Origin of the sequence: Vibrio sp. YT-15, from assembly GCF_033337445.1 — a bacterium.
GTDB classification, from domain to species: domain Bacteria; phylum Pseudomonadota; class Gammaproteobacteria; order Enterobacterales; family Vibrionaceae; genus Vibrio; species Vibrio alginolyticus.
Map to the genome: position 1 here is coordinate 346,029 of NZ_JAWOQR010000003.1, position 115,343 is coordinate 461,371.

The following is a 115,343-nucleotide window of genomic DNA, read 5'->3' on the forward strand; positions in this document are numbered from 1 at the left end:
TCATACTTGAAATGTTTGTTTTTTGATCTATTATGACGAAGTGTCATTTGTGACGGTTCGTCAACTTTAGTTGCGTTCCTGTATTAAAGAATCGTGTTACAATTATTGGGAGTGTGTTGGTATACGGATCAAAGGATTATGTTTAACTTTCGCTGTAAAAAATATAGCAAGCAAGACGGATGTCGTGTGTCTTCAGGGCTAACAAAAAAGCAACAGGCGATTGCTGATCGTGAGATAGAGCTTATTCAATTGGCTAAGTCTTTAGTTCAAGAGCAAGGCTTTGCCAACTTAACGATGGACAAGCTTACAGCGTCAAGCCCTTATTCTAAAGGGACGATCTACAATCATTTTTGCAGCAAAGAAGATGTGATTCTTGCGCTTTGTATTCATTCGCTGAAAAGCGAAGCAATATTTTTCGAACGTACCGCCAAATTTAATGGCAATACCAGAGAAAAAATCATTGCTATGCATGTAGGTTATCGTATTTACGCTCGTATGGAGCCAGTACTATCAACTTGTGCGATTGTTGCAAAGACGCCTTGGGTTCTAGAGAAGGCTTCGCCTAAACGTGTGAATGAACTGAATAACTTGGAAGAACAAGTAATAGATGGTGCTGATGCGCTGGTGAACAATGCGGTAGAATGTGGTGATCTTAAGTTTTCTCCCGCAATTGGTTCTGATGCTATTGTATTCGCCAACTGGTCTATTGCATTCGGTTCAAACGCTTTGGCGCAAAATGCATCGAACAGTCGATGTATTCAGCGAATTCAAGACCCATTCTCAGTACTGCACAACGCGAATATGTTACTTGATGGTTTAGGTTGGTCGCCTTTATCTACAGAATGGGACTACCGTAAAACCTGGCGTCGAGTGGAGCAGGAGTTATTTAGTGAAGAGCTTGCTTATTTAGAGTCAGTGAATCGCTAATAAACTGGAAAGGCCAATCTGACGTTATGGTTGGCTTTTTTATCGCACTATTGTGACGAATCGTCATTAAATCTCGAGGGTTGGCGTTCAGCCAATGATCACGAGAAGCATAGGAAGTTACTAAAAACTGACTTATGTAGCCAAATTCATTCGATCTAAAGTTTGCATGTCGAGTTTGTCTGGTTATTTACAGCATTTGCTGTTTTTTTAGTTTTTAAATTTGACGAAACGTCACAAAAGGAGAGTGTGATGCCACATCACAACGTTCAACAATACGCCCGTTCAGGGTGGGGTAAGCTACCAACGAATTACAGTGTATTGGTGATGCTTGCTACCGTTTTATTGATTGTCATAGCAACTATTGGAGGAAAAAATCTTTACTTTAGAGGAGATTACGACATCTTCTTTGATGGAACAAATGAGCAGTTACTTGCGTTTGATGAAATTCAAACCACCTTTGCAAAATCTGACAGTCTTGCTTTGGTTATAGCGCCAAAGAGCGGCACTGTTTTTACTCCTAGCACATTATCTCTTATTCAGCAGATCACTGACGAGGCGTGGCAAGTTCCATACTCCACCCGCGTTGATTCCCTCGCCAACTACCAGCATACCGAAGCGTTTGAAGATGATCTTCTTGTCGAAGACTTACTGTATAGCGAATATGAATTGACACCTCAACGAATAGAGAAAGTCAAAAGTATTGCGTTGAGTGAGCCGGTTTTGAAAAGTTCACTGATTTCTGAAAAAGGAGATGTCACGGTCGTAAACATTACGGTGCAACTCCCTGAAATAGATAAAACTGCTGAAGTACAAGAGGTGGTTGCTTACATAAACGGAATGATTGAACGTTATCAGCAAGTGTACCCAGACACGGAATTCCACAAGGCTGGTATTATTGCAATGAACTACGCGTTTATGACCGCAGCCCAAGATGATAGCGCAACATTAGTGCCTACTATGTTACTAGTGATATTGGTGTTTCTGACCATCATGTTGCGCTCATTGCTTAGCGTCATCGCGACGCTCATCGTTATTATCGGCTCGGTTATGGTTACAATGGGCTTGTCAGGATGGGCTGGTATGTTCTTAAGCACGGCGACCGTTAATGTGCCTACCTTGGTGATGACGCTTGCCGTCGCAGACTGTGTACACATCATCGCGACAATGCGTCAGTCTATGCAAAACGGCTTTAGTAAAGCCCACTCTATTGAGCGAAGTATTGCGCTCAATTTCATGCCTATCTTGATTACCTCCATTACCACCGCGATCGGCTTTTTAATGATGAATATGTCGGATTCTCCAATCCTGAGAGATTTCGGCAACCTATCAGCCCTTGGCGTCATGGTTGCTTGTTTCCTTTCCATCACGTTACTTCCCGCCTTGCTTAATATCCTTCCGGTTACGGTGAAGTCGGATACTTCTGATGAAAGAAAGCACTTTATGGATCATTTAGGAGATTTCGTGGTGTCAAAGCGACATGCGTTATTGCCGTTGTCGGTGCTTGTTATTGTCGCGAGTGCGAGCTTGATTCCGCTGAACAAAGTCAATGATGAATCCGTCGAGTACTTTGGCCATAGCAATGAATTTCGCCGAGCGGCTGATTTTATGGAAGAGCGAATCAGTGGCATGGCGAACATCAGTATCGCGATAAAAACTAACGAATCGCAGGGCATTGCCGATCCTAATTTTCTCAATTCCGTGGGTAAATTTACTGACTGGCTAAGGTTGCAGCCAGAAACGGACCATGTTGCGACCTTGAGCGATGTTTATAAGCGCCTAAACAAGAACATGCATGGAGATGATCAGGCTTATTACTCGCTCCCTCAAGACAGAGAATTAGCGGCTCAATATCTGCTGCTTTATGAAATGTCACTACCGTATGGTTTAGATTTGAACAACCAAATCAATGTAGATAAGTCGTCGATCAAGATGGTTCTCACCGTGGAGAACTTGGGCAGCGTCGAGCTTGTTGATTTGGAAAATCGCATTTACCAATGGTTTAACGAAAACGCGCCTCAATATGATGTTGTTGCGTCTAGTCCTTCATTGATGTTTGCGCATATTGGTGAAACGAATATGGCCAGCATGCTGTCAACCTTGCCCATTACTCTTGTCTTAATCTCTGCATTACTGATCTTTGCCTTGCGTTCGTTCAAGCTTGGCTTAATTAGTCTTGTCCCGAATATTGCTCCTGCGCTTATTGGTTTTGGTATTTGGGCGCTGGTTTCTGGCGAGATTAACTTGGGATTGTCTGTCGTTGTGACATTAACGCTTGGTGTTGTTGTCGATGACGCCGTTCACTTTCTTTCTAAATATCAACACGCTCGTAAAGATGGCCACAGTGCGGAGCAAGCGGTTCGCTACGCCTTTCGTACCGTGGGGCGCGCTCTCTGGATTACGACGGTCGTGCTTGTTGCTGGTTTCTCTGTTCTGGCGATGTCGAGCTTCCGTTTAAATGCCGATATGGGACAGTTGAGTGCCATTGTCATCTTTATTGCCCTTGTTGTGGATTTCATCTTTCTACCGACTCTACTGATGTTGTTTGACAAAGGCGTCTACGACGAGGTGGACCGCCGAAACAAGCTTAAATCAACTGACTCTCAAACCACGGCTGTTACTCAGTCATAACGAATCAAAGGATTGAACATGAATTTACTAAAAAATGCCTTAAAAGTATCTGCACTTTCTGTCTCGCTTTTTATGAGTCATGCGGTGTTAGCGGATGAAGCGAAAGGATTAGAGATTGCTCAAGAGCGCAAAGCCCGTGATAAAGGGTGGGGGGATTCTGTTGCTACGATGCAAATGATTCTGCGAAACGCGCAAGGAGAAAGCAGCACACGTTTAATGCGCTTACAATCACTCGAAGTTGATGGTGATGGTGACAAAGGGCTCACGATATTTGATGAACCGAGAGATGTAAAAGGCACGGCGTTTCTTAACCATTCTCATACGGTGGGTGCCGATGACCAATGGCTTTACCTTCCTGCACTGAAACGTGTGAAACGTATTTCCTCGCGTAACAAATCAGGTCCTTTTATGGGCAGTGAATTCGCGTATGAGGATCTCAGTTCCTTTGAGATTGAAAAATACCGTTTCAACTACCTAAAAGATGACAGCATAAACGGGCAAGATGTTTTCGTCGTAGAGCAAATTCCGACCGATAAGAACTCAGGTTATACCAAGCAAACGGTATGGTTAGATAAAGCGCATTATCGTCCACTTAAAGTTGAGTTTTACGACCGCAAAGGCTCTTTGTTAAAAACGCTTTCTTTTTCCGATTACAAGCAATATCTCAACCAATATTGGCGAGCGCACACTATGGCGATGACAAACCATCAAACAGGAAAAAGTACTGAGCTAACGACTAGCGAAATGCGTTTTAACACTGGATTACAAGACAATGACTTTCATAAGAATGTGTTGAAGCGAGTGAGGTAGTGGAGGAAAAATGAAGCGATTAAATGCTGGGTTGTTGCTTAGTGCAGCAGCCTTTTTTTACTCGATGCCTCTGACTGCCGTCGAGCTCGCAGGACAAGTCAATATTGAGCATCGTCAGTTTTTTAAAACGGGCTCTCAGGGTCAGAGCAAAGCGCAAACGTCATTGGTTTTGCAGCCAGAATTTTACTGGGAGATGCAAAATGGTGATGCAAACTTTACTTTCACACCTTTCTATCGTCTGGATGGTCTAGACGATGAGCGAAGTCATGGTGACATACGAGAGGCACTTTATCTGACTTATTGGGATGATTATGAGCTTCGAGTTGGGATTAGTAAGGTCTTTTGGGGAGTGACTGAATCAGCCCATTTAGTTGATGTAGTAAACCAAACAGATGCCATTGAAGCTGTCGATGGTGAAGATAAACTCGGTCAGCCGATGTTACATTTTACCTCTTTCAAAGACTGGGGCACCGTCCACGCAATGTTGTTACCTTACTTTAGGGAACGAACGTTTGCGGGTACAGATGGCCGCTTGCGAACCGAACCCGTTGTCTCTGATGATGCTATCTATGAATCAAGCAGAGAAGAGAAGCACGTAGATGTGGCTTTTCGATATTCGAAAATGCTTGGCGATTGGGACGTAGGCCTAAGCTATTTATATGGAACAAACCGGGATCCTTACTTTCGTTTTGAGTACGGAGAATTAAAGCCTTACTACGCTCTGATGAGTCATGTCGGTCTGGATGTGCAAGGAATCGTTGGCGATTGGTTATGGAAACTGGAAAGTATTTATCGAGATAGTGCTGATAATCATGTCGGTCTTGTGACGGGCTTTGAGTATACCTTCGTCGGTGCATTTGACACGGTTTGGGATGTGGGGGTTATTGGTGAGTACCTCTATGACAGTCGTGGGAACAACGCACAAACTATCGGTCAAAATGATGTGTTTGCAGGTATTCGTTGGGCGCTCAATGATGAGGACGGAACGGAAGTATTGACGGGAATTACGAAGGATTTAGATAACGATGATGTTTACAATGCTAAGTTAGAAGCATCGAGCCGAATATCGAATCACGTTAAGTGGCAAATTGATGCTTGGTTGTTTAAAAATGAAACACCAAATGATTTGCTCTACTTCGCTAGAGATGACGATTTTATCGAGCTATCTATTCAATACTATTTCTAAAACAAAAGGGCACAACTAAACGGCAGATTAACTAAAGATGACATTTTTGACGTTTTTGTGCTCTTTTTATTCAATAACCTCTTCTTTTCGTAATTCAATTTGGCATTGGTGCCCGGTTTGGCTACTATGTACAGCTATCAAAAAACCAATCACTCCCTTATGGACACTACCTACAGGTAGATGAGGAAACGATGCAACATCTAGAAGAGATCATTGCTAGCGCGAGCACTGCAATTGAAGCTGCCGAATCGCTAGTCGCACTTGATGAAGTGCGTGTTCAGTATCTGGGTAAAAAAGGTGAGCTAACTGCTCAACTTCAAAGCCTAGGCAAACTACCACCAGAAGAACGCCGTGAAGCTGGTCAAGAGATCAACAAAGCGAAAGGCGTCGTTCAGCAAGCTATCGCAGCTCGTAAAGATGCACTACAACGTGCTGAGCTTGAAGCGAAACTAGCAGCAGAAACAATCGACGTAACACTACCAGGTCGTCGTATTGAAAACGGTGGTTTACACCCAGTAACTCGTACTGTAGAGCGTATTGAGAAGTTCTTTGGCGAACTTGGTTTTAACACCGAGGCTGGCCCAGAGATCGAAGATGCATTCCACAACTTCGATGCGCTAAACATCGCAGCTGATCACCCAGCGCGTACTGACCACGATACTTTCTTCTTCAACCCAGACTTGATGCTTCGTACTCATACGTCAGGCGTACAGATCCGTACGATGGAAAATGGTAAACCACCATTCCGTTTCATCGCACCAGGCCGTGTATACCGTAACGACTACGACCAAACGCACACGCCAATGTTCCACCAAGTGGAAGGCATGCTGGTTGATGAGAACGTAAACTTTGCTCAGCTGAAAGGCATCCTGCACGATTTCCTATGTAACTTCTTCGAAGAAGAAGTAGAAGTACGTTTCCGTCCATCTTACTTCCCATTCACTGAGCCTTCAGCTGAAGTAGACGTGAAAGGCAAAAACGGTAAATGGTTAGAAGTACTAGGCTGCGGTATGGTTCACCCGAACGTGCTACGTAGCGTAGGTATCGATCCTGAAAAATACTCTGGTTTCGCATTCGGTATGGGTGTTGAGCGTCTAACAATGCTTCGTTACGGCGTGAACGACCTACGTGCGTTCTTCGAGAACGATCTTCGTTTCCTAAAACAGTTCAAGTAATCCAGAGGGTTCATCAACATGAAATTCAGCGAATCATGGCTTCGTGAGTGGGTAAACCCTGCGGTTACTACTGACGAGCTAACTCACCAAATTACAATGGCCGGTCTAGAGGTAGACGACGTTCTTCCTGTTGCAGGTTCTTTTACTGGCGTTAAAGTCGGTCACGTTGTTGAATGTGGTCAACACCCAGATGCAGACAAACTGCGCGTAACTAAAGTTGACGTGGGTGAAGAAGAGCTTCTAGACATTGTTTGTGGCGCACCTAACTGTCGCCAAGGTCTGAAAGTAGCAGTAGCAACAGTTGGTGCTGTTCTTCCTGGTGATTTTAAAATCAAAAAAGCGAAACTACGTGGCCAGCCATCTCACGGCATGCTTTGTTCGTTCACTGAACTAGGTATCGACGTTGAGTCAGACGGCATCATGGAACTAGCAGAAGACGCAGTAATCGGTACTGATTTCCGTGAATTCCTAGGTCTAGACGACGTAACAGTAGACGTAGATCTAACAGCAAACCGCGCTGACTGTTTCAGCATTCGTGGTCTAGCTCGTGAAGTTGGCGTACTAAACCGTGCTGACGTGACTGAGCCATCAGTAGAAGCAGTTGCCCCTTCAATCGACGATAAAGTGTCTATCGAAGTGAAAGCGCCAGCTGCGTGTCCTCGTTACCTAGGTCGTGTTATTAAGAACGTAAATGTTCAAGCTGAAACGCCACTATGGATGCAAGAGAAACTGCGTCGTTGTGGTATTCGCTCTATCGACCCTGTAGTAGACATCACTAACTACGTTCTTCTAGAGCAAGGCCAACCAATGCACGCATTCGATCTAGCGAAGATCGAAGGTGGCATCGTAGTTCGTATGGCAGAGCAAGGTGAGAAGCTAACGCTTCTTGACGGCAACGAAGCAGAACTAAACGCAGATACACTAGTAGTTGCTGACCACAACAAAGCACTTGCAATCGCAGGTATCTTTGGTGGTGAAGAGTCTGGTGTAACAACTGAGACTAAAGACGTTCTACTAGAGTGTGCATTCTTTGCACCTGATCACATCCGTGGTCGCGCTCGTAGCTACGGTCTGCACACTGATTCTTCAATGCGTTTCGAGCGTGGTGTGGATTACGCACTACAAGTGAGCGCAATGGAGCGTGCAACTCAGCTTCTTGTTGAGATCTGTGGCGGTGAAGTAGCACCTGTTGTTGCAGTAGAGTCTGAAGCAGACCTACCTAAGCCAAACAAAGTTGCTCTACGTCGTACTAAGCTAGACAACCTGCTAGGTCACCACATTGCAGATAGCGACGTAGTAGAAATCCTAGAGCGTCTAGGTTTGACGGTTGAAGCTTCAGAAGAAGGTTGGATGGCAGTAGCGCCAACATGGCGTTTCGATATCGCTATCGAGCAAGACCTGATTGAAGAAGTTGGCCGTATCTACGGTTATGACAACATTCCTAACCAACACCCAGCAGCAGCACTTAAGATGCACAACCACGTTGAAGCGGATCTTCCACTGAAACGCGTTCGTGATCTTCTTGTTGACCGTGGTTACCACGAAGCAATTACATACAGCTTCGTTGAGCCTGAGCAACAAAAGCTAGTTGTACCTGGTGTTGAGCCTCTAGTGCTTCCAAACCCAATTTCTGCAGACATGTCAGCAATGCGTCTTGGTCTTATCCAAGGTCTGCTGAACACGGTTGTTCACAACCAGAAGCGTCAACAGCCACGCGTTCGTCTATTCGAATACGGCCTACGTTTCATCCCATGTGAAACTGCAGAAAACGGCATGCGCCAAGAGCCGATGCTTGCAGGTGTTATTGCTGGTACTCGCGGTGAAGAGCACTGGGATATTGAAACTAACACCGTTGATTTCTTCGATCTTAAAGGCGATCTAGAAGCGATTCTAGAGCTATCTGCAAACGAAAAAGCGTACTCTTTCGCTGCACTGTCACCTGAAAGCAAAAAAGCTAACCCAGCACTTCACCCAGGTCAATCTGCGGCAATCATCGTAGATGGCAAAGAAGTGGGCGTGATCGGTACCGTTCACCCTGAGCTTGAGCGTAAGTTCGGTCTAAATGGTCGTACTATCGTATTCGAAATCGAATGGTCTGCAATTAACAGCAAAGTGATCCCAGAAGCGGTAGCACTTTCTAAATTCCCTTCAAACCGTCGTGATATCGCGGTAGTAGTGGATGAAGCTGTTGCATCTGGTGACATTGTTAACGCTTGTCTAGAGCAAGGTGGCGAGTTCCTTAAAGATGCAAAACTGTTCGACGTTTACGTAGGTAAAGGCGTTGAAGAAGGTAAGAAGAGCCTAGCAATCGCTCTGACTCTACAGTCACTTGAGCGTACGCTTGAAGATGCAGATATCGCTGGTGCGGTTGACGCTATCGTTGCTCACGTTTCTGAGAAGTTTGGTGCGTCTCTACGTGACTAATCTCGCGTAACGTATCTTCTTAAGAAATGAAAACCCTGCCAGTTTGGCAGGGTTTTTTTATTTTTAGGATTACCTTATCGTTGTTCAAGTTCCTTACTGCTCGCTCCACCCCTCATTATTTTAAAATACTAGACCAAACTAGGGATGGCCCTTACCCGAGATTAGGAACGTATTGTTTTTAAGCTAATACACGCTAACGATAGCTTATTGGCGGTTAGGCAGCGAGTGAGAGGGTATAGCTAAGCAGAAGAGGCAGCGTAAGAATGCTGAAAAAGTTGCCAAATAGTACCATTGACGCCACCTTCATGGGTTCTATATTCAGTCTTTCCGCAAATAGGTAATTCATGACGGCTGGCGGCAGCATTGTGAAGAGCACCATCATTTGCAATTGCATCGTTGGAAGGGGAATTAACCAATAAATAAGTGCAAAAGCGACAGCACCAGTTGCCAGTGACTGCACGGTACACAACACACCAATCTTTAAACCGTCCAACCGTAAATGACACATTTGTGCCCCCAGAGATAAAAGCATCACGGGTACGGCCGCTTGCCCAAGTAGAGCAGTGGCTTCGTATAAAGGCGCCCATGCACCCACATTTGACACGTTGAGAAACAGAGCCAACGACGCTGCTAAAAAGATTGGCATCTTGACTATTTGCTTAAAAGGGTTGCCATGACTAAGCAGCATTACGCCTAAGCTGATATGCAAGCATGCTGACACGACAAATAAAAGCACTGCTGACGACAGCGCAATTTCTCCAAACGTATAGGTAAACAAAGGAATAGCTAGATTTCCGCTATTCCGAAACATATGTGGTGGCGTCCAGGTTTTAAACGAGAGTGACGTCCATCGACATACCGGGATCATGAGTAGTGCGGGAATTAAAACCGCAACAATTGCCGCCAAAAGAAGCGGCCCCTGATTTGAATCGAGCGGCATGCTAACGAGTGACGAAAATACCAGTGCTGGCGTAAACACCTCAATATTAATGCGGTTTATTGGGCGAAAGTCAGGCTTGATGTAACGACCGACCAAATAGCCAACTCCGACAAGAGCAAAAACAGGGAAAAGAATATTTATGATTTGATTAATCATGGTCGCCTAGAAGCAGTGTAAGAAGCTAATGAGGAAATACACGAACTTCCACATTATCAATCTTTATATATGGCGTCATCGTTAAACAGCGAGAAGCGTGGGTTTAATCAAGCTTTCAAAGCACAGTTGCAAAGTACAGGTGGTCATACCTTTTAATCTAATTGTTACGTATCGAGTTACATACAAATCACTGAATTTACGACAAGTTCTATGTCAAGTGTCTGTTAAATAACCAATATCTGATATTTTTATTAAATAGTGTTTAATGTTGATATTTAAACTACTTTTAGTTTTATAATCTGGATGTTTTTCCTGATAAAGATGAAACAAAAACAAAAATATCAAATTTCTGGCGTTTAACAATAATTTACGTAGTGCTATTCCTTTTGTTCGCCAAGAAAAAAGTTGGCGAAAATCATAAGCTTGTCATACACTTCCTGATGTAACCCCGATATGTTGTTGAATTGGTAGGGTAAAACTGCTCTGGCGCTACACTAACGTAGCATTGTTTAACATAGCTTTGAGGAAAGTTTTATGGCGCTCACAAAAGCCGAACTGGCAGAAAACCTGTTTGATAAATTAGGATTTAGTAAGCGGGACGCCAAGGAAACGGTGGAAGTGTTCTTTGAAGAGATTCGTAAGGCACTGGAAAGTGGCGAACAGGTAAAACTGTCAGGTTTTGGTAACTTTGATCTTCGTGACAAGAATGAACGACCTGGTCGTAACCCGAAAACTGGTGAAGATATTCCAATTACTGCTCGACGTGTAGTGACTTTTCGCCCGGGTCAGAAGTTAAAAGCTCGTGTAGAAAACCTGAAGAAAGTACAGTAAGCCGAATAAATGGATCACGCTAAGGCGTGGTCTTTTTTTGCGTAAAATTCGTGTGCATACAAATGAAAACCACCGCAATGCGGTGGTTTTTCTGTTTATGAGAGACGCTTAATGATATCGGTTACGCCGCTTCTAGATGCGTTGTTAAGTATGGTTGCCATGCTTGTTGGTACAAGTTCTTAGACTGTGTACGCATGTTGCGAATAGAGGCAAGCTCTATTTCGCTTAGCTCACGTTTTTCCAACATCGCTTGACGTTCTAGTTTCTGGATTTTTTCGTATAGGTCGTGTTCGGGACCGCTTTTTACATCTGCGATTGCTTTCAAGTGCAGTTGAACTTCGGCTACTAGGTTTGTTTTTGGTAAACGAACGAGCAAGTTCAAGTCTCTATATCCTGAAGGGCCAGGTTTTTTGAATCGATTTTTTACTTTCACAATCGTTGTTTCACGCTCTAACGTTTCATAAATGGAGACTAAACTCGCGACGTCTTCAGCTACAATCGTTGCACGTGCTAGGTCAGTAATACGTTCAACTTTCCCATCTAACTCTAAAGCTATCTTTTCTTCTGCTCGTTGTTTGGATTTCACGCCTGCGAAGTATGGCTGAGCGTCATTAAGAAGTGCGGTACTTTTACAGATAGTTTCAAGTTCAAATTGCGCTTGGTGAGCTTTGCTGTAAAGAATGTCGAAGTCAGAATATGGCTGAGTTGGTGTGGTGTCGATTGACTGAATGCCATATAAACCGCTAAGGCTGTGTTTAAAAAGTTTCGAACAAACTTCGTTTTGGCTGGTTGAACGATTTTGTTCGCCATTAGGCGCAGGGGTAATTGGAAGTGCGGCAAATGCCGGTGCACGGCTAAGTACTAAAAGCATCAATGCTGTAGTACGAAGAAATAAGCTCATTCACTCTCCTTAACTTGCTTGTACTTAGAAAATAGGGAACATAAAGGTCGCTAAGTTCGGCAAATCAGGTACTAACTTATAAATGGGGCCATTACGAAAGATTCCAAGGTTTCAGTTTTATCTTGAAGTAGAATCGTGCGTTAGATCACCATTTCTCTTTTCTTTATTCTGATTATCAGATAAAGGCGCGTCTCCTATGAGACCGATTACATCCTATCACCGCAGTATTAACCAAAGATGAACGGCATAGACAAATTGAAAAAAAACGTTAGTCTTACCTCTCAAAATGAAAACAGCCGACAAGTAGAAAGTAAAATGAGAGACCAAGAATTTTGGCATAACAAATGGGCCAGCAATCAGATCGGATTTCACTTGGAAGATGTAAACCCGCTATTACCAGTATATTGGAAACATACTAATCCAAAGCGTGAAGATAAAGTGTTAGTTCCTTTATGTGGAAAGTCAGAAGACTTGATTTGGCTAGCGATGAAGCATGATTCGGTTGAAGGCGTTGAGCTAAGCCATATTGCTGTGCGTGCCTTTTTTGCTGAACATTTTTACACGCCAACGGTAACGCCTCTTAATGGCATGCACGAGCTTTATCAATTTGATGAGCTCTCTATTTATACTGGGGACTTTTTCACTGCACCAGTATCTCAAGCCGATATCATTTATGATCGCGCCGCGTTGGTTGCTTTACCGCAAGATATGCGAGAGGAGTATGTAGAGCGTCTCAAGCAACTTTTGAACCCAGGCGGTCGTATTTTGCTTGTTACACTCAACTATCCTCAAGAAGAGATGGCGGGGCCTCCATTTAGCGTGCCGGTCGAAGAGATTGAGCAGTTATTTTCAGGTTACAAAGTTACTTGTTTGAACGTAGATGAAGCTGACGAGAATCATCCTAAAATTGCGAAAAAAGGCTTAAGTCGCTTCTCTGAAGAAGTGTACTTAATCGAGAGTGAATAGGCTCTCTTCGGTTTGGAACACGAAATAGCGCAGCAATTTGAGCTGCGCTGTTTTTGTATGAGTGGTTCGTATTTAATAAATGATATTCACTTTTGAAGCACTTTCAACAGCATCTTGAACGGCTTCTTCGGTGGTTTTTCGTCGCGTAAGGACAACACCTAAACGGCGGCGACCATCGATTTCTGGCTTACCGAATAGACGAACTTGTGTTTGAGGTTGAGCTAAAGCTTTGCTTAGGTTTTCAAAGCGAATGTTTGTGGAAGTCCCTTGTCCAAGAATAACAGCAGACGCAGATGGGCCATATTGCACAATATTATTAATTGGCATTCCGGTAAACGCGCGCACGTGGAGAGCAAACTCAGACATTTCCTGTGAAATCATTGTAACCATACCCGTATCGTGAGGGCGAGGAGAGACCTCATTGAAAATGACTTTATCGCCTTTAACAAATAGCTCTACACCAAAGATGCCGTAGCCACCGAGCGCGTTTACCACTTTCTCAGCCGTGTATTCAGCTGCTTTTACTGCGTTTTCTGACATAGTTTGCGGTTGCCATGATTCGCGGTAGTCGCCATCTTCCTGACGATGACCAATTGGAGCACAGAAATGCACACCGTCAACGGCTCTGATGGTCAATAAAGTGATTTCGTAATCGAAGTCGATAAAACCTTCCACGATAACGCGACCTGCACCCGTACGCCCGCCTTCCTGAGCGTAATCCCATGCTTTTGTAACGTCGTCTTCGGTCTTGATAACACTTTGCCCTTTACCTGAAGAGCTCATCACAGGCTTCACCACGCACGGAATACCCACATGCTCAACCGCGGCTTTGAAGTCTTCAAAGTTATCTGCAAAACGATAAGGTGAAGTCGTCAATTCCAGTTCTTCTGCTGCCAAACGTCGGATACCTTCACGATTCATTGTTAGCCTGGTTGCCTTAGCGGTTGGAACAACATTCAGTCCTTTCTCTTCAAGCTCTACCAGTTTGCCGGTTGCGATGGCTTCAATTTCTGGTACGACGTAAGTAGGTTGTTCCTTCGTAATAACTTCTTCTAAGGCGTTCCCATCTAACATGTCGATAACATAACTACGGTGAGCGACTTGCATCGCTGGAGCATTGGCATAGCGATCACAAGCAATCACTTCTAAACCAAGTCTCTGGCATTCAATGGCGACTTCTTTACCGAGTTCGCCAGAGCCTAAAAGTAATACACGGGTAGCATTTGCGCTAGTTGCAGTGCCAAACATAGTGTTCCCTTACAAAATAGAGTGATGAGACAGAAATTGCAGGAGATCATACTGAAGTTTTATGACAAAGCAAACGTTTGCTTTTGGTTTTTAGGTAATAAAAAAGCTCTACATGTTGTAGAGCTTTTTGTTGAATTTGTCGTTTATACGTTGACAAAACTAAGCGGAATATCTGGATTCAACGCTTCCAACGTTGATTGCGTATCGGCTAAGTGACTGATCTTACCTTCAGAGTTTTCTACCAATGCAGCGGCTTTGATGCTGTCAAAGGTTTCACCCGCAAGTAAAACTTGGATTAGCGCAACTTGTAGCGGTGGCAAGCTAGGATTAAACGCTGCATTTTCTGCATAAGCACCTTGGAATACACGGCCGCTAGTCATCTCTAATGCTAAACCACTCAAGTTGTTGGTGTATGGAGAGTGGCTCATGTTCATCGCTTCAACTGCACTTTGGATGAGTGCGTCTTCATCATCACATGAGAATTGGTGTTTAACTTCTGCCATTAAGCCGGACTCGATACCGAGATCGTTTGGCCCAAAGGCTTCAGGCAGGTATTCATGAAGTGACTTTTCTTCACGTTCTGGGAGCTGGATTTTAAGCTCGTTTGCGGTAGATAACTCATTCATGAACTGGCGGCAGTGACCACATGGGCTGAAGTTGATAGTGATATCCTTAACACCACGTTCGCCTTTCATCCAAGCATGGCTAATCGCAGACTGCTCTGCGTGAACCGTTTGACCCAACTGTACACCAAAGAATTCCATGTTGGCACCGAAGTAAAGGCGACCTGAAAGACCACGAACGATAGCGCCGACATAAAAGTCAGAAAGGGGAGCATAGGAGTACGCTGCGGCAAAAGGAAGTAGCGCAACACGAAGCTCTTTGTCTGATAGACCGGTAGCTGAAAGCAACTGCTCAAATTGTTGAACTGAAAGCGTAGCATCAAAATCATCAGCTTGGATGATAGGAGCAAGTTGTTTGGAAAGTGCTTCTGGAGCGCCTGCTAGCGCCTGTTCAATGCGACTTTTCATGTTGAATCCTTGTTATTGCATGGACAGTTATTCTATGTGAAAGATAGAAATGTTCCGTGCGTCAGATCACGATAAATAATGCAATTGATAATTCTGTTACATAATTAGAGTGAGCTCACACATGTATTCGATTGCACAGGTGTGAAGCGTTATCTCCGTCTCACAATTAACCATATCAGTATATATTCATATGACCAAGGAGCAGGAGTATGTTACTAACGCGACTTTTACCGCTATGCTACTTTATACCCACGTAATCTAGAGCGAGTGGTAGCACCTAGAATGCTAATGCTATGAATGTATATCTCGATCAAGTCCCTTCACGGTATTACTGGGTGAGGTTGCTAGATAAGATAGGATTTTGAAAGGGATAAGTAAGAAATGGAAAGGCTACGGCCTGCCGGAAGGAGGGCAGACCGAGAGCGCTTAACTATTGATATAGCCAGACCGCCAAAGCAAAAAAACTTGGAGCCAAAATAGAAGTTATGATCCCACATAAAACCAATGCGAGTGATGAGAACGCGGCATCTATGGGCTGTTTCTCTGCACAAGTAGCGGTGCCTAAGGCATGAGAGACTGTACCCATTGTCAGACCACGTGCAATCGGGTGTTTAATTCCAATCAAATTGTAAATTGGGTATGCCAAAATTGCGCCCAATAAACCGACAATCAGAACCAAGATCGCTGCAACGGCGGCTTCACCACCAAGGTGACTCGATATTTCCATCGCTATTGGTGTCGTGACGGATTTACCCACTAGACTCGCGATTAAACTGATATCCGCTTTGAAAGCGACTGCGATCAAGGTGGTTGTCATCATCGACATCACACTGCCTACTGTGCAAGCGAAAGTGATGATTCGCCAGTTTGCTTTAATTTGTGGTAGTTGTTCATATAGTGGATAAGCCAGAGCAACTACAGCAGGTTGAAGCAAAAAGCTAATTCCTTCGTTATCCGCATAATACTTTTCAAATGGCACATTTAAGTAAGTAAGCAAAGGAATGAGCACTGCGATACTGATCAGCAAAGGGTTTGCTAGAGGATTGTTCACTTTGATTGCGATTTGGCGAGCGATAAGAAAAACCGCAATGGTAACAACTAACCACATATCAGTGTTTCTCCTGTAGCAAGTAATCCAGCAGCCAAGCGAGGCTGACCAATACAATGAGTGAACCGCCAACCGCGCTAGCGATGATAGGGAGCGCATTGGCGAGTAGTAGATCGAAATGCTGCATTAATCCGACGCTGATAGGAACGAACAATAAGATCATATAGCGTATAAATAGCGTGGCGCCCGGTTTGACCCAGTCGACTTTTACAAGCCCAAGAGTCATGGAGAAAAACAGTACGAGCATACCGATGACACTTCCTGGAACGGAAACGCCAGTGAACTTTTGAATGGTAATTCCGATGCCAAGTGCTCCCATGATGAGGAAGATTGAAATGAGCAGTTGGATCAGTTGTAAGAATCGTTCTTTAATCATTTTGACAGTATATAAACAACAAGCACACCATAAGGTGCGCTTGTATTAGGAGGAGTTAGGAAGCTAAGCTCTCTACATAACGGTACACGGATTTTAATATCGCAATCTTCTTTTCGTCACTTTCATGTTCGTGAACTAAGTTTTCTAAATTCAGCATGTACTCTTCAATTTGGCTTTCAAACACTTCTCGACAGTGTAGTGCCCAGCGTCTTTGTTCTTGCTCGTCTAATGTGCCTGGGAAGTTACGCGCACGATAGCGGAACAATAGAGGTTTAATGCGCTTGTCATCAAATTCAATGTCTAATGCAGCAAGATTATTCGGATCGGTTTCGCGAATGATATCCATAGCTGCGCGATCGGCTGGAGAAAAGAACCCGTCGTAAAGTTGTGTATCGACGTCATCACTTTTATCGAATTTGCGCTCGACTGAAAAGAGGCTAATCAGCTTTTCTCTAATTTCAGGATGTTGGCGCAACAAAGCGAGATTGGCGAGACATTGTTGGCGATCAATGCCAATAGACTCTGCATTTTCAGCCGTTAACGTTTTTGCAGGGGCGAGAATAGGGCATTTGTTCAAATGAACTAGTTTAACTGGCACTGGTAGCAATTCACCAAGATCTTCGCGCTTCGTGTAGAGTCTTTCGTGCAGCTCTTCTGCGGATAGCTCAAGAATAGGTTGAGGGTCTTTCGCTAAATCGATGGTGATAACGGCGTTATTATTGGTTGGATGCCAAGCAACAGGCACAATCCAGCTAGTGTACTGGCATTCGCGCCCTAGCATGCCTGAAACGTGCATCAACGGTGTCATGTTGACGATGTCGACTAAATCATTGAGCTTGCGCTTTTGGCGCATAGAAAAAAAGTAATCAAACAATTTTGGTTGCGCTGCTTTTACTTTCTTTGCCATTTCGATAGTCGCAACCACATCTGCCATGGCATCGTGCGCGTTACTATGTTCTATGCCGTTAGCCACGGACAAATGTTCTAATTTAAAGCTAGTGAAGCCATCTTCGTTTTCTGGCCATTCTACGCCTTCTGGGCGAAGGGCATGGCACGCGCGTAGTACATCGAGTAAATCCCAACGTGAGTTACCGTTTTGCCAACTCCATGCGTATGGATCGATAAAGTTGCGATAACAAGTATAACGGGTCACTTCGTCATCAAAGCGAATGCTGTTGTAGCCTAAACTGGTGGTATTTGGTCTCGCGAGTTCAGCGTGAATCTTAGCGATAAACTCTGGCTCAGAAAGGCCTTCTTGAACCGTTTTTTGCGGAGTAATACCAGTAATAAGTGCAGCTTCAGGAGACGGAAGATAATCAGCCGGTGGTTGACAGTACATGACTAAAGGCTCGCCGATGATATTAAAGTTTTCATCTGTACGAACACCAGCAAACTGGCTTGGGCGATCTTTCGCGGGGTTGGTTCCCCATGTCTCATAATCAAAGAAGAAAAAAGTGGGCTGATTATCTTGGTGCATTCTGCTTACCGTTTACAAAACCGATGACAGTATTAGACCATTCAACGCCTTGACTAGCAACGAAAGATGCAAGTTGAATTTTTGAAAATGAAAAAAGCCGATGGCGAACCATCGGCTTGATATTTTACGTTTTATCGCTTTGGAAGGAATTTGAGTTCTATGCTCGTGTTTCTTCCAATGTTGCTTCACTTTCTGGTGACTTAAGCACTCGGCTAGCAATTGTACCCGCAGTCATTGAACCTGAAACGTTTAGTGCGGTACGTGCCATGTCAATCAGTGGTTCAATAGAGATAAGTAGTGCCGCGATGGTCACAGGTAAGCCCATTGCAGGAAGAACAATCAAGGCTGCAAACGTCGCACCGCCGCCGACACCTGCAATACCAAATGAGCTGATGGTGATAATCGCAATCAATGACAGGATAAAGTGTAGATCAAGTGGGTTGATGCCCATTGTCGGAGCTACCATCACTGCAAGCATTGCAGGATAGATACCCGCACAGCCGTTTTGGCCGATAGTGGCACCAAACGATGCTGATAGGTTTGCAATCGCTGGTGGTACGTTAAGCTTGGTGATTTGCGCTTCTACGTTTAGTGGAATTGTTGCTGCTGAGCTACGAGATGTAAACGCGAAGGTCAGTACAGGCCAGATTTTCTTAAAGTATTCCGCAGGGCTAACGCCAACAAAAGAGACCAATACGCCATGAACAACAAACATCAGTGCGATAGCAACATAAGACGCCACAATAAAGCCAAGTAGGTTTAGGATGTCGCCTGCGCTTGATGTCGCTACCACTTTCGCCATTAGTGCTGCGATGCCGTATGGCGTTAGGGCCATGATCATCTTCACTAATCGCATAACGATAGATTGAGCAGCTTCTACGAAAGTACGAATCGGTGATTCCAACTCTGCTTTTTCCATCATCACTTTACGAGCGGCGATACCGGTTAACACGCCGAAAATCACTACAGCGATAATCGATGTCGAGCGAGCACCTGTTAGATCAGCAAATGGGTTGGTTGGAATGAAACTAACCAGCATTTGAGGAATAGTTAGGTCACTTACTGTACCGGCACGGCTTTCTAAAACGGCGATACGAGCGGTTTCACGCGCACCTTCAGTTAACCCTTCTGCTGAAAGGCCAAATGTCGTTGTCACCAAGATACCGATAAGTGCAGCAATTGCAGTCGTTACTAAAAGAACAGAGATGGTCAGGCCAGAAATTTTACCTAAAGATCCACCTTTCTCCAATTTAACAACTGCAGAGATCATCGATACCAATACTAGTGGCATGATGACCATTTTCAGTAGACCAACGTAGCCACTGCCTACAATGCCTACCCATTCAAGTGTTTGAGCAATTGCGCTGTTGCCTTCACCGTGAATGAGTTGCAAAGCAAGACCAAAAAGAGAACCGGTAACAAGACCGATCAAAACGAGACGTGAAAGAGTGTGTTTCTTTTGTTGCTGATTAAATAGAAAGAACAATATTCCAACAAAGACGGCTAGAGAGGCTATCACTGCAAAATTCATAATTTGACCTTATCAACCAGCCGAAGTGGCGGTTGTTTTTTATACGGGGTTTTATACGGATTTATTTATGGAGCGTAAGATAACGCTCGTGATATAACTTTAAAAATGACAAACGGGTATTAGCTAGATCTAAAATGAATATAAAAACGAGATCTAAGTCGCGTGAGAGCATGAATTAGCACGTTAATTGTACAAAATGGTTATTCGTAGTGATGCAGTAAGTCACGCATTTCTTTCCTTTGTAAGTAAACCACCGAGTCTTCTTGATAACTGAAAAGTTGATAAATCATCGCTTTGGCGACATCTTCTGCTCGAATAGGTAAAAAGTTGGACAGTTTGCCAAGCATAAGTGGGCGAATTACCTTAAACAGAGTTTGTACTAACTTCTCGTCCATTCTTGGGTTTTGACGTTGACCAACAAGCGGGCCTGGGCGAACAAATACGATTTCCTCAAAATCCATAGCTTCGATTCGTTGTTCCATTTGTCCTTTACAAGCTAAGTAATGGGATGGCGATTTACTATTTGCACCGAGGCTAGAAACAACCGCAAGGCGTTTGACTCCGATTGTTTTCATTTGTTGGGCGACTTTGCACACCAGATCAACATCTACTCTACGCAAATTATCCTTACTGCCTGCTTGCTTAAGGGTCGTGCCTAAACAGATAAAGCCGATGGTTGGTGTTGGTTGGTTCTCATCCCATTGGTGGATAGAAAGGTCTGCATCAATGAGAGGAATAAGCTTGTTGTCCACATCTAGGACGCCATCGAGTGGGCGGCGAGAAAGATAATATAATGTTCCAACACCTGATTGATTTATGAGGTTTGCAATGACTTTTGAGCCTACTAAGCCAGTTGCACCGGCGATGATTGCGCAGGTGTTGTTATCCATATCTTTTCTCCTATATGGGAACATAGTCTAAGCTATTGTAGCGGATTTCAACGAGTTACTTATAATCTCGTGCAAGAAAGGTGAGACGCTCTGCGAACTCGGCAGACTATCCTGAGATAAACTTGATTAGCGCTGCCCCAATTGGATGCAAGTGTATACAATAGTGGGCGCGCAAAAACTGTCGCTGAACAAGACCTCTTGAACAACAGAACACCTCTCACCCAGACAACATCAAAGGAACGTAAAAAATGGATGACTCTTTTGCTGCGGAGATACAAGCACGCATAGATAACAAAACCAAACCCGTCGGTTCTTTAGGCTTATTGGAAAAGGTGGCACTGCAGTTAGCTCTTATTCAAAGTCAGAATAAACCTCAGCCAGTTGATTCCATCGCTATCTGCAAACCAAGCATGCTGGTATTTGCTGGAGATCACGGCGTTGCAGAGGAGGGGGTGAGCATTGCGCCAAGCGAAGTCACTCAGCAAATGGTGGCTAACTTTCTCGCTGGCGGCGCAGCCATCAACTGTTTTTGCGACATCAATGGCATTCAACTCAAAGTAATAGATTGCGGCATGTTGGCTCCTATTGATGTGCTTGTTCCAGAATTTAAATCCCATCCCAACTTGGTTGAACAACGGTTGGGTAACGGTACGGCTAATTTTTCTAAACAATCCGCGATGTCCCCAGAACAAGTGGCGTTAGGTTTAGAATATGGTGCGAAGATTGCTGAGCAAACCATTTTGCATGGTTCAAACCTCTTGATGTTCGGTGAGATGGGCATCGGTAATACCAGTTCGGCCTCAGCACTGTTATCGGCACTGAGCTCATTAGATATTGATTATTGTGTTGGCGTTGGCACCGGAATCAATCAACAGCAGTTGAGCCGCAAATATAAACTGGTAGCACAGGGGGTAAACCGATGTCGAGGTCTTGATACCAAAGCGATTCTCGCACAGGTTGGGGGCTTTGAAATCGTACAGATAGTGGGCGCTTTTTTAGAAGCCAAGCGGCTTAAAACTCCAGTTTTAGTGGATGGGTTTATCGTATCGGTAGCGGCTTATATTGCGACGTTGTTAGACGAAGAAACGCGTGAATACATGTTGTTTGCCCATCGCTCTGAAGAAAATGGACATAAATTTGTATTGGAACATCTAAAAGCAGAACCTCTGCTCGACCTTGGTTTACGGCTAGGGGAGGGAACAGGAGCCGCTCTTGCCTTGCCTCTGTTAAAAGCTGCTGCCCAGTTTTACAACAAAATGGCGAGCTTCGAGAGTGCAGGAGTTACAGTTTAGTGTCAGTCCCTGATAATTCTGAGAAAGTCATGCCGTCATCGTTAAGATACCAGTGGGAGTTATTTCTATTAGCTACCAGTTTTTTTAGCCGCTTACCCGTGCCCCAAGCGTTGCATTACAGTGAAGAACGCATGAATCAGGCAGGCCGTTACTTTGCGTTAGTTGGTCTCGTGCTTGGAGCACTTTGCGCTTTGGTATTCTCGCTCACCTCAATTTTTTTCCCAGAGTCGGTTGCCATAGTATTAACGATGGTGTTTAGCTTATTGTTAACTGGGGCTTTTCACGAAGACGGCTTGACCGATATGGCGGATGGCATTGGCGGTGGCATGACCGTAGAGCGACGCCTCTCTATTATGAAAGACAGTCGTATTGGCACTTATGGTGCCGCCACTCTCATTATGGCGTTATTGGCTAAGTATGTTTTTTGGAGTGAACTGGCTAACTTGCCGCACTTTTGGTTGGTCATTGTCGTCGCTTACACCGCAAGCCGAGCACTAGCAGCGACGCTTATTTATGACATGCCTTATGTCAGTGACAGTGATACGTCGAAAAGTAAACCGCTAGCAAGTCGCCAGTCTTCTCTAGAAGTCTCCATTTTGTTGTTTACTGGTGGCATAACATTGCTTGTGCTTGGTATCGCGGATGCGATCTTGATATCGCTTGTTCTCGTGGTATTTCGTTTGATGTTCAAACGTTGGTTAACCAAGAGAATTGGCGGCTTTACGGGGGATTGCCTTGGCGCAGCGCAACAGTTGTCGGAACTGCTTATTTATCTCACTATGATTGGGTTGTATCACTCCTCATGAAGCAATTGATACTCGGTGGCGCGCGCTCTGGGAAGTCGCATTTGGCAGAAAAAACAGCTAAGCAATTATCGGTCGCTTCTCATCGATCATTACACTATGTTGCAACCGCGCTGCCATTTGACCAAGAAATGCGAGAGCGAATAGCGCATCATCAAAAGCAACGCGGGGGCGAGTGGCAAGAGCATGAATGCCCCCTTCATTTATCTGAGTTACTGACAAATTTCGCTACCACCGATGTTGTATTGGTCGATTGTTTAACCTTGTGGCTCAACAATTGGATATTTGAGTTAGGTGATGAATGTTCCAATGAGAAGCTAGAAGCAGAAATTGAAAAGCTTATACAGGTGGTGCGTGGCTCAGATGCGACGTTAATATTCGTCTCTAACGAGGTTGGAATGGGCATTGTACCTTTGGGGGCGGTTAGTCGTTATTTTGTGGATAATGCAGGACGGATGAATCAAAAACTAGCCAGTGTTTGCCATCGCGTTACCTTTGTTGCTGCTGGTTTGCCGTTGGTTCTTAAAGAGTAGGATGGAACAAAATGAAAACACTCAATATCTATCTTGTGCGTCATGGAAAAGTAGACGCTCCACCAGGACTCCATGGCCAAACAGATGTAAAAGTTACGCCTGCTGATCAAGAGAGTATTGCTCGGGCTTGGGCTGAGAGTGGACGAGGTGTGGGTGGAATAATTTCTTCTCCGCTTTCACGCTGTCAAGAACTGGCAAACATCATTGCTGAACAGCAATTATTACCAGTAATGACGGATGAGTCTTTACAAGAGATGGCATTTGGTGATTTTGATGGTATGCCTTTTGATATGCTCACTGAGCAGTGGAAAAAGCTAGATGCTTTTTGGCAATCGCCAGCACAACATACGTTGCCGAATGCTGAGAGCTTAAGCACATTTTCTGAGCGCATATGTCGCGTTTGGTCTCAAATCATCAACGATATCAATGACAATCTACTTATCGTCACGCATGGTGGCGTCATTCGTATGATTCTTGCTCATGTATTGGAGTTAGATTGGCGTAACCCAAAGTGGTATTCGACGTTGTCGATAGGAAACGCTTCTGTCACGCATGTAACAATTACCATAGATGAGCAAATTTACGCCTCGGTGCGTTCGATTGGCGTACCTCTTTTAACTCGTTAATTTATAAATATTAAAATGCCCAGAACGATATTGCTTACGGGCATAGTCACGGAAGATGTCAGTGGAAGCCCATCTGCTAGGTGCAGGAAGCGAAAATTGACTCAGTTACATAAAAAGGAAATATAGAAATGACAACGCCGAGTTGGGATTTGTCCATCGTTTATAACGACCTTTCTGACCCACGAATTCAAGACGATATTGCTCTTGTGGAACAATGTATTGATCTTTTGAATAAACAATCAGCAGATTGTGGCAACGTAGAGATCATGCAAAATGCGATTTTAACCAATGAAGCCGCGAGTCGTTTAGCGGGTACAGTTGCAAATTTTGCGAGTTGTTATGCTTCTGTTGATGCAACAAACGCCGAAGCGAAATCGTTACTTGGTAAAATGACCCGCATCTTTTCGGAGCTTTCCCAAGCGTTCAGTCCCTTTGATTTGACATTAACTCATGCCGACGAAGAGTTTATCTTGCGCGTGTTAGACCATGAGAATCCTGATATCAGTGGGCAAGCTTTTTCTATCTTGAATTCTAGAAAGTTGGCGGATACTCGTCTTAGCAACGCAGAAGAACAGTTACTGGCTGCGATGAGTGTGGATGGCAAATCGGCTTGGGGTAACCTATACGATAACCTGACTGGCTCATTGAAAGTGAAGCTTAAGTATGTAGATGGTAAGAGTGAAGAGCTTGGGTTTTCTCAAGCGGCAAGCATTCTTTATGGTTCTGAATTCAAGCGTCAAGAAGCCGCGTGGCGAGGCGTACAAGATGCAATGCAAACGCATCAAGAATCATTCGCTGCGATTTTGAATGCGTTAGCAGGATGGCGCTTAACTGAAAACAAAAAGCGTTCTACGAAGCGTGAAGTTCACTTCCTAGAGCCGAGTTTGCATGGTAGCCGAATCCAAGCTGAAACTTTAAATGCGATGATGACCGTAGCCAAAGACAGTCGAGCTATTGGTCAGAAAGCAGGTTTATTGATGGCGCAAGTACATGGTCTGGATGAGATGAAACCTTGGAATCATCTGGCGGCTATGCCTGCTTTGAGCGGTGAAGCGAAGGTTTACGATTTTGATGAAGCGATTGATGTTATTTGTGAAGCATTTGAAACAGTAAACCCTGAGATGTCGGAGTTTGTCCGTTTGATGGTACAAAATGGTTGGATTGATGCCGCGCCAAATGCTAACAAGCGTCTTGGCGCATACTGCACCAAACTGCCAGCAACGCGAACACCACTTGTGTTTATGACTTGGAGTGGCAGCCGTTCAGACCTTATGACTCTGGCACATGAACTTGGCCATGCGTTCCATAACTGGGTTATTCGTGATTTGCCACTTTGCCAAACTTACTACCCAATGACGTTAGCAGAAACCGCCTCTATCTTTGCAGAAAACATCGTTCGTGATCATTTGATTTCGAAAGCGGAGAGCGTTGATGAAAAGCTCGAAATGTTGTGGGAAGAGTTGTCATCTGCGCTAGCTTTAATGATCAACATTCCGGTTCGCTACGAGTTTGAAAAATCGTTCTATGAACGCCGCCAGGATGGAGAGTTAACCGCAGATGAATTCTGTGAGTTGATGTCAGAAACTTGGAAAGAATGGTATGGCGACGTAATGAGCGAACCGGATCCGTACTTCTGGGCAAGCAAGCTGCACTTTTCTATTGATAGCGTGAGCTTTTATAACTACCCATACCTATTTGGTTTCTTGTTTAGCAAGGGTATCTATGCACAGCGAGAAACCAAAGGCGAAGCGTTTTACACCGATTACATCAATTTGCTGCGCGATACAGGCTGCATGATGGCGGAAGATGTCGTCGAAAAGCACCTGTCGATGGATTTAACCCAGCCAACGTTTTGGCAGCAGAGTGTTGAGCTAGTGCGTGAAAAAGTCGATGAGTTTGAGCGTTTGCTCGCACAGCGCGGCTAAGTTTTTCGCAGTGTTGATGCATAATCTGCTTTATAGCTACAAAAATTTGATCAAATCATAATGATCTTAATCAGGGCTGTGGTAAAGTTCACAGCCCTAACACTTTGTAATTGTTTGAAAATTAAACGCCTCAATGCTTGATTTGAGTGCCTGGCGCGAAAAGGCATCGGATTTTCGAGGGAAATAGTGATTTCTACTCATAAGTGAGATCGCAGCAACAAAAATCCTTTGTACAATTTATTAACATATCCGCCGTGCTATTAAGGAGTAACGCATGACGAAGTCTCTCTTTCGCCAATCGTTTTTAACTGACACGTTAGATGTTCATATTGATGTTGCACCAGCGGAGCAGGTGCTTTCTAGCGGTGTAAAACTTAAACTCTATCAGCGTGGTGTATTAGAAGTAATCCCTGCGAATTATACTCAGGATACGAAGAACATCATCATCTCTTGTGGGGTTCACGGAGATGAAACCGCACCGATGGAGCTGGTGGATTCCATTATTCAAGACATAGAATCTGGGTTCCAGACGGTCGATACCCGTTGTCTGTTCATTATCGCTCACCCAGAATCCACTCTGGCGCACACGCGATTCCTCGAAGAAAACCTCAACCGTCTGTTTGACGAAAAAGAACACAAACAGACAAAAGAGCTTGTTATCGCCGATACACTTAAGCTGCTTGTTCGAGATTTTTATCAGGATACCGACCCGACAACACGCTGGCACCTTGATTTACACTGCGCGATTAGAGGCTCCAAGCACTATACGTTTGCAGTAAGTCCTAAGACTCGCCATCCTGTGCGCAGCAAAGCATTGATCGATTTCTTGGACAGTGCACACATTGAAGCTGTGCTCCTGTCAAACTCCCCATCGAGTACGTTTAGCTGGTACAGTGCCGAGAACTTTGGTGCGCAGGCTCTGACGATGGAGCTTGGGCGTGTGGCTCGTATCGGTGAAAATGACCTCGATAAACTGACCGCGTTTGATTTGTCTTTACGTAATTTGATTGCGGAAACGAAGCCAGAACACCTACCAAAACCATGCATTAAGTATCGCGTAAGTCGCACAATCGTTCGTTTGAACGAAGACTTTGACTTTATGTTCGACGACAATGTTGAAAACTTCACCTCATTTGTTCACGGCGAAGTGTTTGGTCATGATGGCGACAAACCATTAATGGCGAAGAATGAAAACGAAGCGATTGTCTTCCCGAACCGCCACGTCGCAATAGGTCAACGTGCAGCTCTGATGGTTTGTGAAGTGAAAACCCGTTTTGAAAAGGGTGAGTTGGTTTACGATTAATCCAACATTGCTTTGAGAAGTTAATTGCAATTTACCGAGGCTTAACTGTAAGGTTAAGCCTCGTTTGTTTTTATCGGCCGCTATGGATTTTCAACAACTTATCTTGAACAAGGAACGACGCTGGCAACGTAACCTGATGGTTATGTCGATCGTGCTCGCTGTACTCTCTGCCATTCACTTGATGGTCGGAGAAATTTTCCTTTCTCCTTTTCAATCCTTATCTGCATTTGAACAGAAGTTATTGGTGGACTTGCGTTTACCGAGGTTAGTGTCTGCGGCAATTATTGGTGCTGCGTTAGCGGTATCTGGCGCGACGTTACAAGTGTTGCTTGGGAACGTGTTGGCTGAACCTGGCGTGCTTGGTATCTCTGGTGGCGCAAGCTTAGCAATGGTCTTAATCATGTTCGCGTCACCTGTTCTTCCTACCCCGATTGTTTTTATGTTGGCAGCGATTGCAGGCTCGATGGTATTCACGTTTGTTTTGGTGGCGATAGCAAGGGCAATGCACCTGACGACGGCTCGATTGCTTTTGGTTGGGGTCGCATTGGGTATTTTATCGAGCGCGATTGTGACGTGGGCATTTTACTTTAGTGATGATCTCAGTTTACGCCAACTGATGTATTGGTTAATGGGCAGTATTGGCGGTGCAAGTTGGTATCAACATACCGTTACTTTGGTGATGTTACCGGTGCTTATCTGGTTATGTTGTAAAGGCAAATCGCTTGATAAATTGATGCTGGGTGAGATTCATGCAACCCAATTGGGTGTCGATGTGCATCAAATGCGTTGGAAATTGATCCTCGCCATTTCTGTTTTGGTGGGTAGTTCAGTCGCTTTGGGTGGCATCATCAGTTTTGTTGGTTTGGTGGTGCCGCACTTGTTGCGTTTGGCTTTTGGTACGGAAAACCGTTATTTATTGCCACTTTCTGCAATATCTGGTGCTGCGTTGCTTGTATTTGCTGACATCGGCGCAAGACTGTTATTGGACTCCGCAGAGTTACCTTTAGGTGTCATGACAACATCGATTGGCGCACCTATTTTCATCTGGATGCTGGTGAAGAGTCATGATGCACGTTAAACATATGTCGGTTGGTAGTCGATTATTGCCTCTTTCTTTTGAATGCAAAGCTGGCGAAATCGTACATATCGTTGGGCCTAATGGTTCCGGTAAGAGTACTTTATTGGCTGCGATTTCTGGTACGTTAAGTCACCGAGACGGTATGAGTGGTGAAGTGTACGTTGGCAACAAAAACTTGCTTACTTTACCGTTGTCAGAGCAAGCTCATGTGCGAGGTTATTTGTGTCAGCAATCACGCCCTGCATTTAATGTCGATGTTTTTCAGTATCTAGCACTATCTCTGCCGAGTGGCGCTGAGATTGCGGATATCAAAGTGCGTGATGCCGTCAATATGGTGGTGGAGCTGGTACAACTGCAAGATAAGCTTCATCGCAGTATTCAAACATTATCCGGTGGTGAGTGGCAGCGTGTCCGATTAGCAGGTGTATGTTTGCAGGTGTGGCGTACCATTAATCCTTTTTCGCAGTTTTTAATTTTGGATGAGCCAGCAGCACCGTTAGATATTGCGCAAGAGGGTCTGCTCTATCAATTGATTAACGCTATGGCGGCGCAGGGGATTGGAGTATTGGTTGCTAATCACGATCTCAATCGCACATTAAAGCACGCAGATAAAGTATTGCTGCTTAACAACGGTGTGCTGCACTCATCAGGAAGTGCCGATACTGTGCTAACGGAAGAAGCGCTCGGGGAAGTGTTCAATACTCAAGTCAAAAAGGTCATCGTAGATGAGCAACCTTATTTAATCTTTGATTAGTATTTAGGGACAATAAAAAAACGACCTACTTGAGGTCGTTTTTTTAATCGAGAAAGCCAAACTCAACGCTTACTGAGTTAGCGGTTTTAGATCTGCTGGGCGGTAGTAAACAGATTTGAGTACTTTGCCTTTACGAATGGTTTTACCTTCCGATACGAAATCTTCGGCGCATTTCGCGATGATGTATTCACCTTTCTGCACCGCCATCAACTTGATGCCTTGTTCTGCGTAGAATGCTTCTGTTTCTGAGTACTCTTGCTCGTTACGGCATACTTTGCTCATGTTGCTTGAATGTACTTCATCCCAGCAAGGAATAAACTCGATACCACGGTTTACCGCAACGTTTAATAGAAGATCAATTAAGTAGCTGATCGCCAGATTGTCTTCTACTTTGCTGTGGCCAAGATGAACGAGACGGCCCATTAATACATACACGCTGTCTACGATGGCATCTGCTTGCTCAGTTTTACAATCTGCTTCTGCTAGCTCTGTTAGCTCTTCGATCGCCAAAGAGGTGTGTAGTGTGTCTGCTTGCGTATCAAGGCTTGCAGCGTCTGCGACTGGTAAGTCGAACGTACTACGGAACTCGGTGATATCACGGTATAAGTGATCAAAAATCTCTTGGGTTAGCTTTGACAGTTGCATTCTAATTTCCATTGAATCGATTGAAGCGGCAATGATACCAAACCGCACTTTGAACCCCAAGGGCATTGCATCTAACTGGTGATAAATCTGCCTTTGGGGAATAGTGGTGCTTAACGAAATAGGTAAGGGAACAGCTTTTTACGTTCTTCCTCTGAAAGGGAGGAAACACGAGCGATGTTCGTATCGGGAATGGATTCAGGATCAGGATAGTGTTTTAGTACCTTTTCCATACTCTCTTCGCGAATCAAATGGAAGATCGGGTAAGGAGAACGATTGGTCAGGTTTTCGTCGTCTTCAGGCCTTGCGCCACCAAAACAGTAATCAGGATGGAAAGTCGCTACTTGGAAAATACCTTCCCAGTTTTGCTGCTTAATTAATCCTTCAACCCAATCTATGCAAAAGTTGTAGTCCCAGAAATCTTGTAGCATGTTGGGAACCACAACCAACGTGGTCTCAAGCTGTTCGGGCTCTGTGTTACTCAGCTCAATCAGTTGCAATAAAATATCTTCAAGAAGCGTTTCTTCTTGAGTCGCTTCACTAACAAAGATTTTGATTTGTTTATTACGTTGCGGCTTGGCAGCAAACGGACAAAGGTTGAGCCCGATTACCACATCGTTGAGCCATTGGTTGACCTGTTGAGTGATCGCTTCGATATCTGTGTTTTGTGTTGAACGCGTTGACATACGACTTTCTGGTTTTATTAAAGTAGCGCAAGCATAGCAGAGTTGGTTATCCAAGTAACCAGAGAGGTATTACGTAAATGAGCGTACCTTAGCTACTCTTTAAACTCGCAGTGTCAGGTGTTTGGTCAGTATGCTTTCTTTCGGCAATGTGTTTCAAATACGCAATTGCAGCAAACATTGCTAGGTAGACGGCGCTTCCCCCCATAAGAACACTCGACCAACCTCCATGCTGCCAACAATAAAGAAGTAAGAATCCTCCTAAGCTACCGCCTACGTAGTAGTGTACTAAGTAGAGCGCTGTCGCGGTGGCTTTGGCACGAGTGGCATTCTGACCGACCCATCCGTAGGCGAGGGTATGAGTAAAGAAGGCACCAAAACTTATTAGCAACAATCCAACTAGCATTGCAGTCAAGCTTTCAACCGCCGCAATCCACATCCCCGTCATGCTCACTATCGCGCCTAAGAACATACCGAGGATTGATGAATAACGTTTACTCCAGTGGCCTGCGCAACGAGAGGAGAAAGTCCCTCCCAAGTAACAAATAAAGATCAGTGAGGCCAACCCGACGGGCACATTGTGAGGTTCACTCACCAGACGGAAACCCATGACGGAGTAAAGGTTGACGAACAAAGCAAAGTTGAGTCCTCCTATCAGCATCGCGAACCACACGCGTTGGTTTTTAAAATGACCAATAAGCGCACGATTTTGATGGCGCAAGCTGCTTGATGACGGGGTGAAGTTGCGCTGTGTTGGCAATAAATAGTGAACGCCAATGACACCAAGCAGAGTGAACACCATCATAACTTCAATGGCGACATCAACACTGAAATTGTCCGCCAATAAGCCGCCGCTAATACGCCCTGCAATACCGCCTAATGAGTTAGCCGCAATGTACGTTCCAATTGCCATCGAGAAAGCGTGCTTGTCGAGCTCTTCTGCCATGTAAGCCACGGCGACCGCAGCAAAAGCTGCGAGCGCGACACCGATCAGTGCTCGACATACCACCAAAAACAGAAATGAGTCACCAAACAGCATCAAAGCGGAAAGGGTAGGAATCGAAAACAGACCAGCCATCATGACTGGCTTTCGTCCCACTGATTCTGACAACACAGCCATCGGAACGAGGCTAAAAGAGAGAGCGAGTGTTGAGGCCGCAAATAACCAGTTCACTTGCGTTTCTGAGATCGTAAAAATTTGGGCAAAAGTGGGCAGCATTGGCTGTAGTAGGTATAAATTTGAAAAAACCAAGAAGGAACCAAGCGCTAGCGAGAGCGTAATGCGTTTGTATTCCGGTGTGCCAAAACTGACCATGAATCCTGCCTAATGTGAGCAAATGGAGAGACTGTGATCAATCTATCAGTTCGTTATAAATTAAAAAAATATATTAAAAATATGGACACCATATATTTTTGATCTAATGGAATCGAAACAACTTAAACATTTTCTGGCGGTCGCTGAACACGGAAACATTACCCATGCGGCGAAAGCCCTGCATATTGCCCAGCCCGCATTAAGCATTTCTATCAAAAAGTTTGAGCAGTCTTTGGGCGTTACCCTATTTCGCCGTGATGATAAAAAAATCAGCTTAACGAAAGAGGGCGAAACGTTATTTGTGCATGCTAAGCGGGTGATTCAACAGTTGCACGACGCGCAGCTCGCGATTGATGAGTTGAAAGGTTTAGCGAAAGGCGAAGTAAGACTAGGGACGCCATCAATGATGGGCAGTTATTTCTTTCCACGAATTGTGATGGCGTTTAAAAGCCAATTCCCTGAGTTAAAATTGACCTTGGTCGAAGCTGGAACTCAATCGATTCGTCGTATGCTGCTCAATGGTCAACTCGATATTGGTGTGATCAGTTGTGATAATGTGCCTGATGATCTAGAAACTGACCATTTGTTTACTAGCCAAATGGTCGCAGTTGTTTCACCTGAGCATGAGTTAGCCCAGCGACACGCTCTTACTTTTGATGAGTTCTTTGAACACGATTTGGTTATGTTTCAGCATGGCTATTTTCACCGCGAATTTTTGGATCAGGTGAGTGAGGAGCATGGGTTTACCATGAAGTCATCATTCGAGACCAACTTACTGCCTTTGATTTTGAGTATTGTAAAACAAGAGTTTGCGATTACCGCGTTACTGGAATTGGTGACTCAACATGAGTCGGGCGTTGTTGGCTTACCGTTTGAACCACCAGTGACGCTGGATCTGGCACTTGCTTGGCGCAAGCAGGGGTATTTATCAATAGCAGATCGAACGTTTATCGACTTTATCAAGCGCTACGTTTAAACGCAGCGCAGATTCATCGTCCGAGCACTAGTCGCCTTTGTACATCTTCTCGAAGTTCTTTGGGTTCCAGCCAATCATTACCCGATCACCAATTTTTAAAACTGGCACTGAACGAGCACCAAGCGCATCAAGTTCTTTGCGACCGCGTTGCATCTTAGCATTGCACAAACGATAGTTAATATTTTTCGAATCCAGATAACGTTGAGCATCTTTGCAGTGAGGGCATTTGTCTTTGACGTAAAGGACGACACGTTTCATTGAGTTTCTCTCCATTATCATTGGGAGGCGAAGTTTAACGGCCTTTCACAATAAATGAAAGGCGAAAGCTAAGGTGAAACTGTCCTTTATCTCAGGTATATTGAGCGCCTTTATTTTGTCATAACAGACGTTAATTCTATGCATCCGTCACTTCGATACATTCAAGGCTACCCACAAAACATCGTAGAGCAGGTGAGCTCGTTGATAGCGAGTGGCAAGTTTGTTCCTTGGTTCGAGAAGCGTTATCCCGACAGGCACCAAATCAAAAGCGAAAGGGCGCTCTATGAGTACGCCATGGCAATCAAAAACCGCTACATGAAGAAAGCCGCGCCAATCAGTAAAGTCGTCTACGATAAGAAAATTCACGCGGTAAACAACGCGCTTGGTTTGCACAGTGTAATCAGTAGAAACCATGGCGGTAAGCTGAAGTCGAAAAACGAGATTCGCATTGCCAATGTATTTAAGGATGCGCCCGAGCCACTATTAAGAATGCTGGTGGTACATGAGTTGGCGCATACTCGTGAGAAAAACCACGACAAGGCGTTCTATCAGCTATGTTGCTATATGGAGCCTGAGTATCACCAACTCGAATTTGATGCTCGTTTGTTTATGATTTACCTCGATTTAAAAGCGAATTTGAATGAAGAACAATAATCACAACGCGAAGCAAGCAAAGCCAAAGACTTCAAAGGCGGCTCAGAATAAAGACGCGAATAAAGCCAAGCCGAAGCGTGTTAAAGACAAAGTTGCGCGCAAATCCTCGCAGCCTGCAGGAAAGAGCGAAGTCGAGTTCATAAAAATAGCGAAGAATGGTTTGCATGAGCGTAATGTTCATCGAGGTCGTTACGATTTTAAAAAACTCGTGGAAAGTGAACCACAGTTAAAGCCATTCGTTATCAAAAATCCGAAAGGGGAAGACTCCATAAACTTCTCTGATCCTAACGCTGTTAAAATTCTCAATAAAGCATTGCTTGCTGCGTATTATGGTATCGAGTTCTGGGGCATTCCCGACACCTACCTTTGCCCACCGATTCCGGGCCGCGCTGATTACATTCACCGAGTGGCAGAACTTCTTGATGGTGAAGTAAAAGGTCAGTACGCGCACCAAAAAGTGAAAGCGTTGGACATTGGCGTGGGAGCAAACTGTATTTATCCGATTGTTGGTGTAACAAAATACGGTTGGCACTATACGGGCAGCGATGTCGATCCAAAATCCATCCAATCGGCTCAAACGATCGTAGAGCACAATCGTGTTTTGACGGGAAAAATTGCACTGGTACAGCAATACAATGATGCCAATATTTATCGAGGTATCATTCAACCGAATGATCGTTATGATGTGACGACATGTAATCCGCCATTCCACCGTTCGGCGGAAGATGCCGCTATGGGCAGCCAGCGTAAAATCGATAATCTAAAAGCAAACCAGCGCAAGAAAGGGCTAAAACCTCAAACCGCACAAGTAAAGACAAGTAAACCTGTGTTGAATTTTGGCGGTCAAAACGCTGAATTGTGGTGTGAAGGCGGAGAAGCGGCGTTTATCCGAAAAATGGCGAATGAAAGCCAAGCTTTTGCCGCGCAGGTCTTGTGGTTTACAACACTTATATCCAAAAAAGACAACGTTCGCCCGATGCGTAAGCAGCTTGAAAAATTGGGTGTGAAAGCCGTTCGTGTGGTTGAAATGAGTCAAGGGCAGAAAGTGAGCCGCTTTGTAGCTTGGTCATACATGGATAAGCAACAGCGCAGAGCATGGATTGAACTCAAGTAACGTTGACCGTTTCACACTGAACAATAAAGTAGGAAGCCCGCTGATATCAGCGGGCTTCTATTTTGGGAGATCTAAAACTTAATGATGGGCTCACAATCTAGTGAACTGAGAGAGACAAAAGTATCTGTTTTGGCATAGTACAAGCCACAGGTTTCACCTCTTATCTGCAACGTATATTGGTCTGGAAGATCCGCATAGCTGCCATCCAACAGTTGATTGTTGTTCCCTTTTACTCGTCCTTTTTCAATCAACAAATGCGGTGAGGATTCAAATACGTTATTTGCGATTCTAGGTGCTGGTGTCCCTTGGATTTCTGCGATCGCGTTTTGAATCTCTATGACTGTTTCCGGAGAGTTCTTTTTACTCAATGCTTCAACGGGTTCTTGTGACATAGCTTGGCATCCTATCAAAGAAATCGAAGTGCCTAAGAAAAGCGCAACCCGAATCAGCATTCGTAAAAAGTTAGTTGATCTCAACATGAATTGCCTCTGTTCGTAGCGGAGAGCGAAGATCGCTTAACTCCGGAGATGAAATGTTACGCGGCATGGCGTTGAAACTTGAAGGGGATACTGGCGGACAGGTTCCAGTTTCCATGTAGTTTAGTGCCGCAGAAAGCATACCTTCAGATGGATCGCCTAATGGTTTTGTTAGGTCGTCATTGACCCAGCAACCTTCCACTCTATTGTCTAAGCCTAGCTCGGTATTGATTTGGCTCTTTGGAGTAGGAATAAAACCATCAGCGAAGTCGCCAAATTTTTTCTCGTTCGCCGACTTGAACTGAATAGTGTAGTACATAGTGCCGCAGTTTTGTTCTGGTGAGAACCCGTACGGTTTACCTGTGGTTGTTGAACCTATTTGGATAACCTCCACATCAATGCCGCGCAAAGCGTTGATTAGCAGTTCACTTGAGGAAGCCGTGCCTCCTGAAGTCAGCACATATACGCGCTTTTTGTTCAGTGTCGGAAGCACTTGGTCCGAATATTTCTGTGCTGCCCAGTCTATTGCTAGATTTGTAAAGCGATAGATGTTATCCCCATCTTTAATGGTACGCATCACTTTGTCATTGTGAATCAACTCACTGAAGACTCGGTTCTGACCAGCACCGCTTAGCATGTAGCCTACTTGCGAGGACTGAAGGACTAAGCCACCGCCGTTGTAACGTAAATCAACGACGATCTCGTCAACATTCTCTGCTGAGAGCGTACTGAACGCCTCAATAAGCGGGGCTTGAGCGCTTGGTTCAAAGGAGTTGTATTGCAGATAGCCGATCCGCATACCTTTGTGTGTAATCACTTTGGCATTTTTAACTGGAGAGGTCATGACATCAGAGGCGGTAAGCGTCACGGTTTTCACTAGACCGTCGACACTCTCAAATGTGAAGGTGTAATCTTGATTGATGTCAGGGTTAAAGAGCGTTTTGTTAATAAAATCAATGTCGGACTGACTACCGGTGTTAACCACATCAATATTATTGATTTTCAGAAGCTTATCACCACGAGCAATGCCGCTTCTATCAGCTGGCGAGGCTTCTTCAGTGTAGGAAATACGAACGTCTCGAGGTTGTATGCCACGTAGGAATGCCCAGTTAAAACCAAATCCAGCAACTAAACCGGATTGCGATGATTTCATATCATCTTCATAAGAGACGGTAAAATGGAAGCGATCTTTTGGTTTACCCGTCGCGGTAGTAGCAGAGGTGACCAGCGTATTGAAGTAATCAGTAACAGTTTTGTAGTTTGCTGGATTATTATCAGGAACCTCGTCATACCATAGATACGTTTCGTTAGTAAAAGCTCTTAAAAAGAGTTTTTCGTGTAATGCAGAGCCCAATTTATCTGGATAGGCGGCATAGTTGTCATATGGGTCCAGTCCGACGCGGGGCGTTTCACATTGGTTGATAAACGTTTTCGACGGTTGGCTAAAATCACCGGCTTTCCATGTTGGACCGTTTGCACTGCTAGTGGACGGAGTAGGTGATGAACCATCACCGCCGCCACCGCCACAGCCTTGTAATAATGCGAGAGTGACTGCCGTTGCTAAAGAATACTTAAATTTCACTTTTCTATGTCCTTATAAATAATAGAATTATAATTATGTGTTTTGCTTTTGTTTTTATTAGCTAGGTGAATGTATTAATTTAATTTGTTCGTCTGCAAATTTATAGTTAAATAGTGTGAGGTAAATAACGTAAAAAAGTTGTCTTTTATACTTAAGCTAAATTAGTCATTACTTAAGTTTTCTGTCTATTTCAAAAGAGCTAACAAGACAATTAATAAGTGTGAAATTAAGACAAGTTCTTAGTTGACTAAGCGATGCTTGCTAAATAAAAATCAGAATTAGATTCAGGAAACGCTTTGAATCAATAGTTTGGTAGGGGTATATGATGTTATCTGGGATTTGTTTGATTTATTTGTCTGATGCTTTAACTTAATTTAGTGAGTTGAGCGACGTGCTTTAATAGGCTTCCGTCAATGTTAGGTAAATCATCAGCGAAAAATATCTGAGCACCGGGAGTGCAGCGCATTAATATATTTGTTAGTTCACCTTCATTGTTGGAAGTGTTAACTGCGTTAAGTTTCGCTAATTTATTACAAAGCTCGTCCTCTATTTGCACTTTCTGCTCTTCGGTGAGTCTAATGCGACCTATACATACGCCTGGGTTGATATCATGAGAAAGCGAATCTTGTTGAAATCGCTCTTTGAATAAGGTGTCTAATGCCGTACCTTCTTCCATAATAAATCGACGACCAGAACGGTAAAACAAGCCGTCTCCGAAGTTTTCGACATATCCTAGAATTTCCGCGATACGCAAATAGAATCGTAAGCTTGTATCAGAAAGTCCGTAAGTTTGGGCTATCTCTTGCGGTTTAATATCACGAGAAGTCAGCATATAAATAAAATCAAGTAAATAAGGATGCTCAACGAAAAGGGCGCTCTCTTCATCTGTTAGCATTTGCTCGTTTTGGTGCTGAAGCTCGTTAGCTAAGGTTGCGAGTTCGATGAGATCGGTATTCAGGTAGTTCAGATAAACAAGTACTTTATCCAAACCTAAAGCTGGATTATGTAGGTGGCGTTTAATACTAGATAGAGGGATGCCACTTTTCTCTGACAAGGAATTGTAGCAAAGCCCTTCTTCTTTAATCTTTTGTCGTAGCGCTGCGAGTAAAAACTTTGGTCCAACATTCATCCTTGAATATCACCTTATTCGTTATTCCGTTTACTGGCTGATATTTTGCCTTTCAAGCAGCAGGTTTCGAATCGCTGTGCCCGCTTCTAGAATGTGTTTTTTCAGCAGGTACTTGGCGCCTTCGATATCGCGATTTTGGCACATTTCAAACAAGTTTAAGTGCTCTTCTTCTGCCTTTTTAATGCCTGTAGTAAACAATAGCTGCATGCGTATGTATCGGTCACACTTTGTGTTCAGGTTGTAAATGACGTCCATAGTTTCAGGCATGTTGGCTGGCGCATATAGGGCTTTGTGGAACTCGTAGTTGTAGTTGCTCCATTCTTCTACTTCGTCGCCACTGTTCACTACTGACTCGAAACGTTCGCGAACTTCGCGCGCGCGTTCAAGGTCAGCGTCTGTCATATTTTGAATCGCACGCTCTAAAATGTGGCATTCCACGACAGCGCGCAGTTCAAATAGCTCATTGATTTTCTCTGGAGATAGCTCAGTGACCGTCGCACCTTTGTGAGGTTCAAAGCTAACGAGTCCTTGTGCTTCCAATTGAACTAACGCTTCACGCACAGGAATTCGGCTAACATTAAACTCTTTTGCTAACGCATCTTGACGTAAAGGTTGACCAGTTTTTAACTCGCCCTTCAAGATCTGAGTTCGAATTGCTTCCTCAACGAGCTGAGTGCGCGTTTTAAAAACAGGTTTCTGTGACATTGAAGTCTCCCGTGAAATTAATATTGTATCCAATCCATTTTACTTTAGTAGTTTATTGTTTTTCTGGCACAAACCAACTAGGAAAGAAGGTTTTGAGAAGTAGAGTGAAATAAAAGGCATCAGTTGATGCCTTTTTGAGCCATTTGGTGAGCTTATTGGGAAACTTTGCCATCTATGGCGCGTTGAATACCAAGTGGGTTCGACGCTTTTAATGAATCCGGCAATAAAGATTCTGGCAAAGCTTGATAAGCGACCGGACGCAACCAACGATGAATAGCCTCCGCACCGACAGATGTTGAGGCAGAATTGGTTGAAGCAGGATATGGTCCACCATGAACCATAGCGTAACCAACCTCGACGCCAGTTGGCCAACCGTTGAATACAATGCGTCCCGCGATTTCTTCCAAACTTGGAAGCAGTTGCTTCGCTTGTTCTTCGTCTTCAGCGGTAGTGTGAAGGGTTGCGGTGAGCGAGCCAGTCAGTGAATCACTCAGTTTCAACATGTCATCGAAATCTTCACAGATTACGATTAACGATTGAGGACCAAATATTTCTTCCTCCCATTGTGGGTTTTTACGCCAGTTTTTACTGTCCGTCACGAACAGTGCTGGTGAGACATTGGTCGCTTCTGCTTGTTCAGAACGAGTGACGTTAATGCCTGTTTCGGAAGTTCGCTTATCCACTTCGGATTCATATGTTTCTCGGATTCCTTGCGTTAGCAAAGTGGCCGTTGATTGTTGTCGAATTAACCCTTGAGCGGTTTCGATAAAGGCTTGCGTTTCTGGGCAATTCAAGACAAATACAACGCCTGGTTTTGTACAAAATTGTCCACAGCCCAAAGTCATAGAAGCCACAAATTCTTCAGCCAATGATGCGTTTGCCCGTATGGCTGAAGGGAGAATAAATGTTGGGTTAATCGCCCCTAGTTCACCATAGAAGGGGATTGGCTCTGGTCTTTGCTGAGCTAGATTGAACAGCGCACGGCCACCACCGACGGAGCCTGTAAACCCAACCCCTTTAATTTTTGGATGGGTAACGAGTGCTTGGCCAAGTGCGCGTTTGTTGCCTTGCAATAGCGTGAAGATGGCTTGCGGTAAGCACTCTTTCTCAAGTGCAGCCTCAATACACTCGGCAACAAGTTGACTGGTGCCAGGGTGGGCGGTATGGCCTTTTACAATCACAGGACAGCCAGCAGCCAGTGCCGAAGCCGTATCACCACCTGCCGTAGAAAATGCGAGCGGAAAATTAGACGCACCAAACACGGCGACAGGGCCAATTGCGATTTGTTGACGACGAATATCTGGTTTTGGCAGTGGTTGGCGGTCTGGGTTTGGCGTATCGAAGATTGCTTGATAGTGATTACCCGAGCTCACAACCTCGGCAAATAGTCGTAATTGGTTGGCGGTACGTCCTATTTCACCGCTTAAACGTGCTTCGGGAAGGGCAGTTTCTAAATGAGCACGAGCAACGATTTCTTCACTCTTCTTTTCCAATTCAGAGGCGATAGAGCAAAGTAAGCTCGCTCGCTTTGCATTGCTTAGTTGGCGAAACTCACGCGCAACGCTTTGGGCGGCTGAGGCGGCTTGATTAACTTCTTGCTCCCCATGCACCGGAAACTCTGTGGGTAGAGGCTCACCAGTAAAGGCGTTGACTGCGTAAAAAGTGGTTGGTTCTTGTGGGGTCATCATTCTTCCTTACTATCCTTATTACTTCACTTCAAATCCGTACGCATATGGGTCTTCATCGTTTACCCATATCGTGTTGTGACCGTATACTTGTGCCCATCCTTCAATGCTTGGCAAAATAGCGGCTTTGCCATTCACTTCGGTAATGCCTTCTATACGTCCTTGAAATAGGCTGCCGATGATACTTTCGTGAACAAAGTCTTCTCCTTGATTGAGTTTGCCTCTTGCATGCCATTGCGCCATGCGCGCACTTGTTCCCGTACCACATGGCGAGCGATCCAACGCTTTGTCGCCGTAAAACACAGCATTTCGAGCGGTAGCGTTTTCTTGAGTGGGCTCTCCGGTCCATAGCACGTGAGAAACACAGCACACTGTTGGATCTTCTGGATGTACGCACTCAACCGCTCGAGATACCGCTTCGCGAACTTTTGGAGAAAGCATCAAAATTTCATCTGGAGAGTAGTGTTCAAGTCCGGCGTAGTTTTCTTGAGGATCGACGATTACGTAATAGTTTCCGCCATAAGCAACATCGACAGTGAGCTCACCTAAGCCCTCTATGTTCACGGTTACGTCTTGGTGGGCAAGGTAAGCTGGTACGTTAAATATCTTCACCGACGTGACCTTGTCACCTTTTGTTTGGTAGTGCACTTCGATTTGTCCTGCTGGGACATCAAGTATCAAACGGCCTTCTTTTTTGGGAGTGATAAGGCGATTCTCGATAGCGGTAGTGACGGTTCCAATGGTGCCGTGGCCACACATTGGTAAGCAGCCACTGGTTTCAATAAACAGAATTGAAGCGTCTGCGTTATCGCTGCAAGGAGGCAAGACAACTGACCCCGACATCATTGAGTGTCCGCGAGGCTCAAACATGAGTGCCTGACGAATCCAATCATAATGCTCAAGAAAGTATTGGCGCTTTTCGCTCATGGTATTGCCTTCGAGTGGAGGCACACCGCCTGCGACCAGCCTAACTGGGTTGCCGCAGGTGTGGGCATCAATACAGAAAAAAGTTCCTTGTCTCATTTTTCGCTCCTTGCTGAAAAAATGGTTGAATTAAACAATGGTGATGTTAACGTAATGTAAAGTATATTGTATACAATCTACGTTTTCAAGTGTGACTCGGAGCATATTTATGTTGGTCAAGGATGAAACCAAAAAGGAAAGGATCGCCGTGATAGGTGCGGGGATTATCGGCTTATCAATTGGATTGAAGTTGCAGCAGCAAGGTTATCAAGTCACGATTTTTGATCCCAATGGCGTGGGGAATGGATGCTCTAAGGGAAATGCAGGCCATATCGCGACTGAGCAAATCTTCCCTCTTGCAACGCCAGCGCTGCTTTCACAATTACCTAAAATGCTGCTAGATCCCAAAAGTCCGGTTTCGATCCGTTGGCAAGATATTCCAAGCACTATCGGGTGGATGATTCGTTTTCTATTACAAACAAAGCCATCAGCCGCGGAGCAGGCAAAAAACGCGATTAAAACTCTTAACGAGCGGTCAGTGGCAAGTTGGCGTGGCATGCTTGATTCAATCGGAAAAGCGCATCTAATAAAAATGAATGGTTCATTGCTCACTTTTGAAAACGAGAAACTGTTTAAAGACTACCAAAGTACGCTTAACTCACTGGCTAAAAACGGTGTGGCGTATCAAGTTTGGACACAAGAGGCGATTCGAGAGAGGATACCTGATCTCAGCCATAAGGTTTTTGTCGGCGTCTTTTTTCCCGATACAGGTCATACGCTAGACCCTTATCAGCTCTGTGTTGAGCTAAGTGAAGCTTTTGAAGTTCTTGGCGGTATGGTTTTACAAAAAGGTGTATCTGCGTTGGCGAAAAATGGCGAGGTGTTGGTTGAGTCTCAAACACATTCATTTGACCGAATCATTGTTGCCGCTGGTGTACATTCTAAGCCTTTGATACGGCAACTAACCGGAGTCAAAGTGCCTATTCAAGCCGAGCGTGGTTATCACCTAATGGTGGATGACAAGCGTGATGTATTGCCATTTCCTATTAGCTCTGCCGATAGAAAATTCATCATGACTCCGATGTCTGGTGGGCTACGCTTGGCAGGCACTGTTGAGTATGCCGATGTAGAATCACCACCCAATATGAAACGTTCAGAAATGCTTTTTCAGTTAGGTGATGAGATGTTTGAATCGGGGTTAAATCCACTCAAGCAAGGAGAAAAGTGGATGGGGAATCGGCCTTCAACAGTCGACTCGTTACCGGTTATTGATAGCATTTGGGATGGAAATGTATTACTGGCATTTGGCCACCAACACCTTGGATTAACTCAAGCGGCGATTACGGCAGATCTCCTTTTAGAGCTTATCGAAGGAAAGCCGACATCGATTGATCTTTCACCTTTTTCATTACAACGATTCGCCTGAAAAAATTTAATATTAAATATTGTATAAAATATATTAAATGCTAATGTTAACTTAATTTTAACAAAAATGGTGTCCAACAGCCGTACTCGGATGCCTCCAGAAAAACAACCAAAAGGAGTAAAACATGTCACGAATGACCAAAGCACCATTGGCGCTGTTGATTTCAGGAATGCTGTTGGGGACCTCTGCTTATGCTGAAGACAAATTGACGGTCGTGTCTTGGGGTGGTGCATTCACCAAGAGCCAAGTGGAGGCATATCACAAGCCTTTCATTAAAAAAACAGGTGTCGAGATCGTATCCGAGGATTTCAGCGGCGGATTAGCCGAAATTAAAGCACAGGTGGAAGCGAACAATGTGCGCTGGGATTTGGTTTCTCTCGACAAGCCGGACATTGTTCGTGGTTGTGCCGAAGGGTTATTAGAACCAGTGAACCCAAGTATTTTGCCTCCGGGCGCAGATGGAACACCAGCACAAGAGGATTTTATTGATGGTGCGATTCACGAATGCGCAATCAATACCATCGTAGTGTCCACTGTATTAGCGGTGAACGAAGACGCATTTAAAGGTAAGGCTTTGCCTAGCAAGTTGACCGATCTCTTTGACCTAAAAACTTTTCCAGGTCGACGTGCATTGCAAAAACAGCCTCAGGGTAATCTTGAGTGGGCACTATTGGCTGATGGTGTAAAGCCAGAAGAGGTCTACAGCCTGCTCGAAACCGAAGCGGGGCGTGAGCGTGCTTTTGCTAAGTTGGATACGATCAAATCAGAAGTGCTGTGGTGGACAACAGGTGCCCAGCCACCTCAAATGCTTGCAGATAAAGAAGTGGTGATCGCCTCGGCGTTTAACGGCCGAATCCACAATGCCCGTAAAGATGAAGGTCAACCATTTCGGATTATATGGGACCGTCAAATGGGTTACATGAATGGATGGGCGATACCTAAAGGGAGTGAGAACACAAAGCTTGCATTGGACTTCATTGCTTTTTCTTCAGGAACAAAACCATTAGCTGATCAAGCTAAGTACGTTGCCTATGGGCCTACGCGTAAGTCGTCTTCGGCGGAGGTGAACCCAGACATTTTAGCGAACCTTCCTACCGCACCTCAAAACTTCCAAACCGCCTTCCTGATTAACGATGAATGGTGGTCAGACTACGCTGATGAACTCAATGAAGAGTTCAACACCTGGCTGCTTAACTAGGCGTTAATTTTTGTATGGGGCCGAGTTTTCATCCATAAGCGAGGTTCCGTACTTTTCCTCAACTGTATTTATGTTTTCGGAGAAATGATGAAAGTCATCGAAGCACAGCAAGTCGCGCAATGTTTAACAATGAAGTCTCTTATTGAAACGATGCGTGAAATGTACTCGCGGCCAGCAACAATACCTCAACGCCGAGTCATGCCCTTAGAAGAGGGAGAATACGAGGCGTTTGCGCTACTTCCAGCTTGGAACCAGGAGTTGATTGCGGTGAAAGCCTTTACGTATTTCCCGCATAACCCTGAGCAAGGCAAAGATACGCTTGCATCTAAGCTGCTTGTTTTCAGACGAAACGATGGTGAGCCGCTCGCACTCGTGGACGGTAAAGTTTTAACGTTTTGGCGCACCGCCGCAGCTTCTGCGTTGGCAGCGGACTATTTAGCGCGTCCCGATGCTGATCGTCTGTTGATCTTCGGAACGGGCAATCTTGCGCCTTATTTTGCGTGGGCATACGCTGCGGTTCGCCCACTTAAGCAGGTTTATATTTGGGGGCGTAACTCAGACAAAGCCGAGGCGACGGTAGATGCCATTGTGTCATCTTCAGAGTATCAGTCGCTTCCTGATGAGCGTCGGTTCCGTGTTTCAGTCGTAGAAAATGTGGACCACGTTATCAAACACGTTGACATCATCAGCTGTATTACCGCATCAGCAGAGCCTTTGTTTAATGGCGCAGACGTGCAGCCGGGCACCCATATTGATTTGGTCGGTAATCATGACTTGGATAAGCGTGAATGCGACTCTAAAGCAGTGCAACGAGCACAGGTGTATGTTGATAGCCGTATTAATGTATTAGCCGAAGCGGGCGATCTTCTCATTCCAATTCAAGAGGGCGTGTTCACGTCAGACGATATTAAAGGGGAATTACCGCAGCTTTGCGCCCAACAAATCTCAGGACGTCAAAACGATGAGGTCATTACTTTATACAAATCAGTTGGCAGTGCTTTGGCTGATTTGGCCGCTGTAAAGGCGGTGTTGTTAGAAAATGGCATAGATAGCCATGTCTGAGCATTTTCGCTCGTTCATTTAAATTGCATACAATATACATATAAGGAAAGTAGTTCATGAAAATTGATTGGAAAGGTGTTTATCCGGCGGTCAGTACGCAATTTCGTCAAGATCAGTCAATTGACTTAGACGCAACGCAAACCGTTATAGACAACCAGATTAAAGATGGTGTGAATGGCATTATCTGCTTGGGTACTGTCGGTGAGAACTGTGCGTTGTACCCGGAGGAGAAACGCCAGGTCTTGCAAGCGGCAAAAGAAGTCGTAAATGGCCGTGTGCCTTTGATTGCTGGTACAGCAGAGTCTATTACCACAGCAGCTGTTGATTACATGCAGGATGCGCACAAAATTGGTATCGATGGTTGTATGGTGATGCCTGCCATGGTTTACCGCACGTCTGAGAGCGAAACGTTCGAATATTACCGCACGCTAGCAGAAGCAACGCCAGAAATGCCAATCATGATTTACAACAACCCGGTTGCTTATGGTGTCGATGTAAACCTCGATATTATGGCGAAACTGGCTGAGTTTGAAAGTATTGTAGCTATCAAAGAGTCGACCACTGATACTCGTCGTATCACTGAGCTTTACAATAAATTTGATGACCGCTTTACCGTGTTCAGTGGTGTTGATGACATCGCTCTTGAATCATTGATGCTAGGTGCGACCGGCTGGATTTCTGGTTTAACCAACGCATTCCCAGAAGAATCCGTCGCGATTTATAAACTGGCAAGCCAAGGTCGTTATGCTGAAGCGTTAGAAATCTACCGTTGGTTCTTACCGCTACTGCGTTTAGACACCATTCCTACGCTGGTTCAGTGCATAAAATTGGCCGAGCAAGTCTGCGGACGTGGCTCTGAACAGGTTCGTGCGCCACGCCAACTCTTACAAGGTGAAGAGCGTCAACAAGTCATTCAAATGGTTGAACATGCGTTAGAAACCCGCTTAGACCTATCCAAATACAATCTGTAATTGTGCTGTTTAGTAGAGCGTTAACTTACGCTCTACTCATTCGTAATATTCAAAAAATGAGAAGAGGGAAGTCATGAGCACGGAAAACAAGGACTATGTCAGCTTTCAACACGTTAAGAAAACCTACGATGGCACAAATTTGGTGGTGAAAGACTTCAACTTAGATATTGCTCCTGGAGAGTTCGTTACTATGTTGGGGCCGTCAGGATCGGGCAAGACCACTTGCTTGATGATGCTAGCAGGCTTTGAAACTGTGACCGGTGGAAACATTTATATCGATGGCGTTCCTGTCAATCATCTCGCGCCGCACAAGCGTGATATTGGTATGGTGTTTCAAAACTATGCGTTGTTTCCACATATGACCATTGCTGAGAATCTTGCGTTTCCTTTAAAGGTGCGAAAACTCGACAGTGACACGATTCAAAGCAAAGTTCAGAGTGTATTAGAAATGGTCGAGCTTGAGCATGTTGCGACTCGATATCCGAAGCAGTTATCAGGTGGTCAACAACAGCGTGTTGCGTTAGCGCGAGCATTAGTGTTTGAGCCTAAACTCGTGTTGATGGATGAACCACTAGGCGCGTTAGATAAGCAGCTGCGTGAGCAAATGCAGATGGAAATTAAACATTTGCATGAAAAGCTTGGCATTACCATTTTGTATGTGACGCACGATCAAGACGAAGCTCTCACTATGTCCGACCGTATTGCGGTTTTTAATCACGGCGAAGTGCAACAACTCGCGACACCAACCGAGCTTTATGAATCTCCGAGTAATACGTTTGTTGCGCAGTTTATCGGAGAAAACAACCAACTCTCAGGTTTAGTCAAAGAGTGGGACGGAAAGTATTGCCAAGTGCTCGTTGGGAAAGAGTTATTTACTGCGAAACCTGTCAGAGTCTCTGAGCAAGGGCAGAGAACAACACTTTCCATTCGACCAGAAAAGATTGTTATTCAACCAGAGAAAGCGTCTTGTGAGAACCAAGTCTCGGGCGTCCTACGAGAATTGATTTATCACGGTGATCATTATCGTCTGGTCGTCGAAGTAGAGAGCGTTGGTCACTTCATCGTTAAAGTACCTAACGATAATCGTAAACACTTGCAGTTAACGCCTGGCTCAATTTGTCGTATTGGTTGGCAAAGTGACGATTGCCATGCTCTTGATGGGACACAAACTCAAAGTAGCGAGGTAGCAGCATGAGTCGAGAGCTAACCGCATTAGATTCTGTATTGGAAATCGAACGCCAAGTTCATGAGCAAGAAACCAATTTGAAAGCGCAGTTGCAAAAGGCCGAGCGCCGAAAAAAGCTTCGCTCCATTATGCTCACAACGCCATTGGTGTGTTTTATTCTGCTTACGTTTGCTTTTCCTATCCTCGACATGCTTTATCGAAGCGTGGATAACCGAGAAATATCCCTGTCACTACCACAAACTATTCAAGCCTTAGAAAGTTGGGATTATCAAGGTCAGCCTCATCAAGAAGTCATTGAGGCATTCTCTGTTGAAGTACTTGCGCTTTATCAAAGCAAAGAGCTGCCGAAAATAGCCAACCGGATGAATATTGAAGAGTCTGGTATGCGCAGTTTACTCATGAAAACCGGCAGAAAGTTGTCTCGTTTGACGTCGCTGCCGAGCTCGGTGACACAGCTAGCTAAGCTGGATAAGCGTTGGGCTAATCCTAAATATTGGGCGGCGTTTAAGAATCTTAGTGGCGCATTAACATTCAGTCACTATCTTGCAGCGCTAGACTTGCAAGTGAATGAGTTTGGAGACATTGAACCCCAACCAGAAAAACGCCAAATATACGTCGACCTTTTCTTTAAAACTTTTTGGATGTCTATCTCAATCACCTTAATTTGTTTGGTGATGGCGTACCCCGTTGCTTACCTGCTTGCCAATTTACCTGATAAGCGCGCGAACTTACTTTTAATTATTGTGCTGCTGCCATTTTGGACATCATTATTAGTCAGAACCACGTCTTGGATTGTTCTGCTGCAAAACCAAGGGGTCATTAATGATCTCCTTATTTGGTCGGGTTTTACTTCTGAGCGAATTCAGATGATTCACAATACCTTCGGAACGGTGGTGTCTATGGTGCACATTCTGTTGCCTTTTATGATCCTGCCTCTGTATAGCGTAATGAAAGGAATTAGCCCAACTTATTTCCGTGCCGCTCGTTCTCTAGGCGCGACGCCTTTCATTGCGTTCATCAAAGTTTATATGCCGCTTACGTTACCGGGGATAGGTGCGGGGGCTTTGCTTACTTTCATTCTTTCTATTGGTTTCTACATTACACCCGCTTTGGTTGGTGGAAGAAGCGGACAGATGATCTCCAATATGATTGCCTATCATATGCAGACATCACTGAACTGGGGGATGGCTGGCGCATTGGGTGGACTGCTTTTGTTCGTTGTACTGGTTCTGTTTTATATGTTCAACCGTGTGGTTGGCATTAACAACCTTAAGGTAGGGGGATAACCATGGCATTACCAAACTATGCATCAAAAGTAGAGCGAGTTGCTTACGCAGGTTACTTAGCTTTTTGTGGGGTGGTGCTGTTCTTTTTAATCGCTCCAATTCTGACCATCATCCCGTTATCGTTTAATGCAACGCCTTACTTTACTTTTACCGAGGGGATGTTAAACCTTGACTCGGCAGCGTATTCTACTCGCTGGTATCAAGAAATGTTTACTAGTGATCAGTGGCTGTTGGCGCTGAAAAACAGCACGTTTATTGCTTTTATGGCGACACTCGTTGCAACAGGGCTAGGAACTCTGGCGGCGTTGGGTTTAGCAAGTAGTAACTTGCCTTTTCGCAATACGATTATGGCGCTGTTGATCTCACCCATGATCGTACCAGTCATTATCTCTGCTGCTGCGATGTACTTTTTCTACACACGCCTTGGCTTATCACAAACTTATTTAGGCGTCATTTTGGCACACGCTGCGTTAGGTACGCCTTTTGTCGTCATTACCGTTACTGCGACGTTAAGCGGCTTTGACCATAGCTTGGTAAAAGCGGCGGCTAGCTTAGGAGCAAACCCTGTTTATACTTTCAGACACATTACCTTTCCTCTGATTCGTCCGGGGATGATTTCTGGCGGCTTGTTTGCTTTTGGCACTTCGTTCGACGAGGTTGTGGTGGCGTTATTCCTGACTGGGGCAGAACAAAAAACCGTTCCTAGGCAGATGTGGTCAGGAATTCGAGAGCAAATCAGTCCGACTATATTGGCGGTCGCTACGTTGCTGATTTTTATGTCGGTGTGTTTGCTCGTGACTTTAGAAGTTCTACGTAGGCGTAATGTACGCATTCGAGGCATTCAAGAATAACCAAACTTTTTCTTTGTTGCTCGCTACGCACTTTTGTTTAGGTGCTCCTCAATTTTTGACCAAATGCGCCTCATTGTAGGCGCTTGTCTTTTGTGTTTATCATCAGCGATGACTGACATGTCACTCCTGTAGATTAATGCCAGCCTGCTCGAAACGTGCCAAAGGCGACTTGTTTGATCGCTGATACCAACTAGCTGGCATGTTTGGTTTAAGTCGGGCTTTCTCTTCCTTGCTAATCACAACATAGTGCAAAAACGCATTAAGTGTGGTTACCATCACGTTAAACGTCATTTCCCCATCTTTGCTGATGGATTTCAATAACCCAACGACGGTTTCCTCAGAGACTAACGGTTCAACCACCGCCTTTTTTCGCTCTTTTATTGAGGTTGAAGCGGGCAGTCTTGCACGTGCCGTCTCCCAACAAACTTTGTTGGTTTTACTGACAAGGTTGTGCTTGTAGCAGTAGTAACTGAATAAAAAGCGTGGCAGGTTTTGCCAGCGTTCGGCTTGGACTTCTAACCAAAGATGTTGTAGCTCAATATCAGCGTCGGTCATAGGAGTTGTTTAGCAAAAAGAAAAGAAACCATTTTATCGCTTTTGTGAGGAGCAATAAAAGATATTTGAATGGAAAGATAAACAACTAGTTGATCAATATTACTAAAGCAAATCGATTTCTGGCAAGCTCGTGCAACGGCAACTCGAGTACCAAAAACTGACACCGTCACGTTCAGTTGTTAACAAAATGTTTCATCTTGTCTTGCGAGTAGATTATATGGAGATGCTCTTGCAGTAATAAGGGCAGTGGCGATGCAAAAGACGTAATGCATTTAAGGAAAACTCAATATAGAAGAAATTAGATGGAACTGAAGACTTTGAGTGTCGCGATTGCGACAACATTAACCAGCACTGGCGTATTTGCGTTAAGCGAGCCAGTTTCTCAAGTTACAGAGCAACATGCACATTCGGCTCATACACACGGTGTTGAATCCAATCGAGTTGAATACCAACCAACCGCAACTCTCCCTGTTCAGCCCTCCAAGGCAACTCGAGTACAGTCACTTGAAAGCCTTGATGAGTCGAGCACTGCTTGTGATTTGGAAGCATTGGTTACCGAAAGCAGTAACCAATTGATCGGCGAAATTTTAAGTCAGGGCGCGACGTGCGTGAACCAGTTATTCTCTGCTGAAAGTCGGGTTCAGGAGTCGGTATTTAGCTCCGATCATATGTACAACATCGCTAAGCACACTACGACGTTGGCGAAGGGTTATATGGGTGGCGGGAGCGATGAACTAGAAACGTTGTTCTTATACTTACGCGCGGGTTATTACGCCGAGTTTTACAATGACAACATCTCATTTATTGAATGGGTCACACCAGCGGTGAAAGAATCAGTGGATGCATTTGTTAACAACGCAAACTTCTACGAGAACAGCGATCGTCACGGCAAAGTGCTTAGTGAGGTCATCATCACTATGGATAGTGCGGGCTTGCAGCACGCGTACTTACCGCAAGTGACCCAGTGGCTTACTCGTTGGAATGATCAATACGCCCAGCACTGGTATATGCGCAATGCGGTTAACGGTGTTTTTACTATTTTGTTTGGTGGGCAGTGGAACGAGCAATTTGTGCAAATAATTGGCAACCAAACGGACCTTGCCAAAGCTTTAGGCGATTTCGCTCTAAGGGCGTCATCAATCGGTGCTGAAGATGAGTTTATGGCCGCGAATGCGGGGCGAGAGCTCGGGCGTTTGACCAAGTATGCGGGTAACGCGAGTTCTGTGGTGAAGAGTCAGCTGAGTCGAATCTTTGAACAGTATGAAATGTATGGTCGGGGTGACTCGGTTTGGCTTGCGGCGGCGGACACCGCCTCATATTACGCAGATTGTAGTGAGTTCGGAATTTGTAATTTCGAAACTGAGCTAAAAGGCTTGGTGCTATCGCAAACTTATACCTGTAGTCCGACAATTCGAATATTGTCCCAGAATATGACGCAAGAGCAACACGCGGCCGCATGTTCTAAAATGGGTTACGAAGAGGGTTACTTTCATCAGTCTTTAGAAACTGGTGAACAGCCAGTAAAAAATGACCACAATACTCAGCTCCAAGTCAATATCTTCGATTCAAGCACCGATTATGGTAAGTACGCAGGGCCAATTTTCGATATTAGTACTGACAATGGCGGTATGTACTTGGAGGGCGAGCCTTCCCAGCCGGGGAATATTCCCAACTTTATTGCTTATGAAGCCTCTTATGCGAACGCGGATCACTTTGTCTGGAACTTAGAGCACGAATACGTGCATTACTTAGATGGTCGATTTGATCTCTATGGAGGGTTTAGTCATCCAACTGAAAAAATAGTGTGGTGGAGTGAAGGCATTGCAGAGTATGTCGCTCAAGAAAATGACAACCAAGCAGCACTTGAGACGATTCTAGACGGCTCGACATATACCTTAAGTGAGATTTTCGAGACTACTTATGATGGGTTTGATGTCGATCGAATTTATCGTTGGGGGTACTTAGCTGTACGTTTTATGTTTGAAAATCATAAAGATGACGTAAACCAAATGCTGGTGGAAACGCGCCAAGGGAATTGGAGCAATTACAAGGCCACGATCACCCAATGGGCGAATTTGTATCAAAGTGAGTTTGAGCAGTGGCAGCAAGCCCTTGTCTCAAATGGTGCACCTAATGCAGTCATAACCGCAAACAGTAAGGGGAAAGTCGGTGAAAGCATTACATTTAGCAGTGAAAACAGTACAGACCCAAACGGGAAGATCGTCAGCGTCTTATGGGACTTCGGTGATGGCTCGACAAGTACACAAACCAAGCCGACGCACCAATATGGGAGTGAAGGGGAGTATTCGGTCAGTCTAAGTGTGACAGACAGTGAAGGCTTGACGGCAACCGCCACTCATAGTGTTGTTATCTCAACGTTGGGCGGTAATGACACATTGCCACAAGACTGCGCGGTGCAAAGTAAAGTAAGCGGTGGGCGCCTAACAGCAGGAGAGCCCGTTTGCTTGGGAAATCAACAAACCATTTGGCTGAGCGTGCCAGCGGTGAATGAGAGCTCAAATCTGGCGATAACGACGGGAAACGGTACGGGCAACCTAAAGCTTGAATACAGTAACTCTGGTTGGCCGGATGGTACTAATCTTCACGGGTGGTCAGATAATATTGGTAATGGAGAGTGTATTACGTTGTCAAATCAGAGTAACTACTGGGGCTACGTTAAAGTCTCTGGTGACTTTGAGAATGCCGCCATCGTCGTTGATTTTGATGCTCAGAAGTGTCGTCAGTAGGGCATTTTAACTGCATCATTTTAATTTAATTGATCGCCTCGCTAACATTGCGGGGCGTTTTTGTTTTTCACGCCGTTATCTCTATAAAAAAAACCAGCCCGAAGGCTGGCAAACAAGGAGTTTGAGATGAAAATGAAAACGTTATAAAGCTTGCTGATATCCTATTTCTCAATAAGTTGGGTTGTGCGTTGAAGCCAGTTTTTATCTTGCGTATCAAGAAAAGGGCTAAGTGCTTGATAGACTCGTGAATGGTAATGATTGAGCCAGTCTAGCTCTGCTTGATCTAGCATTGATAAATCAAGGGCGTTGGTCGCAATTGGAGCAAGAGTGATGGTCTCAAAACCGTAAAACGTGCCGAACTCATTTTGTTCTACTTCTACAACTTTAAGAATGTTCTCTATTCTTACCCCATACTCACCTTCGCGATAAACGCCTGGTTCATTAGTAATGACCATACCCGGTTTTAGTTCAACCTCGTGGTGGCTTTGCGAGAAATTTTGTGGGCCTTCGTGAACATTCAAGCAAATGCCCACGCCGTGTCCAGTGCCGCACTTGTAATCAATACCATGTTGCCATAAGACGCCACGCGCCATGATATCAAGATTGGCACCCGTAGAGCCTTTCATGAATCGAGTCTGAGTCAGTCGGATGACCGCTTTGAGCACCAAGGTATAATCTTTGCGCTGCTTAATGGTCGGTGACCCGAAGTGGAAAGTACGGGTGATGTCTGTTGTCCCGCCAAGGTATTGGCCACCAGAATCGACGAGAAAGAAGTTGCTTTCATTGACTGCCGCATTGCTTTCTTCATCGGCGGCATAATGCATTTTTGCCCCGTGAGCTGCGAAGCCTGCGATAGTGCGGAAACTGTCACTCACATAATGTCGGGTTTGACGGCGATAGTGATTCAGTTGTGCCTCAGCAGACAATTCTGTAACGAGTCCGCTTGGAACTTGCTCTTCGAGCCAGTTCATAAACCTTACGATTGCCACACCATCATCTGTTAATGCCTGTTCTAGGCTAGTTAGCTCGGTCGCATTTTTTATGGCCTTCATTGCCGTTACAGGGCAAGCCATTGGCTTTAGATTCACATTCCCTTCAATCGAACTCACCAATAAGCTGTCTGTGTGGGTCGGGTTAAAAGCGAGCGATAATCCCTCACATTGCTGATTCAAATACTGACTTACGTAGTTGTAATGGCGAATGTGTACACTCTGCTCGGTCAGCGCTCTTTCAACGTCTTGAGGCAGTTTGGCTTTATCAATAAACAGTGTCGCAAGTGATTGCTCTACGACTAGATAGGCTTCAGAAACTGGGCAGTAATTCGTATCACCACCTCGAATATTCATTGTCCACATGACATCATCTAGCGTTGACACTAATAAGCTATCTACTTGGTTCTCGGTTAACCAAGAACGGATTCTCGCTAACTTATTTTCAGTGTCAACGCCAGCAAAAGCGGTGGGGTGCTCGAATACGGGTGCACTTGGGCGAGGTGGTCTTTCAAGCCAAATCGGTGTGAGTAAATCCAGGTCGACAATGATCTTAATGTTTTTCGTTTCAAAGGCTTGTTTGAGGCCTTGATAAAAAGCGTAACTGATGGCGCGCCCGTCAACCGCGACAATACTGTTTTCTGGGAGCGTGGTAGCCAGCCATTTGGCAACTGTCGGCGTTTCTGGTTGTTTGGCTTTAAACAGTTCAAGTCCTGTGCCGTGTAACTGTTCTTCAGCTTGAATATAGTAACGACCATCAGTCCACAGGCCACCACCTTGTTGGGTAATGACGACATCGCCTGCTGAGCCGGTAAAACCTGAAATCCAGCTTCGCGCTAACCAATGATCCGCTGAGTATTCACTGTTATGTGGGTCATTGTTGGTCACGATATATGCAGACACGTTGTGAAAGGACATTGCCTCACGCAATAACGTAAGGCGTTGGTTTACTGAGTTAGTATTGTTCATTAAATGGTTCCTAAAGTCATATTTGAGCAATAGATATGATGCTGCTCCGAGCCTGTTTTTATTGGGTTCTGTTGCCCGCATACTTCTGTTGCTTCTGGGCATCGAGTACGAAAAACGCAACCGCTAGGTGGGTTAAGTGGAGAAGGAAGGTCGCCGGGCAATAGTTGTATTTCACGGTCACGTGCTAATTGCGGATTAGCTATCGGGACAGCAGATAACAGTGCTTTGGTGTAGGGGTGTTGTGCATCATCAAATACTTTATCGTAACGTCCTACTTCCATAGGTTTACCAAGATACATCACCATAACGCGGTCGCTGATATGGCGCACCACGCTTAAGTCATGCGCAATCATCACCAGTGTTAACCCCATTTCTTGTTTAAGATCATCTAGAAGATTGATGACCTGAGCTTGTATGGAGACATCTAGTGCACTAACGGGTTCATCACACACGACCAAATCTGGATTGAGAATTAATGCTCTGGCAATGCCCACACGCTGGCATTGACCTCCGGAAAATTCATGTGGATAGCGGTTTCGCTGGCTCGCCAAGAGACCCACTTTATCCATCATAGCGATGACACGCTTTTCTACCTCTGCCCGTTTAAGCTTTGGCTCGTGGGTGAGCAGTGGTTCGGCGATGCATTCTGAGATGGTTAACCTCGGATTCAAACAAGCGGATGGGTCTTGAAACACCATCTGAAATTCTCTGCGTCGAGAGGAAAGCTCTTTTTTACTAAACCCGAGCATGTCTTGACCTTTCCAAGTCAACTCGCCATGTGTAGGTTCAATTAAGCGAAGTAAGGCGCGTGCAAGTGTTGATTTTCCGCAGCCTGATTCCCCCACAATGCCAAGTGTCTCACCTCGGTAAACATCTAAGTCGATACCATTGACCGCTTTCACGATTTTACGTCGACTTGGAATAAGATGACGTGAAACAGGAAAGTGGACGTTTAAATCACGAGCAGACATGAGGACTTCTTTTTTATTCATAACGCCTCCTTAAGCTTTTATTTGAATGGGAGTGATAACACTGGGTGCGTTAACGTGACAGGCAATGGACTGGCTCGTGTTTAATGGAGAAAACCGTGGGGTTTCGTATTGGCAACGCGTCTCTCGATGCTCGCACCGCTCTCTAAACGGACACCCTTTATGGTTAATCAACGCACTTGGTGGGTTACCTGGGATGGTTGGTAAACGCGGCATATCTTCAGTGATAGAAGGAATAGCCTTTAGCAGACCTTGAGTATAGGGGTGCGCAGGTTGAGCGAACAATGTCTCGGTATCGGATTGCTCCATTTTTTGACCACCATACATGACCAATACGCGATCACACATCTCGGCGACGACGCCCATATCGTGAGTGATCAGTAAAATAGCCGTATTGAACTCTTGTTGTAAGTCTCGTAATAGCGTCAAAATTTGAGCCTGAACGGTTACATCTAATGCGGTGGTTGGTTCGTCTGCAATTAACAACTCGGGCTTACACAACAACGCCATCGCTATCATGATTCGCTGACGCATTCCGCCAGATAATTCGTGAGGGTATTGATTCATCCGAGTTTCGGGAGAGGGAGTACGCACCGCATCCAACATGTGAATCGATTCAATTTTTGCTTGTTTTCGGCTCATTCCTTTATGAATCATGAGAACTTCACAAAGCTGCTTGCCAATTTTCATGAATGGATTAAGTGACGTCATCGGATCTTGAAAGATCATTCCGATTTTCTCTGCACGGATGCGGTTGAGCTGCTTTTTAGACATCGCGAGTAAATCATCACCGTGGAACATCGCGCTGCCAGACACGGCGCCGTTGTCCGCGGTTAACCCCATTAATGCGAAAACAGACTGGCTTTTTCCCGAACCTGATTCCCCAACAATCCCAAGAGTTTCGCCCGCTTTAATCGAGTAGGAGAGATTACTGACCGCTTGCACTTGCCCATCTGGCGTATCGAAGCGCACGTTCATGTTTTCAATAGATAGCATGGGTTTGTCCTTATCGGTCTTTCGGGTCAAGAGCATCACGCAAGCCATCGCCGATGAAGTTAAAACAAAAGAGGGTGGCAACTAAAAACAGAGAGGGAAAAAGCAGCATCCACAATGCCACGTCAATCGTTTTTGCGCCTTCGGAAATTAGGATTCCCCAGCTCGTGTCTGGTGGTTGAACACCAAGCCCTAAGAAGCTTAAAAACGATTCGAACATAATGAATCCAGGTACCATTAAGGAGGAGTAAACCATCACGATCCCAAGCACATTAGGCAGAACATGGCGTCGGACAATTGTCAATTTAGAAACCCCAATAGAGTGTGCGGCTTCGATGAACTCTCGCTTTTTTAGACCGAAGGTGACACCACGTACAACACGGGCAATGCCCAGCCAAGATACCATTCCGATCACGATAAAAATCAGGTAGATGTTGTTGCCAAAAAGGGTAACAAACAGGATAACCATAAACATAAATGGCACCGAATCGAGCACCTCAATAATGCGCATCATTACGCTATCGACAACGCCGCCAAGATAGCCGGAAATACTTCCCCAAATCGTACCAATAACAACGGCGACTAAGGCGCCGACAAAACCCACCAAAATAGAGAGCCTGCCGCCTTGCATCGTGCGAGCAAAGACATCTTGCCCGAGATCATCGGTACCAAAGTAATGGCCACTGCTCAGTGAAGGTTTCCCTAGCTCGTATGGATCGATTAGCACTTCCCAGTCAATTTCATCATGGCCAAAAGCGGCAAGAGAGGGGCCGAAAGTGATGCATAAGGTAATGAAAGCCAAAACATACACTGATGTCATCGCGGCTCTGTTTTTACGAAATCGAGTCCATGCATCCTGCCAAAGACTGCGACCTTCGACGGCTTCAATATTGTCGACGACTTGATCTTGAAGAGCTTGTGTATCCAGTTTTTTGATCGTTAACATGCCGGACTCCTAAACGCGTATACGAGGGTCGATAATCGTATATAGCAAGTCGACCACAAGGTTAAAGAAGATAGTGAGTGAAGCGACAATCAGAGTAATGCCCATTACTAGGCCGTAGTCGCGGTTGAGAGCCCCAGACACAAAGTGTTGTCCCATGCCACCTGTACCAAAGAAAATGTCGATAATCACCGAGCCTGTCACGACAGACACAAACGCAGGGCCGAGCATCGCAACGACGGGAATCAGGGATGGTCGCAAAGCGTGATGGAATAAAATGTAGGTTGTGGACAAACCTTTGGCTTTTGCCGTTCGAATGTATGGTTGGTTGAGCGTTTCAATCATTGCGCCACGCATGACGCGTGCAATACTCGCAATGGAGCCAATCGCCAGGCTGAGCACGGGAAGAACAAGAAAAGTCAGCTTTCCTCCTTCCCAACCACCAGCAGGGAACCAGCCGAGCTGAATGGCGAAGATCATGACTAAAACTGGAGCAAGCACGAAAGCCGGAACCACAACTCCAGTCATCGAAAGTGTCATCAGGCCGTAATCTAGGCGGCTATTTCGGTTCAATGCCGCAATGGTGCCAAGCAACATGCCAAGTGGAACGGAAATGCAAAAGGAGAGTACGCCTAATACTGCTGAAACTGGCCATGATTGTGCGACGAGCTGTGTAACACTGAAGTCTTGATAAACGAAGCTCGGACCGAGATCTCCTTGTATGAAATTACCAATGTAAATCCAAAACTGAGTAAGAAAGGGCTGGTCCAAATGGAATTTTGCTTCGATATTCGCACGTACCACTTCTGGCATAGGCCGTTCCATATCAAATGGCCCCCCTGGTGCAATGTGCATCAGCCAAAATGATACGAGTGCGATGAATAGAAGCGTGGGGATAGCGATAGCTAATCGCTTAACAATGTACCAAATCATGATCCATCATCCTTTGGTCATCCGAAATCACTTCGAACGGTTATGAATAAAAAAATGGTCTGAGCTCAGGTTGCCTTCTCCACCGAGAGATATGAGGAACGGCAAGTAAACATTGAACTTGCCGACTCAGACCGAAAACATGCTTTTAGTGGGCTTTCACATAGACATTCTTGCGGTAGTACGACGACTCAGGGTTTGTCAGTTCGTAGCCGCCCACGTAAGGCTTGATGAGGTATTGATCGTTACCCGGACGATAAATAGGAATAATGGCCATGTCTTCAATCAGCATGCTTTCTGCTTGTAGATACAGTTCTGATGGGTTGCTCATGGTCTTTGAGCGAGCCATTAACTCGTCGTATTGCGGGTTGTTATAACGAGAATCGTTGTACTCGCCACTAGAAACGAAGATATCCAACCATGTAGAGGCTTCATTGTAGTCGGCCGTCCAGCCGCCGCGAGTAATGTCGGTCGGCTCTTTAAGTGCGTAGAACACTTTCGGTTCTAGCTGTTTTATCGTGACTTGCGCACCCAATCGGCTTTTCCACATGCCTGCCATGGTGGTTGCCATTTTTACGTCCATCGAGAAAGTTGGTACGGTAAACGTTAACTTAAGCGGATTGCTTTTATCGTATCCAGCTTCTGACAGTAATTGCTGCGCTTTTTCGATACGTTTATGGCGGTTCCAAGTTGCGAACTCAGGAGTGTGAGATTTAAAACCATCTGTTTGAGGTGGCACAAGGGTATACATTGGAACCCCACCGTTTCTCAAAATAGCACTCGTTAACAGTTGACGGTCAATGGCATATGAGAGGGCTTTACGAACCCGCACGTCTTTTGTTGGCCCTTGTTGAGTGTTGAGGTAATAGAATGTGGAGCCAAGAGACGCACTGGTGCTTGCCACTTCTTGTGGGCGTTGTTGAATTAACTTTTTCTTCTGAGCGGCAGGAATGGAAACCGCTTGGTCTATCTCACCAGCTAGGTAGCGGTTTAGCACTACGTTTGCATCACCAATTGGTAGCCAGGTGACTTTTTCCAGCACTACATTGCTTGCGTCCCAATAATGTGTATTTTTAACCATCACCAGTTTTTCGTTAACTTTCCATTCAGAGACAGTAAACGCACCATTTGTAACGATATGCTCAGGCTGGGTCCAACGGTTGCCATGTTTTTCAATGGTCGCTTTATGAACGGGGGCAAGCACTGGATGACTTAATAGTTTCGTAAAGAAGGGAATAGGCTCTTCGAGTGTAACCTGGAATGTTTTTTCATCCAGCGCCTTCACGCCCAAAGACTCAGGCTCGGCTTCGCCCTTCATAATGGCTTGCGAGTTTTCGATATTTGGAATGGCTGCAAACCAAGCGTACGGTGAAGCAGTGCTTGGATTCAGTAAGCGTTGCCAACTGTAGACAAAATCTTGTGCAGTGACCGTTTCGCCATTTGACCATTTTGCATCACGTAAGTGGAAGGTATAAACCGTATTGTTGTCATTGACTGACCAAGATTCAGCAACACCAGGAATGGTTTTACCTTGCTTATCTTGAATGACCAGACCTTCAAACAGGTCTCGACCGAGATTAAAAGCGGGCTCTGCGGCTTGCTTGGCTGGGTCAATAGAAGTAACTTCAGCCCCATTGTTTAGCGTAATTTCTTGTGTCTCATCGAGGGTCACACCTACGGGATACGGCGCGGCATAGCTTGATGTTGCCAGTATTGGACTCATCATCGACGCTAATAAAAGCAACTTAGGTAATTTCATCCTTGTCTCACTCTTTTCATCCTGAAAGATGCCAAAAATGTATATTGTATAAATTGTCTACACAATCGAGTTTTAACATTACTGTAACAGGGTGTCAGGTGTTGAGCTGTCTAGTCTCAAAAAGTGAGCTAGGGGAATTTCTTTGAAGATCTGATATCAAGTTGGCATGACGGGAAGTAATTTTGCTTCGATACAAATTAAAATCCCCTTCAAGCACAGGCTAGAAGGGGAAGATAGTCAGTCTGCTCTTCAAAAGGCATGACGTTAACTGACTAGGAAATGTTTCACGAACTCAGTGATTTTGACCATATCACTTACCGCGATAAACTCTTCTGTCGTGTGTACTTTTGCCATGCCAGTTGAAAGATTGACCGTTGTGAGACCTTTCTTGTTAAAGTTGTTGGCATCGCTACCGCCGCCAGTGCCTTTTGTGAAGGCGTCAATTCCCAACTCTGAAAACGCTGCTTTTATAGCGTTTACGTGCGGGTGGTTTTCTTCAATAACAAAAGCGTCGTAGGCTCGGCTAGATTCAATGTCGACTTCTGCACCGTGTTTTTCACAGACAGACTCTAATGTTGAGATCATATGATTGACCTGAGCATCTAGTTTATCGCCATTCAGGGAGCGTGCTTCTGCCACGATTTTTAATTCAGGCATAACAATGTTTGTGGCCTGACCGCCATTCACTATACCGATGTTGGCTGTCGTTTCTTCGTCGATGCGAAGCAGCTTCATTTGGTTGATGGCATCTGCCGCCACCATGATCGCACTGATGCCTTCTTCTGGCGCAAGCCCTGCATGTGCTGGTCGACCTTTGATTGTTGCCACGATTTTTTGCTGGCCTGGGGCTGCGGTCACAATAGTGCCAATAGGACCACCCGTATCTAACACGATTGCTTCCGTTGAAGTGACGTGTGACATATCGAAGTATTGTGAACCGAATAAACCGCCTTCTTCATACACGGTGAAAGCAAGTTCTAACGTTTTGTGCTCAAGGTTTTCCGCTTGAATACAACGAACGGCTTCCATGATGGCAGCAATACCAGATTTATCATCGCCACCAAGAATCGTATTGCCTTTTGAACGGATAACGCCGTCTTCGATGATTGGCTCAATGCCAATGCCCGGTGTGACTGTATCCATATGACTGCTCATTAGGATAGAGCCATCTTTTTTGCCGTCTAAACGGGCGTACACGTTAAAGCCGTTAGAAATGTGCTTAGGTACTGGAAGCTTGTGCACGGTAAAGCCTAGGTCGCCTAGCTGCTCTGCCAGTGTTTCTGCAATTTGTTTTTCGTTTGTTGATTCGCTATCGATACGTACCAGTTGGCAAAAATGTTCAACTAAGCGTTCTTGATTGATGTGTGTCATTAGATGTCTCTTTTTCTGATCGAGCGTGAAGCCTTGTGGCTCGGCTCGATAGGGAACAGAGCACCACTTATGGCACAGTTACTTTTAAATAAAACTGAGGTGAATCAATAAAGGGGTATCCATGACACGATTCTGACCGATGAGCCTTTCGAACTGTATGAAGCGTCACGAAACATTACTTTTGATGTTTTGCAGGATCAAATGAATAAATCGGATAGAGATAGGGTGCAATAGACTTTCCATCCCCTTTTGCTTTTTGAGCTACGTTGCCAAGATAAAATGCCAAAGTAACAACTTGTTTACATTTTATGTGTTGGCGTAAAGCCGAAAATATCAATCTAATATATTGAAAATAAGCAGTTTATTTGATGTTTACGAAAGTGGATTCGACGCGCCTCCTGTATGTAACATATATTTTACAATTATGCGTAAAAATCGCCAAGGTAAAGATTTCTCCCCACGTATTCCAATTTCTCAAGACCTGCGCCAAGTTAGAAAAATAAGTCCAAACAAAAGCTACTGAGACAAGGAGAAAGTCATGGTTGATGCATATAACCCACTAGGAACAGACGGATTTGAGTTTGTTGAATATACCGCTGCTGACAACAAAGGCATTCAACAGCTTAAAGATCTGTTTATATCGTTAGGTTTTGCGGAAATTGCAAAGCATCGCTCAAAAGAAGCGTGGTTATATCGACAAGGTGACATTAGCTTTATTGTGAATGCGCAGCCGCATAGCCAAGCTGAGGGATTCGCCAAAGTTCACGGTCCGTCGGTTTGTGGCATGGCATTTCGTGTGAAAGACGCCACCGTTGCTCTGGCGCATGCGTTAGAGAATGGCGGTAAAGAATATAAAACGGAAATTGGGCCGATGGAGCTAAGCATTCCTGCTATTTATGGCATCGGTGAAAGCTTGCTTTATTTTGTCGATCGTTATGGAAAGCAGAGTATTTATGATGTCGATTTTCGTTTTTATGATGATGCTGATGAACGTTTATCAAAAGCGAATGTTGGTCTTTACGAAATCGACCACTTAACGCACAACGTTAAGCAAGGCAACATGGATGTCTGGTCTGGTTTCTATGAGCGCATTGGTAACTTCCGCGAAATTCGTTATTTCGATATCGAAGGTAAGCTGACTGGTCTTGTCAGCCGTGCGATGACCGCACCTTGCGGCAAAATCCGAATTCCTATCAATGAGTCGTCAGATGATAAATCACAGATTGAAGAGTTTATCCGTGAATACAATGGCGAAGGTATTCAACACATCGCATTGACCACTGACGACATCTACGAAACGGTCAAAACCTTGCGTGAGCGAGGCATGGACTTTATGCCAACGCCAGATACTTATTACGAGAAAGTCGATCAGCGTGTTGAAGGCCACGGTGAAGATGTAAGCAAGCTTCGTGATTTGCAGATTCTTATTGATGGTGCGCCAACGAAAGATGGCATCTTGCTACAAATCTTTACTCAAACCGTTATCGGCCCTGTGTTCTTCGAAATCATCCAACGTAAAGGCAATGAAGGCTTTGGCGAGGGTAACTTCAAAGCGTTGTTTGAATCGATAGAAGAAGACCAAATTCGCCGAGGAGTATTGAGCGATGCATAAATGGATCACATTCCCTCAACGGGAGGGAGTGTGCTCTAAACAAGCGCATGCTGACTTCCCGGAAGAGGCAATTTATGAACGTGAGGCAGGTCGAAGTGGCTTCTTCGGCCCCGCAACACATTTTCATCATCAACATGCCCCAACGGGGTGGTCTGAGTGGGAGGGAGAGCTACGTCCACGAGCGTTCGATTTTAATCTAGTTGAGAAAGCCAGCCATATTACCCCGTGGGCAGTCCCGCATCTATTACACAACGCGAATTGTAAAGTTCGTGTTTGGCGTATGGATGAAAAAATGGACTTCTTGGTGAGAAATGCAGATGGCGACGAACTGCTATTCATCCACCAAGGTACGGCAGATCTCTACTGTGATTATGGTCATTTGAAAGTGAGCGAAGGGGATTATGTCATGATCCCGCGCTCAACGAGCTGGCGTTTAGAGCCAAGCGAGCCGATGTTCATTCTGATGATCGAAAACACCGATGCGGCTTATACATTGCCCGAAAAAGGCATGGTTGGAAACCACGCGGTGTTTGATCCGGCGGTTCTAGAAACGCCGTCGATCAACGATCAGTTCCGTGCTCAATATTCTGAGAATCAAACACAGGTTCAGGTGAAACGCCACGATAAAGTCAGTGTTATCACTTACCCATTCAACCCGTTGGATGCGATTGGGTGGCATGGTGATTTGGCGGTAGTAAAAGTGAACTGGCGTGATATTCGTCCACTTATGTCACATCGTTACCATTTACCGCCTTCTGCACATACTACATTTGTAGGAGCAGGATTTGTGGTGTGTACCTTCGTTCCTCGTCCAATTGAAAGTGATCCTGGAGCGCTCAAAGTACCGTTCTACCACAACAATGACGATTATGACGAAGTCTTGTTCTACCATGCAGGTGATTTTTTCAGCCGTGACAACATTGAAGCAGGCATGGTGACATTCCATCCAGCAGGATTTACGCATGGTCCTCACCCGAAAGCATTCAAAGCAGGGCGAGAGCATAAGAAGACTTTCACCGACGAAGTCGCGGTCATGATTGATACGCGTCACGCACTTCAGTTTTCGGATGAGCTGGAAAAAGTAGAAAACAAAGAATACGTCTATAGCTGGCAAGAGAAGTAAGAGGCAAGGATGAAATTAGCAACCAAGAAAAATGGCACTCGTGACGGTTTGTTGATGGTCGTGAGCAAAGACTTAACGCGCTGCGTACCTGCGACAGAAATTTTCCACCCTATGAACTTAGCTCCGACGATGCAGGTGGCGCTTGATAAATGGGATACGCTAGCACCACAACTGGAAGAGCTATACCTTGCACTGAACAATGGCACGGTTGCAGGGTATGAAGAGTTTGAAGCGCACTACTGTGAGTCGCCGCTTCCTCGCGCTTATCAGTGGGCTGATGGCAGTGCTTACGTAAACCACGTTGAGTTGGTTCGAAAAGCTCGCGGCGCTGAAATGCCAGAGAGTTTTTGGACGGACCCGTTGATGTACCAAGGAGGCTCTGATGCCTTTATTGGACCTTGTGACAACATCGAGTTTGCGAGTGATGAATGGGGTATTGATTTCGAAGGTGAAGTTGCTGTGGTAACTGGTGACGTGCCAATGGGCGCGAGTGTTGCAGAGGCTCAGGAGTCGATTCGTTTGATCATGCTGGTGAATGATGTCTCACTGCGTGGGCTAATTCCCGCAGAATTAGCTAAAGGGTTTGGTTTTTTCCAATCTAAACCTTCTTCTGCGTTTTCTCCTGTGGCAGTAACACCTGACGAACTAGGCGATGCGTGGTACGAAAACAAAGTGCATTTACCACTGGTCTCGACATACAACCACAAGCCGTTTGGTCGCCCAAATGCGGGTATCGATATGACGTTTGATTTTGCAGACTTAATTGTTCATGCGACTAAAACGCGCCCGCTATCTGCTGGGGCAATTATAGGTTCTGGCACGGTATCTAATAAGCAAGGCACCGAACATGGCACTTCGATTGAGGAGGGTGGTGTTGGTTATTCATGTATCGCGGAAGTTCGCATGATTGAAACCATTCGTGATGGTAAGCCGTCGACTAACTTCATGTCGTTTGGAGATTCAATTAGATTGGAAATGTTCGATGCGGATGGCAACAACATATTCGGTTCGATTGACCAACAAGTTAGCCAATATCTCAAGCACTAACAGTGCTGGTTGGGAGACGATATGAGCGATAGCATGGTTTTGTACGGATATTGGCGGTCTTCAGCGGCGTATCGTGTGCGTATTTGTTTGAATCTTAAAGAGTTATCGTATGATTCAAAATCGGTACACTTGGTGCGCAATGGTGGCGAACAACACAGTGACGAGTACCATGAGTTAAACGCTTCTGAACTGGTTCCTTTGCTGGTGGATGGGGAGGTTCAGTTAACCCAGTCACTGGCGATCATTCAATACTTAGAAGAACACTACCCGGATGTCACCGTGATCCCCGAGCAAACGCCGCTTCGATACCAAGCGCTAGCTTTGGCTCAGGATATTGCAATGGAGATTCATCCCCTGAATAACTTAAGAGTTCTACAGTATTTAGAGGGGGAGTTAGCTTGCGAGCCAGAGCGCAAAGTCGCCTGGATTCATCACTGGATCCACAAAGGTTTTACGGCATTAGAAGAGAAACTTCAGAAGCATCGTAAACTAAATGGTGATTGTAAGTTTAGCCTGACAAGCTCGCCATCTATTGTCGATATTTGTCTGGTACCACAATTTTATAACGCGCAACGCTTTGGTGTAGATACCTCTCTTTATCCAACCATTAACGCTGTTGTGCAGTCATGCAATCAACTGCCAGCTTTTATTGATGCGATGCCAGAGAATCAGCCAGACGCTAATAGTTGATTCTTAGCATACATAATGTATTAAAAAAATTTAAACGAGCCAATCCAAGTGTGTGATTGGCTTGTTTTTATTGGTGAGCAAAATTTTCTGTTTCTCGCTATCGTCGTGGCGCCTCAAAATTGCGAGGTTTTGTTGCTCTGCATAACATTTCCATTTACGCTTTGAGCAACGAGTTGTTTTGGATGCACTTTATTTATGACCAACATTTTTATCATTGTTGTTCTTCTGGTTTTATTCTTCTTTGTTATTCAAAAGTACGTGATTAAGCACGATGACACGCGTGATTATCCTTATCGCTCGAAAGGCCCTCTGCTCAGAGGTCAAGAGGGTGCGTTCTATAATGCGTTAAGAGCGGCGGTAGGGGAGCATGCCGTAGTATTCGCGAAAGTAAACATGTCCAGTTTGGTTACGCCAAAAGAAATCAAAAATAAGAAGCAGTTTTTTGTCGCGAACAATCGTATATCTCGAAGCTATTTTGATTACGTTATTTGTGACCCAAGGACACTAGAGCCGCGCGTTATCGTTGAATTGGATAATGGGCAGGAGCTAAACAAGGGTAAGATAGAAAGACAAAAGTTATTGATTCATGTTTGTAAGACGGCCAACCTGCCTTTAATTGGCGCCTCGATAAAGCACAGTTATCAAGTTGGGCGATTACGTCGTTTGCTTGCGGCACACATTGATTTGATTGAGCCCGATAAAGAAGTGCGTTTTTGTAAAAAATGCGGCAGTCCGATGATCATTAAAACCGCAAGCCAAGGTGAGTTCAAAGGGAGACGTTTCTTTACTTGTAGCCGTCAGCCGAATTGTACATACACCGAAAATTATAACGTTGTGTTTGAGGCGGACGACTAAACACGACAATTAACCAGCAGAAACAAGGGGCTTTGATTAGAGATGATCAAAGCCTTTTTTGTATCAGTCATCAAGGCAGGGCCTATACTTTGAAAAAGAGGGCAGAATAGGGCAGCCATATGCGATACGGATGGATTTTATCGGCGTTGTTCATCGCATCGAATGCTAGTGCGATACCTAATTTGAAACCACTGGAGTGTGAATTGACAGAGACACCCCAAGATCATTTCTTGTTTTACCGAGAGCAAATGGTTTACCACAGTGAGCAGTTTGTCATATTTCAAAACTTCAAAGGCAGGGTGAGCACTCAAGTAGACGTCAAAACAGGAGAGTTGATCCGTACAACCTATATCGGCGAACCATTTAAACCTAAATATCAGATTTTGTTCGGCACTTGCCCTAAGGTATCGCAAATCTTACAGATTTGGATGCTCAGTGAAGTGCCTTACGACAATTAAGTGAGATAATAAAAGTTATATAGATCACACTTTTAATCCATGAAGGATTCAGCTTTGCTGATAAAATCATCTGAAAACGCGTGTTGAGTTTACATTTTCGCCAAACGGTTCAAAGTTGGTAAATTTGTGCTTGCACCACCGTTCGCTTATAGCTAATATCCTCGTCGTTCCAGAGAAATGCGTCCGTAGCTCAGCTGGTTAGAGTATCGCCTTGACATGGCGGGGGTCGGTGGTTCGAGTCCACTCGGACGCACCATTCTGAATTGAATGGTTAGGAACATAAAAATTTGGGTCCGTAGCTCAGTTGGTTAGAGTACTACCTTGACATGGTAGGGGTCGGCGATTCGAGTTCGCCCGGACCCACCAAATTTTAAAAAAGCCCACCTTTTGGTGGGCTTTTTTGTGTCTGTAATTCATTGATACTCAAGTAAAACTACTTCTTTTCTTGTCCCTTGTTTTTGCTCTGCTTTAGCCCCTTGTTAGAGATAAAAGCGCACTACTTGATCCGCAACACAACCTCAAAACCCTAAATGCAATGCATAAGGTGTATACGCTTCAAACCCACTAGAGCCGTCTATAAATCATGTTGCGTGCCACTAGCCGTGGCATTAGAGACAATGACTATTAATCTAAATTATCTGGCGTGTGAAGATTAGTGCCGCATATTGTACATTTGTAGTCACCAGTCGCTTCGCCTTCCATTAATGAGCCAATTATTGCTGCAAATAGACCAGAGAAGAAACCTTTAGCTTTTTTCTCGGTCTTTTCCTGCGCTTTAGAGAAGCTTTCGTACCGATGTAGCGTTACTTCTTTACAATTACAGCAAAACGCTCTTGTCTCTTCAGAACCGTACATTTTTACCAATTGATTTACTCCCTGTAAGTTAATTTCCCCAAGTGGCGTTATGTTCAAGGGTAAGTCGCACAAGACTGATGTGTGACTTACCCTAAACACTAAAACTAACGTAATGTAAAACACCACATGTTATGAATGATTATTTAACGCCTTGTTATCCGAGCTTGCTAACTCTGCTGATTGAATAGTTGTGGCAATAAGCTCTTCAAACAGCTCTAATTGCCCAGCAGGTATCAATTGATTTTGTATAGCTTTTCGTTTGTTTGAGTCAAATAGCCGCTCTGTTAACCAACCAATTAGATACATCAGTGAAAGGCAGCCACCGGCCGTCGCTACATTACCGTCTATCACGAGAGGCAGATCCTGAACATCTCCTCCCATACTTTGTAGAACATCCTTTGCATCTGGGTTTGTTGTTAATCGCTTGCCTTTTAGTAAACCGAGTTCATGGAGGATGAATGATCCCGCACAAATCGAACCTATTAGCTGCCTATTTGGATCAAGATTCAACGCTGACATAAATTCAGCATCTTTTAAAGCGGCTGGAATACCCTGTTTGCCGCTTGTAATAAGAACGACATCTTGATTCGTCACCTCAGAAAGGTGTCCGTCTGTTTTAACTTTCATACCGAGGTGGGAATGATGTTCAGATTTAGTTCCAAGTATACTTACTGTCCAACTGTCGGTTGTGCGCCCCAGCAAGTCATACATAAGAAAGAAATCGACATCCGTGAAATCATCAAATAAAACAACGCCGATTTTATACATAACATTTATCCTTTTGGACTTACTCGTAAGTCGCAAAATGTGTAGTAGGAGGGGAGGGGCATTCAATACGCAAGCTTCTGCTGAGCACCTTAAACACCAAAGGCGGTGCAAACTAACAATGCCATGTGTGCCAAATCCCTATTATAAAACTTTGTTATGTTTGTTTTATGAGCCCGCCCAGAAAAACTCAACCCTAATACCACTTGGGTCGTAACACATTAAATGTTTTGCGGGTCCTGTTTTAACAAGCTCGGGACCAAACTCAATTTCGATTCCCGACGCCATAAATTGATCACGCAACTCATCGAGTTGCTTCTCAGTCTCTACCAGTAAAGCTAAGTGATGCAAACCAATATTCGTTTTTCTGTCAAATGGAGTGGCGGCATCAGCCTTAGCCGCCCATAGTGTAAGCATGATATGCCCATCACTCACAAATATTGCCGGGTAGTCTGGATTTCTTTTTACTTCACTCCAACCTAATTGTTCAGTGAAAAACTTCGCGCTTGCTTCTAGGTTAGATACGGTTAAACCTACGTGGTGTATGCCTTTTGTTAACACAGTCACTTTGTTTCCTTACTCGTTTTAATGGCTATCAAACAAAGATAACTCGATAAAAAGTAAGCATCAATACACATATATTGATTAACTTCGTCAATCTATTCGAATACGGTAATCCAACTGGAAACATAACATTGTAAACAAGAAACCCAATCTTGAACTAAAAATTAAACTTAGAGTTCATTCTTAAGTACTGTATTAATCAAATACATTAATAGCCATAATATTTAAGCCAGCCTATAGGGCATATCATTCCATTAAAGGTTTGAATGTTCTTATCCAAGCTAACGTCTTCCAATTTGTAACAGTGAACAACATTACTAGTCGAAGTAGATGCTGGTGTTGAATACGTTACAGGTTTAGAAGCGTTTGCTTTATGTATTTCATGTGCTCGCTGTTGGTCTATCGCCACTTGATTCTTATGATTGTTAACTTCTCGCAATCCAGATTCTAGGGGTAGGTGCCAATCCTTACATGTTGTTCCTAAACCATCATTCTGAGACTGATATTCTGATAACGCTACACGAGCTTCATTTACAGACTGATCGATATCGGACTGATCGACTAGCCAAGTAGAAAAAGAATAGTTAATGGCCTCTCGATAGTTTACCGATTGCTCTAAGCTATAAGCATCGGAATGAAAACAGGCTTCTACTACTGCCCATTGAGTCGATAGGTTTGATAATACGTTTTCAGGTATAGGCTGTAGCTGGCTTTGCGTAGACTGGCAACCGGTTAGAAGAAAAGGGACAGGGAGTAGTTTTAGAAAAAATTTTTGGTTCATTTTAATCTTAAAATTAATGCAATCCTTTTCATTATCATAATACAGGACGATTGAAGAAAGTAGCATTTCTATCAGTAAGGGAATGTGGCTAACGCACTGATAAGGTGTGAGTAAAGCGATATCAAAGCCCTCAACACACCTTAACTACGAATACTACCGCATAACAAAGATGCTATGCGGTAACGGTAGTATTCAGGCTTGAACAGTTTGTCGCACGTTGCTCTCGCCTGACAGCACGGAAATTCTCTCAAAATCTCGACTCGGGAAGTCAGGGTCTACGTACACAAACATACGACTTATCATTTTTCCTTCAAACTCAAATACACTACAAAAACGCCCTGTGGAAACTTTGTTGTCCGGCCAAGAGGTACCATCACTCATTACGCCGCCTTCCTGTCCTTCAACAATGACCTTGTTTCCAGCAGTCGTTATTTGAAAGCCGTCTATGTCGTGCCAGATACTAATCAACGAGCTACCAATCCTATTGCCAAACTCCACTAAGGCACTCTTTCCTTTCGCTTGCCCAAATTTAGGAAAGAAAAAATCAACATCCTCTGAGAATAGATCCAGATAGCTAGGATCACCGGCATCTATTTTCTCGAAATACTTAACTACTAGCCCAACTAAATCGTCTTTTTCCATAATTATTTCACACCCATATTAGCTTTACGCACAACGCAGGGTTAAGTAGTAAGCGGAGCGACCACTCAACCTGAACGTTTGCATCTTAAACACCGAGTACATTTAAACTGAAATTGCCAAGAGTTGCGAATCTTATTGAAGTGCTTTGTTAGATGTAATCCGTTTAGCCTACGTATACTCCATTGAAGTACTCGACGCGTTCTAACGTCATTCTTAACTTACACTCTTCAATCTGGACACCTTGCCAGGGTGAGGGTGTGGAAGACAGGCCCGTAAATTCACATTCGGCGTCTCTGTATTTTAGCCAAGCTCTTTGGGCCTTTCGAAATGGCTCTACCAGTTCGGTCTGAGACCATGTTTCCCTTAGTGCTTTTTCTTCCTCACCTATTCTAGCGATTGCTTCCTTGTAACTTTCGTTAAGCTCTTTATCTGCAGATTCCATCTTCTTTTCTACACACTGATAACCAGCCATAACGCCACCGCCTTTTACTTTGCAGGGATCTTCAACATCAGCAGAAGCCAAGCAAGGTAAAGAAACCAACGCAAATATCATAAGTAATTTGTTCAAAATTGCCTCCAAGCTCCGAGTGCTTGTTAAACCGTTATCAGCTATTTTTCCTTTTTAATCATGCAGCTTTTTGTCTGTGCCTTCAAAGATAAAATAGAAGGTTAGTGATTCTAATGCCTAAACAGAAGGTAAAAGAGATTGATACACGGGTTAAATGACTCCTTAATCTGAGTTACTTTTAGTGGGCGTTTTGTATCAATCTTTTCTGTGGAATCATTAGTTTGATGGCGACTGAGGACGTTAAGATGACTCCCATTGAATTTATTATCGCCCTGAAACACCTAGGTTGAATTAAGTGGTGACTATTCCCCTCCAATCATGAAGTTGGTTCAAAGGTAGGGCGATAAATGTTGCGATTCGTAATAAAAATTTATGCCAAGTGCAGTTCGCTATCGCGGCTTATATTGAGTTGGGCAATAACCTCTAATGATGTCTGAGTTTCGTAGCTTGTTGTGTTTTGTATTGCGCCCCGAAACCCTTTTACGCCACAATTTAAAGCTACTTGATTTGAGCCGGCTACGCATAAACTGAATCACGTCGGATTCATTCAAACCAAATTGGAATTCGATAGCCTCAAATGGGGTGCGGTCTTCCCATGCCATTTCTATTATTCTTGACTCAGTTTCCGAGGTCAGTTTCATTTCAAATAACCTATTTTAGAAAAGAGATTTCTACGACGGAAATTGAGTCTTGGTTCAAATGTTCTTATATGCGTGCTTAGTGTTTAGCGACTTAACACCTACAAAAACTTCTCAATAAGGACTTCGTCTACGTATTTCCCACGAACTTTTGCATGCTTCTTCGCGGTCCCTACGATTTCGAAGCCTTGTTTGAGATAGGCTGATAACGCTCGCTCATTATCGCTGCGAACGTACGCAAATAGTTTTTCGTAACCCTTTTGTTTGGCTACTTCGAATGTCGATTTGAAAAGCTGTTTAGACACACCTTGGCCACGAGCACCGTCACTAACAAACGTACCAATTATGCCAACATGGTCAAAAGCTTTTGTATATTGTGCAAAGGGCTCGATATTTTGGAAACCAATGACTTGTGAGCTATTTTCGGATAAAGCGACTGTAAACACGCCCCGTTCTGGGAAATGAGTAATGAACTCTTTTTCTTCTTCAGGTGTGAAAGGCGTATCTAATACAGTGTATAAACCTTCAATAATGATGGGGTTGAGGACGTTTGTAATGCCTTCAGCATCACCTAAAGTTACCTGACGTACAATTAAATTCATGCCACTTAGCTCCTATTAAAATTAGGGTTGTTTTGTACATGAGTTGGAGACTTGCGGCAACAAGTAACGTCATTAAGTCGTAAAGAATATACCTATTACACTTAAACGGCGGTTAATAGTGCTGATTGTTACTTTAGTATTTCTGATATATCACTTTTTAAGTGACGGCTTAACTTCTACAGAATATTTCCACATCACGATCCCGTTTTCTACAAGATCATAACTCGCGCTTTGACCCTCGGAGTTGATTACAAATACCGGCATTTCCATCCTTGACGTAGCGCCATCTCGGTTGCATGACATGGTAGCTTCAAGCTGTACGCTATTTTTGCTCGGTTCTGAAAGGGTTCCTAAGTACGTGCAGCCGTCGACAAAACTGGTTTTGCTTTTTCCTTTAGAGGATATTTCAAAAGTCGGAAAAATGAATGTTGATTGAGGCTCTGTTACTACGACATTGACTTGATAGTTCGTCGCTGAAAAAGCATTGAAATGAGCTCCAAGCATAAGTAAGAACAAGATTTTTGATTTCATAAACTCTTCTTTATTTCGATATTACTAGTTTGGTTACGGCGCTATTAACGTGACCACTTAATCTAAAACTTTACTGCGGAAGCATTAAAAAGGATACAAAGGTAGAGTAGTTGAATATGGTTAATCGGCCGTAAATAGTTTTATTAAGCGATTTTACATACCTAAAAGAGGTAAGTTCTTTCGCTTTTGATAGGTTAATGCTAATTCTAAACAGGTCTTGATTGAAGCTTCTGGCAAAGGCGCTGATAAAGATAGAATTATTGCTCGATTACCCTGAAACTCAAGTGAGTCACTATACAGTTCGCGGAATGTGTCGACGAGCTTAGTTTGGCAATTAAAGAACAGATAATAACGACTAGGCGTTTTCTGTTTCCAATCCATCCTTACCGGGCTACCTGTTTTCACACTGTAGCTTGGCTCTCCCCATTTTAGAGATTCTTCAACTTCCCCCAGTTTTAATTCAGAAGCGATAGTTAAGACGATATTTCGTAGCTCTTCTATCCGAATACGCACATGTTTTGGATACTCATCAAATCTTGCCTTCACTGCATGGTTCATTGGTATCTCCTATAAATAGCGCTGTTTTGGGGTGAAGCCCAAGCATACTTTGGCTATGTAGCAATTACGTCATAATGTTATTAATCAATAAATCTAGCACATAGCCAAAATACTAAGCGTAAGGGTTTCCCTCGGTTACGTTTAGGATGCTCTGGGTGAAAACATGATGATTGACATGCCAAGCATAGCGACAGAAACCCCCACTATGTCCCAGAGCGTTGGTCGAACGCCGTCGATACACCACAACCATAGAATTGCGACAAAAATATAGACACCACCGTAAGCGGCATAAACTCTGCCAGTTGCGGTAGGATGTAAAGATAGAAGCCAAGCAAACATAGCAAGGCATAGCGCTGCTGGTACCAAAAGCCAAACTGACTTATCTTCCTTTAACCAGAGATAAGGTAAGTAGCAGCCTAATATTTCTGCAATGGCGGTTATAAAGAAAAGCCCAATGGTTTTGACTTCAGTCACTTAAACATTCCTATCTTTCTCTACAAATATATGATGCTTGTTAAATGGGCAATTGCTCGGCTCATTACATTTCGCCCAGCTTAATCTTGGATTGAGCCTCACTCACGGTTTGTTTACCGAATAACAAATCCATCATCGAAATGATTCGTTTGTTGTCTTTACCCCATTTATCTGGATTCGCGCTGTTTGGTGCTTTAAATTCAACTTGTCCTACTTTTTCGTTATTTTTGTAGGCTTTAATCTGAGCATCAGCGATAAATGTTCTAAAATCCCAGCTCCAGCGTGATACGTAAGTAAGTGTCAGCTCAGAGCTAACAGGAGGCGTGCCATCGCTTACGACTGTGCATTTATGGGCGGTATCCAAACACCAGTCTTGCATCGAATCTAAGAAAACATCTCGCGTGGCGTTGTCTTTTACGATGGTGATTTCCTTGCTCTGATTTTCTTTCGAGATTGTTTCTACAGTATACTTTGGTGCCGCACATGCAGCTAATAGAATAGGCAAGCTTAGAATGATGAGTTTTTTGTGCATCTTATGTCTCTTTATTTAAATTTATATATTCAAACAACTTCAAGATACTGAGTTCAACGAGAATAACTAACAAGCATGGCAACTGTTATTAACAAAACCTTTAGAGTAGAAGGGTTTGTTTCGGGAGTATGCCAATGTCTCGAAGCAAATAATTAGTAAGAGATTGCTATTGCGTTATGTTAACTCTTGAACTTATGTCCGTATCAATGTCCAGAATTCTTCGCATTGAAGTTTTTTGAAGTGCAATTCTAACGGAATTTTAAATTGCTGCATAATGCTCAATTAAGAGGAATAGGGGAGCTTATCGTTAAACATAACGTGTAGTGCTGTAAATTCGTCCCTAAGACTAAGCTAAAAGGGCCTAATGTTTTAAAATAGCTTCTTGTCTATTCTGTTGTGTGAGTTTTCAATGTTGTCTCATACTAGCCACTTAAAAGAGCGCTGTAAGAACTCGTCTGCATTATCAAGGACGATTTCGCCGTGAGCCATAACCAATATATTAGGTTTCCAAGACAGCAATTTATTTAAGTGTTTTCGAGCCTCTTGTTTGCTAAACATAAAACTTAGGCGCCAATCCAAAGGCATTTTTCCATTCGGAGCAAGAATACCGGCCCCTTTAGCCACAAACCGCTGCCAGTAGTTAAAGTTCTGGCCAGAAAAATTCTCGACGAGGTCAGTAACAATTAAGGTCTTTGAAAGTCGATGATAAAACACACACTCTTCCATTAATGGAGAGCCAGAAAATAGTTCTTGTTCAATCTCAGAGTTCCAAGTATTACCGCCTTGGTTAAGTGAAGCGTGAAAGTGTATATCACGGCACTTCTTAATGACTTCATTTGTGCCATAAACTTCTGCGCTAGGATAGGCAGATACCCATTCAGATAAGAACAAGTGGTGTAAATGATTAGGAGCGATTAAGTATTTCACTTGGCCTAGATTGTTGATTTGCTCTCTAATCGAATTTGATAACTTAATTGGACTATGAATCCAAAGGCCACCATCAGAAAGCCTAACAATAGTCATACGAGTGGTGTATGGGAGTCCTAAGAATTGGACGGGATCTCCGTCAAATATCCATATCTCATGGGCTAACTTTTTCATGTCTCTCCAACCGTTAACACTGTATTAAGGCGGCATTTAAGTTACTCAAAAGCTGCCTTGTTGCACAATAAACGCTTCGCTAAGCGTAAACCAAAAATATTAGGTTTACCAAACCCTTATTGAGTGCAGCTGTACATCTTTGAGTATTTTTATACTGAACGCGCGTAAAGTAGTTTTAAGAGGATCATTTGACTTGATAGAACAAAACCCCGCTATTTTTGAGCAGGGTTTTGCAATTAGATAAAGGGGCTAACCGATGATGAAGAAGAAAATCGCGGTTGCAACAATACCAATCAACGCATAAGGAAACTGTGTGGTTGCGTGTTGCATTGCTGTACAGCCTGAACCTTGTGCAGATAACACGGTTGAGTCACTAAAGAAACAAGAGTGGCTCCCTGCCGCTGATGCTGAAAGCAGCGCTGCAACGGTTAAGTGTAGAGGCACACCAAGCTGTTCGCCCAAAGGTAGAACAATTGGCATCGCTACTGCAAACGTTCCCCAAGACGATGCCGTTGCAAATACCAACGCGCCCGTAATCATAAAGATAATCGCAGGGAAGTAAGACGCTGACAGGTAAGGGCTGACGGTCTCAATGACATACTGCGTGACGCCCAATGAGTCGTTGACCGATTTCAACATGAAACCACCAATAACGGTCGCAAGCGGCAGTAGCATAACTTTAATGCCATCATAAACAGCTTCGAACATGTCGTTCATCGAGATCAGTTTTTGTGCGCCGTAAAAGCTAATAGTAAAGATTAACGCGACGAAAACACCAGCAAGTAGATCGATACCAAAATACCAACTTGCGGCAACAAGTACGATCATTGGTAACAAGAAGTTGACAAGGCCCATGGTTGGGTTGGTATGTGCAGATACATCGGGACCAAAGTCGACATCTGTTGCACCGTCTGGACGAACTTGACCATTCTTCGCACGCTTTTCTGCCTTTTTCATCGCACCTAGATCTGGGATCTTTTCCATTGCAACCAGCAAAACAATCACCAGCGTTACCCAGCCGTAAGCCATGTATGGAATAGCTTCAATGTATGCTTTGATACCATCTCCCGCTTCTGCTACTCCGTTTGCTTCTAGCAACGAACTGAAGAAAATTGCCCAAGTGGAAATCGGTACGAGGATACAGATAGGCGCGGCGGTTGAATCCACAAGATATGAGAGCTTTTCACGCGAGATTTGGTAGCCGTCCGTAACTTTTTTCATTGAGGAAGAAATTGCAATCGCATTCAAATAATCGTCGATAAAGATCAGAATACCTAAAGCAAAGGTCATCAGCATCGATTGCTTACGGCTTTTTACTTTCGTGACTAGCATGTCGGAGAAGCTTAAGATACTGCCGCCTTTCTCCAAAATAGCAATTAGGCCGCCCATCAAACCACAAACTAGGATGATCCAGGCAATAGTTTCATCCATCATTACACTCATGGAAATATCAACAATCTGTTCCACCGCTTCAGTTGGGTTAAGCAGAAGAACACCGGCAATAGCGCCGCTAAAGAGGGCTTCCACAGTTCGGTGTGTTGTCAGCGCAAAGACCAATACCAACGCCGTTGGTAAAAGACTCATCCATCCGTAGGCTTCGCCTTCCTCATGGTTCAAACCGATTGTGGTAAAAAAGACAAACGTCGCAACCGAGATTAAAGAAACAATAATGTGTTGAGAGTTGATTTTAAGAGGCGCATCCAGCGCCTTGGTCTGCGTAGTCATAAAGTTCATTTCCTTTGTTTATGCCGAGTGCAACATCCAGTCGATTTCCAATGGAGTAATCGCTCGCTCAAATTCTGCGAGTTCACTCTGTTTGCAAGCTAGATACAAATCGATAAAATCTCTTGAGATGTATTGAGCTAGCTCACTGTGCTCCAGTCGCTCTAGAGCTTCTGACATACGCAGAGGTAACTCAATTGCATCATCACTGAGAGTCGGTGGACATTGATCTTTGGTGTAGCTTTCACTCGCTAATACTGCGGAAAGTACTACTGCAGCGAGAATGTATGGGTTAACGTCAGCGCCTGCTATACGATGCTCTATACGGCGATTTTTGCTATCGCTGATAGGCACACGCAACGCAACACCGCGGTGGTTTTCTCCCCAATCGGCTTTGGTCGGGACGTAAGCGCCAGGAACAAAGCGACGGTAAGAGTTAACGTTAGGACAGATTAGGGCCATGGCATCGGATGTTTGTGACAGCATCGCTGCCATGGTTTGATAGAAGAAGGCGCTCGCTTGACCGTCTGGCTGGCTAAAGTGGTTGTTACCATCTGTATCAACCAAGCTGAGGTGAATGTGCATGCCATTACCCGCTTGCTCACTAAAAGGTTTCGCCATAAATGTGGCGTCAAATCCGTGCTGATGAGCGACTTGGCGAATCAAGCGTTTTGCGATGATGATTTCATCACATGCTCGAAGTACATCTTTAGAATGGTTGAAGTTGATTTCGAACTGCCCTGGTGCCGATTCAGATAGGGCTCCGGAAGTGTTTAAACCTTGTTCTAATGCAATTCGATTAAGGTCGGCCAAGAAATCCGCGTAGTCATCTAGTCCATCAAGGTCGTAAACCTCGGTATCTTTTTCTCGAGTTTTTTTCGTGGGGTTAATTGCCGTTAATGGTTCGCCATTTTCGCCGCGGGTTTTGTCTATTAAATAGAACTCCAGCTCGAGCGCGACACAAGGATATTGGTCTTTAGCATGCAGTGTTTGCAATATAGAAGCGAGAATGTTTCGGATGAACAGTGGGTTAGGGTGCTGCCCGGTTTCATCCATCATACTAAGCAGTAGCTGACCAACTTGTTCTTTTGCCGTCGGCATTAAGGTGCCGCTGATTGGATAGCAGAGATTATCTGGCTCTCCGAGATCTTCTCCCAACCCGGCCGTTTCAACGACGTTACCTTTGGTATCTAGGGTGATGGTCGAAAGGGGGAGGGCAACACCTTTATTCAGTTTTTCTAGAGCATCTATCGGGATGCGTTTTCCTCTTGGGGTGGCATTTATATCGGTAAAGATGAGATCGATAAATTCAATATCGGGCCATTTTTGTTTAAAATTTTGTACTTCCTGTAGATACGATTCCATTTTCTTCTCCAAATAGCCTGACGAGTAGAAATTAGAAATAACCAAATTAACAAATAAGTTACAGCACTCTGAACGAGTTGTTTGTTTTTCAGGTTATTTTTAATTTAAACATGCACTTACACTGTGCTTTTGATGTTTAACGGCTGGTTTTTATGTCTTTCTGTTAACTATTTTGTAACAGTTGGTTTTGTTTTGTTCAATATAATGAGCATAAATATTCAGTTTTGAAGCCTAAAAAGTGCGTCAGATCACGTTGTGACGATAATAATGGTCATCTGTGTTGATAATTTTGTACATGGTTTGTAGGGTTTGTGTTAAATAAATTGAACATGGACATATCATGGCAGATACACACAAACCCATCATTGGTGTGGTTAGCTGCGCTAAAGAGTTGGGTGGCTATCAGATACAAGCGGTCAACGACTTTTACCTTCGCGCCATAAAGGATTTTGGAGGACTACCGATTATGTTGGCTCCCGACATGTCGGGCGATGACGTAACCACCATCCTAGACATATGTGATGGTTTTCTTTTTCCTGGCAGCCACTCTAACGTTGCGCCACATCGATACAATGCAACGCACGAAGAGAGCTACAAAGATGAAGCTCGTGATGAGCTCTCATTCACGTTAATTCGTCATGCGGTTGACCAAAACATTCCGTGCCTTGGTATTTGCCGCGGCTTTCAAGAGATGAATGTCGCACTCGGTGGCTCGTTAAACCCAGCCGTTCATGACTCCGGCTTCAATGACCATCGTGAAGCGCCTGTTGAAGATTTCGAACAAAAATACGCGCCAGCACACGCTGTGCTAGTTCAAAAGCAGAGCTTATTTGAACAATGGCTGGTGCAAAATCATTGGGAAAATACCACCTTCTTTGAAGTGAACACACTACACAACCAAGGCGTCGATCAGCTTGCTCCTCTATTACAAGTAGAAGCTAAAGCCCCGGATGGCTTGGTAGAAGCATTTAGTCTTCCTAATCAAAAATTTTTCGTTGGCGTGCAGTGGCACCCAGAATGGGAAGCAAAAACCAATCATTTCTCTCAAATTTTGTTCAATGAATTTATGATGGCTACCTCTCGTTAAACGTTTGGAGCTGTATGAATGGACAATCAAGAGATTGGTAAAAATATTGTTCAGTTACGAAAAAAACATGGATTGTCACAAAGGGAACTAGCCGAGCGCGCTGGTATTACCCACAGTGCAATCTCATCCATTGAAAATGGCAAAGTGAGCCCGTCGGTCAGCTCACTACAAAAAATCGTTAATGTATTTTCTTTATCGTTATCAGAGTTTTTCACTTTTGAACAACCTTCGAACGATGAAGTGAAAGTAGTCATCAAGCCGTCAGATCTTGTGGAAATCGGGAGCGAGACGGTGTCCATGAAACTGGTAACGAATGGCGACAAAGATCAAGTCATCGGATTCTTGATCGAGGAATACGCACCTTATGGAACCACTGGTGCGGCAGAAATCAAACACGAAGGCGAAGAGATTGGCACCGTATTAGAGGGTGAAATCACTCTGGAATATAAAGGGCAATCTCATGTCATAACAGCGGGCGAGTCGTACATTATTGATACGACGAAGCCCCATCGATTTACAAATCACACAGACAAGGCTTGTCGAATGATAAGTGCGCATACGCCAACCACATTTTAGTGGGGGCTTGCCTTGTGTGATCACAAGGAGAGCGTATGAAAACCCAAGAGCAATGGATTGAACTAAAAAACAATCTAAACATCGAAAACAGGGCGTACATTAACGGTGAATACAGTGCCGCTTTAACAGGGCAAACCATCCCGGTAGTTAACCCAGCAACAGATGAGATATTCACCGAAATCGCCCGTTGCCAAAATGAAGATGTTGATCTCGCGGTTTCATACGCTCGCCAAGCATTTCAATCCGGTCAGTGGAGCGAGAGCAGCCCAGCTCATCGCAAAGCAGTGCTTAAACAGTTTGCTGACTTGATTGATCAACACCAAGAAGAATTGGCTCTGCTAGAAACGCTTGATACCGGTAAGCCTATCTCTCACAGCTTCTCTACCGATATTCCTGGCGCGGCGAGTGCATTACGCTGGTACGCAGAAGCAATCGACAAAGTATACGGCGAAGTTGCCCCAACCGAAAAAGATGTACACGCTTTTATTTCTCATCAACCAATTGGTGTGGTTGCTGCGGTTGTACCGTGGAACTTCCCCCTTTGGCTTGCGTGCTGGAAGCTTGGTCCTGCTTTAGCCGCTGGTAACAGCGTGATTCTAAAACCGTCAGAAAAATCTTCTCTCACCGCGATATTTCTAGGTCAACTTGCTTCTCGAGCGGGCTTACCAACAGGCGTTTTCCAAGTCATTACGGGTTTTGGTCATGAAGCTGGCGACGCGCTGGCGAAACACCAAGACGTAGACTGCATCGCCTTCACAGGCTCGACGCGCATTGCAGGCCAACTGATGGTCAGATCGGGTGAGAGCAACCTAAAGCGCGTGTTTGCAGAAGCGGGCGGCAAGAACGCGAACATCGTGTTTGAAGATTGTGATGATTTAGACCGCGCAGCAGCAGAAACCGCCGCAGGGTGTTTCTACAACCAAGGTGAGGTGTGCGTCGCGGCAACCCGCCTGCTTGTTCACGAAAGCATCAAAGATCAGTTCTTAGAAAAAGTTATTCAAGCGTCGAAAGCGTTCACGCCAAAAGACCCAATGGACCCAAGTTCATCCATGGGAGCGCTTATCGATCAAGATCATAAATCAAAAGTGTTGGAATACATCTCGTTAGGTGAATCAGAAGGTGCAAACGTACGTTGTGGCGGCGATGTCGATGGGCAAGGTGCATTTGTTTCCCCAACCATTTTAGACAACGTCGACAACAAGATGCGTGTCGCTCAGGAGGAAATTTTTGGTCCGGTGCTGTGTGTCATTCCATTCAAAGACGAAGCGCAAGCAATTGAGATCGCTAACGATTCGAAGTACGGCTTAGGTGCTGCACTTTGGAGCAGCAATATCAACCGCGTTCATCGCGTAGCAAAACGACTGCAAGCCGGCTCGGTTTGGGTCAACAACTACAACGAAGGTGATATGACGGTCCCATTTGGCGGATTCAAAATGAGCGGAAATGGTCGAGACAAGTCTCTCCACGCGATTGAAAAATTCACCGAAACCAAAACCACTTGGATTCGCCTCCATCCTTAAGCCTGCTGACGATTACGATAAATAAAGGAATAGTTCTATGAACAAGCATACGGATTCGTTCTACGCGCACTCTGTGCCAAACATGCCGGAATACCCACAGTTGCAAAACGACATCGAGTGCGATGTGTGTGTAGTCGGTGCGGGATTTTCTGGTCTTTCTTCTGCACTACACCTTGCAGAAAAAGGTTTTAAAGTCGTTGTGCTAGAAAGCGCAAAAGTGGGCTTTGGAGCAACTGGTCGTAACGGTGGTCAAATCGTTAACAGCTACAGCCGAGATGTTGACGTGATTGAAAGCCGTTACGACCAAAACCAAGCCAAAGCTCTGTGCGATATGATTTTTGAAGGCGGCGATATCATCCGTGGTCTGATCGACAAATACGACATCAACTGTGATTACAAGCAAGGCGGCTTGTTCACGGCACTGAACAGTAAACAACTCAAAGGGCTAGAAGAACATAAGAAGAACTGGGAGCGTTACGGCAACGACCAACTGACTCTGCTTGACGCAGGAGAGGTAGAACAAGCGGTAGGTACGAAAGTGTACACTGGCGGTTTGCTGGATATGCGCGGTGGTCACATTCATCCGCTAAAACTGGCATTAGGTGAAGCCGCTGCGTTTACGTCTCTAGGTGGTCAAATCTTTGAGCAGTCGGCGGTCGTGTCGATTGACAAAGGGATTAACCCAGTAGTGAAAACGGCGAAAGGCAGCGTGAAGAGCAAGTACGTGGTACTGGCAGGTAACGCCTACCTTGGTGGTTTGGCACCTAACATCAGCAACAAAGCGATTCCGTGTGGCACACAAGTGGTGGCGACTCAGCCTTTGAGTGATGAGCAGCTAAAACAAGTGCTGACCAGTGACTACTGCGTTGAAGACTGTAACTACTTGCTTGATTACTTCCGCTTAACCGCCGACAAGCGTTTGTTGTTCGGAGGTGGCGTGGTTTACGGCGCACGTGACCCAGAAAACATTGAAGCATTGATTCGTCCGAAGATGGAGAAAGTCTTCCCACAATTGAAAGGCATCAAGATTGATTACACTTGGACAGGTAACTTCTTGCTGACTTACTCACGCATGCCGCAATTTGGCTCGTTTGCAGACAACATTTACTACCTACAAGGCTACAGCGGTCACGGTGTAACGTGTACTCACCTAGCAGGTAAGTTGCTGGCCGAAGCTCTGACCGGACACGCTGAACGTTTCGACGCGTTTGCTGCACTGAAACATTACTCCTTCCCGGGTGGCCGCCACTTCCAAATTCCGTTTACGGCAATGGGCGCGGCTTACTACAACCTACGTGACAAACTGGCGATTTAAGAGATAAGGAATATCCAATGAGCAAAGTGGTGAAATTTGCAGCCCTTCAACTGACGAAAAGCTGGGATCTGGAAGATAACCTAGCCAAAGCAAAAAAGGCGATTCGTGAAGCAGCACAAAACGGTGCGAACGTGATTCTTCCGCAAGAGCTGTTCGCTGCGCCTTACTTCTGCAAAAAACAAGAAGCGAAGTATTTCGAGCTTGCAGAAGAAACGGAGAATTGTCGTCTTATTAAAGAGATGAGTGCGTTGGCTAAAGAGCTCGGCGTGGTGATTCCTGTCAGCTACTTTGAAAAAGCGGGCAATACGTTTTTTAACTCGCTAGTAATGATAGATGCCGATGGCACGGTACTAGATAACTACCGCAAGTCACACATTCCTGACGGCCCGGGCTACAGCGAGAAGTACTACTTTAGCCCTGGCGATACCGGTTTCAAAGTGTGGCAAACCAAGTTCGGTAAGTTCGGTGCTGGCATTTGCTGGGACCAATGGTTTCCAGAGCTTGCACGCAGCTTGGCTCTGCACGGCGCGGAAGCGATTTTTTACCCAACTGCAATCGGTTCTGAGCCTCAAGATCCGACACTGGATTCACGTGACCACTGGCAACGTACAATGCAAGGTCACTCGGCAGCAAACCTCGTTCCAGTGATTGCGTCAAACCGAGTGGGCACTGAAGTCGATGATGGTATCGAGACGACGTTCTACGGCTCTTCTTTTATCACTGACCACACTGGTGCAAAAATTGCCGAAGCACCGCGTCAAGGTGAAACCATCATTTACGCAGAAATCGACCTAGCTACGACAGCGAAAGCGCGTCACGCGTGGGGCTTGTTCCGCGACCGTCGTCCAGACCTTTACACCAGCGTTGGCAAACTAGCCGTTTAAAGAGGCGTTAAAATGAAGTTATCGACAACACCAGCGCAAGATGGCTTCTATTTTCCGGCTGAGTTTCAGCCGGTTAGTGAAGTTTGGCTAGCGTGGCCAGAAAGGAAAGACAACTGGCGTGATGACGCATTACCCGCGCAAGAAACCTTTGCCAGAATCGCGAACTTAATCGCGGATGTGACCAAGGTGTGCGTGGCGGTATGCTCGCACAACTTTGACCGAGCGCGTCAAATGCTTCACTCAGATGTACGTTTGGTGGAAATCCCATTTAACGATGCGTGGATGCGAGACATCGGGCCGACCGTGCTTGTTAACCAAGCGGGCGAGCGCCGTGGGATTAGTTGGCAATTCAACGCGTGGGGCGGCGAATACAACGGCCTTTACGACAACTGGCAGCAGGACGACCTTGTAGCTGGCTCGGTGTGCGACATCATCGGTATTGATTATTACCGTGCTCCGTTTGTACTTGAAGGTGGGGCGATTCACACCGATGGTGATGGCACGCTTTACACCACAGAAGAGTGCTTACTCAGCCCAGGACGTAATCCGCAGTTGAGCAAAGCGCAAATCGAAGAGCAGTTAAAGGCCTACCTCGGTATCGAAAAAGTCATTTGGTTGCCAAATGGTTTATTCAATGACGAAACAGACGGCCATATCGACAACCTGATGCACGTTATCGCACCGGGTAAAGTGGTACTAAGTTGGACCGATGACCCAAGCGATCCGCAATACGCGTTATCTCGTCAAGCGGAACAAGTACTGAAATCTCAGCACGATGCGAGAGGGCGCGAGATTGAAATTGTCCGTTTGCCATTACCGGGTCCGTTGCATTACAGCGAGCGCGAAGCCAATGGCATTGACGCCAGTTCAGGAATGAGTCGACAAGCTGGCGAACGCCTAAGTGCCTCTTATGCCAACTTTCTTATCGTCAACGAGCATGTGTTCTTGCCGATGCTGGACGAAGAGACCGACGCTATGGCGATCGATATTTTGCAAAACGCGATGCCGGAATACCAAATCATCGCGATACCGTCGAGAGAGGTTCTACTCGGCGGAGGGAACATTCACTGTATTACGCAGCAGATCCCTGCTTAAACATAAACTCGCCGCTAGCTTAGCGGCGATGATGAGTTGTCAAAAGGAATGACCATGCAACAGATACAAAACCAAACCCTTGTTTCGTTTATGGTAGCGAATCCACAACAGGGCATTGCAGTGACTAATCCGGCGACCGGAGAACTCCTCGGGTACGCACCAGTCTCAACCGAAAACGACATTTTAAATGGCATTGAACGTGCCAGTGTGGCGCAGAAAGAGTGGGCGGCACTGCCAGCAAAAATGCGTGCTGGCATGCTCAATCGTTGGTTCCAACTCCTGTTAGAAAACAAAGCCGACCTTGGCCGTTTGATGACGTTAGAGCAAGGTAAGCCGCTAGCGGAAGCTCAAGGTGAAGTGCTTTACGGTGCGAGCTTTATCGAATGGTTTGCTGAAGAAGCGAAACGTACCTACGGTGAGACGATTCCTGCCCCAAGTGCAAACAAGCGTTTGGTGACCATCAAACAGCCAATTGGTGTCGCCTGTGCGATTACACCGTGGAACTTCCCAATTGCGATGATCACGCGCAAAGCAGGGCCAGCTTTAGCGGCCGGTTGTAGCTTTGTCGTAAAACCATCTGAATCTACGCCGCTGTCTGCGTTTGCGGTCGCAGAGCTTGCCTATCAAGCGGGTATCCCTCGCGATGTGCTGCAAGTGGTTCTGGGTGAAAATTCACGTCAGGTAGGCGCTATTTTCACTTCGCATCCGTTGATTCGTAAGTTGTCTTTCACTGGCTCTACCCAAGTTGGTAGTGTGCTGATGCAGCAAAGCGCGGCGGACATTAAACGTACCTCAATGGAGCTCGGTGGCAACGCGCCGTTTATCGTATTCGATGATGCCGACATTGATGCAGCCGTGGCGGGTGCGATGGCGTCGAAGTTCCGTAACGCAGGCCAAACGTGTGTTTGTGCGAACCGTTTCTATGTACACAGCAAAGTGTATGACGAATTCGTTGCTAAGTTTGACGCTGCGGTTCAGCAGCTCAAAGTTGGTAACGGATTGGAAGAGGGGGTCAACATTGGTCCAGTGATCAGCGAGTCAGCGAAGCAAGGCATTCAAGCGTTGATCGATGGTGCTATCGAGCAAGGCGCGAAGCCGGTTTCAGAACTTAAAAAGCTCGATGGTCTATTTATGCAGCCAGTGGTTCTCAAAGACGTTACTCACGACATGAAGATTGTTTCCGAGGAAATCTTTGGCCCTGTCGCGCCAGTGATTCGTTTTGACAGCGACGAACAGCTGATCGAAATGGCGAACGACACCATCTACGGTCTCGCGTCGTACTTCTACAGCCAAAACATTCACCGTGTTTGGAAAATCGCAGAAGCGCTCGAATACGGCATGGTCGGCATTAACGAAGGTATGATCTCTACTGAAGTGGCTCCTTTCGGTGGTGTTAAGCAGTCCGGTATCGGACGTGAAGGAGCAAAACAAGGTATCGATGAATACATGGACGTGAAATATCTCTGCTTTGGCGGCAACTAATTAAGGACAAAACAATGACAAACCAACAACTACACGAAAGAAGAAGCCAAGTTATCGCTCAAGGCATGGGCGCACTGTACCCACTTTACGTCGAGAAAGCAGAAAACGCTTACGTATGGGATATCGAAGGCAACAAATACATCGACTTTGCAGCGGGTATCGCGGTGACTAACACCGGGCATTCTCACAAGCGCATTAGCGAAGCGGTAAAAGCTCAGTTGGATAACTTTTCGCACACCTGCGCGATGGTTACGCCGTACGCGTCATTCGTTGAGCTGGCTGAAAAGCTGACAGAACTTGCACCAGGTGAGACTAAGAAGAAAGCGATCTTTCTTACTACTGGCGCCGAGGCGGTCGAAAATGCCGTAAAAGTGGCACGCGCTCATACAGGCCGTAGCGGCGTGATAGCGTTTAAAGGCGGCTTTCATGGTCGCACAAACATGACTATGGGGTTAACTGGTAAAGTTGCGCCGTACAAAGCGGGCTTTGGTCCTTTCCCGAACGAAATCTACCACGCGCCGTACCCAAATGCGTTTCACGGCATCAGCGTTGAGCAAAGTTTACAAGCGATCGACGATCTATTTGCTTGTGATATTGAACCATCACGTGTTGCGGCGATCATCTTCGAGCCAGTACAAGGTGAGGGCGGCTTCTACAAAGCACCTGAAGCGTTTGCACAAGGCTTGCGTCAACTGTGTGACAAGCACGGTATCATGCTGATTGCGGATGAGATCCAAACGGGTTTTGCCCGTACCGGTAAAATGTTTGCGACGGAGTACCTAGGCATTGAACCCGATCTAATGACAATGGCGAAAGGCATTGCTGGTGGTTTCCCAATCTCAGCTGTTGTTGGTAAAGCGGATGTAATGGACTCCGCACTGCCTGGTGGTTTAGGTGGTACTTATGCAGGCTCGCCACTCGGTTGTGTTGCTGGTCTTGAAGTGCTGAAAATCATCGAAGAAGAAGATTTGTGTGCTAAAGCGATGGGCATCGGTGAAGTGGTCAATGCACGTATGACCAAACTGCAACAATCTGTGCCTGCTATTGGTGAAATCCGTACTACGGGTGCGATGATGGCGATTGAATTTACTGACCCAGAATCAGGTAAGCCGCTACAAGAGATGACCAAATCGGTGATTTCTAAAGCGCAAGAAAATGGTCTTATCCTGCTTTCTTGTGGGGTAAAAGCGAACGTGATTCGTCTGTTACCTCCACTGACCATCGAATCTGACGTGCTAAATGAAGGCCTAGATAAGTTGGAAAAAGTGATTCTTGAAGTGGCGTAATTCACGCACTTTTAAATAGCAATAACAAATAAAGGAAGCGGTTGGCATCAATCGTTTCCTTTTTGTTTTTTAGCGTATCTGCTGCCTATCTAAAAAGTATTGCTCAAGATCCAAGTTGTCACTTTTATTACGGATGACTTAACAGTTGGGCTCGTTCTTACTTTTCACTTAGTCGCTACTTTGTTCTCCTCGAATGTGGTTTGGTGCTCACATTCTAAATCCCGACATCTGAAAGCCACTTGAGTCTATAATTTTATTGAGCGTCATTCCTCACTTTTTGGACTATAAAAATGAGATAGTATTCATATCCCACTTAGGTTGCTTGACAGATTAGCAGGACGAACTTTGATAACAAAGAATACAAAGTATGCCATTTTACTCGGCTTAGTTCCCATCGCCATATTTGTAGTGGCCTTTCATTCGATAACCAACTTTTACGTCAACTCGGTAAAAGCGTCGAAAATAGATGCTTACGTAGATTATTTAAATCAAAGGTCTGCCTATTTGGACGGAGCAATAGTGAAGCAGATTGCTCAGTTAGATTTTACTTGTAGTGATAGTGATGTAAGAACTTTACGCGACCCACGTTTTTATAACCGTTACATTCGTTTTATTGCGATGACCACAGAAGGCGGAAAAACGTGTTCCACGGTTGGTAGTGAAGTGTCTCGCCCATCTAGTAGTGAACGATTTCAGATGGATGAAAACTTTTTCGCATCACTTATTTTGCCGCAACAGAATGACCAAATAGAGTGGATGGTCATTTATGATAATGAACACGTTGAAGTCTTCTGGGTACTTGATAACAGTTGGGTTAACGAGGTAATAAAAACGCCTTGCAAAGACTGCCTATTTGTAGAGTTTAAGTATGATGAACCAATATTTGGTGATTTAACGATAAGCCGTGGCAAAGCGAATATTGCAGGAGAAGAAAACGCACTCTCAAAAGAGTTTTTCTTTTCAGGAGAGTCTCAAGCCAACATGCTCATCAAGATATACAGCGGTGAAAAACTTAAAAATTATGCTCAGGAAAGAGTACTTTTGTGGGGCGGTCTTGTAAGTGTGCTTGCAGGTCTTGTGACTGCCTTTGCATACATATCTGGTAAAAGCTTGAGAAAATCCATTACAGGTCTAATTGAAAATGGGATTAGTAATGCAGAATTTATTCCTTACTACCAGGCGATTGTCGATAGTCGCGATGGTAAGACAGTAGGATATGAAGCTCTGATTCGATGGTCGCGACGTGATGGAATGGTGCCACCAAATATGTTTATTGGTGCTGCAGAAGAAAGTGGCCTGATTATTCCGATGACGAATCAGCTTATTCGTAAAATCATACAAGACTTAAGTGACTTACCCGAGCATACGTGGGTCAGTATCAATATTGTTTCCTCCCATTTAGAGTCAGGTGTATTAACGAAGTTGCTGTCGGAGTTAAATTGGCCAATCTCGAATAGAATTCATTTTGAATTGACCGAGAGAATACCAGTAAAAGACACTGAGGCCGCGAAAAAAGAGATTTTGTATTTAACGAATAAAGGCTACAAGTTCAAAATTGACGATTTTGGTACCGGATATGGTGGCTTTTCTTACCTACAAGATTTGGGCATCCGGTGTGTAAAAGTGGATAAGATGTTCATTGATCCAATAGGATCTGACGACCAAAAGCTGAAAGTGCTGGACTCAATTGTGTCTGCAGCGAACAAAGCGGAATGTGAGATGATTGCAGAAGGTGTAGAGAGCCAGGCTCAAGTCGAATACCTGGCTCAGCATGCGATTTACCTTATTCAAGGTTATGTTTACGCTAAACCAGAGCCCCTGACTAACCTTGCAAGCGCTTAACAGCCATAACGTCAAAACGTACCGTTTTAAAGGTGTCAGTTGCCTAGGTTAGCGCTGATTTCTGCTGATGGGGTCACACTTGAGGATTCCTAACACTCTCATTACTTCTAGAGTGTTAGGAATTAACGTTACTTAGGAGGAGAGTGCGGCTCTTTTCGCTTTGATCGACGTAATGAGCTGAGGTAGTAATGACATTACGATCATTCCTAGCATTAAGCTGTATTGCAGAGGAGTGAACGTTTCCCCCAATAGCAGTAGGCCCGAAACAATGCCTGCGACTGGGTTTGCAATACCACCAAAGGTAAAATCTACGACCGACATCCGCTGCAATAACCATACATACATGCCATACCCTAATGCGGTGTTCAGAATAATTACCCACAGTAACCCTAGAATATTCGTCATGGATACGTCCTGTACGACCGTAACATATGGCTCTGGATTGTTTATCGCCAGCACACTTGTTGCGATAGACATAATCACGCCACCCAAAATGAGCTGCCATGTTAGCACTGTCCACCAGTGCATTTTTGTACCTAGTGACTTTGTTACGCTACTTCCTATCACGATGCACATAATGGCGGAGATCATCGCAAGTAAGCCCACGGGTTCGAGAGAAATAGAGCTAGGATCAAATAAGAACCAAGCTAAAGCAATCAAAGTTGCGCCGCTTATTGCTTGAATGCCACTAGGCTGACGTTTGTAGACCGCCCAACCAAACAGCATTGCAAAAACGGGGACCGAAACCATACCAACACCAGAGATGGCAGAAGGAAGCGTCAACGCCATGACAAAAATGAGACCAAAGAAGCAAGCGATGTTGATGGTTCCTAAAACAAGCAGCACCTTCCACTCACTTCTTTTTGGAAACGAGGGCTTTATTGCCAGCAACAAAAGACCCGCAGGCAGTGCCCTTAGAGCGCCAAGTAAAACGGGAGGCCAGTCCGGTAGAGTAAACTGAGTAACAGCGTAAGTCGTCCCCCAAAAAAAGGCAGGAATCATCGCAAGTAAAATGTTCATGTTAAATATCTTTATGTAGAGATAATTAAATGTAACGATATCGGCAAGGTGGCTTTTTGTAAAGTATCTTTATGTTAAAATAAAAAATATATGATGTTTGGAGAGAAATAATGGATGCAATTGATAGAGTGGTAGAGCAGTGGGCTAGGGAGAAGCCAGACCTCGACACTGAACCGATGGCAATAATGGGTCGACTAATGCGAATTGCAAAACACATGGAATCTAGGGTCGCCGAGCTACATAAGAAGTACGACCTGAAAATGGGTGAATTTGATGTGTTAGCGACACTGCGTCGAGCTGGTTCACCATATTGTCTTACTCCCTCAGCGTTAATAGAGTCGATGATGCTCACTTCGGGTGCGATGACTAATCGCTTAGATAAACTTGAGAAGAAAGGGTTTATTACCAGAACCCATAGTAAAGAAGACCGACGTAGCGTCACCGTTGAACTAACAGAGCAAGGCTTAACCTTAATTGACAAGCTAATTTTGGAGCATGTAGACGTTCAGCAATCGTTATTGCATGGTTTAGAAGGCAATGAAAAAGAGCAGGTTAACCAGGCGTTAAAATTGCTATTGCCACAATTTGAGTGAGAACGCAGAAGGAGGTAGGGGATATGAAAAGCAAAGAACTAGAACAATACTTAAGTACCTTCATGTGTGCAGAAAGCGATTTCCCATTTGGGCCTGAAGCGCTTGTTTACAAAATCAAAGGTAAGATGTTTGCCATCATTGCAGAGAGAAACGGTCGGGAGTATGTCAGCGTAAAAGTAAAACCAGAAGATGGAGAAGTCTTAACGTCGCAGTTTACGGACATTATCCCAGGTTATCACTTAAATAAGCGTCATTGGATAACGGTTTATTTTAACGGTGATGTCGAGGATGGGTTGATTCAAGACTTGTGTGAACGCTCTTATGCTCTTGTCGTTGCCAAGCTGCCGAAAGCACAACGAGCGTTGCTTGGTGAGTAATCGGCAACGCACTGGCCTCTGTTGTTTTGTCGCTCGTTGCTCGTAGCCTTTACGGAAAAATTCGCACCTTTTTCATCCTCGGGCTATATAAGAATAAGAAGGTGGAAAAGGGGAATGATATGCGAGCATTATCTGAATGGCTAAAAGAATACGGGGAGAGTCACCAAAACCCTATCAACCAAAAGATTCACACAATCGCAGTTCCAGGTATTTACCTTTCTGTGGTTGGACTTATTTGGTCGATTCCCCAGATTTCATTATTAGGCTTCGAACTTAATTGGGTTTGGGTAGCGGTGATCCCCACTTGGGTTTTCTATTTTCGTTTGTCTCTGAGTGTATTCATGATGATGATCGGCTACACATTAGCGTGCATTGGCCTTATTTGGTCGCTAGAGGTATTGATGTTGCCCGTTCTGCATATTTCTATGCTCTTGTTTGGCGTATTGTGGATATTGCAATTTATCGGTCACAAGATTGAAGGTAAAAAACCGTCGTTTTTTGAGGATTTACAGTTTCTACTCATCGGCCCGATTTGGGTGTTCAGAAAACACTAGCGATAAGCAAAATCAGGCATCATCCGAATTACACAAGACATATAACGTTCAGAGATTTTGTAGCTCTTACTACAGAATACCTCTCCTTCTTATTGCCACGACAAGCATTCACTTTAGATACGCACTATGATTAAAGAGGTGCCAACGCACTTTACGCTATCGAGATGCTTAAACTTACGGCAAGTTTACTTTAGGGGGATGAATGTACGATCGACAATATAAGTATGCCTATTGGAGAGAAGAGCGTAAAAAAGGCAAATGGCACTATATATTAAAGTCCTTCTTTATGATTTGTTGTGCATTACTGCTTGGTAAAGTCATCGGTTTGTTCATTTTTGGAGAGCTGCATTCTTTAAGCGACATTTGGGAACAACTCCCTGCGGATGTTTTTATTATGATGCTCGTGGGCTTTCCAATTAGTGTCCTTGGTTGGTACCACGAAGAGTCAAAGTTTTTCCGGGCACTGCGACGCAAAGAAAAGCGGTTAAAAGACAATCAAAACAAACCGAAATAGAGTAACCTTTGTCTATGTTTGGATTGCCACTTATCTATCTGAACTGTTCGATTTTACCCCTTTCAGTCGTTTAGCGTTTAGTTACGTGTTGCAAAAAGCCTTCTTAATGCAACAGCCCCTAGCGTTGTGGAAATTGGTACTGTAAGAAACATTAAAAAACGAAGTTGAGCATTAGCGTATAAAGGCTCGCACTGTCATCCTTTGGGGCTGATGAAAACGCGCCAGAGCTATTATTGTAGGCGTTGAACCTTTGCCATTCTGCGTTTAGGGAAACGTTGTAATCTAGGTCGTATCTCAATCCGAGTAAGAAACTGTCTCCACTTTTTTTATCCCGACTATTAAACTGCTGACCGTAAACAATATAAGGAGTCAGCTTGTTTACATTATAACTTGTTGTCGCGTACCAAGATGAGGAAAGATTGCTGGTCTGTCCTTCTGCCATAATCACAATGTTATCGAGCTCGTATCTTAACCCTAGAGAGAACAGATCGATCGTGTTGTTTTTTTCTGTTTCAACTAGACGGTCAATGATTGTGGTTCCGCCACCGGGAGTGGACTGCTCAATGTTAGAGAGCGTCGTTGTTTGATCATAATCGCCGTGGAGGTAGGAAAAATTCCAACGATAGCTCTCTCCGCTTAGCGTTAAGTTCATCCCTGCAGTATTGTTTGACTCAATTTCCAATTCAGTACGTTCATTGATGGTTACGTCACTATTGTCTTTAAACCCGACAAACGGCATGGCGGTAAGTACGACTTGCTCATTGAGGTCATGAATCCAGCGTGCAGATAGGCCGTTATAAGCCGTGATACCTAGAATGCTGTCATATACCTCATTCGGTGGGCGGGCTTGGGTAAAAGCGTGGCCGACATAGTTGTACTCAGACATCAAAAACAGTGGCAGTCTTAAGCGTCCTCCTCGTATTTCTATGTTTTGATAGGTATAAGCCAAATACGCCCACTCGAGCTGAGGCGAGCTCCAATGGTCTTGCGGGCGCTTTACGACTTGTGCGGATGCCCGAAATGCCTTGTGAAAATAATCGAGCTGCATGCCGAAAGTGGTATCGCAATCGAAACAAGATTCATCGCCAATAAAGCGGTTAACTAGTAACGTAGTTGGGTTATCGGATTTTGCCCACGAAGTAGAGCCAAAACCACTTAAAGAAAGTTGTTCTGTTAGTTCAATCGTGGCTGAGCTCGGAAAGGTCGCGATACTCAGCGATAACATGGTTAAATATTTTTTCATATCAATTCTCCGAGCTAACCACACATAAAACATGAGCATTACTAGGGACGCTCGATGTTGGGGCATAACCAATTCTATTCGGCTTCTCTTGCATCCATGCTATGAGGTCATCAATGCTGGAGCGTGCAATCACTTTTGGCGGTCTAGCTTTACCTGAAAAAGACAAGCTTGCCCAATGCGCGTTCATTTGCGCTAAATTTTTGTTGAGAAGATAACGATAGAACTCAGCTCTTTCTGTTGATGTCGCAGGCCAGTCAGAGAGTTCAATTCGCTGGCCTTGTAAAAGTTGCGTCTTCCCTCTGTACAACTTTCGCGCTTTATTGACAGTGAGCGGAGAGAATTCGTCATTAAATGAGAAAACGGCGTAGCTCTCTGCAGCGAGAGCTTGGCAATTTAATGAAAGAAGGGCAATCAGAATAAACAGATAGCGTTTTATGTAACGCAAAGGAAAAGCAACGCGAGAATGATTTCTACTCATAGAATCCACCTACATTGCTTGTTCAATTTGATACAACAGTTTTTCTTTGCGCACAGGCTTTGGTACGTAGGCATCCATTCCTGAATCAAAGCAGCGTTGAATATCATCATCAACGACGCTTGCTGTTAATGCGATAATGGGCGTCTTAGCTAATCCTTTACTCGCTTCATAAGCTCTAATTTGCCTAGAAGCTTCAAACCCATCCATTATGGGCATCATGCAATCCATCAAAATAACATCAAACTTTCCATCTTTTTGGAACATTTCGACTGCAATTTGTCCGTTTTCTGCGACTTCGAATTGATAGCCTGCTTTAGATAGCAATAGAGAAGCCACTTTCTGGTTCACTCTATTATCTTCGACAAGCAAGATGCGTTCGGAGCGAATAGGCGTTACCGTTGCTTCTGGTTGCTCAGAACTTGCAGGTAGTTCATGAGTTTTATCGGGGGTGGTGTTCTCTTGGTGTGGTTCAGCAGGCGTCGTGTTGGAAACACGTAACCCAATTGCCTTATCTAACTTCTCTTTAAGCAACCCTGCTTTAAACGGTTTGGGCACATAGTCATCCATTCCAACGTCAAAGCATTTTTGTATATCGTCATCGACCACACTTGCCGTTAGAGCAATAATCGGAATTCTGAAAGCGCGTTTTTCTTTTACTTCTATTTGACGAATTATTTGGGTGGCTTCAAATCCATCCATTACGGGCATCATGCAGTCCATTAAAATTAGGCTGTATTGATTCTGTTGAAATTTCTCAACCGCTTCTTGTCCGTTTACAGCGACATCAAAGTCGAAGCCAGCTTTTGTGACGTGTAGCCCCGCGATTTTTTGATTGACCGTATTGTCATCAACGACCAAAATTTTCGGCAGAGATTTAACATGTTGCGCTGAAGTGCTCTCTTGTTGTGCGTGCGAGAAATTTGCCGCACAACTTTCAAGTGCTTTAATTAAGCGCTGCCCTAGTAGTGGCTGAGTGACCAAGGCGCTGATACTGTTTCTAAAGTCGAATTGTGGGCTATGAAGGTGCTTGATGAGGCAGACACGAATGTTTCGTTTACAAAGGCTTTCTATCTCATCGATATGCATCGCCGCTGCATTTGGTGATGCTTCTACATGAATAACGATAACGCGCTCGTTATCAATCCACGTTGGCAACGCACTTAAGGTATCTACTGACTGCGTTATATTGATGTTGAAAAAACTTAACTCGTTACGCAGTTTTTGTTCTAGTTGAGTACTGCTGCATACAATCCATATATCGTTGTGATTCAGAGCGTGATAAGCGTTAAACTCTTGCGTCACAACAGGAGCAGTTAGTTCAAAGAAGAAGCGACTGCCTTTACCTTTCTCGGATTCAAGTTGAATTTCTCCACCCATTAGCTCAACTAATTGCGTGCTAATGGCAAGCCCAAGTCCAGTTCCCCCAAATTGTCGGGTAGTAGAGTTATCCTCTTGGGCAAATGGAGCAAATATTTTCTTTTGCTGCTGGGCATCAATACCAATTCCAGAATCTTTAACGGAAAACTCGATGACCGCTTCACCATTTTTAATTTCGCGGGTGATGACCGATAGCTCTACACTGCCTTGTTCGGTAAATTTTACCGCGTTAGACATGAAGTTCATGACAACTTGGCGTATACGATGGTCATCCAACATTACGTGGTAAGGCGTGTTACGGCTAATGTTGACTTGCACATCGATGCCTTTTTCCTTTGCTTTCGGTGAAATGATAGAAGCAATGTCATAGATAGACTCTCGAACACAAGTTGAATGTGGGCTAATGAGCAACATCCCAGATTCAATTTTTGAGAAGTCTAGAACGTCATTAATTAAACTCAAAAGCAGTTGGGAGGAGGTTTCAATCGTGTCGACGTAATCGCGTTGTGTGGCAGTCAGGGAAGTATCGGATAACACTTCAGAGATGCCAATAACGCCATTTAGCGGCGTGCGGATCTCGTGGGACATGTTGGCCAAAAAGCTACTTTTGGCTTTACTCGCCTTAATTGCATCATCTTTTGCTTGTTCTGCATCTTCTTTAGCTTGTGTGAGCTTTAGTCTGGACAACATCCGCTCATCACTAAGCTTTTTTACCTCTCGAGCAAACTTACTCAGCTCGTCTTTACCCTTTATTAGTTGAGCAAGAGGTGAATTTTCAGTGTTACTTTGTTCATTGCTTTCGTTACTGAGAAATTTGAGGACTAGATTCAAGTTTCCAGTAACTTTTCGCACCAATCTTAGCGTTAAACTTACGACCAACAGCGTTAAAAGGCTCATCATTGCGATAAAGGTAAAGCGGTGCTGTGTCGTCGTGTTGATTGTCTTTGATATATCATCACTCAGCTGTTGTTCCATTTTGTCGTCAACACTTTGTAATAACGATAAGCGTTTGTTGAGTGCAGATAACCCCGCATCAATCTCATCCGGGGTTAATGATTTGAGTTGAGCTGGTTGCAATAAATAAGCACGAAACTCTTGGCTTTTGATAAAGACTTCACCCGTAAACGTCTCAATGAGCAGATCTACTTGTTGTTGGTTGGCATTTAGCGTCACAAAACGCTCTAGAAATAGTTGTTGGTTCTGGATTAAAGATTGGATAGAAGCCTGTGTTGTGAGGTCATACTCGTTATTTTCCTCTGAAGATCGAATCAAATGTTCGCTTAACCTATGCTCTTCAGTGGACCAAAACATCAACCATTCAAGTTGCATCAAAGAAGAAAGGTGAGTGTTTGTTTCATAACTCACATTTCTAAAATAGACTTTGTCTAAGCTCATGAGGATTTCTTTGAACGTATCAGCGCGCCACTCTGCCGCATCTAACTTTTCTTCTTGATTTTGCGAAGAGAGCATCGAGAGGGTTGCTTCCTCAAAGCTTGTCAACTGGTTTAGTATCTCAGCGTTTTCACCGAATACTGGTGCAGCGGTGTCGCGTAACAATTGAGATATCTGCTGAGTTTTTAGTTGCTTATCTATTACATCAGGGTTATTCGGTAGGTGATAAAGCGAAGATACGCGGTCGATGTAGACAGAGAATAACTGTGCTTTTTGTAGTTCCTGAGCCTGGATAGAAAGGCTTTGTACATGTTTACCCGCGAGGACAAGCAACAATAAAATTGGCAGCAAAACCAACCCAAATAGCTTTTGTTTTACCGACAGGTTGTTCCAAGAAAAGATTCCTACCACGCGCATTTCCATATCCAAGAAGTTGATATGAAAAGTGTAGTTTATTTATCTCAGATGTTAGATTTTAAGAGAAAATTCATATTAATGAGGTGGGGGAAGTGTGACCGATATTGCATTACGAGTACTAACGCGCTAAGCGGCAATAGTTAACAAAACGGCGTTCTAAGCAAAGTGATTGACGCTTTGAGCGCCACTCCCTCGTTGGTATTCAAATGCAATCAATTCCTCAGCAGGTACAGGCCTACCTAAGAAAAAGCCTTGTACGACGTCACAGTGGAGAGACTCCATTCGTGTGAGTTGAGTTTGAGTTTCTACGCCTTCGGCTACTACTTTCATTCTTAGGTTGTGAGCCATGGATACAATCGCGCGAACTAATGAATCGTCTTGATCGCTTTTTCGGATTTGAGCGATAAATGAACGATCAATCTTGAGCCCGTCAAAAGCCATATGTTGTAGGTAGGCAAGGGCTGAATACCCCGTACCAAAGTCATCTAGCCAAACTTCCACTCCGATACTTTGTAGTTTTTTAAGCACATATTGAGCTTTCTCTGTATCATCAATAAAAAGTGACTCTGTCACTTCAACATGAATGGTTTGAGGGGCGACATCATGTCGTCGTAAATACTTAGAAAATAATTGACTTAAATCTTGGCGATAGATTTGTCTTGGGGACAAGTTTAATGCGATGTGAAAATCAGTACCGAAATGTTCTGCCCACATTGCCCGCTGAGCAACTGCCGTCTCAATGATATGTTCTCCAAGCTCCAATATTAAATCACTTTGTTCTGCGATCGGGATAAACGATTCTGGACTGATATAACCTTTCTCGGGATGATTCCACCTAACCAATGCTTCGACCCCAATTAGGCGATAGGTTTTTAGATCAAATTGTGGTTGATACCACAGCTCGAATTGAGACAAGTCACGTACTGAACGACGCAGTTCTCGTTCTATGTATAAACGTTGTTTAATCGTTTCATCAAACGTGGAATCGTATATCGTCATAATGTCTTTACCGCGTCTTTTAGATTCCTGCGCCGCAAGAGAGGAAAGCTGTAAAAGAGACTCAGCGTTTGAACCAAATTCTGGATACACAGCAATTCCGAGGCTTGCCGTAATTTGAATATCGTTCTCTTCCAAACTAAAGGGAGAGAGTAGTTGGCGATGAATATCGTTCGCTTTTTCTCTAGCTTCATGATTGTCCGAGCACGGAAAGGCCAGTACAAATTCATCCGCACCTACTCGACTTACGATGGTAGAAAGGCGGTAAAGCGGCTTAAAATAACTCGGCAAACGGCCTTGAAGCTCTGAGGCAAGATGGCCTAGCAATTTATCCCCAATGTTATGTCCATAGTTATCGTTAATGTGCTTAAAGTCATCCAAGTCAATAAACACAACCGCGAGTGAGGGGGATTTGTGGTCAGTTATTTGCGTTTGAATATCAATGAGTAACTTTTCTCGGTTTGGCAGGGAAGTCAGAATATCGTGGTACGCCATGAACTCAACTCGGCTGGTGTATCGGTTCACTTTGTTTGACATTTTGTTGTACGCCGAAATAAGTTCTCCCACTTCATCTTTGCTTTGTATGTCGGTGACTGGCAGCGCTTGGGTATTTGACTCTGAAAATTGATCTTTTAGTTGCTTGAGTGGCTTAGTTAACGACCGCCCCAAAGCATAAGCGATGATGCTACCGAATAGAACGGATATCCCACTGATCGTTAGCAGCAAGTTAAACATCTTCTGTTTATCGTTTGAGGTAATCGCTTGGACTTGTTCAATGTTCTGTTCTTTCTCTTCCAGTAGATGTATCAAGTTAAGCTCAAGATATACCGCCCCAAGAGTAATATTTGATTGCTGAATCGGCGCTGCGATCTCCAACTGATGCTTGGAAAAGGAAACGAGAGTTCTGGATTCTTCTATTGCTTTCAAAATAAAAGGAGAGCGGTAATGAGGTTGGGCAAACATCCTTAGCTGAGTAGTGCCGTCGTGAAAGATTAGCCCTTCATTGTCAACAACATGTATTTTCGAGACATCTGGCTGGCTCAATGTTGCCTTAATTTGCTCATACGCTTGACTGATATTGTCTGTATAGAGTGGATCAAAAAGCTGTTTTGATAATAGCTCTGCATAAACCAACCCTTTTTGCTTAACGTAAGATTCTGTTTTTTCTTGAGAGTTGTTCGTGATTTGTTGAGTTAAGCTATTTGAATACGCATCGTAACCGTGCATGTATAACGCAAGATTTATCACCACAACAAACAAGACAACGAATATTGTCGAGCAAATATATTTGGTTTCGAGTGAGAGCTTTTGAAACATCAATCCACCTTCGGTAACAAGTGAACTGACTTGCGCACTGTACTTAAGGAGGCTCGCATTTCTGGAGTAAGCGCGCTGAATTTTTTGGTGTTCTGAAACTTTTTAAGTGCGAGAGAGCCTTCGTGAGTTGTATCCATATCAAGCAGTATGGACGTGATTTTACGCTGTTGCTCTAGGCTCATGCTTGGAGAAGCGAGAATCAAATCCCTGGGTATTTCAACAGAACGAGAAAAAATCGCTAGTTTGTCTTTCATGTTCTCTGGCAAATCTTTGGGATTGTTCCAGTTGAAGTTACTGAATGCTCCTGCTGCAACTCTCTGTTTATATACCCATACAGATAGGTTGATTTCATTTGACTGAGCGAGTTGCTCATCAAGGAATAAATAACCAATACTGTCTTTGGCCGGTTTGTCATCAGGAGAGGGAAGGTATTGCAGTTTTTCTCCGTGATTCAGCAATGTAATCGCAGGTAGGTAATAGCTGCTGGTAGACGTACGCTTTTCGAAAACAAGCGTTTTTCCGCGCAGGTCAGAAAGTGACTCAATGCCACTCTCTTTATTAGTAAAGAACACCGTATGATATTTTTGCAGGCCTTTTTTCCATCGTATAGCAAGAACTTGGCTATTAGACTCCTTTTCTAAGGTCATCGCATTAAAGGGGGTCGCCGTTGCAATTTGAACGGTGCCATTTTCAAGCGCAACCGCGAGCTGACGATAATTTTTAAATACCTTTACCGCCCCTTTTGCGTAACCATATTCAGCCATATTTTCAGTTACATACTGAGTAAGGGGCGTCGCTTTTTTGATTTTGCTTTGGGCTTTATTGGACACAATGCCAAATGTGAATGTTTTCTCAATATTTTCTTGTGCACTGACGACAAAAGGTGAACTCAGCAAAGTGAGTAATAACAGAGTGCAGGCAGGTTTCATCCGGCTTCAACTTCCTTCTGGTGCATGTCAGTAATATTTAGTATTTATCAATGTGCCGAAATCAATCTTAAAAACAGTATGATGTACAAATTTCGTTGTGTGCGCACTTTTTATAATGTGACTTGGTCACTTATTCCGTTCAAATAGTACCGAATTTGACGTTTATGTACAGGATGAATGTATCACCGTGAGTCTGAATTCACCGGATTCTTGGTCAAGCGCAGTATTGGCTGTGAGCTAATGCGCCATCTGTATCGCTATTTTGTACTAAGAAAAATTCTCCAATTGTTTTTGATACTTTTTCTGGAGAGCTTCATTGCCTGCTGCACGTTCAAGTTGAATCATGAGTTGCAAAGAGGGCTTCTTCACGCCATACATTTGATTGAATCTCATTAATCGAATTCTAGCTTCAGTATAATCACCGCTATCAATTTCTATTTTAGCGAGTTGCAAAATCGATTTTGGTCTATGGGGGTCATGATCGATAGCTCTAGTAAAGTAGTATCTCGCTTTGTCTTTATCTTGTGATTTTAGCGCACAAAAAGCTGCATTCTCATAGCTCGCTGGAATAAGGTAGTAATAAGGCTGCTCAATGGCTCGATTAAACATCTGATCGGCTTTTTCGAAGTCACCTCGCTTGCAAAGAAAAGTACCGTAGTTATTGAGCACATTTCCGTTTTTAGTGTGTTGGCGTAGAGAGCGTTTATACATCTGTTCGGCTTTAATATCTTCACCAACCGTTTCGTAGTAGTGAGCCATAGATAATTGCGCGCGATAGTATTGAGGTGCGTGGTTTAAGGCTTGTTGTAAGTTATCATGCGCGCGAATCATGTTACCGCCGTCTAAATAACCTAAGCCAAGTGCGATACGTGATTCTGCCATTGCCACAGGATCGGCTTTAACGACAGGGCTTCCATCTTCTTTCACCGTCACGCAACCCACGAGTGCAAACTGAGACAATAATATTAGTGCACCGAGCTTTGCTGTTTTCATTCTTTATCCCTACATCCCTGAATCTTTCTGCATGATATGAATTACTTAGCAAAAACCTATTGAGGAAAAAACACTATGCGATCAGGTTTGCAAACTGTTATGAAAAAGCCGCCATATGGCGGCTTGGTTCACATATTACATTTCGGTAATGATGAGTGCTTTGTTTGCTTATTTTGAAGCTAATCGTCTTTAGTGAAAGCATCTTCACTGAAGTGCTCGAGGTCGTACGGTGTTTGCTGATAAACACAGTAGTTCAGCCAGTTTAAAAAGAGAAGGTGTCCATGGCTTCTCCAGCTTGCAATTGGTGGGTTATCTGGGTTGTTGTTTGGGTAATAGTTGACAGGAATAGCGGGCTCCATACCTTCGCTTAAATCTCGGATATATTCATTATGTAAAGTGTGAGAATCATACTCAGGGTGTCCTGTGACAAAGACATTTCGTTTGTCTTTTGTGGTGGCCAAGTACACACCTGCGACATCCGATGTCGCTAAAATGTCTAAGTCAGTATGCTCTTCTAGAAAGTGAGGCGAAAAATCTGCGTAACGCGAGTGAGGAGCCAAAAACGTGTCATCAAATCCGCGTAAGATAGGGTGAAACTGATGATGGATTTGATGATGATACACGCCTGAAAGTTTTTCTTTACGCGTTTTTTTAGGTAGATCGTAGAGTAGCTTTAACCCTGCTTGCGCAGCCCAGCAAACATAAAGAGTGGATGTCACATGATCTTTTGCCCACTCCATGATGGTTTTGAGATGATCCCAATAAATGACATCTTCAAATTGCACCAAACCTAATGGAGCCCCAGTAATGATCATGCCATCGAAGTTTTTATCTCGCACCATTTCAAATTGGCGATAAAACGTGTCTAAATGTTCAGTTGGCGTATTTTTACTCGGGCGGTTATCAATGCGCAGTAATTCGACGTTAACCTGTAGTGGGCTGTTTGAGAGTAGACGCAGAAACTGAGTTTCAGTCTCTATTTTTTTTGGCATCAGATTAAGGATCAGCACTCTTAAAGGACGTATTTCCTGACTCGCTGCACGCGTTTCACTCATCACGAAGATGTTTTCTGTCCTTAATACATCGGTAGCTGGTAATTGATCTGGAATTCTAATTGGCACGACTTTCTCTCCCTAAGTATAGTCAATCTAGACGTCTATACTTCTAAAGCTAACTTAATTAAGTTTAGATGTCGATACGAAATCCGACTTTTCAATCTACTCTTTACATTATGGTAAACCGTACTCGGGGTTGTCACACAATTGTGACTAAAGCAGAGTTTCTGATGAGATAGGTTTGAAACGCAGTGTGTACTATTTGCTGGTAATTATGCGATCACGTTAATATGTGAAGGTGACTTCGTAGTAAGGAAGTCTCAAATTAATGAGCCATACTAAAAACAATCAGCTCACCATTTTGCATTAATGTGCATATTTGGAAACATCGTCAGTGGAGGACATTATGTTCGGTATTTTCAAGAGAAAGACAAAGATTCAGGGCATCGCTCAAGAAGTTCCTTGCGTGCTACTGCATTCGTTTGGTGATAAAGACATTTATACGCCGGAAGAGATTGATCAAGCTCTTCAAAAGCTGGGTTATGATAAGAGCAAGGATATCAGTCATTATCAGTATGCGTATGGAATGTTTGCCGATGAAGCCTCTTACGAGCTCCTAGAACTAACGGATGAGCTAGGTAATTATGGTCATTTCCAACGTGAAGTAGGTAAGATGCTACTCAATACACCTGAGCCGATTGATATGCATATCTACTTTGAAATTTCTCGTCAGCACCAAAACGTCAGCCTTTCACCTGGTCATCAAAAAGTAAGCGAAAGTGATGGTGTGTAAACATCGTTAGTGGTATTCCATCGTGAGATGAGTTGGGTATAATGCACGGCCTAATTATCCGGACATGTTGTCGGTTACATTTCTGTTGAGCGTTAATGCCTTATGTTCAAAATGCTTGTCTCTATGCCACCAATGTTGGCGCTGTCGATAGCGATTGTATGTGAAGTGATTGCCACTTCTTATATTCCCAAAACAGAGCAATTTACGAAAGTAATGCCGAGCACAGTCGTTTTGATTGGTTACGGCATCGCTTTCTTCTTGCTTTCCATCACAGTGCAAACAATGCCTGTCGGGGTTGTTTATGCCATATGGAGTGGTGCTGGGATCGTTTTGGTTGCGACGGTTGGTTACTTTGTTTACGGACAGCGTCTAGACTTACCGGCCCTAGTTGGTATTGGGTTTATCATCGCTGGTGTGTTGATCGTAAATTTATTATCCAAAACAGTAGGGTACGAATAACGCCACTCTACTTGTTAAGTGAATAAGAAGCCGCAGCGAGAAATTGCTGCGGCTTTTTAGTGCAAATTCAATCGCTAATGGCGAGTATTGATATGACGTCTTATTGTTGTATTCATCACGGTCGCATTATGTGATTGAAAAACAGGCATTATTTAGCGCATTGAAAATACAAAGTTATGTTTCTTCAAACTTTAGGAAAGGGCAGTAGATAAATCACTCCGATAGATGTTAACGTGGCGACTCATCTTTACTGCTTTTTCATTCCCTACATATTTCTGCAAAGTTCTTATTGTGTAGTGTGTCGAAGAACCATAGAATCCGCGCGCTTTAATTTATGTTATTAGCGTTATCAATGATAAAAGTGCAGTCCATTATCATTGTTTTTATCACTTATAGATGGGCACATCTGACAATACTTACATGAACAAATACAAAAAGCCTGCATTCAAGGCCGAATTTCTTTTGCCTCGTTACTGGGGAACGTTAATTATCATTAGCGTGATGTACTCACTTAGCCTCCTTCCTTTTAAAGTTCAACTAGCTTTGGGACGCAACATTGGTCGTTTAGCTATGCGACTCATGAGAAAACGTCAAGTTACGATCAGACGCAATCTTGAGCTTTGCTTCCCTCATATGGAAGAATGCCAACGCGAAGCAATTCTAAAAGACAACATCGACAATACTGGCATCGCACTTTTTGAGACCGCAATGGCATGGTTTTGGTCAGATAAACGGGTAAACAAACACGTCACGATAAAAGGCATGGAGCATCTAGAGGCTTTAGAGAAGTCAGGCAAAGGTGCATTAATGTTGGCCGTACACTCAATGAATCTAGAGTTAGGTGCTCGAGCTTTTGGCATTAAAAAGTCTGGAACCGGTGTTTATCGCCCAAACAATAATCCGTGCTTTGATTATTTTCAGTATAAGGGACGCTCTCGCTCTAATCGTACACTGATTGATCGTAAAAACGTCAAAGCCATGCTTGAAGCACTTAAAACGGGTGAGCGGGTTTGGTATGCACCGGACCACGATTATGGTAACCGACGCTCGACATTTGCACCGTTATTTGCCGTTAAAAATGCTTGTACTACGACAGGCACAAGTTTGTTGGTTGATTCTACAGATTGCGCCATTGTGCCTTTTACGATGGTAAGAGGAAAAGACGGACACTATACCCTAACCATTAGTGCGCCCGTCGAAGGTTTCCCGAAAGAGGATCATCAACGTGCCGCCGCATTCGTGAATCAAATAGTTGAAACATCAATCATGGCAAGTCCGAGCCAGTATATGTGGCTTCATCGTCGGTTTAAAACTAGACCAGAGGGTGAGGACTGTTTGTACAAGCCTAGGCTCATCCCTAGCTTGGCATAACACATAGAGAGCCTACAAAAAGCCCAAGGAACATACGAACCTTGGGCTTTTACTTTCTATTCGTTTCGCTTTATAAGTAGCGATCTTTTAGGTGAGCTTGAAAGTGTTTAGCATTCAGTGTTTCACCCGTGGCTTGTTTTACCAACTCATCAGTGGTGAATAAGCTACCTTTACTCCAGATGTTTTCCGAGAGCCAATTGAATATCGGAGCTAAGTCGCCAGAACGAATAACCGCATCTACATCGACGGTTTGTTTCATTGCTGCCATAAATTGTGCAGCGTACATCGCACCGAGCGTGTAGGACGGGAAATAGCCAAAACTTCCGTCTGTCCAATGGATATCTTGCATACAGCCATTTTTGAAGTTTCCTTCGGTTGATAGCCCCAAGTACGCTTTCATCTTTTCGTTCCAGAGTTCTGGTACATCTGTATGTTTGATGACGCCGTTCATGAGATCTCGCTCAATTTCATATCGAAGAATAACGTGAGCAGGATATGTTAGTTCGTCAGCATCTACGCGAATAAAGCCTTTTTCTACGCGAGTGTAAATTTTGGCTAAATTGTCTTTTTCGAATTCACTACCAGAAAAATGGTTAGAAGCCAGTCGAGCGAGGTGATCGATAAACGCGCTGCTTCGTCCTATTTGCATTTCAAAGAAGAGTGATTGTGATTCATGAATACCCATAGAGCGAGCTTCTCCCGCGGGTGTTCCTGATAAATCTTTTGGTAGCCCTTGCTCGTATCGAGCATGGCCAGTTTCGTGGACAATCCCCATCAATGATTGGACAAACTCGTTTTCATTATAACGTGTCGTAATACGCACATCTGTCGGTACACCGCCACAAAATGGGTGGGTACTCTCATCAAGTCGACCGTGTTCAAAATCGAATTGAAGTAGCTTCATGACTTCCAAACCGAGCGCTTTTTGCTTTTCCGCAGGGTAGTGTGCAGTTGGCAATAAGATGTTGTCTGATTGTTGTTTTTCAAGCGCTTCATCGATCAAAGTAGGAAGCCAGGTTTTCACGTCAGCAAAAAGAATGTCTAACGACGCAGACGTTGTGCCAGGTTCATAAACATCGAGCATGGCATCATAAGGAGTCGTGCCATTTGCTTCGGCTCTAATTTGCGCTTCTTCCTGCGATAGCTTTACTACTTCAGCCCAGTTCTTTTCAAAACCAGCCCAGTCATTTTCTCCACGTTGCGTACGCCATGCATGTTCACATTTGGAGCCAGCAAGAGATTGAGCTTGAACTAATGATTCTGGTAGTAAGTTAGCTTGCTGCCACCCACGCTTCATTTCTCTTAGGATAGATTTTTCTTTTGTAGACAGCGTCTCTTCTTCTGCCTGAGCGAAAAGCTCTCCCAAGTGCGGTTGAGTCATTAAAGAATGGATATGTACATCGAGCTCTGCCGTGGCATTCGAGCGTGCTTCAGCGCCACCAGGTGGCATGACCGCCGCTTGATCCCAATCTATGATGGCTGATAGATGCTCAAAATTTGCCACTTTTTTGGAATGTTCAACGAGTTTTGTAAATGCGTTCATGTGACTACTCTTATTCTTTTGTTCTTTCCCTAAACACCCGATAACGGGTCCTTCATATGGTGTTGCACTAAGCAACCTGCGTTAATTTACTAATAATTAACAATTAACTCCAACCCATTGTCCATAAACTCACCCAGTTGTATAGCTCTCTTAAAAAAGAAGCTTGCGAATCTTGTGGATTGGCGGTATTGATGAAGGATTGACAATTAATTATCACGATAATATGGATATTTTGAATTTCGAGGCATTTATTATTGCCATTACGATTTTAACGTTAACGCCAGGTTTAGATACTGCACTTGTTATCCGTAACACTAGCCGATCGGGCCTAAAAGATGGATGTACAACCAGTCTAGGGATTTGCTTTGGCTTATTCGTACATGCTTTTTTTTCTGCGGTTGGTATCTCGGCGATTCTTGCGCAATCAGCAGAGTTGTTCCAAATCGTAAAAATGATTGGCGCAGCTTATCTTATCTGGCTTGGTTTGAGCAGTTTAAAAGCGCTAATGTCGTCGAAAGATGGATTGACCGTGACCGAGCAGATTCACGAAGTGTTTAATGGTAAGCGCTCTTTTAGAGAGGGCTTTCTTTCTAACGTCTTGAACCCGAAAACGGCGGTCTTCTATTTGGCTTTCTTGCCACAGTTTGTGAATCCAGAAGGTTCACCCTTGCTTCAATCAATGATGATGGCATCTGTACACTTTGCTATTGCGATGGTTTGGCAGTGTGGTTTAGCTGGCGCGCTTAACTCGGCTAAAAATCTACTAAAGAATGCAAGCTTTATGAAGTGGATGGAAGGCGCGACGGGCGCAGTATTAGTCGCACTTGGTGTGAAGTTATTAATTGAAAAACCCGTTTAATGCGTAATATTTATCGATTGTTGATACTACTCGCTGTATTTATTGTGGGGATAGGTGCCGCTGTTGCTTGGCATACGTGGCCACAAGTACAGTTTGCGCAACGCGGCATGATCTGGTCTTGGCACTGGGGCTACTTCGAGCCTTTTGCTAATGGAATACAACAAACGCGAACTCAAGACACTAAACAGTTATTGCTCAGGCGTGTGTATTTGCATGACGCTATTGTCGTTTTTGTTTCGACAACTATGGACAATAAATTTGAGGTTGACGTTGTAAAAGAGCAAACCTGTGAACCTAAAACGACAACTTGGGCTTCGGTCTCTGTCAATCATCAACGTGTTAGGCATGTACCTATGGTGTGCGATGCGTTTGGGCAAGGCTACTTTTATCGCTACATCGGGAAACATCTGGAATCGATTGAGGTTGGTGTCGGCGACTCGTTTGTAACAGAAGCATTTTTAGACTGGCCGCTATCAGAGTTGAAAGCGGATCAATTCAAGCAAAAAAATGCGAAGTTTTTTGAAGAACGTGGAGAAAACGTTGAGCATCAATGGTTGAGAGATTAACCATTTAACCGAAGATAAATAAAGCCCGCTAAATAATAGCGGGCTATGTGTTTTTACCATTTCTAATGTGTTTTGCTCTCTGTGACTGGTAGTTTGTGACCGCAAACCTGCCGTTTCACTAAGCTTTCACTGCTTCAACTTCACCTGATTGCGATGTTGAGCTAAAGAACAGTTTGGTTTCTGCCAGTACGACGTGACGCAGTGCGATCAAACCAATTAGGTTAGGAATTGCCATCAGACCGTTTACGATATCAGCCAGTAGCCAAATCATATCGAGGTGAAGGAATGCACCAGATGCCACCAAGCCGACGAAAATCAGTTTGTATGGAAGCACAGCTTTAGTTCCGAACAGGAACACAACGCAACGCTCACCGTAGTAGTTCCAACCAAGAATGGTGGTAAAAGCGAAGAACATCAAACCGATTGAGACGAGCATAGGGCCAAATGTATCTGCATTTAAACCCACCGCAAAAGCATGAGTCGTCATCGCGGCACCTGCAAGGTCACTTTGCCATGCACCGGTCAGGATTAGAGCAAGGCCTGTCATGGTACAAATAATGATGGTATCGAAAAAGGTACCCGTCATTGAAATTAGGCCTTGTTTAACACAAGAGTCTGTCTTCGCTGCTGCTGCTGCCATAGGCGCGCTACCCAAACCAGATTCATTTGAGAACACACCGCGAGCGATACCTGATTGGATTGCCAACATGATGCTTGCACCTAGAAAACCACCAGTCGCTGCTGTTGATGTAAAGGCTGAAACCAGCACTAATTCAACGGCATTGAACAATTGGTCTGCATTCATGATGATCACGCTTAAACACGCCAACACATAAAATACAGCCATGGTAGGAACCACTTTTCCTGCAACGTTAGCAATGGATTTGATGCCACCCAAAGTTACGAAAGCAACCAAAAGAGTTAGTACAAAGGCAGATAGCTCACGGTTAACACCAAGAGATATCTCACTTGCATCCAGAATCGCGTTTACTTGTGGAAACGTACCGATACCAAAACAAGCAACACCCAAAGCAAACACTGCAAACATGATCGCGAGAGCTTTTGAGCCAACACCGTATTGCAAGTAATACATTGGGCCACCAATCATTTGGCCTTTATCATCGACTCTTCGGTACTTAACCGCCAACAAACATTCGGCGTATTTAGTCGCCATTCCGAAAAGGGCAGCGAGCCACATCCAGAATAGAGCGCCTGGTCCACCGAGTTTGATTGCTGTGGCAACACCAACAATGTTACCAGTACCAATTGTTGCTGAGAGCGCAGTACAAAGAGCTGCAAAGCTAGAAACGTCACCTTGAGTATTAGATGACTTATCTTTACTGAATACCATCGCTAGCGCTGTTGGGAGGTGTTTAAACTGGATCAAGCCAAGGCTAAAAGTGAAGTAAACACCTGTACCCACTAGCAAAATAAGCAGCGGTGGACCCCAGACAAAATTATCGATGGTTTGTAGTAAAGATTGTAGGTTGTTCATGATTTCCCCTTAATAAAACAACTAATAAGGAGAAGAGGGAAAGGACGAGATCAACGATCTCTAAAAGAACTAAGCTATTGGTTGTAGGCGGGAAGGCCAAGCAAAATAGTTAGGTTGTAACTTTCCACTCCTCTGTCCTTTTGCCTGAGAGTTTCACCTTGCGTGAGTGCAAGACTTGCTCCTTCGGCGACCGATTTAACGGTTCTCTCCAGAGGTTCCTCCAACTACAGTCCCCGCTACCTAGGTAGCACCTGAAATAGTTAATTCTTCGGCGAGTTATGCTAATCAAATGTTAAAATTTGATTAATAACCACTCTCCTGCAGTCTTCATCGGAACAATTACTCAATTAAATGAGTAAAGGTTAGTTAATGATGCTGGTCATCATTAACATGTGAACTCTATCATGTTTTTGGTCCATTTCAACACCCTATGTCAATTTATTTTTAATGAAATAACCTCATCAATTTTCATGAAGGTATGTTTGCCAATCTTTTTGTGCGAGTCACGGCATAAATAAAATTTATTGGGTTAGGCAATGGAACCCAAAAACACTTCAGAACGATAAATGTGTTTCGATTGTTACGACATAAGTTATTCAATTAAGGACACAAAATTGATTAAAATCGGAGCACTTATTTTAAAATCTACGCTAAGTTGACCTTATGGTACGTATAAATGGGTTACAATGAATCTTTGTGAAACAGTCTACGGACCTAGGCAGTTTTTCATGAGTGGACAAGGAGGCAGTATGACCAGATTATTAGCCATTGCGGTGTTGATTGCAGTAGCATTTGTGCTGTTTCGTTATCGAACCAATGAAAAAGTCCAAAAAGCGACCGTTATAACATTAATTGGCGCATTTCTGATTTATACAGCATCAATTATGTTTGCGGAATTGATCCGCTAGCAAAGTAAAAGAGTCCTTGGAGTAGTATACGGTGAGTTCTCAGAACAAAATGGAAGAGCAAGACGACGTAGTTGTCATTGAAGAGCGTGACAAACGTACGCATATCTATATCGCAATCGCTGCGGTGTTAGGCTTGGCATTTGGTGGCCTTGTTGGATCGGTTGTCACTGCGAACAAGTGGGAATCGACTTACCACGTATTAGAAGAAAAGTATCAAGCACTAACGCAAGATAAAACCCAGTTGGCATCTCAAGTAAAAGTGCGTGAAGAGGCGCTTGACCAAGAAATACAAAACCAAGTTAGTGAGTTACTTGCCGCGAAAGACGAAGCGCACCAGAAAGCACTTAAGAAGTTGCAAAAGCAATTGACTGAGGTCGAGAAGGTCAACTTGTCACTAGAGTCTCAATTGAAGCAGCAGGCAGATAAGATCAACACGACGAAGTCAGAAAATGAGAAGTTGAGTCGTCAAGCGGATATGCAAGCGACTATGTTTGAGCGGTCCCGCGAAGTATTCCAGAAAGAGCTAAAAATTTCGCAAGAATTAGAGTCTCTCGAGAAAGAACGGTCGAAATTATTACCTAAGATTGAGAAACTCAAGAAAGAGTGTGACGTATTTTTAGAAGGCAAATCTTGGGACGTGAAGTCGGACGCTTGTGATAAACATGATGAAGCTAATTCACGACTAAGTCAGGTCGATCAAATGATTGAAGTCTATAAAATGGACCTCAAACAAATCAAAGCAATAACGGAAGATATCGGCCTTTAAGTCTTTTGTATCCGATTTTTGAAAAGCAAAAGGAGCTCTTTAAGAGCTCCTTTTTCGTTGTTAGCTATGACTTTTAGGCTGTCGCGTATATTAGATTCGTGAGGCGTCATAGCCTGAGGCGAGCAGGAGCTCTCGTTCGTGTTTAATCAGCTGAGCTCGATCTTCAATTAGTTCATTGAGTGCTTGAGATGGCTTACCTGCTAATGCTTTGAACGAAGCAAAAGATTCCGCGGTGTCGATTTTATCAATCATCTGACTGATGACATTACGAGCCTCACACGGGTTACTCGTCGTTGTAAAGTATTCTACTTGCTTTGCTGCCAATTTCATCTCAGTTAATAGCTCAAGCGGGCTACTTTCTTTGGCTACTGCCATGTAGTTATCCAGCACGCGCTTTGCGTAAAGCAGTTCTTTGAGGGGGATATCTCTTCCGCTCTCGATTAGGGATTCGCTAAGGATCATACTTGAGCTCATGGGCATTCCTTCTTATTACTACGCCGCTTTTGATGTTTCCTTGAGTCTAATTTATTGAAGTCACATTGGGAATGGGTAAAAAGCATTTTTAACGCATTTTTATTCATTTATGAAAACGCGAATGCGATGCTTATCTGGATCGATAGCCATAAAATTTAACCCATACACTGATGTCGCTGGTGGTTGAACAAACTCAACACCTAGGCCTTTCCAGCGCTTGTAAATGCGCTCTAACGTATGCCTGTTGGGCACTGATAAAGACAACTCGGTACCACCACCTCGAATGCCGCTGTAGGGTGAAAGATTATCTCTTTGCTTGAGTGTCAACGTTAAGCCTTCGGTCATTGGAATAGCGGCAAAGGTTGGAGACAACTGCGTGACTTTGCGTTCGAACAGTTTCGAATAAAAAACTTGGCTTATGTGGATGTCCTCAACGTAGAGAACGAATGAATTGATAGTCAGCATGGTTTGTTCCTTAATCAATTAGAAATAGTAGGGGCAATCTAACGTAAAGGAACGACAGGAGTTGTCAGTAGAACATTCCCGAGGTGAGTGACAGAATAAGAAAAAGGAGCCGTTTAGCTCCTTTTTATCAGCGGAATCATTGGTATTAATGAGTGTGTTTGGAAGAATACCAGTTGTTTTGATACGCTTTAGATGCAAATAATGCGTTTGCTTTTGCACGCTCGATAATAGACTCGTCCACCTCTAGCGGCTTCATGGTTTGGTCTTTAAAGTCGTACGCCAGGGTCGATATCTTTTCACCAGGGGAAAGCACAACGAGATTGTCGCGCGTTAAATAACCAAAGTTTTTGTCGTATTGCATCATTGCGCGTTCATCTTCGCGAGCCAGTGGCTTCGTTAAATCACGACCAATCATCGGTGTTTTAGCATCTACCCCAATCAGAGATAACAGTGTAGGCGGCATGTCTATGTTGTTTGCTATGCGGTCATCTTTACGTGGTTGAATGCCTTTACCAAGGATCAGTGCTGGAATGTGAAAGTGCTTAACCGGAACAAGGTTAGCGCCAGAAACACGTGCATCATGATCTGCAATTACAATGAAAATGGTATCATCCCAATAAGATGACTTTTTCGCCTTTTCAAAGAAAGTGCCCAAAGCGTAATCGGAATATTTAACGGCGTTGTTACGCGTCATATGTTCTGAATCGTATGGCTCAATTTTGCCTTTCGGATACTCATAAGGGCTATGATTACTTGACGTAAAAACTAAGCTAAAGAAAGGTTTGTCGCTTTTTGAAAGGCGTTCAAACTCTTCGTTTGCTTTGTTATATAGATCTTCATCACTAACACCCCAAGAGCCAACAAAGCTTGGGTTGTTATAATCGTCTTCTTCTACTATTTGATCAAAACCGTTACCGAAGAAGAAAGTTTTCATGTTGTCAAAGTTGGCTTCACCGCCGTAAATAAATTGCGTGTGATAGCCTTGAGCTTTCAGTAAGTCCGCGATGGTAAAGAAACCCGTTTGGCTTTTACTCAGCTTCACTACCGCGCGAGACGGAGATGGAGGAAAGCCCGTGGTTACGGCTTCAATTCCACGAACAGAACGAGTACCAGTGGCGTACATTTGTGTGAACTGCCAACCTTCCTTCATGAGTTCGTCAAGGTTTGGTGTTAGAGGCAAACCGCCCAAAGCACCGACAAATTGGGCGCCTAAGCTTTCTTGTAGCAAAATCACTAAGTTTTTATGTTTACCCTGGTAAGTCGCGGGGTTACTGTTCATGGTTGGGAGTAATGAAGGGGTGAAGTCGGACTTTGTTGATGAAGTGCGAACTAATTCCAACATCTTTTGAGTGTCCATTTTTCCGTAGAACTGCTCAGCACTCTTTTCTGACTTCATGCTATTAACCGCAAACAACAATGAGTAAGATGAGTTCAGTGCTAAGTCGTTAAGCAGTGGATCGTTAGAAAAGGCGACCATAGCAGGATTTAGCGGGCGGTGCCCTAAAGATGAGCGAGCACCTGCAACCCCAAAAAGAACAACGAAAAGTGCCAATAGTGGTCGCCATTTCCAGTTGACCTGCTGCGCCTTATCGGTCAGTTTCTTACTCCACTTCCAACCTAAAGTGATGGTTAAAACTGTACCTAACGCACCAATAAACAGTTCTAATTTGTAGCCAGTCCAGAGCATACTCAAGACTTCTTTTGGGTAGATTAAGTATTCCACAAACAGGCGGTTTGGACGTAGGTCGTATTCCTGAATGAATGGCGCTGTTGCTAGCTCCATGTATACAAGCACCCAAAGCCCTAAAACCATCCATATGCGTAATATTCGCTTCCAACACTCTCCCATCTTACCGGTTAATGGCATGAAGGTTGAAAACAGTGCTGGAAGAATAAATAACCAGCAAAGCGTTGCAATATCTACGCGCAAACCTTGACCTAGGATGTAAATTAAGTCGTTTAGAGAGTCAATACGGTCAATCTGCCAAAAAGCTAGCAAAACTCTTGAGATAGACAGAAATAGAAGCGAAAACAAAGAAAAGGCAGCAATTGGCTGCAAAGGCCCCCACACAGAGCTCTTTGATAAGTTTTTCATATTTATTCGAATAGTTTAATTGTTATGTTGTGTTGTTTTTAGCAAAGAAAGCGTGAAATAAACGTGAATTATAATGTGGGTTTATGGTCGAGTAGTGTAAGTGTTGGTATGTCTATGTAAGGGGGAGGGGCGTTTGTGTAAAAAAAGAGCCAGTTGATAACACCAACTGGCTCTAGAGGTTGATAAAGGCATGATTACATTGCGGCTTTCTTCGCTTCTTCGACCCATGCGTCGAACTTTTTCTGGTTCGCTTTGATCCAACCATTTACATGAGACTCGATGTCCGCTGAGCTGTTCTTACCTTGGCTCATCATCATATTCTGAGCACTAACATCATTGATATTTAGTTTGATGATTTCAAATAGCTTCGCAGCAGCAGGGTTTTTTTCCGTAAACTC

The 115,343-nt window shown here is 44.3% G+C and carries 109 protein-coding genes, 2 tRNA genes and 1 riboswitch (1 of these 112 only partly in view); of the genes, 55 read left to right on the plus strand and 56 right to left on the minus strand.

The window, feature by feature from the left end; genetic code table 11:
* Positions 1–138: 138 nt before the first annotated feature.
* The 6 genes from R7D93_RS08545 (at position 139) to pheT (ending at position 9,150) form a co-directional block, all read left to right on the plus strand.
* Positions 139–927 carry a TetR/AcrR family transcriptional regulator gene (locus R7D93_RS08545; protein ID WP_005377913.1) on the plus strand — a complete coding sequence of 263 codons (789 nt, stop codon included), beginning with the start codon at positions 139–141 and terminating at the stop codon, positions 925–927.
* Positions 928–1,176: 249 nt separating this feature from the next.
* Positions 1,177–3,555: an efflux RND transporter permease subunit gene (locus R7D93_RS08550; RefSeq protein ID WP_005385477.1), complete on the plus strand. Its 2,379-nt coding sequence runs from the start codon at positions 1,177–1,179 to the stop codon at positions 3,553–3,555.
* A gap of 18 nt (positions 3,556–3,573) precedes the next feature.
* Positions 3,574–4,365: an outer membrane lipoprotein-sorting protein gene (locus R7D93_RS08555; RefSeq protein WP_225495581.1), complete on the plus strand. Its 792-nt coding sequence runs from the start codon at positions 3,574–3,576 to the stop codon at positions 4,363–4,365.
* Positions 4,366–4,375: 10 nt separating this feature from the next.
* Positions 4,376–5,551 (plus strand): hypothetical protein, encoded by a 1,176-nt coding sequence (locus R7D93_RS08560; protein ID WP_213876533.1) that lies wholly within the window; start codon positions 4,376–4,378, stop codon positions 5,549–5,551.
* Positions 5,552–5,742: 191 nt separating this feature from the next.
* A complete protein-coding gene (gene pheS / locus R7D93_RS08565; RefSeq protein WP_005385470.1) occupies positions 5,743–6,726 on the plus strand; it encodes a phenylalanine--tRNA ligase subunit alpha in 984 nt (327 codons plus the stop codon).
* 18 nt (positions 6,727–6,744) lie between these two features.
* Positions 6,745–9,150, plus strand: coding sequence for a phenylalanine--tRNA ligase subunit beta (gene pheT / locus R7D93_RS08570; RefSeq protein ID WP_213876531.1), 2,406 nt, complete (start codon positions 6,745–6,747; stop codon positions 9,148–9,150).
* 214 nt (positions 9,151–9,364) lie between these two features.
* Here pheT and R7D93_RS08575 read toward each other — a convergent pair whose 3' ends face one another.
* On the minus strand, positions 9,365–10,246 hold the full coding sequence (locus R7D93_RS08575) for an AEC family transporter (protein ID WP_213876529.1): 882 nt from the start codon (positions 10,244–10,246) through the stop codon (positions 9,365–9,367).
* Between the two features lie 534 nt (positions 10,247–10,780).
* Between R7D93_RS08575 and ihfA the strand changes: the two genes are divergently transcribed.
* A complete protein-coding gene (gene ihfA, locus R7D93_RS08580) occupies positions 10,781–11,077 on the plus strand; it encodes an integration host factor subunit alpha (RefSeq protein WP_005377899.1) in 297 nt (98 codons plus the stop codon).
* Positions 11,078–11,198: 121 nt separating this feature from the next.
* Here ihfA and R7D93_RS08585 read toward each other — a convergent pair whose 3' ends face one another.
* Positions 11,199–11,978 carry a phosphoribosylglycinamide formyltransferase gene (locus tag R7D93_RS08585; RefSeq protein WP_005377897.1) on the minus strand — a complete coding sequence of 260 codons (780 nt, stop codon included), beginning with the start codon at positions 11,976–11,978 and terminating at the stop codon, positions 11,199–11,201.
* Between the two features lie 315 nt (positions 11,979–12,293).
* On the opposite strand from R7D93_RS08585, the gene R7D93_RS08590 reads away from it, so the two are divergent.
* On the plus strand, positions 12,294–12,944 hold the full coding sequence (locus tag R7D93_RS08590) for a thiopurine S-methyltransferase (protein ID WP_021707633.1): 651 nt from the start codon (positions 12,294–12,296) through the stop codon (positions 12,942–12,944).
* 72 nt (positions 12,945–13,016) lie between these two features.
* Here R7D93_RS08590 and purT read toward each other — a convergent pair whose 3' ends face one another.
* From purT to R7D93_RS08625, 7 genes are all read right to left on the minus strand, one after another.
* Positions 13,017–14,192 carry a formate-dependent phosphoribosylglycinamide formyltransferase gene (gene purT, locus R7D93_RS08595; RefSeq protein ID WP_017633939.1) on the minus strand — a complete coding sequence of 392 codons (1,176 nt, stop codon included), beginning with the start codon at positions 14,190–14,192 and terminating at the stop codon, positions 13,017–13,019.
* 143 nt (positions 14,193–14,335) lie between these two features.
* Positions 14,336–15,223 (minus strand): cytidine deaminase, encoded by an 888-nt coding sequence (gene cdd, locus R7D93_RS08600; protein WP_005377892.1) that lies wholly within the window; start codon positions 15,221–15,223, stop codon positions 14,336–14,338.
* Between the two features lie 430 nt (positions 15,224–15,653).
* Positions 15,654–16,331, minus strand: coding sequence for an LrgB family protein (locus R7D93_RS08605; RefSeq protein ID WP_171344747.1), 678 nt, complete (start codon positions 16,329–16,331; stop codon positions 15,654–15,656).
* A gap of 1 nt (position 16,332) precedes the next feature.
* Positions 16,333–16,707, minus strand: a complete 375-nt coding sequence (locus tag R7D93_RS08610) for a CidA/LrgA family protein (protein ID WP_005377887.1) — start codon at positions 16,705–16,707, stop codon at positions 16,333–16,335.
* Between the two features lie 55 nt (positions 16,708–16,762).
* Entirely contained in the window at positions 16,763–18,184 is a 1,422-nt protein-coding gene (sbcB, locus tag R7D93_RS08615) for an exodeoxyribonuclease I (RefSeq protein ID WP_167415153.1), read from the minus strand.
* Between the two features lie 157 nt (positions 18,185–18,341).
* A complete protein-coding gene (locus tag R7D93_RS08620) occupies positions 18,342–19,715 on the minus strand; it encodes an L-cystine transporter (protein ID WP_005377885.1) in 1,374 nt (457 codons plus the stop codon).
* A gap of 200 nt (positions 19,716–19,915) precedes the next feature.
* Positions 19,916–20,605 (minus strand): NAD(P)H-binding protein, encoded by a 690-nt coding sequence (locus R7D93_RS08625; protein ID WP_053350419.1) that lies wholly within the window; start codon positions 20,603–20,605, stop codon positions 19,916–19,918.
* A gap of 248 nt (positions 20,606–20,853) precedes the next feature.
* Here R7D93_RS08625 and cobT point away from each other — a divergent pair, with 248 nt between their 5' ends.
* From cobT to btuD, 8 genes are all read left to right on the plus strand, one after another.
* Entirely contained in the window at positions 20,854–21,897 is a 1,044-nt protein-coding gene (gene cobT / locus R7D93_RS08630; protein WP_225495584.1) for a nicotinate-nucleotide--dimethylbenzimidazole phosphoribosyltransferase, read from the plus strand.
* Between the two features lie 29 nt (positions 21,898–21,926).
* On the plus strand, positions 21,927–22,703 hold the full coding sequence (locus R7D93_RS08635; RefSeq protein ID WP_031777196.1) for an adenosylcobinamide-GDP ribazoletransferase: 777 nt from the start codon (positions 21,927–21,929) through the stop codon (positions 22,701–22,703).
* Positions 22,700–23,233 (plus strand): bifunctional adenosylcobinamide kinase/adenosylcobinamide-phosphate guanylyltransferase, encoded by a 534-nt coding sequence (cobU, locus tag R7D93_RS08640; protein ID WP_053350418.1) that lies wholly within the window; start codon positions 22,700–22,702, stop codon positions 23,231–23,233. Before R7D93_RS08635 ends, cobU begins: the two co-directional genes overlap by 4 nt.
* Positions 23,234–23,244: 11 nt before the next feature.
* Positions 23,245–23,859, plus strand: a complete 615-nt coding sequence (gene cobC / locus R7D93_RS08645) for an alpha-ribazole phosphatase (protein ID WP_017820880.1) — start codon at positions 23,245–23,247, stop codon at positions 23,857–23,859.
* Between the two features lie 128 nt (positions 23,860–23,987).
* Positions 23,988–25,784 carry a M3 family oligoendopeptidase gene (locus R7D93_RS08650; RefSeq protein WP_225495585.1) on the plus strand — a complete coding sequence of 599 codons (1,797 nt, stop codon included), beginning with the start codon at positions 23,988–23,990 and terminating at the stop codon, positions 25,782–25,784.
* A 274-nt stretch (positions 25,785–26,058) separates the two neighbouring features.
* A complete protein-coding gene (locus R7D93_RS08655; RefSeq protein ID WP_225495586.1) occupies positions 26,059–27,087 on the plus strand; it encodes a succinylglutamate desuccinylase in 1,029 nt (342 codons plus the stop codon).
* 82 nt (positions 27,088–27,169) lie between these two features.
* On the plus strand, positions 27,170–28,165 hold the full coding sequence (gene btuC / locus R7D93_RS08660; RefSeq protein ID WP_042521936.1) for a vitamin B12 ABC transporter permease BtuC: 996 nt from the start codon (positions 27,170–27,172) through the stop codon (positions 28,163–28,165).
* Positions 28,152–28,919: a vitamin B12 ABC transporter ATP-binding protein BtuD gene (gene btuD, locus R7D93_RS08665; RefSeq protein WP_017820884.1), complete on the plus strand. Its 768-nt coding sequence runs from the start codon at positions 28,152–28,154 to the stop codon at positions 28,917–28,919. Before btuC ends, btuD begins: the two co-directional genes overlap by 14 nt.
* Positions 28,920–28,988: 69 nt before the next feature.
* Here the strand turns inward: btuD and R7D93_RS08670 are convergent, their stop codons facing one another.
* The 3 genes from R7D93_RS08670 to R7D93_RS08680 form a co-directional block, all read right to left on the minus strand.
* Complete coding sequence (locus R7D93_RS08670) at positions 28,989–29,564, minus strand: nucleoside triphosphate pyrophosphohydrolase family protein (protein WP_005377875.1); 576 nt, start codon at positions 29,562–29,564, stop codon at positions 28,989–28,991.
* Between the two features lie 110 nt (positions 29,565–29,674).
* Positions 29,675–30,247 carry a DUF1415 domain-containing protein gene (locus R7D93_RS08675; RefSeq protein ID WP_130546033.1) on the minus strand — a complete coding sequence of 191 codons (573 nt, stop codon included), beginning with the start codon at positions 30,245–30,247 and terminating at the stop codon, positions 29,675–29,677.
* Between the two features lie 88 nt (positions 30,248–30,335).
* A complete protein-coding gene (locus tag R7D93_RS08680) occupies positions 30,336–31,559 on the minus strand; it encodes an MFS transporter (protein WP_124008770.1) in 1,224 nt (407 codons plus the stop codon).
* Positions 31,560–31,665: 106 nt separating this feature from the next.
* Here R7D93_RS08680 and R7D93_RS08685 point away from each other — a divergent pair, with 106 nt between their 5' ends.
* Positions 31,666–32,535: a LysR family transcriptional regulator gene (locus tag R7D93_RS08685; protein WP_005389786.1), complete on the plus strand. Its 870-nt coding sequence runs from the start codon at positions 31,666–31,668 to the stop codon at positions 32,533–32,535.
* 27 nt (positions 32,536–32,562) lie between these two features.
* Here R7D93_RS08685 and R7D93_RS08690 read toward each other — a convergent pair whose 3' ends face one another.
* Positions 32,563–32,793: a glutaredoxin family protein gene (locus R7D93_RS08690; RefSeq protein WP_005377871.1), complete on the minus strand. Its 231-nt coding sequence runs from the start codon at positions 32,791–32,793 to the stop codon at positions 32,563–32,565.
* A 138-nt stretch (positions 32,794–32,931) separates the two neighbouring features.
* Here R7D93_RS08690 and R7D93_RS08695 point away from each other — a divergent pair, with 138 nt between their 5' ends.
* The gene (locus tag R7D93_RS08695) at positions 32,932–33,447 is read left to right on the plus strand and encodes a M48 family metallopeptidase (RefSeq protein WP_005377870.1); all 516 of its coding nucleotides are present in this window, start codon (positions 32,932–32,934) and stop codon (positions 33,445–33,447) included.
* Positions 33,434–34,561: a 23S rRNA (adenine(1618)-N(6))-methyltransferase RlmF gene (rlmF, locus tag R7D93_RS08700; protein WP_213968895.1), complete on the plus strand. Its 1,128-nt coding sequence runs from the start codon at positions 33,434–33,436 to the stop codon at positions 34,559–34,561. The genes R7D93_RS08695 and rlmF overlap by 14 nt, the downstream gene beginning before the upstream one ends.
* A gap of 71 nt (positions 34,562–34,632) precedes the next feature.
* On the opposite strand, the gene R7D93_RS08705 is transcribed toward rlmF, so the two are convergent.
* From R7D93_RS08705 to R7D93_RS08730, 6 genes are all read right to left on the minus strand, one after another.
* Entirely contained in the window at positions 34,633–34,953 is a 321-nt protein-coding gene (locus R7D93_RS08705; RefSeq protein ID WP_052484232.1) for a hypothetical protein, read from the minus strand.
* Between the two features lie 70 nt (positions 34,954–35,023).
* Positions 35,024–36,619 (minus strand): S41 family peptidase, encoded by a 1,596-nt coding sequence (locus R7D93_RS08710; RefSeq protein ID WP_213968896.1) that lies wholly within the window; start codon positions 36,617–36,619, stop codon positions 35,024–35,026.
* A gap of 364 nt (positions 36,620–36,983) precedes the next feature.
* Positions 36,984–37,748, minus strand: coding sequence for a hypothetical protein (locus R7D93_RS08715; RefSeq protein WP_005389771.1), 765 nt, complete (start codon positions 37,746–37,748; stop codon positions 36,984–36,986).
* A 30-nt stretch (positions 37,749–37,778) separates the two neighbouring features.
* A complete protein-coding gene (locus tag R7D93_RS08720) occupies positions 37,779–38,453 on the minus strand; it encodes a GntR family transcriptional regulator (RefSeq protein ID WP_053303155.1) in 675 nt (224 codons plus the stop codon).
* Positions 38,454–38,605: 152 nt separating this feature from the next.
* Positions 38,606–40,138: an aldehyde dehydrogenase (NADP(+)) gene (locus R7D93_RS08725; protein WP_225495606.1), complete on the minus strand. Its 1,533-nt coding sequence runs from the start codon at positions 40,136–40,138 to the stop codon at positions 38,606–38,608.
* Positions 40,139–40,159: 21 nt separating this feature from the next.
* Positions 40,160–41,161 (minus strand): 4-hydroxyproline epimerase, encoded by a 1,002-nt coding sequence (locus R7D93_RS08730; RefSeq protein WP_225495590.1) that lies wholly within the window; start codon positions 41,159–41,161, stop codon positions 40,160–40,162.
* A 109-nt stretch (positions 41,162–41,270) separates the two neighbouring features.
* Between R7D93_RS08730 and R7D93_RS08735 the strand changes: the two genes are divergently transcribed.
* The 7 genes from R7D93_RS08735 to R7D93_RS08765 all read left to right on the plus strand — a co-directional run bounded on the left by R7D93_RS08735 (position 41,271) and on the right by R7D93_RS08765 (position 49,081).
* On the plus strand, positions 41,271–42,527 hold the full coding sequence (locus R7D93_RS08735; protein WP_054576451.1) for an NAD(P)/FAD-dependent oxidoreductase: 1,257 nt from the start codon (positions 41,271–41,273) through the stop codon (positions 42,525–42,527).
* Positions 42,528–42,651: 124 nt separating this feature from the next.
* On the plus strand, positions 42,652–43,725 hold the full coding sequence (locus R7D93_RS08740) for a polyamine ABC transporter substrate-binding protein (protein WP_054576452.1): 1,074 nt from the start codon (positions 42,652–42,654) through the stop codon (positions 43,723–43,725).
* Between the two features lie 87 nt (positions 43,726–43,812).
* Positions 43,813–44,787 (plus strand): ornithine cyclodeaminase family protein, encoded by a 975-nt coding sequence (locus tag R7D93_RS08745; RefSeq protein WP_225495608.1) that lies wholly within the window; start codon positions 43,813–43,815, stop codon positions 44,785–44,787.
* A gap of 56 nt (positions 44,788–44,843) precedes the next feature.
* On the plus strand, positions 44,844–45,758 hold the full coding sequence (locus R7D93_RS08750; protein ID WP_033905160.1) for a dihydrodipicolinate synthase family protein: 915 nt from the start codon (positions 44,844–44,846) through the stop codon (positions 45,756–45,758).
* Between the two features lie 73 nt (positions 45,759–45,831).
* Entirely contained in the window at positions 45,832–46,953 is a 1,122-nt protein-coding gene (locus R7D93_RS08755; RefSeq protein ID WP_161442558.1) for an ABC transporter ATP-binding protein, read from the plus strand.
* Positions 46,950–48,230 (plus strand): ABC transporter permease, encoded by a 1,281-nt coding sequence (locus R7D93_RS08760; protein ID WP_054577900.1) that lies wholly within the window; start codon positions 46,950–46,952, stop codon positions 48,228–48,230. Before R7D93_RS08755 ends, R7D93_RS08760 begins: the two co-directional genes overlap by 4 nt.
* Before the next feature lie 2 nt (positions 48,231–48,232).
* A complete protein-coding gene (locus R7D93_RS08765) occupies positions 48,233–49,081 on the plus strand; it encodes an ABC transporter permease (RefSeq protein WP_006741629.1) in 849 nt (282 codons plus the stop codon).
* A gap of 120 nt (positions 49,082–49,201) precedes the next feature.
* Here R7D93_RS08765 and R7D93_RS08770 read toward each other — a convergent pair whose 3' ends face one another.
* Positions 49,202–49,636 (minus strand): hypothetical protein, encoded by a 435-nt coding sequence (locus R7D93_RS08770; RefSeq protein ID WP_042521922.1) that lies wholly within the window; start codon positions 49,634–49,636, stop codon positions 49,202–49,204.
* Positions 49,637–49,938: 302 nt separating this feature from the next.
* Between R7D93_RS08770 and R7D93_RS08775 the strand changes: the two genes are divergently transcribed.
* On the plus strand, positions 49,939–52,383 hold the full coding sequence (locus tag R7D93_RS08775) for a collagenase (RefSeq protein WP_225495591.1): 2,445 nt from the start codon (positions 49,939–49,941) through the stop codon (positions 52,381–52,383).
* Between the two features lie 161 nt (positions 52,384–52,544).
* Here R7D93_RS08775 and R7D93_RS08780 read toward each other — a convergent pair whose 3' ends face one another.
* The 7 genes from R7D93_RS08780 to R7D93_RS08810 all read right to left on the minus strand — a co-directional run bounded on the left by R7D93_RS08780 (position 52,545) and on the right by R7D93_RS08810 (position 61,326).
* Positions 52,545–54,341 carry an aminopeptidase P family protein gene (locus R7D93_RS08780; protein WP_225495592.1) on the minus strand — a complete coding sequence of 599 codons (1,797 nt, stop codon included), beginning with the start codon at positions 54,339–54,341 and terminating at the stop codon, positions 52,545–52,547.
* Positions 54,341–55,333: an ABC transporter ATP-binding protein gene (locus R7D93_RS08785; RefSeq protein ID WP_005388959.1), complete on the minus strand. Its 993-nt coding sequence runs from the start codon at positions 55,331–55,333 to the stop codon at positions 54,341–54,343. The genes R7D93_RS08780 and R7D93_RS08785 overlap by 1 nt, the downstream gene beginning before the upstream one ends.
* A gap of 9 nt (positions 55,334–55,342) precedes the next feature.
* On the minus strand, positions 55,343–56,326 hold the full coding sequence (locus R7D93_RS08790) for an ABC transporter ATP-binding protein (protein ID WP_225495593.1): 984 nt from the start codon (positions 56,324–56,326) through the stop codon (positions 55,343–55,345).
* A 10-nt stretch (positions 56,327–56,336) separates the two neighbouring features.
* Entirely contained in the window at positions 56,337–57,269 is a 933-nt protein-coding gene (locus R7D93_RS08795) for an ABC transporter permease subunit (RefSeq protein WP_005377839.1), read from the minus strand.
* Positions 57,270–57,278: 9 nt separating this feature from the next.
* Positions 57,279–58,199 carry an oligopeptide ABC transporter permease OppB gene (gene oppB / locus R7D93_RS08800; protein WP_225495594.1) on the minus strand — a complete coding sequence of 307 codons (921 nt, stop codon included), beginning with the start codon at positions 58,197–58,199 and terminating at the stop codon, positions 57,279–57,281.
* 145 nt (positions 58,200–58,344) lie between these two features.
* Positions 58,345–59,955, minus strand: a complete 1,611-nt coding sequence (locus R7D93_RS08805) for a peptide ABC transporter substrate-binding protein (RefSeq protein WP_213868424.1) — start codon at positions 59,953–59,955, stop codon at positions 58,345–58,347.
* Positions 59,956–60,219: 264 nt separating this feature from the next.
* The gene (locus R7D93_RS08810) at positions 60,220–61,326 is read right to left on the minus strand and encodes a M20/M25/M40 family metallo-hydrolase (protein WP_213868425.1); all 1,107 of its coding nucleotides are present in this window, start codon (positions 61,324–61,326) and stop codon (positions 60,220–60,222) included.
* 538 nt (positions 61,327–61,864) lie between these two features.
* On the opposite strand from R7D93_RS08810, the gene hppD reads away from it, so the two are divergent.
* The 8 genes from hppD (at position 61,865) to R7D93_RS08850 (ending at position 67,477) form a co-directional block, all read left to right on the plus strand.
* A complete protein-coding gene (hppD, locus tag R7D93_RS08815) occupies positions 61,865–62,938 on the plus strand; it encodes a 4-hydroxyphenylpyruvate dioxygenase (RefSeq protein ID WP_005377835.1) in 1,074 nt (357 codons plus the stop codon).
* Positions 62,931–64,061 carry a homogentisate 1,2-dioxygenase gene (locus tag R7D93_RS08820; protein ID WP_005377834.1) on the plus strand — a complete coding sequence of 377 codons (1,131 nt, stop codon included), beginning with the start codon at positions 62,931–62,933 and terminating at the stop codon, positions 64,059–64,061. Before hppD ends, R7D93_RS08820 begins: the two co-directional genes overlap by 8 nt.
* Positions 64,062–64,070: 9 nt before the next feature.
* Positions 64,071–65,108 (plus strand): fumarylacetoacetate hydrolase family protein, encoded by a 1,038-nt coding sequence (locus R7D93_RS08825; RefSeq protein WP_213868426.1) that lies wholly within the window; start codon positions 64,071–64,073, stop codon positions 65,106–65,108.
* Positions 65,109–65,129: 21 nt separating this feature from the next.
* Positions 65,130–65,798, plus strand: coding sequence for a maleylacetoacetate isomerase (gene maiA, locus R7D93_RS08830; RefSeq protein ID WP_017820906.1), 669 nt, complete (start codon positions 65,130–65,132; stop codon positions 65,796–65,798).
* 195 nt (positions 65,799–65,993) lie between these two features.
* Positions 65,994–66,653: a DUF2726 domain-containing protein gene (locus tag R7D93_RS08835; protein WP_005377831.1), complete on the plus strand. Its 660-nt coding sequence runs from the start codon at positions 65,994–65,996 to the stop codon at positions 66,651–66,653.
* 119 nt (positions 66,654–66,772) lie between these two features.
* The gene (locus tag R7D93_RS08840; RefSeq protein ID WP_205390834.1) at positions 66,773–67,111 is read left to right on the plus strand and encodes a hypothetical protein; all 339 of its coding nucleotides are present in this window, start codon (positions 66,773–66,775) and stop codon (positions 67,109–67,111) included.
* Positions 67,112–67,290: 179 nt separating this feature from the next.
* Positions 67,291–67,367: transfer RNA gene (locus tag R7D93_RS08845), tRNA-Val, on the plus strand.
* Positions 67,368–67,400: 33 nt separating this feature from the next.
* Positions 67,401–67,477 (plus strand) — tRNA-Val (locus tag R7D93_RS08850).
* Between the two features lie 258 nt (positions 67,478–67,735).
* Here the strand turns inward: R7D93_RS08850 and R7D93_RS08855 are convergent.
* The 15 genes from R7D93_RS08855 to R7D93_RS08925 form a co-directional block, all read right to left on the minus strand.
* Positions 67,736–67,966 (minus strand): hypothetical protein, encoded by a 231-nt coding sequence (locus R7D93_RS08855; protein WP_005377829.1) that lies wholly within the window; start codon positions 67,964–67,966, stop codon positions 67,736–67,738.
* 129 nt (positions 67,967–68,095) lie between these two features.
* Positions 68,096–68,734 (minus strand): DJ-1/PfpI family protein, encoded by a 639-nt coding sequence (locus tag R7D93_RS08860; protein WP_205390835.1) that lies wholly within the window; start codon positions 68,732–68,734, stop codon positions 68,096–68,098.
* 165 nt (positions 68,735–68,899) lie between these two features.
* Entirely contained in the window at positions 68,900–69,298 is a 399-nt protein-coding gene (locus tag R7D93_RS08865; RefSeq protein WP_017820909.1) for a VOC family protein, read from the minus strand.
* Positions 69,299–69,503: 205 nt separating this feature from the next.
* Positions 69,504–70,076, minus strand: a complete 573-nt coding sequence (locus tag R7D93_RS08870; protein WP_021033853.1) for a hypothetical protein — start codon at positions 70,074–70,076, stop codon at positions 69,504–69,506.
* A 192-nt stretch (positions 70,077–70,268) separates the two neighbouring features.
* Positions 70,269–70,718, minus strand: a complete 450-nt coding sequence (locus R7D93_RS08875; RefSeq protein WP_005377826.1) for a nuclear transport factor 2 family protein — start codon at positions 70,716–70,718, stop codon at positions 70,269–70,271.
* A 163-nt stretch (positions 70,719–70,881) separates the two neighbouring features.
* Positions 70,882–71,271, minus strand: a complete 390-nt coding sequence (locus R7D93_RS08880) for a lysozyme inhibitor LprI family protein (RefSeq protein ID WP_054865629.1) — start codon at positions 71,269–71,271, stop codon at positions 70,882–70,884.
* A gap of 404 nt (positions 71,272–71,675) precedes the next feature.
* The gene (locus R7D93_RS08885; RefSeq protein ID WP_005377824.1) at positions 71,676–71,927 is read right to left on the minus strand and encodes a TIGR03643 family protein; all 252 of its coding nucleotides are present in this window, start codon (positions 71,925–71,927) and stop codon (positions 71,676–71,678) included.
* Positions 71,928–72,025: 98 nt separating this feature from the next.
* Positions 72,026–72,526 carry a GNAT family N-acetyltransferase gene (locus R7D93_RS08890; protein ID WP_017633971.1) on the minus strand — a complete coding sequence of 167 codons (501 nt, stop codon included), beginning with the start codon at positions 72,524–72,526 and terminating at the stop codon, positions 72,026–72,028.
* A gap of 150 nt (positions 72,527–72,676) precedes the next feature.
* A complete protein-coding gene (locus R7D93_RS08895; RefSeq protein ID WP_136976937.1) occupies positions 72,677–73,057 on the minus strand; it encodes a hypothetical protein in 381 nt (126 codons plus the stop codon).
* A 153-nt stretch (positions 73,058–73,210) separates the two neighbouring features.
* On the minus strand, positions 73,211–73,615 hold the full coding sequence (locus R7D93_RS08900; RefSeq protein WP_017633973.1) for a DUF1801 domain-containing protein: 405 nt from the start codon (positions 73,613–73,615) through the stop codon (positions 73,211–73,213).
* Positions 73,616–73,756: 141 nt separating this feature from the next.
* On the minus strand, positions 73,757–74,089 hold the full coding sequence (locus R7D93_RS08905; protein WP_005377819.1) for a YnfA family protein: 333 nt from the start codon (positions 74,087–74,089) through the stop codon (positions 73,757–73,759).
* Between the two features lie 64 nt (positions 74,090–74,153).
* Positions 74,154–74,621, minus strand: coding sequence for an Sbal_3080 family lipoprotein (locus R7D93_RS08910; protein ID WP_005385757.1), 468 nt, complete (start codon positions 74,619–74,621; stop codon positions 74,154–74,156).
* Between the two features lie 417 nt (positions 74,622–75,038).
* Positions 75,039–75,722, minus strand: a complete 684-nt coding sequence (locus R7D93_RS08915; RefSeq protein ID WP_205390837.1) for a DUF4336 domain-containing protein — start codon at positions 75,720–75,722, stop codon at positions 75,039–75,041.
* 249 nt (positions 75,723–75,971) lie between these two features.
* A complete protein-coding gene (locus R7D93_RS08920; protein ID WP_005377816.1) occupies positions 75,972–77,447 on the minus strand; it encodes a Na+/H+ antiporter NhaC family protein in 1,476 nt (491 codons plus the stop codon).
* 18 nt (positions 77,448–77,465) lie between these two features.
* Complete coding sequence (locus R7D93_RS08925) at positions 77,466–78,809, minus strand: glutamine synthetase family protein (RefSeq protein ID WP_017820915.1); 1,344 nt, start codon at positions 78,807–78,809, stop codon at positions 77,466–77,468.
* Between the two features lie 340 nt (positions 78,810–79,149).
* Here R7D93_RS08925 and R7D93_RS08930 point away from each other — a divergent pair, with 340 nt between their 5' ends.
* From R7D93_RS08930 to R7D93_RS08970, 9 genes are all read left to right on the plus strand, one after another.
* Positions 79,150–79,896 carry a gamma-glutamyl-gamma-aminobutyrate hydrolase family protein gene (locus R7D93_RS08930; RefSeq protein ID WP_005377814.1) on the plus strand — a complete coding sequence of 249 codons (747 nt, stop codon included), beginning with the start codon at positions 79,150–79,152 and terminating at the stop codon, positions 79,894–79,896.
* Positions 79,897–79,914: 18 nt separating this feature from the next.
* Positions 79,915–80,472 (plus strand): HTH-type transcriptional regulator PuuR, encoded by a 558-nt coding sequence (puuR, locus tag R7D93_RS08935; protein WP_005377813.1) that lies wholly within the window; start codon positions 79,915–79,917, stop codon positions 80,470–80,472.
* 35 nt (positions 80,473–80,507) lie between these two features.
* The gene (locus R7D93_RS08940; RefSeq protein WP_170897120.1) at positions 80,508–81,992 is read left to right on the plus strand and encodes an aldehyde dehydrogenase; all 1,485 of its coding nucleotides are present in this window, start codon (positions 80,508–80,510) and stop codon (positions 81,990–81,992) included.
* A 37-nt stretch (positions 81,993–82,029) separates the two neighbouring features.
* Positions 82,030–83,307 (plus strand): NAD(P)/FAD-dependent oxidoreductase, encoded by a 1,278-nt coding sequence (locus R7D93_RS08945; RefSeq protein ID WP_005377810.1) that lies wholly within the window; start codon positions 82,030–82,032, stop codon positions 83,305–83,307.
* A 17-nt stretch (positions 83,308–83,324) separates the two neighbouring features.
* Positions 83,325–84,191, plus strand: coding sequence for an N-carbamoylputrescine amidase (gene aguB, locus R7D93_RS08950; RefSeq protein WP_047100674.1), 867 nt, complete (start codon positions 83,325–83,327; stop codon positions 84,189–84,191).
* Between the two features lie 12 nt (positions 84,192–84,203).
* The gene (gene aguA, locus R7D93_RS08955) at positions 84,204–85,286 is read left to right on the plus strand and encodes an agmatine deiminase (RefSeq protein WP_225495595.1); all 1,083 of its coding nucleotides are present in this window, start codon (positions 84,204–84,206) and stop codon (positions 85,284–85,286) included.
* Positions 85,287–85,340: 54 nt separating this feature from the next.
* On the plus strand, positions 85,341–86,768 hold the full coding sequence (locus tag R7D93_RS08960; protein ID WP_225495597.1) for an NAD-dependent succinate-semialdehyde dehydrogenase: 1,428 nt from the start codon (positions 85,341–85,343) through the stop codon (positions 86,766–86,768).
* Positions 86,769–86,782: 14 nt separating this feature from the next.
* Positions 86,783–88,054, plus strand: coding sequence for a 4-aminobutyrate--2-oxoglutarate transaminase (gene gabT, locus R7D93_RS08965; RefSeq protein ID WP_206957281.1), 1,272 nt, complete (start codon positions 86,783–86,785; stop codon positions 88,052–88,054).
* A gap of 519 nt (positions 88,055–88,573) precedes the next feature.
* Positions 88,574–89,896, plus strand: a complete 1,323-nt coding sequence (locus tag R7D93_RS08970) for an EAL domain-containing protein (protein ID WP_170897117.1) — start codon at positions 88,574–88,576, stop codon at positions 89,894–89,896.
* A 132-nt stretch (positions 89,897–90,028) separates the two neighbouring features.
* Here the strand turns inward: R7D93_RS08970 and R7D93_RS08975 are convergent, their stop codons facing one another.
* On the minus strand, positions 90,029–90,916 hold the full coding sequence (locus R7D93_RS08975) for a DMT family transporter (RefSeq protein WP_042522534.1): 888 nt from the start codon (positions 90,914–90,916) through the stop codon (positions 90,029–90,031).
* Positions 90,917–91,026: 110 nt separating this feature from the next.
* Here R7D93_RS08975 and R7D93_RS08980 point away from each other — a divergent pair, with 110 nt between their 5' ends.
* The 4 genes from R7D93_RS08980 to R7D93_RS08995 all read left to right on the plus strand — a co-directional run bounded on the left by R7D93_RS08980 (position 91,027) and on the right by R7D93_RS08995 (position 92,954).
* On the plus strand, positions 91,027–91,509 hold the full coding sequence (locus R7D93_RS08980) for a MarR family winged helix-turn-helix transcriptional regulator (protein WP_017633984.1): 483 nt from the start codon (positions 91,027–91,029) through the stop codon (positions 91,507–91,509).
* Between the two features lie 23 nt (positions 91,510–91,532).
* Positions 91,533–91,886 (plus strand): MmcQ/YjbR family DNA-binding protein, encoded by a 354-nt coding sequence (locus tag R7D93_RS08985; protein WP_017633985.1) that lies wholly within the window; start codon positions 91,533–91,535, stop codon positions 91,884–91,886.
* A gap of 119 nt (positions 91,887–92,005) precedes the next feature.
* Complete coding sequence (locus R7D93_RS08990) at positions 92,006–92,440, plus strand: DUF962 domain-containing protein (RefSeq protein WP_005377800.1); 435 nt, start codon at positions 92,006–92,008, stop codon at positions 92,438–92,440.
* Positions 92,441–92,642: 202 nt separating this feature from the next.
* The gene (locus R7D93_RS08995) at positions 92,643–92,954 is read left to right on the plus strand and encodes a hypothetical protein (protein ID WP_054577887.1); all 312 of its coding nucleotides are present in this window, start codon (positions 92,643–92,645) and stop codon (positions 92,952–92,954) included.
* Positions 92,955–93,105: 151 nt separating this feature from the next.
* Here R7D93_RS08995 and R7D93_RS09000 read toward each other — a convergent pair whose 3' ends face one another.
* From R7D93_RS09000 to metA, 7 genes are all read right to left on the minus strand, one after another.
* Positions 93,106–94,197, minus strand: coding sequence for a hypothetical protein (locus R7D93_RS09000; RefSeq protein WP_025766727.1), 1,092 nt, complete (start codon positions 94,195–94,197; stop codon positions 93,106–93,108).
* A 1-nt stretch (position 94,198) separates the two neighbouring features.
* Positions 94,199–94,675 carry a hypothetical protein gene (locus R7D93_RS09005; RefSeq protein ID WP_017633987.1) on the minus strand — a complete coding sequence of 159 codons (477 nt, stop codon included), beginning with the start codon at positions 94,673–94,675 and terminating at the stop codon, positions 94,199–94,201.
* A 9-nt stretch (positions 94,676–94,684) separates the two neighbouring features.
* The gene (locus R7D93_RS09010) at positions 94,685–97,861 is read right to left on the minus strand and encodes a response regulator (RefSeq protein ID WP_082245533.1); all 3,177 of its coding nucleotides are present in this window, start codon (positions 97,859–97,861) and stop codon (positions 94,685–94,687) included.
* Between the two features lie 156 nt (positions 97,862–98,017).
* A complete protein-coding gene (locus tag R7D93_RS09015; protein ID WP_005385729.1) occupies positions 98,018–100,174 on the minus strand; it encodes a GGDEF domain-containing phosphodiesterase in 2,157 nt (718 codons plus the stop codon).
* Positions 100,174–101,103: a phosphate/phosphite/phosphonate ABC transporter substrate-binding protein gene (locus R7D93_RS09020; RefSeq protein ID WP_005385723.1), complete on the minus strand. Its 930-nt coding sequence runs from the start codon at positions 101,101–101,103 to the stop codon at positions 100,174–100,176. Before R7D93_RS09020 ends, R7D93_RS09015 begins: the two co-directional genes overlap by 1 nt.
* A 267-nt stretch (positions 101,104–101,370) precedes the next feature.
* Positions 101,371–102,096, minus strand: a complete 726-nt coding sequence (gene pilW / locus R7D93_RS09025) for a type IV pilus biogenesis/stability protein PilW (protein ID WP_151514736.1) — start codon at positions 102,094–102,096, stop codon at positions 101,371–101,373.
* 179 nt (positions 102,097–102,275) lie between these two features.
* The gene (gene metA / locus R7D93_RS09030) at positions 102,276–103,217 is read right to left on the minus strand and encodes a homoserine O-acetyltransferase MetA (protein WP_158159640.1); all 942 of its coding nucleotides are present in this window, start codon (positions 103,215–103,217) and stop codon (positions 102,276–102,278) included.
* Between the two features lie 340 nt (positions 103,218–103,557).
* Between metA and R7D93_RS09035 the strand changes: the two genes are divergently transcribed.
* The 3 genes from R7D93_RS09035 (at position 103,558) to R7D93_RS09045 (ending at position 105,774) form a co-directional block, all read left to right on the plus strand.
* The gene (locus R7D93_RS09035; RefSeq protein ID WP_053303128.1) at positions 103,558–103,944 is read left to right on the plus strand and encodes a hypothetical protein; all 387 of its coding nucleotides are present in this window, start codon (positions 103,558–103,560) and stop codon (positions 103,942–103,944) included.
* A 123-nt stretch (positions 103,945–104,067) separates the two neighbouring features.
* Positions 104,068–104,403 (plus strand): DMT family transporter, encoded by a 336-nt coding sequence (locus R7D93_RS09040; protein ID WP_213966591.1) that lies wholly within the window; start codon positions 104,068–104,070, stop codon positions 104,401–104,403.
* Positions 104,404–104,823: 420 nt separating this feature from the next.
* On the plus strand, positions 104,824–105,774 hold the full coding sequence (locus tag R7D93_RS09045) for an LpxL/LpxP family Kdo(2)-lipid IV(A) lauroyl/palmitoleoyl acyltransferase (RefSeq protein WP_213966580.1): 951 nt from the start codon (positions 104,824–104,826) through the stop codon (positions 105,772–105,774).
* A 70-nt stretch (positions 105,775–105,844) separates the two neighbouring features.
* On the opposite strand, the gene R7D93_RS09050 is transcribed toward R7D93_RS09045, so the two are convergent.
* Positions 105,845–107,317: a carboxypeptidase M32 gene (locus R7D93_RS09050; protein ID WP_005377788.1), complete on the minus strand. Its 1,473-nt coding sequence runs from the start codon at positions 107,315–107,317 to the stop codon at positions 105,845–105,847.
* A 223-nt stretch (positions 107,318–107,540) separates the two neighbouring features.
* Here R7D93_RS09050 and R7D93_RS09055 point away from each other — a divergent pair, with 223 nt between their 5' ends.
* Both R7D93_RS09055 and R7D93_RS09060 read left to right on the plus strand, forming a co-directional pair.
* Positions 107,541–108,176: a LysE family translocator gene (locus R7D93_RS09055; protein WP_017820932.1), complete on the plus strand. Its 636-nt coding sequence runs from the start codon at positions 107,541–107,543 to the stop codon at positions 108,174–108,176.
* Positions 108,176–108,742: a hypothetical protein gene (locus tag R7D93_RS09060; protein ID WP_005385713.1), complete on the plus strand. Its 567-nt coding sequence runs from the start codon at positions 108,176–108,178 to the stop codon at positions 108,740–108,742. The genes R7D93_RS09055 and R7D93_RS09060 overlap by 1 nt, the downstream gene beginning before the upstream one ends.
* Positions 108,743–108,860: 118 nt before the next feature.
* Here the strand turns inward: R7D93_RS09060 and R7D93_RS09065 are convergent, their stop codons facing one another.
* Positions 108,861–110,237 (minus strand): alanine/glycine:cation symporter family protein, encoded by a 1,377-nt coding sequence (locus tag R7D93_RS09065; protein ID WP_005377785.1) that lies wholly within the window; start codon positions 110,235–110,237, stop codon positions 108,861–108,863.
* 122 nt (positions 110,238–110,359) lie between these two features.
* Positions 110,360–110,459: riboswitch (glycine riboswitch) on the minus strand.
* Positions 110,460–110,986: 527 nt separating this feature from the next.
* Between R7D93_RS09065 and R7D93_RS09070 the strand changes: the two genes are divergently transcribed.
* Both R7D93_RS09070 and R7D93_RS09075 read left to right on the plus strand, forming a co-directional pair.
* Complete coding sequence (locus R7D93_RS09070) at positions 110,987–111,145, plus strand: hypothetical protein (RefSeq protein WP_005377784.1); 159 nt, start codon at positions 110,987–110,989, stop codon at positions 111,143–111,145.
* Positions 111,146–111,176: 31 nt separating this feature from the next.
* Positions 111,177–111,911, plus strand: coding sequence for a chromosome segregation ATPase (locus R7D93_RS09075; protein WP_017820934.1), 735 nt, complete (start codon positions 111,177–111,179; stop codon positions 111,909–111,911).
* Positions 111,912–112,001: 90 nt separating this feature from the next.
* Here R7D93_RS09075 and R7D93_RS09080 read toward each other — a convergent pair whose 3' ends face one another.
* The 4 genes from R7D93_RS09080 to proX form a co-directional block, all read right to left on the minus strand.
* Positions 112,002–112,385 carry a hypothetical protein gene (locus tag R7D93_RS09080; RefSeq protein ID WP_158173857.1) on the minus strand — a complete coding sequence of 128 codons (384 nt, stop codon included), beginning with the start codon at positions 112,383–112,385 and terminating at the stop codon, positions 112,002–112,004.
* A gap of 99 nt (positions 112,386–112,484) precedes the next feature.
* Complete coding sequence (locus tag R7D93_RS09085; RefSeq protein ID WP_158173858.1) at positions 112,485–112,850, minus strand: VOC family protein; 366 nt, start codon at positions 112,848–112,850, stop codon at positions 112,485–112,487.
* Between the two features lie 145 nt (positions 112,851–112,995).
* Positions 112,996–114,945, minus strand: a complete 1,950-nt coding sequence (locus R7D93_RS09090; RefSeq protein ID WP_206959193.1) for an LTA synthase family protein — start codon at positions 114,943–114,945, stop codon at positions 112,996–112,998.
* A 194-nt stretch (positions 114,946–115,139) separates the two neighbouring features.
* Positions 115,140–115,343 carry the final stretch of a glycine betaine/L-proline ABC transporter substrate-binding protein ProX gene (gene proX, locus R7D93_RS09095; RefSeq protein WP_054865582.1) on the minus strand. 804 nt of this gene lie beyond the right edge of the window, so the window shows 204 of its 1,008 coding nt (coding positions 805–1,008); its start codon lies beyond the right edge, outside the window; it ends in the stop codon at positions 115,140–115,142.

What these genes read in the sequence shown, in the direction of transcription:
- cobU (WP_053350418.1), top strand. Translation starts at nt 22,700, where the DNA reads ATGAAGCAATTGATACTCGGTGGCGCGCGCTCTGGGAAGTCGCATTTG.
- R7D93_RS09015 (WP_005385729.1), bottom strand. Translation starts at nt 100,174, where the DNA reads ATGTTTCAAAAGCTCTCACTCGAAACCAAATATATTTGCTCGACAATA.
- R7D93_RS08995 (WP_054577887.1), top strand. Translation starts at nt 92,643, where the DNA reads ATGTACGATCGACAATATAAGTATGCCTATTGGAGAGAAGAGCGTAAA.
- R7D93_RS08730 (WP_225495590.1), bottom strand. Translation starts at nt 41,161, where the DNA reads ATGAGACAAGGAACTTTTTTCTGTATTGATGCCCACACCTGCGGCAAC.
- R7D93_RS08985 (WP_017633985.1), top strand. Translation starts at nt 91,533, where the DNA reads ATGAAAAGCAAAGAACTAGAACAATACTTAAGTACCTTCATGTGTGCA.
- R7D93_RS08745 (WP_225495608.1), top strand. Translation starts at nt 43,813, where the DNA reads ATGAAAGTCATCGAAGCACAGCAAGTCGCGCAATGTTTAACAATGAAG.
- R7D93_RS09090 (WP_206959193.1), bottom strand. Translation starts at nt 114,945, where the DNA reads ATGAAAAACTTATCAAAGAGCTCTGTGTGGGGGCCTTTGCAGCCAATT.
- R7D93_RS09070 (WP_005377784.1), top strand. Translation starts at nt 110,987, where the DNA reads ATGACCAGATTATTAGCCATTGCGGTGTTGATTGCAGTAGCATTTGTG.
- R7D93_RS08735 (WP_054576451.1), top strand. Translation starts at nt 41,271, where the DNA reads ATGTTGGTCAAGGATGAAACCAAAAAGGAAAGGATCGCCGTGATAGGT.
- R7D93_RS08860 (WP_205390835.1), bottom strand. Translation starts at nt 68,734, where the DNA reads ATGTATAAAATCGGCGTTGTTTTATTTGATGATTTCACGGATGTCGAT.
- R7D93_RS08785 (WP_005388959.1), bottom strand. Translation starts at nt 55,333, where the DNA reads ATGAATAAAAAAGAAGTCCTCATGTCTGCTCGTGATTTAAACGTCCAC.
- R7D93_RS09040 (WP_213966591.1), top strand. Translation starts at nt 104,068, where the DNA reads ATGCCACCAATGTTGGCGCTGTCGATAGCGATTGTATGTGAAGTGATT.
- R7D93_RS08840 (WP_205390834.1), top strand. Translation starts at nt 66,773, where the DNA reads ATGCGATACGGATGGATTTTATCGGCGTTGTTCATCGCATCGAATGCT.
- R7D93_RS09065 (WP_005377785.1), bottom strand. Translation starts at nt 110,237, where the DNA reads ATGAACAACCTACAATCTTTACTACAAACCATCGATAATTTTGTCTGG.
- R7D93_RS08755 (WP_161442558.1), top strand. Translation starts at nt 45,832, where the DNA reads ATGAGCACGGAAAACAAGGACTATGTCAGCTTTCAACACGTTAAGAAA.
- R7D93_RS09055 (WP_017820932.1), top strand. Translation starts at nt 107,541, where the DNA reads ATGGATATTTTGAATTTCGAGGCATTTATTATTGCCATTACGATTTTA.
- purT (WP_017633939.1), bottom strand. Translation starts at nt 14,192, where the DNA reads ATGTTTGGCACTGCAACTAGCGCAAATGCTACCCGTGTATTACTTTTA.
- R7D93_RS08890 (WP_017633971.1), bottom strand. Translation starts at nt 72,526, where the DNA reads ATGAATTTAATTGTACGTCAGGTAACTTTAGGTGATGCTGAAGGCATT.
- R7D93_RS08675 (WP_130546033.1), bottom strand. Translation starts at nt 30,247, where the DNA reads ATGTCAACGCGTTCAACACAAAACACAGATATCGAAGCGATCACTCAA.
- R7D93_RS08620 (WP_005377885.1), bottom strand. Translation starts at nt 19,715, where the DNA reads ATGAATTTTGCAGTGATAGCCTCTCTAGCCGTCTTTGTTGGAATATTG.
- R7D93_RS08650 (WP_225495585.1), top strand. Translation starts at nt 23,988, where the DNA reads ATGACAACGCCGAGTTGGGATTTGTCCATCGTTTATAACGACCTTTCT.
- R7D93_RS08655 (WP_225495586.1), top strand. Translation starts at nt 26,059, where the DNA reads ATGACGAAGTCTCTCTTTCGCCAATCGTTTTTAACTGACACGTTAGAT.
- R7D93_RS08885 (WP_005377824.1), bottom strand. Translation starts at nt 71,927, where the DNA reads ATGAAACTGACCTCGGAAACTGAGTCAAGAATAATAGAAATGGCATGG.
- R7D93_RS08915 (WP_205390837.1), bottom strand. Translation starts at nt 75,722, where the DNA reads ATGAAAAAGTTAGCCCATGAGATATGGATATTTGACGGAGATCCCGTC.
- oppB (WP_225495594.1), bottom strand. Translation starts at nt 58,199, where the DNA reads ATGATTTGGTACATTGTTAAGCGATTAGCTATCGCTATCCCCACGCTT.
- R7D93_RS08685 (WP_005389786.1), top strand. Translation starts at nt 31,666, where the DNA reads ATGGAATCGAAACAACTTAAACATTTTCTGGCGGTCGCTGAACACGGA.
- R7D93_RS08855 (WP_005377829.1), bottom strand. Translation starts at nt 67,966, where the DNA reads ATGTACGGTTCTGAAGAGACAAGAGCGTTTTGCTGTAATTGTAAAGAA.
- R7D93_RS08560 (WP_213876533.1), top strand. Translation starts at nt 4,376, where the DNA reads ATGAAGCGATTAAATGCTGGGTTGTTGCTTAGTGCAGCAGCCTTTTTT.
- R7D93_RS08910 (WP_005385757.1), bottom strand. Translation starts at nt 74,621, where the DNA reads ATGCACAAAAAACTCATCATTCTAAGCTTGCCTATTCTATTAGCTGCA.
- R7D93_RS08775 (WP_225495591.1), top strand. Translation starts at nt 49,939, where the DNA reads ATGGAACTGAAGACTTTGAGTGTCGCGATTGCGACAACATTAACCAGC.
- pheT (WP_213876531.1), top strand. Translation starts at nt 6,745, where the DNA reads ATGAAATTCAGCGAATCATGGCTTCGTGAGTGGGTAAACCCTGCGGTT.
- R7D93_RS09005 (WP_017633987.1), bottom strand. Translation starts at nt 94,675, where the DNA reads ATGAGTAGAAATCATTCTCGCGTTGCTTTTCCTTTGCGTTACATAAAA.
- R7D93_RS08770 (WP_042521922.1), bottom strand. Translation starts at nt 49,636, where the DNA reads ATGACCGACGCTGATATTGAGCTACAACATCTTTGGTTAGAAGTCCAA.
- R7D93_RS08930 (WP_005377814.1), top strand. Translation starts at nt 79,150, where the DNA reads ATGGCAGATACACACAAACCCATCATTGGTGTGGTTAGCTGCGCTAAA.
- cobT (WP_225495584.1), top strand. Translation starts at nt 20,854, where the DNA reads ATGGATGACTCTTTTGCTGCGGAGATACAAGCACGCATAGATAACAAA.
- R7D93_RS08925 (WP_017820915.1), bottom strand. Translation starts at nt 78,809, where the DNA reads ATGGAATCGTATCTACAGGAAGTACAAAATTTTAAACAAAAATGGCCC.
- R7D93_RS09010 (WP_082245533.1), bottom strand. Translation starts at nt 97,861, where the DNA reads ATGCGCGTGGTAGGAATCTTTTCTTGGAACAACCTGTCGGTAAAACAA.
- R7D93_RS09060 (WP_005385713.1), top strand. Translation starts at nt 108,176, where the DNA reads ATGCGTAATATTTATCGATTGTTGATACTACTCGCTGTATTTATTGTG.
- R7D93_RS08780 (WP_225495592.1), bottom strand. Translation starts at nt 54,341, where the DNA reads ATGAACAATACTAACTCAGTAAACCAACGCCTTACGTTATTGCGTGAG.
- R7D93_RS08960 (WP_225495597.1), top strand. Translation starts at nt 85,341, where the DNA reads ATGCAACAGATACAAAACCAAACCCTTGTTTCGTTTATGGTAGCGAAT.
- R7D93_RS08760 (WP_054577900.1), top strand. Translation starts at nt 46,950, where the DNA reads ATGAGTCGAGAGCTAACCGCATTAGATTCTGTATTGGAAATCGAACGC.
- R7D93_RS09050 (WP_005377788.1), bottom strand. Translation starts at nt 107,317, where the DNA reads ATGAACGCATTTACAAAACTCGTTGAACATTCCAAAAAAGTGGCAAAT.
- R7D93_RS08870 (WP_021033853.1), bottom strand. Translation starts at nt 70,076, where the DNA reads ATGAACCAAAAATTTTTTCTAAAACTACTCCCTGTCCCTTTTCTTCTA.
- R7D93_RS08720 (WP_053303155.1), bottom strand. Translation starts at nt 38,453, where the DNA reads ATGTCACAGAAACCTGTTTTTAAAACGCGCACTCAGCTCGTTGAGGAA.
- R7D93_RS08740 (WP_054576452.1), top strand. Translation starts at nt 42,652, where the DNA reads ATGTCACGAATGACCAAAGCACCATTGGCGCTGTTGATTTCAGGAATG.
- R7D93_RS08590 (WP_021707633.1), top strand. Translation starts at nt 12,294, where the DNA reads ATGAGAGACCAAGAATTTTGGCATAACAAATGGGCCAGCAATCAGATC.
- R7D93_RS08670 (WP_005377875.1), bottom strand. Translation starts at nt 29,564, where the DNA reads ATGCAACTGTCAAAGCTAACCCAAGAGATTTTTGATCACTTATACCGT.
- R7D93_RS08585 (WP_005377897.1), bottom strand. Translation starts at nt 11,978, where the DNA reads ATGAGCTTATTTCTTCGTACTACAGCATTGATGCTTTTAGTACTTAGC.
- R7D93_RS08795 (WP_005377839.1), bottom strand. Translation starts at nt 57,269, where the DNA reads ATGTTAACGATCAAAAAACTGGATACACAAGCTCTTCAAGATCAAGTC.
- R7D93_RS09085 (WP_158173858.1), bottom strand. Translation starts at nt 112,850, where the DNA reads ATGCTGACTATCAATTCATTCGTTCTCTACGTTGAGGACATCCACATA.
- R7D93_RS09045 (WP_213966580.1), top strand. Translation starts at nt 104,824, where the DNA reads ATGAACAAATACAAAAAGCCTGCATTCAAGGCCGAATTTCTTTTGCCT.
- btuC (WP_042521936.1), top strand. Translation starts at nt 27,170, where the DNA reads ATGGATTTTCAACAACTTATCTTGAACAAGGAACGACGCTGGCAACGT.
- R7D93_RS09000 (WP_025766727.1), bottom strand. Translation starts at nt 94,197, where the DNA reads ATGAAAAAATATTTAACCATGTTATCGCTGAGTATCGCGACCTTTCCG.
- R7D93_RS08715 (WP_005389771.1), bottom strand. Translation starts at nt 37,748, where the DNA reads ATGAATGTTGGACCAAAGTTTTTACTCGCAGCGCTACGACAAAAGATT.
- R7D93_RS08790 (WP_225495593.1), bottom strand. Translation starts at nt 56,326, where the DNA reads ATGCTATCTATTGAAAACATGAACGTGCGCTTCGATACGCCAGATGGG.
- R7D93_RS08750 (WP_033905160.1), top strand. Translation starts at nt 44,844, where the DNA reads ATGAAAATTGATTGGAAAGGTGTTTATCCGGCGGTCAGTACGCAATTT.
- pheS (WP_005385470.1), top strand. Translation starts at nt 5,743, where the DNA reads ATGCAACATCTAGAAGAGATCATTGCTAGCGCGAGCACTGCAATTGAA.
- R7D93_RS08695 (WP_005377870.1), top strand. Translation starts at nt 32,932, where the DNA reads ATGCATCCGTCACTTCGATACATTCAAGGCTACCCACAAAACATCGTA.
- aguB (WP_047100674.1), top strand. Translation starts at nt 83,325, where the DNA reads ATGAGCAAAGTGGTGAAATTTGCAGCCCTTCAACTGACGAAAAGCTGG.
- R7D93_RS08605 (WP_171344747.1), bottom strand. Translation starts at nt 16,331, where the DNA reads ATGTGGTTAGTTGTTACCATTGCGGTTTTTCTTATCGCTCGCCAAATC.
- puuR (WP_005377813.1), top strand. Translation starts at nt 79,915, where the DNA reads ATGGACAATCAAGAGATTGGTAAAAATATTGTTCAGTTACGAAAAAAA.
- R7D93_RS08725 (WP_225495606.1), bottom strand. Translation starts at nt 40,138, where the DNA reads ATGACCCCACAAGAACCAACCACTTTTTACGCAGTCAACGCCTTTACT.
- R7D93_RS08765 (WP_006741629.1), top strand. Translation starts at nt 48,233, where the DNA reads ATGGCATTACCAAACTATGCATCAAAAGTAGAGCGAGTTGCTTACGCA.
- R7D93_RS08980 (WP_017633984.1), top strand. Translation starts at nt 91,027, where the DNA reads ATGGATGCAATTGATAGAGTGGTAGAGCAGTGGGCTAGGGAGAAGCCA.
- R7D93_RS08810 (WP_213868425.1), bottom strand. Translation starts at nt 61,326, where the DNA reads ATGACACACATCAATCAAGAACGCTTAGTTGAACATTTTTGCCAACTG.
- gabT (WP_206957281.1), top strand. Translation starts at nt 86,783, where the DNA reads ATGACAAACCAACAACTACACGAAAGAAGAAGCCAAGTTATCGCTCAA.
- R7D93_RS08875 (WP_005377826.1), bottom strand. Translation starts at nt 70,718, where the DNA reads ATGGAAAAAGACGATTTAGTTGGGCTAGTAGTTAAGTATTTCGAGAAA.
- R7D93_RS09035 (WP_053303128.1), top strand. Translation starts at nt 103,558, where the DNA reads ATGTTCGGTATTTTCAAGAGAAAGACAAAGATTCAGGGCATCGCTCAA.
- R7D93_RS08635 (WP_031777196.1), top strand. Translation starts at nt 21,927, where the DNA reads ATGCCGTCATCGTTAAGATACCAGTGGGAGTTATTTCTATTAGCTACC.
- R7D93_RS08900 (WP_017633973.1), bottom strand. Translation starts at nt 73,615, where the DNA reads ATGAACCATGCAGTGAAGGCAAGATTTGATGAGTATCCAAAACATGTG.
- pilW (WP_151514736.1), bottom strand. Translation starts at nt 102,096, where the DNA reads ATGAAAACAGCAAAGCTCGGTGCACTAATATTATTGTCTCAGTTTGCA.
- R7D93_RS08835 (WP_005377831.1), top strand. Translation starts at nt 65,994, where the DNA reads ATGACCAACATTTTTATCATTGTTGTTCTTCTGGTTTTATTCTTCTTT.
- R7D93_RS08975 (WP_042522534.1), bottom strand. Translation starts at nt 90,916, where the DNA reads ATGAACATTTTACTTGCGATGATTCCTGCCTTTTTTTGGGGGACGACT.
- R7D93_RS08575 (WP_213876529.1), bottom strand. Translation starts at nt 10,246, where the DNA reads ATGATTAATCAAATCATAAATATTCTTTTCCCTGTTTTTGCTCTTGTC.
- R7D93_RS08940 (WP_170897120.1), top strand. Translation starts at nt 80,508, where the DNA reads ATGAAAACCCAAGAGCAATGGATTGAACTAAAAAACAATCTAAACATC.
- R7D93_RS08610 (WP_005377887.1), bottom strand. Translation starts at nt 16,707, where the DNA reads ATGATTAAAGAACGATTCTTACAACTGATCCAACTGCTCATTTCAATC.
- R7D93_RS08880 (WP_054865629.1), bottom strand. Translation starts at nt 71,271, where the DNA reads ATGATATTTGCGTTGGTTTCTTTACCTTGCTTGGCTTCTGCTGATGTT.
- R7D93_RS08690 (WP_005377871.1), bottom strand. Translation starts at nt 32,793, where the DNA reads ATGAAACGTGTCGTCCTTTACGTCAAAGACAAATGCCCTCACTGCAAA.
- cdd (WP_005377892.1), bottom strand. Translation starts at nt 15,223, where the DNA reads ATGAAAAGTCGCATTGAACAGGCGCTAGCAGGCGCTCCAGAAGCACTT.
- rlmF (WP_213968895.1), top strand. Translation starts at nt 33,434, where the DNA reads ATGAAGAACAATAATCACAACGCGAAGCAAGCAAAGCCAAAGACTTCA.
- R7D93_RS08825 (WP_213868426.1), top strand. Translation starts at nt 64,071, where the DNA reads ATGAAATTAGCAACCAAGAAAAATGGCACTCGTGACGGTTTGTTGATG.
- R7D93_RS08820 (WP_005377834.1), top strand. Translation starts at nt 62,931, where the DNA reads ATGCATAAATGGATCACATTCCCTCAACGGGAGGGAGTGTGCTCTAAA.
- R7D93_RS08945 (WP_005377810.1), top strand. Translation starts at nt 82,030, where the DNA reads ATGAACAAGCATACGGATTCGTTCTACGCGCACTCTGTGCCAAACATG.
- ihfA (WP_005377899.1), top strand. Translation starts at nt 10,781, where the DNA reads ATGGCGCTCACAAAAGCCGAACTGGCAGAAAACCTGTTTGATAAATTA.
- R7D93_RS08990 (WP_005377800.1), top strand. Translation starts at nt 92,006, where the DNA reads ATGCGAGCATTATCTGAATGGCTAAAAGAATACGGGGAGAGTCACCAA.
- R7D93_RS08545 (WP_005377913.1), top strand. Translation starts at nt 139, where the DNA reads ATGTTTAACTTTCGCTGTAAAAAATATAGCAAGCAAGACGGATGTCGT.
- R7D93_RS08555 (WP_225495581.1), top strand. Translation starts at nt 3,574, where the DNA reads ATGAATTTACTAAAAAATGCCTTAAAAGTATCTGCACTTTCTGTCTCG.
- aguA (WP_225495595.1), top strand. Translation starts at nt 84,204, where the DNA reads ATGAAGTTATCGACAACACCAGCGCAAGATGGCTTCTATTTTCCGGCT.
- sbcB (WP_167415153.1), bottom strand. Translation starts at nt 18,184, where the DNA reads ATGCACCAAGATAATCAGCCCACTTTTTTCTTCTTTGATTATGAGACA.
- R7D93_RS09020 (WP_005385723.1), bottom strand. Translation starts at nt 101,103, where the DNA reads ATGAAACCTGCCTGCACTCTGTTATTACTCACTTTGCTGAGTTCACCT.
- R7D93_RS08550 (WP_005385477.1), top strand. Translation starts at nt 1,177, where the DNA reads ATGCCACATCACAACGTTCAACAATACGCCCGTTCAGGGTGGGGTAAG.
- btuD (WP_017820884.1), top strand. Translation starts at nt 28,152, where the DNA reads ATGATGCACGTTAAACATATGTCGGTTGGTAGTCGATTATTGCCTCTT.
- cobC (WP_017820880.1), top strand. Translation starts at nt 23,245, where the DNA reads ATGAAAACACTCAATATCTATCTTGTGCGTCATGGAAAAGTAGACGCT.
- R7D93_RS08895 (WP_136976937.1), bottom strand. Translation starts at nt 73,057, where the DNA reads ATGAAATCAAAAATCTTGTTCTTACTTATGCTTGGAGCTCATTTCAAT.
- maiA (WP_017820906.1), top strand. Translation starts at nt 65,130, where the DNA reads ATGAGCGATAGCATGGTTTTGTACGGATATTGGCGGTCTTCAGCGGCG.
- R7D93_RS09080 (WP_158173857.1), bottom strand. Translation starts at nt 112,385, where the DNA reads ATGAGCTCAAGTATGATCCTTAGCGAATCCCTAATCGAGAGCGGAAGA.
- R7D93_RS08920 (WP_005377816.1), bottom strand. Translation starts at nt 77,447, where the DNA reads ATGACTACGCAGACCAAGGCGCTGGATGCGCCTCTTAAAATCAACTCT.
- R7D93_RS08680 (WP_124008770.1), bottom strand. Translation starts at nt 31,559, where the DNA reads ATGGTCAGTTTTGGCACACCGGAATACAAACGCATTACGCTCTCGCTA.
- R7D93_RS08625 (WP_053350419.1), bottom strand. Translation starts at nt 20,605, where the DNA reads ATGGATAACAACACCTGCGCAATCATCGCCGGTGCAACTGGCTTAGTA.
- hppD (WP_005377835.1), top strand. Translation starts at nt 61,865, where the DNA reads ATGGTTGATGCATATAACCCACTAGGAACAGACGGATTTGAGTTTGTT.
- R7D93_RS08805 (WP_213868424.1), bottom strand. Translation starts at nt 59,955, where the DNA reads ATGAAATTACCTAAGTTGCTTTTATTAGCGTCGATGATGAGTCCAATA.
- R7D93_RS08705 (WP_052484232.1), bottom strand. Translation starts at nt 34,953, where the DNA reads ATGTCACAAGAACCCGTTGAAGCATTGAGTAAAAAGAACTCTCCGGAA.